This window comes from Burkholderia metallica, assembly GCF_902832845.1.
Taxonomy (GTDB): domain Bacteria; phylum Pseudomonadota; class Gammaproteobacteria; order Burkholderiales; family Burkholderiaceae; genus Burkholderia; species Burkholderia metallica.
In genome coordinates this window covers 226360-341702 of sequence record NZ_CADFDB010000004.1, presented here as the reverse complement: position 1 = coordinate 341702, position 115343 = coordinate 226360, and the positions used below count along the sequence as shown (strand labels likewise).

The following is a 115343-nucleotide window of genomic DNA, read 5'->3' as shown; positions in this document are numbered from 1 at the left end:
ACCAGTCGACGATCTTCGGCACGTCGGTGCGCCCGCGCGCGCCGCCGAACGCCGAGCCCTTCCACTCGCGGCCCGTCACCAGCTGGAACGGACGCGTGCTGATTTCCTCGCCCGCTGCCGCCACGCCGATGATGAACGACTGGCCCCAGCCCTTGTGCGTGCATTCGAGCGCCTGGCGCATCAGCTTCACGTTGCCGACGCATTCGAACGAGTAGTCGGCGCCGCCGTCGGTCAGCTGCACGATATGGTCGACGACGTTCTCGACTTCGTTCGGGTTGATGAAGTGCGTCATCCCGAACTTCTTCGCGAGCTCGACGCGCTTCGGGTTGATGTCGACGCCGATGATCTTGTCCGCGCCGACCATCTTCGCGCCCTGGATCACGTTCAGGCCGATCCCGCCGAGGCCGAACACGACCACGTTCGCACCGGCCTCGACCTTCGCCGAGTACACGACCGCGCCGACGCCCGTCGTCACGCCGCAGCCGATGTAGCAGATCTTGTCGAACGGCGCGTCCTCGCGCACCTTCGCGACCGCGATTTCCGGCACGACGATGTAGTTCGAGAACGTCGACGTGCCCATGTAGTGGAACAGCGGCTTGCCGTCGAGCGAGAAGCGCGAAGTCGCGTCCGGCATCAGGCCCTTGCCCTGCGTCGCGCGGATCTTCTGGCACAGGTTGGTCTTGCGCGACAGGCAGAACTTGCACTCGCGGCATTCGGGCGTGTAGAGCGGAATCACGTGGTCGCCCTTTCTCACGGTGCCGACGCCGGGGCCGACGTCGACCACCACGCCCGCGCCTTCATGGCCGAGGATCGCCGGGAAGATCCCTTCCGGATCGGCGCCCGACAGCGTGTAGTAGTCGGTGTGACAGATGCCCGTCGCCTTCACCTCGATCAGCACTTCGCCGGCGCGCGGCCCTTCCAGATCGACTTCCTCGATCGTCAGCGGCGCACCCGCCTTCCATGCAATCGCGGCTTTCGTCTTCATCGTGTGACTCCTGTCTGTGTGTGAGGTCGGCCCGGGTTGGCGCGTCAGCGCTCGTGTCGACCGGCGTGGGCGCGAGAACCGACGCCGGGCGCATGCTTCGCACCGGGTTCCATGCAAAGCTGTCGAAGCCGTGCCGCGCGGCGTCGCGCGCGGCACGGCGAAAGAATCGCGTGCTCGCCATGATCGCCGGTCCGGCCACGCATCGCGTGCGGGAAACGGTCGCCGGCTTGCCACGATGCGTCATCGCTGACGCAAAAGAACAAGTGCTCGAGTTTAAACGCCCGTCGTGAACCATGCATCCGTTCGCGCATACAGATCGACAAAGCGCGCACGGCGCGCGGCCAGCGCGCGATCGTCGCGCGGCTCGGCCACCGGCGACGCGGCCGGCGCCAGCGCGTGCAGCGCGTCCTCCCGCCAGTGCCCGATCGCGACGCCCGCGAGCAGCGCGGCACCGCGCGTCGCGGCGTTCGGGCAGTCGATCGCGTGGAGCGATGCGCCCAGCGCATCGGCCAGCAGCTGGCGCCAGCGCGGATCGACCGAGCCGCCGCCTGCGAGACGCAAGGTCGCGACCGGGTCGCGGCGATCGGCGTCGCGGATCGCATCGAGCCCGGCGCGCAACGCGAACGCGACGCCCTCGAACGCGGCGCGCATCATCGCGCCGCGCGTGTCGCCGAGCCCGAGACCGAGCCAGCCGCCGCGCGCATCGGGGTTCATCCACGGCGAACGCTCGCCCGTCAGGTACGGCAGGAAGCACAGGCGCTCCGACGCATCGTGGGCAAACGCATCGTCGTACGCATCGGTCCACTGCGCGTAGCCGAGCCAGCCGCGCACCGCTTCGAGCGCCAGCCCGACGTTCTGCATCGCGGCCATCGTGTAATAGCCGACGCCGGCCGCCGCGCGATAGCGATGCAGCCCGCGCCGCGCGGGCGGCAGCGTGTCGGCGAGCACGACGATCTGGCCGCCGCTGCCCGTCGTCAGCAGCGCATCGCCGGCGGCGGCGAGCCCGCTGCCGAGCGCCGCGCATGCGGTGTCGGCCGCGCCCGTCGCGAGCGGCACGCCGGCCGGCAGCCCGAGCGCGGCCGCCGCGTGCGCGCCGAGCGCGCCGCAGCGCGCGGTCGACGCGCGAACCGGCGCGAAGCGGTCGGCCGGCAGCCCGAGCGTGTCGATCAACGCGGTATCCCACCTGCCGTCGGGCGTCGCGAGCGCGGTCGCACAGGCGTCGCTCGGATCGGCCGCGACGTCGCCGCCCAGCGCGATGCGCAGCCAGTCCTTCGGCTGCACGGCCCAGCGCGCGGCGCGCAGCGCATCGGGTTCGTGCACGGCCAGCCAGCGCAGCAGCGGGCCGGCCATGCCGGGCGCGACGGGATTCGGCGCAACGGGCAGACCGGCGGCGTGCCACGCGGGCGCGTTCGCTTCGCGCACCGCGCGCGTGTCAGGCCACAGCAGCACGGGCCGTACCGGTTGCCCGGCCGCGTCGATCAGCACGACCCCGTGCATCTGCCCCGAGAAGCCGATCGCCGCGACCTGCGCGCGCTCGACGGCCGGCAACCGCGCGGCCGCGCGCACGAGCGCGTGCCACCAGGTATCGGGGGCGATCTCGGCCCAGCCCGGCCGCGGCGACGACAGCGCATAAGGTTCGCTCGCGACCGCGCGCTCGACGCCGCCGGCATCGAGCGTGACGAGTTTGACGGAGCCGGTGCCGAGGTCGATTCCGAGCAGGCGCATGACGTGTGGGCGAATTCGAATGAACGGATAGCCATGATAACGGGACCGCGATGCGCGCCCCGTTTTCTGTAGCTGTCGCGGCATGACGGAACGGCCGTCGCCTGCCGGGTGTCACCCGGCTGCACCTTGCGGGCAAAGACGGCCGTTCGCGGGTTAACCCGGCACGATTTTCAGCAGGCACTTTTTGCCACTATGCGGCCCACCCGATACACACCATAAGGCGACCTATATTTGGCATGGGGGCCGGCGCTATTTTGAAGGGCTATAAAACCGGGGAACCTCACTCCTGCGGCAGTTTCCCGATGATCGACACCCTGTTCCATGCCGAATTGGCATATCGAACCAGCAAAGAGCGGAATAGTACCCAGCGCTCTTGTTGCATGGATTCATTCCGAATAACTTCGTATCACCCCGAAAACAAGATCATGGAGTGAGACAGATGCAATCGAACACGGTCCATCCGTGCGATGAGGTGCTGCCGACCGGCAAGCTGGTAACGCTTGGCCTGCAGCACGTCCTCGTCATGTACGCCGGCGCTGTCGCCGTGCCGCTTATCGTCGGCGCCGCGCTCAAGCTGCCGAAAGACCAGATCGCGTTCCTGATCAGCGCCGATCTGTTTTCGTGCGGCATCGCCACGCTGATCCAGACGCTCGGCCTGTGGATCTTCGGGATCCGCCTGCCCGTCATCATGGGCTGCACGTTCGCGGCCGTCGGCCCGATGATCGCGATCGGCACGAATCCCGGCCTCGGCATCCTCGACATCTTCGGCTCGACCATCGCGGCCGGCATCATCGGCATCGTGCTGGCACCGATGATCGGCAAGCTGTTGCGGTTCTTCCCGCCGGTGGTGGTCGGCACCGTGATCGCGGTGATCGGGTTGTCGCTGATGGAAGTGGGCATCAACTGGGCGGCCGGCGGCGTCGGCAACCCCGAGTACGGCAGCCCCGTCTATCTCGGCCTGTCCCTGCTGGTGCTCACGCTGATCCTGCTGATCAACAAATTCGGCCGCGGCTTCATCGCGAACATCTCGGTGCTGCTCGGCATCGTCGCCGGCTTCGCGATCGCGTTCGCGATCGGCCGCGTGAATACCGACGGCGTCGCGCACGCACCGTGGGTCGGCTTCGTGATGCCGTTCCACTTCGGCCTGCCGCATTTCGACCCGCTGTCGATCGTGACGATGGTCACGGTGATGTTCGTCACGTTCATCGAATCGACCGGCATGTTCCTCGCGGTCGGCGACATGGTCGATCGCCCGGTCAACCAGGAGCGCCTCGTGCGCGGCCTGCGCGTCGACGGCCTCGGCACGCTGATCGGCGGCATCTTCAACTCGTTCCCGCATACGTCGTTCTCGCAGAACGTCGGGCTGATCGGCGTGACGGGCGTGAAGAGCCGCTTCGTGTGCGCGACGGGCGGCGTGATCCTCGTGCTGCTCGGGCTGTTCCCGAAGATGGCGCAGGTCGTCGCATCGGTGCCGCCGTTCGTGCTCGGCGGCGCGGGCATCGTGATGTTCGGGATGGTCGCGGCGAACGGCATCAAGGTGCTGTCGAAGGTCGACTTCGTGAACAACACGCACAATCTGTTCATCGTCGCCGTGAGCGTCGGCATGGGGCTCGTGCCGGTCGTGTCGCCGCACTTCTTCTCGAAGCTGCCGCCCGCGCTCGCGCCGATCCTGCACAGCGGCATCCTGCTGGCGTCCGCGTCGGCCGTGATCCTGAACATCGTGTTCAACGGCGTGAAAGGCGAAAAGGATGCGCGCTGCGACATCCGCCGCGCCGGACACGACTTCGACGGACGTCCCGTCGACGTGCATCACTGATCGCCACGCGCCGGGTGACGGCGCGAAGCGGTAACGAGAAACGCCACGGGGTGCCGTGGCGTTTTGTTTTTTGCGGGGATGGACAGTGAGGGATGCGCGGGTGAGCGTGCCGGGCGCGTGAAGGCTGGCCGCGGGTGCGTGGTGCGGGACGTCGATTGGTGGGGCGAATCAGTGTGGCTGGTGTGGTCGGCGTGGCTGGCGTGAGCGACTTCAGCGATGTCAGCGAACCGCGCGCATCGCTACGCCAACAATCTTCGCCCCGCATGATTCGGCAGCACAAAAGAAAACGCCACGGACTTTCATCCGTGGCGTTTTTCTCTTCCGCATACAGCCGGTTCGAAAAACAGGCGCAATAAACCGCGCCTGCCTTCCTAGCGCTTACCCGTTCGTCGCAGTTGCCGACGCAGGCGCCGGTGCGGCCGCCTTGTCGTAGTCGACCGGCGCATCCGGCGCGCGCGGCGCTTCGCCGGCCCGCTCGATCCACCCGCCGCCCAGTGCGCGGTACAGATCGACCAGGTTCGTCCAGCGTGCGAGACGCGCGCTGATCAGCGACTGCTGCGCCGAATACAGATCCGTCTGCGCGGTCAGCACCGACAGGTAACTGTCGACACCGTTCTTGTAACGCAGGTCCGACAGGTCGAAGCGCCTCTGTTGCGCGTGCTCGTTGCGCTCGAGCGCCGCGATCTGCTGGTCGTACGTCCCGCGTGCGGCCAGACCGTCCGACACTTCGCGGAATGCCGACTGGATCGCCTTCTCGTAGTTCGCGATCTCGATGCGCTTCTGCACGTGTGCAAGATCGAGGTTCGCGATGTTCGAGCCGCCCTCGAAGATCGGCAACGCGATGTTCGGCGCGAACGACCATGCCGCCGTACCGGCCTTGAACAGACCGCCGAGCGTCGGGCTCGCGGTGCCGAACGCAGCCGTCAGCGAAATCTTCGGGAAGAACGCCGCACGCGCTGCACCGATGTTCGCGTTCGCGGCCAGCAGCGTCTGCTCGGCCTGCATCACGTCCGGACGGCGCGTGAGCAGATCCGACGGAAGGCCGGCCGGCACGTCCGCCAGCAGGTTCTGCGCGTCGAGCGGCATGCCCGGCGGCAGATCGTCCGGCAGCGGTTCGCCGATCAGCAGCACCAGCGCGTTCAACGCCTGCGCGCGGGCTCGCGCCTGTGCCTGCTGGTTTGCAAGCGCCGTCTCGACGACCGTCTGCGCCTGACGCAGCTCGAGTTCAGAGCCCGTGCCATTGTCGAACTGCAGCTTCGTCAGGTTGTACGAGTCCTGCGCCGTCTTCAGCGTGTTCTCGGTGATCTTCAGCAGATCGTCGGTCGACAGCAGCGTCAGGTACTGGTCGGCCACCTGCGACACCAGCGAGATTTCCGACGCCTGCCGCGCATACGCGGTCGACAGGTACTGCGCGAGTGCCTGGTCCTTCAGGCTCTGCACGCGGCCGAACAGGTCGAGCTCCCACGACGCCGAAAGCCCGACGTTGTAGGTGCGCGAGATGGTTGCCTGCCTTGTCGGCGAAACACCCTGCGGATAGCGCTGAATCGTGCCCGTACCGGTGCCGTCGAGCGTCGGGAACAGCCCCGCGCGCGTGATCTGGTACTGCGCGCGCGCCGCCTCGATGTTCAGCACCGACACGCGCAGGTCGCGGTTGTTTTTCAGCGCGATCTCGATCAGCCGCTGCAGGCGCGGATCGACGAAGAACTCGCGCCAGCCGATGGCGGTCGCAGCTTGCCCGTTCGCGCTGCGCGCGCCGGCCGCACCCGGCTGCGTCGCGTAGACGCCGCCGGCCGGGTACGCCTGCGCGACGGGCGCGTCGGGCCGCTTGTAATGCGGCGCCATCGTGCAGCCCGTGGCAAAGAGCGCGACCGCGATTGCAGTCAAAGCGTGTTTTTGCATCATCACTGTCCCTTGTTGCCTTCGTCGCCGTTGCCCGGCTTCTCTTCGTGGTGCGAGTGCTCCTGAGCCAGGCGCAGCGCCTCGTCGACGTCTTCCTTCTCGCCGCTGAAGATCGCGCGGATCTTCACGAAGAACATCGGGATCATGAAGATCGCGAGGAACGTCGCCGTGATCATCCCGCCGATCACGCCCGTGCCGATTGCGTGCTGGCTGGCCGAACCCGCGCCGTTGCTGATCGCGAGCGGCATCACGCCGAGAATGAACGCGAGCGACGTCATCAGGATCGGACGCAGCCGCAGGCGCGCCGCTTCCAGCGCGGCCTCGATCGGCCCCATCTTCTCCGTCATCTGCAGTTCGCGCGCGAACTCCACGATCAGGATCGCGTTCTTCGCGGACAAGCCCACGGTCGTCAGCAGGCCGACCTGGAAGAACACGTCGTTCTCGAGGCCGCGCATCGTCGCCGCGAGCAGTGCGCCGATCACGCCGAGCGGCACCACCATGATCACCGAGAACGGGATCGACCAGCTTTCATACAGCGCCGCGAGACACAGGAACACGACGAGGATCGAGATCGCGTACAGGATCGGCGCCTGCGAGCCGGACTGGATTTCCTGGAACGACAGGCCGGTCCACGAGTAGCCGATACCGACCGGCAGCTTCTTCGCGAGCCCTTCCATCGCGGCCATCGCCTGACCGGTCGACTTGCCCGGTGCGGCCTGACCCTGGATTTCCATCGCCGACACACCGTTGTAGCGCTCGAGCTTCGGCGAACCGTACGTCCAGTGACCGGTCGCGAACGAGCTGAACGGCACCATCCCGCCCGACCCGTTGCGCACGTACCAGATGTTCATGTCTTCCGGCGTCATCCGGAACGGCGCATCCGACTGCACGTACACCTTCTTGATCCGGCCGTCGGTATCCAGGAAGTTGTTCACGTACTTCGACGCCCATGCGATCGAGAACGTCTGGTCGATCGCATCCGCGGTCACGCCGAGCGCGTTCGCCTTCTCGCGATCGATGTCGACCTTGTACTGCGGCGTGTCGTTCAGGCCGTTCGGGCGCACCCCTTGCAGCGTCGGATCCTTCGAGGCCATCCCGAGCAACTGGTTACGCGCGGCCATCAGCGCATCGTGGCCGAGACCGGCGTTGTCCGTCAGCTCGAAGTCGAAGCCGGCAGCCGTACCGAGTTCGGGAATCGACGGCGGGTTGAACGGGATCACGATCGCGTCCTTGTAACCCGCGTAGCGCCCGAACATCCGGCCGATCAGCGCCTGCACCTTCTGGTTCGCATGCTGACGCTGCGCGTAGTCCTTCAGGCGCACGAACACGAGACCGGAGTTCTGGCCGCGGCCCGCGAAGCTGAAGCCGTTGACCGTGAACGCCGATTCGACGATTTCCTTCTCGTCCTTCAGCAGATAGTCGGAAATGTTCGCGAGCGTCTTCGCGGTCGTTTCCTGCGTCGAACCCGACGGCGTCTGCACGATCACGAACATCAGGCCCTGGTCTTCATCGGGCAGGAACGACTTCGGCAGGCGCACGAACAGCAGCCCGACCGCGACGATCACGACCAGATAGATGATGAGCCAGCGACCCGAGCGCTTGATCACGTGGTGCACGCCGACGTGGTACTTGTCGCGGCTGTTGTTGAACGTGCGGTTGAACCAGCCGAAGAAGCCCTTCTTCTCTTCGTGATGCCCTTGCGGGATCGGCTTGAGGATCGTCGCGCACAGTGCCGGCGTCAGAATCAACGCGACGAGCACCGACAGCACCATCGCCGACACGATCGTCAGCGAGAACTGACGATAGATCGCACCGACCGAGCCGCCCGAGAACGCCACCGGCACGAACACCGCCGACAGCACGAGCGCCACGCCGACGAGTGCGCCGGTGATCTGGCCCATCGCCTTGCGGGTCGCCTCCTTCGGCGACAGCCCCTCTTCGGCCATCACGCGCTCGACGTTCTCCACCACCACGATCGCATCGTCGACCAGCAGGCCGATTGCGAGCACGAGGCCGAACATCGACAGCGTGTTGATCGAGAAGCCCACCATCGACATGATCGCGAACGTACCGAGCAGCACGACCGGCACCGCGATCGTCGGGATGATCGTCGCCCGCAGGTTCTGCAGGAACAGATACATCACGAGGAACACGAGCACGATCCCTTCAAGCAGCGTCTTGACCACTTCCTCGATCGACAGCTTCACGAACGGCGTCGTGTCGTACGGATACTTCACGACGAGGCCGTGCGGGAAGAACGGCGCCAGTTCGTCGATCTTCGCGCGCACGGCCTTCGCGGTGGCCAGCGCGTTCGCGTTGGTCGCGAGCTGGATACCGAGTGCCGCGGTCGGCTGACCGTTGTACTTCGTGTCGAAGTTGTAGTTTTCGCCGCCGAGTTCGATCTTCGCGACATCCTTCAGACGCACCTGCGAGCCGTCCTGGTTGACCTTCAGCAGGATGTTGCCGAACTGCGCGGGCGTCTGCAGCAGCGTCGATTCGGTGATCGTCGCCTGCAGCATCGTGCCCGGCTTCGCCGGCGTGCCGCCGATCTGGCCGCCCGCGATCTGCACGTTCTGCGCGCTGATCGCGGTGCTGACGTCGACCGGCGTGAGGCCGTAGTTCGTCAGGCGGTTCGGGTCGAGCCAGATCCGCATCGCGTACTGCGAGCCGAACAGCGTGACGGTACCGACGCCGTTCAACCGGCTGATCGGATCCTTCACGTGCGACGCCACGAAGTTCGCGAGGTCGTACTTGTTCATGCTGCCGTCTTCGGAGTTGAAGGCGAGCACCAGCAGGAAGCTGCTGCTCGACTTCGTCACCGACAGACCGAGCTGCTGCACGACCTGCGGCAGAACCGGCGTCGCGAGCGACAGCTTGTTCTGCACCTGGACCTGCGCGATGTCGGCGTTGGTGCCCGGCGCGAAGGTCAGCGTGATCGTCGCGTTGCCCGAGTCATCGCTGGTGGACGACATGTACAGGAAGTTGTCGAGACCGCTCATCTGCTGCTCGATCACCTGCGTTACCGTGTCTTCCACCGTCTTCGCGGAAGCGCCCGGGTAGTTCGCGGTGATCTGGATCGATGGCGGCGCGATCGTCGGATACTGCGAGATCGGCAGCGTGAAGATCGCCGCAACCCCGGCCAGCATCAGAATGATGGCGATCACCCACGCGAAGATCGGGCGATCGATAAAAAACTTTGCCATGAAACAGGCTCCCTGTTATTGCGCGCTCGAAGCAGCGGCAGCACTCGCCGGCGCGGCGCCCGATGCGGCAGCACCGGAAGCGGCAGCGGCGCCGGAACCGGCAGCAGCCGGCGCGGCGGTCGCAGCGGCACCCGATGCGGCGTCGGCCGCCGGTGCGAGCTGCGCGGGGACGGTCTTCACGGTCGCACCCGGGCGCACCTTTTCGCCGCCCTGCACGATCACGTGATCGCCCGCTTGCAGACCGCCTTCGACGACCCAGTTCTGGCCCTGCATGCCGGTCGTCTTCAGCGGACGCGGCTCGACCTTGTTGCTGGCGTTCACCACCATCGCGATCGCCTGGCCCTTCTGGTCATGCGTGACGCCGATCTGCGGCACCAGGAACGCGTTCTCGTTCACGCCTTCCTCGATCCGTGCACGCACGAACATCCCCGGCAGCAGCACGCGGCCCGGGTTCGGGAACACCGCGCGGATCGTCACCGAACCGGTGGTCTGGTCGACCGTCACGTCCGAGAACTGCAGCTTGCCCGGCTCCGAGTAGGTCTTGCCGTCTTCCAGGATCAGCGACACCTTCGCCGCGCCCGGGCCGCTCGTCTTCAGGCGCCCGCTCTGCACGTCCTGACGCAGCTTCAGCCCTTCGAGGCTCGACTGCGTGAGGTCGACGTACACCGGATCGAGCTGCTGCACGGTCGACATCAGCGTCGCCTGGCTCGCCTGCACGTATGCGCCCGGCGTCACCTGCGAAATGCCGACACGGCCGGAGATCGGCGACACGACATCCGTATAGCCGAGGTTGATCTGCGCGGTATCGACCGCTGCCTTGCCGGCCGCGACGTCCGCCGCGGCCTGGCCTTGCGTGGCCACCGCGTTGTCGTAGTCCTGCTTGCTGACCGCGTTCGCGGCCACCAGCACCTTGTAGCGCGCGACCAGTGCGTTCTGCGTGACGAGGTTCGCCTGCGCCTTCGCGAGCGTCGCCTTCGCGCTGTTCAGCGCGGCGATGTACGGCGCCGGATCGATCTTGTACAGGCGTTGACCGGCCTTGACGTCGGTGCCTTCGGTGAACTCACGACGCAGCACGATGCCATCGACCCGCGCGCGGACCTGCGCGACGAGGAAGGCGCTGGTGCGACCCGGCAGGTCGGTGTAGACCGGTACGGCCTGCGGCTGGACGGTGACGACGCCGACTTCCGGCGTTTGCGGCGGCGGTGCCGATTCTTTTTTCCCGCACGCGGCCAGGAAAACGGCGGCCGTCGCGACAGTGATTAAGCGGTATGGAACCCGTTCGACGCGCATGGAGCGACCTCTGTGTATAACCAATGGAATAAGTGCCGCACCCGACCGGAGCGAGCGCGACACGGATGCGCCTCACGGCGCAGATCGAACACCTGAATTACTGGACTGCTAGATACAGCAAGCGGCACGAAACCTCCGTGCCGACAGGTTGCCCCGCAACTGCGGACTTGGTACTTGGCGGGAATCAGCAGAGTGGGATATTAACTGATTGCCACTTGGGTCATTCGATCGTAGGGTGGTATTGTATATACATTCATGAATGTATGTAAAAAGCCCGTTTATGCCCCGCCGGCTGTCCATTCTTACAGATTGTTACCAGCCGCAAGCATAGCCAGTCTATATGACGGCGCCGAGGGTTGCAGACCCTATATTCACCTACGATCGATCCAATCAGGCCTGCACATGGTCAGACGTACCAAGGAGGAGGCGCTCGAGACGCGCAATCGCATTCTCGACGCCGCCGAGCACGTGTTCTTCGAGAAGGGCGTGTCGCACACATCGCTCGCGGACATCGCGCAGCACGCCGGCGTGACGCGCGGCGCGATCTACTGGCATTTCGCGAACAAGAGTGAACTGTTCGATGCGATGTTCGACCGCGTGTTTCTGCCGATCGACGAGCTGAAGCGCATGCCGCTCGACGCGCCGGGCGGCAATCCGCTCGACAAGATCCGCCAGATCCTGATCTGGTGCCTGCTCGGCGTGCAGCGCGACGCGCAGTTGCGCCGCGTGTTCAGCATCCTGTTCATGAAGTGCGAATACGTCGCGGACCTCGAGCCGCTGCTGCAGCGCAACCGCGCGGGGATGAGCGAGGCGTTGCACGCGATCGATGCGGATCTCGCGGTGGCGGTGCGGCTCAAGCTGCTGCCCGAGCGGCTCGATACGTGGCGCGCGACGCTGATGCTGCACACGCTCGTCAGCGGATTCGTGCGCGACATGCTGATGCTGCCCGACGAGATCGACGCCGAGCAGCATGCGGAAAAGCTCGTCGACGGCTGTTTCGACATGCTGCGCTACAGCCCGGCGATGCTGAAGGACGGCGACTGACCGCACGGCGAGCGTTCGCGCGCGGTGTTCGTTTCACCGGGCGGCGCGCCGGTTTCGTCCGCGCGCGGCCCGCCTCCTTGTCTTTCTGCCCGTTTCAGGCCGCCTTCGCGCGTTGCGCACGCGCCCGCCGGTTCGACGCGGCGACCGAATCGCGCTTTCGCATGGGTGCGCCGGCCAGTCCCGCGATCCACGCATCGGTCGACATCACGGCCGCGAAATTCGACTGGAACACCACCGTGTACGCACGGTGAATCTCCTCGGCGCTCGCCGCGCCGGCTTCGTTCTCGTACGGCAGCGCGCCCGTCGCGTCGTCCAGGTACTCGACGTTCAGCCCCGCATGCGCCGCGTGATAGACCGTCGACGCATTGCAGTTGTGCGTCATGTAGCCGGCCACCGCGAGCGTGTCGATCGCGTGCGCGTCGAGCCACGCGGCAAGGTCGGTCCCGGCAAACGCGCTGGCTTGCTTCTTCTCGATTCGATGCGCGAACGGCCGGTCGGCGACGACCGCGTGCAGCGCGACGCCATCGGTGCCCGGTGCGAAGATCGGCGCGCCGGCCGGCGCGACGTGCTGGACGACGATCACCGGCACGCCGGCCGCGTGCGCGGCATCGATCGCGCGGCCGATGTTCGCGAGCGATACGTCGAGCGGCGGGTATTCGATCGGCAGGTTGCCCGTCACGTATTCGTTCTGGACGTCGATCACGATCAGCGCGCGACGGGAAGCCGGATGAGCGGCGGAACGGGAAACGGAAGGCGGGACGGCATTCGACATGGCGGGCTCCTGGTCCGGGAGCGCGGCCCCGCCCCGGAACGGGACGGCCAGCGGCGCGATGCGATGCATTGTCGGTGCGCATCGCGCATGCCGACAGTGGCCCGATAGCCATTCTTCGATAAAATCGGGCCATCGCGATTTCCGAGCCCGCCATGACCGCCGCCTCGTCCGCCCGGCCCGCCCTACCGGTTCCGACCATAGTCGCCGTGATCGCGTACGACGGCATCAGCCCGTTCCACTTGTCGGTGCCGTCCGTCGTGTTCGGCAACGAGCGCGATGCGGCCACGTCGCCCGTATTCGAGTTCCGCGTCTGCTCGGCCGAGCGCGGCCCGCTGTCGACGACCGGCGGCTTCACGATCACCGCGCCATACGGACTCGACGGGCTAGACGACGCGGACATCGTCATCGTGCCGGCCTGGCGCGATCCGGACGAAGCACCGCCGGACGTGCTGCTCGACGCCGTCCGCGCGGTCGCCGCGCGCGGCGCGCAACTCGTCGGGCTGTGCCTCGGCGCGTACGTGCTCGCCGCGGCCGGCCTGCTCGACGGCCGCCCGGCCACCACGCACTGGGCATGGGCCGACGACTTCGCGCAACGCTTTCCGCGCGTGAAGCTCGATCCGGACGTGCTGTACGTGGACGACGGCAACCTGATGACGTCGGCCGGCACGGCCGCGGGGCTCGACTGCTGCCTGCACGTCGTGCGGCGGCGCTTCGGCTCGGACGCCGCGAACCGGATCGCGCGCCGCCTCGTAATCCCGCCGCATCGTCAGGGCGGGCAGGCGCAATACGTGGCGCAACCGGTCGCCGCGCACCCGCGCGATGCGCGACTCGCAGGCCTGCTCGACTGGGTGCGCGCACACCTCGACGTCGCGCACAGCGTCGATTCGCTCGCCGAACGCGTGCTGATGAGCCGGCGCACGTTCACGCGCCACTTCCGCCAGGCCACCGGCACGACCGTCACCGCATGGTTGCAGGCCGAGCGGCTGGCGCGCGCGCAGCATCTGCTGGAAACCACCGGGCAGTCGATCGATGCGATCGCGCAGGCGGCCGGCTACGGGTCGAGCGTGTCGCTGCGCCAGCATTTCGCGGGCGCGCTCGGCACGTCGCCGTCGGCGTATCGAAGGGAATTTCGCGGCGCGGGTGTAGTGACGGGCGCCGACGCGATGCGGTAACGCGCGCGGCGGGCGCACGTTGCCGGGAAACCGGCCGGCCGCTCAGCCGCCGTTGATCCAGCGCGCCGCGTAAAGCAACAGCGCGACGAAAACGATCATCGCGGCCCACGCCCAGACGGGCACCGTGCCGGAACCGCGATGCGGGAGCGCACTGGCGGCACGCCCGGTCAACGCGCCGCCGAGATGCGGCGGCAGCGAGCGCTTGGTCGCGGCCACCAGCGCCGCCGGCCGCAGAAACACGTGCTGGCGCCGCGGCGCGGCCGAGCGCGCGCGATTCGGCGCGAGCCCGTGCTTCGCCTGGACGACCGCGCAGAATTCGCGGAAGAAATCGTCGGTCCATTCGCGCAGCGCATTTTCGATCTGCCGCCCGGGCAGCTCGGTGAGCGGCCCGCTCGCCGTCGCCCAGACCACGTACTCGATGCACGTGGCGTTCGCGTCGTCGTCCGGCCTCAGCACGAGTTCGACCTGACCGCGCAGCGCGCCGAGCCCGTCGGCCCGCGCCTTGAAGTTGAGCACGCGGCGCGGTTGCCCTTCCGCGTCGCCCCGCTCGGCCGCCGCATGCGCACGCACGTCGTAGCGGGCGCGCAGCGGGCCGAGCGCGACCGTGATCGTCAGCGCGAACGCGCCGGGCGCCAGCTTCACGAAGGATTCGCAATGGTCGAAGCTCGCGCGCAGCAGCGCGAGATCCTCGAACGCCTCCCGCACGACCGGCGGCGCGAGCGGTACGCGTAATGTGTCGTTCAGTTCCATGACGCCTCCCCGACGAACGCGCGCCGCATCAGGACGTCTCGACGAGGCTGTCGATCCGTGCGGCATCGAAGGCGACGTAGCTCGCGAGCGCGGACGCCCCCTCCTTCGGTTCCTCGTAACTCCATGCGGCGTTCTCGACCATGCCGTCTTCCGTCTGCAAGTCGAAATGCACGGCCTTCCCCCTGACCGGGCAGGCCGACGTGACGGCCGATTTCACGAGCCGACGCATGTTGACGTCCTTGCGCGGCAGGTAGTGGATGTCCGGCAGGCCCGTTTCGCGCACGGTCAGCGCGCCCTGCGAATCGGCGTACGTGATGCCGCGATGGATCACGCGCACGCGATGACGGTTCGGCACGATTTCGAGTCGAGGGTCGGCTGGATCGGACATCGTTTCTCCTTCGGGCGGCCGGCGGGCCGGGGGCAGGAAACGAAAAAGCCACGGCACGCGGCCGTGGCTTTCATTATGGGCGAAACTTCGTCCGATTGCGCGGCCCGGGCCCGGGCCGCACGCGGCGCGTTACTGCGCGCTCCACTGGAACGCGGCTTTCGCGCCGCCCTTGGCACCGACCGTGACGGCACGGGACTCGTCGCTACCCTGGTAGGACGCATGCACCGTGTAGCGCCCCGGCGGCAGTTTCACGAGCATGTACGGCCCGCGCGCGTCGGCCTTCAGCACCTCGGCGCCCTTGCCGTCGACGATCCGCACATGAACATCGGCCAGGAACTCGCCGCCCTTGCCGGTGAAGCGCAGCGCCAGCGGCCACGCGGCTTCGTTGCGCTCGAACGCCGTCGACTGGTCTTTCCCGATACCGCCTGACACGAAGGACACGTCGCCCTGCTGGATCGCGTCGGGCAGACCGTCCGACTGCGCGTACGCGCCGGTCGCGCCGGCTGCGAGGCCGGCGGCCAGCGCCGCGGCGACGGCAAATCGGGACACGTTGCGTAGATATTGCATGGCTCTCTCCTTGGGGTCGGAACACATACAGCGCGCATCGTCGCGCATTCGAACGACGTCGGCGCCCGCCGCAGCCGGCCTGGCCGGCCGCGGCCGCGACCGGTCAGCTCAGGTCGACCGGCACGAAGATCTGTGCATTATCGCGCTGGATCAGCAGAGCAAGACTGTTGCCCGCTCCCTTGACCGCGTCGCGCAGCTGCTCGGGGCTCGTGACCGGGCGACCGTTGACCGCGAGGATCACGTCGCCGGGCTGGATGCCCGCGTTGGCGGCCGGCCCGCTGGCCTGCTGCACGATCAGCCCGTGCGACAGGCTGTCGGCACTGCGCTCCTGCGGCGACAGCGGACGCACCGCCACGCCCAGGCGCCCCTGCTCGACCGGGCCGCCGTCGTTCGACGCGAGCTTCGCGTCGGCCATTGCGCCGAGCGTCACGCTGATCGACTTCTTCGACTTGTCGCGCCAGATTTGCAGGTCGGCCGTCGAACCCGGCTTCAGGTTCGCGATCTGCGCGGGCAGCGACGTCGAATCGGCGACCGGCGAGCCGTTGACCGACAGGATCACGTCGCCCGGCTGCAGGCCGGCCTTCGCGGCCGGGCCGTTCGGATCGACCGAGCTGACGAGCGCGCCGTCGGGCTTCTGCAGTCCGAACGAGCTTGCGAGCGTCTGGTTCAGCCCCTGCACGGCGACGCCGAGGCGGCCGCGGCTCACGTGGCCCGTCTTCACGAGCTCGTCCTTCACCTTGATCGCCTCGTTGATCGGGATCGCGAACGACAGGCCCTGGAAGCCGCCCGTCTGCGAGTAGATCATCGAGTTGATGCCGATCACCTCGCCCTGCAGGTTGAACAGCGGGCCGCCCGAGTTGCCGGGGTTCACCGGCACGTCGGTCTGGATGAACGGCGTGTAGTTCTCGTCCGGCAGCGCACGCGACTTCGCGCTGATGATGCCCGACGTGACCGTGTTGTCGAAGCCGTACGGCGAACCGATCGCGACAACCCACTGGCCGACCTTGCTCTGCGCCGGATCGCCGATCTTCACGGTCGGCAGGCCGCTCGCGTCGATCTTCAGCACCGCGACGTCGGACTGCTTGTCGGAGCCGACGACCTTCGCCTTGTATTCGCGCTTGTCGGTCAGCTTCACCGTGACGACGTTCGCGCCGTCGATCACGTGCGCATTGGTGAGGATGTACCCGTCGGAGCTGATGACGAACCCGGAACCGAGGCTCGCGCTCGGCTGGTCGTCCGGCTGCGCGTCGCCGCCCATGCCCGGCACCTGGCCGTAGAAGTGCTTGAAGAACTGGTAGAACGGATCGCTCGGATCGATCGGCAGTTGCGGCTGCGGCACGCGCCGCGACACCTGCTTCACGACGTGCTTCGCGCTGATGTTCACGACCGCCGGACCATAGGTCTCGACGAGCCCGGAGAAATCGGGGATGCCGGTCTTCGCGGCTGCTTCGGCCGGCATCAGCGCAGCTGCCTGCGCGGGCGTGATGATCTGCGGATCGGCGCGGCGGGTGCCGGCCACATAGCCGGCGGACAGGGCGGCCGCCACGGCGACCGCGACGGCGCCGCGCGCAAGGAATCGGGTATTCATCGTAGGACCTCCTCTTTGTTAGGACGCAGCGTAACGACCCTGACTTAAAGGAGGCTTAATCCGCCTTAAGCGGGGCTTAAGCGACCGCCGGCGCGCGCGGCGCCGGCTTCAGGCCGATGCCGACGATTGCGGCGCCTCGGCCGGCATTTCGGCATCGCGGAACACGACGCTGACGAGCAGGCCGCCCGCGGCCGCGTCGCCGAGCGACACCGTCGCGCCCTGCTGCGCGGCCACGCGCTTGACGATCGCGAGCCCGAGCCCGCTGCCCGCCACGTCGGTGCGCGCCCGCGCCGAGCTGTCGCGGTAGAAGCGGTCGAACACGCGCTCGCGCTCGTCGGCCGGAATGCCCGGCCCGCTGTCGCCGATCTGCACGCATGCGCGGCCGGCCGCGTCGCGGGTCAGCGACACGTCGATGCGGCCGCCGTCCGGCGTGTACTTCACCGCGTTGTCGAGCAGGTTGCCGAACATCACGCGCAGCGCGCCGACGTCGGCGACGACGCTTGCCGCACGCGTTTCCTCGAAGCCGAGATCGATGCCGCGCCGCTGCGCGAGCGGGGCGAGCGCGGCCACGCATTCGGCGAGCAGCGACTGCAGGTCGACCGGCTCGCGCATCGTCGCGCCATCCGGTTCGGCGCGTGCGAGCGCAAGCAGTTGCTCGGTGAGACGCGTCGCGCGCGACACGCCGTCCTGTAGATCCGCCACCGCCTCGCGGCGCGACGCGTCGTCCTTCGCGCGGGCGACGAGCTGCGCCTGGATCTGCACGGCCGCGAGCGGCGTGCGCAGTTCGTGCGCGGCGTCGGCCACGAACGCCTTCTGCGTGTCGAGCGCGGCCGACAGCCGCGCGAGCAGCCCGTTCAGCGCGCGCACGAGCGGCTGCACTTCGAGCGGCAGGCGCGCATCGGGCAGCGGATCGAGCGCTTCCGGCCGGCGCGCCTCGACCGCGCGCGTCACGCGGCCGAGCGGCGCGAGCCCGCGCCCGACGATCACCCACACGGCCGCGCCGAGGAACGGCAGCAGCACGATCAGCGGCCACAGCGTGCGCAGCGCGACGTTCGCCGCCAGCCGGTTGCGCACCGACACCGGCTGCGCGAGCTGCACGACGTTGTCGCCAACGATCGCACCGTACACGCGCCATTCGCCGCGATCGGTGCGCTCGGTCGAGAAGCCGAGCTCCGCGCGCGGCGCGATCGGCGCACGCGGATGCGAGAAGTACATCAGCACGCCGTTGCGATTCCAGATCTGGATCACGATGCCTTCGTCGCCGTTGGTGCGCGAGCCGAACACCTGCGAGAACGGCTCCGACGGCAGCGCCGCGGCGATTTCCTGCAGCTGGTAGTCGAACAGTTCGTTCGCCTCCGCGAGCGCCTGCCGGTAGATGAGCCAGCCCGCGATGCCCACGCCCGCGACGACGATCGCGAGCAGCCAGATCAGCAATTGATGACGAATCGACCTCACGCGTCAGCTTTCCTTGACGACCATGTAGCCGAGCCCGCGCACGTTGCGAATCAGGTCCGAGCCGAGCTTCTTGCGCAGTGCGTGGATGTAGACCTCGACCGTGTTGCTGCCGATCTCCTCGCCCCAGCCGTACATCTTCTCCTCGAGCTGGCTCTTCGACAGCACCGCGCCCGGCCGCGCGAGCAGCGCCTCGAGCAGCGCGAACTCGCGCGCTGACAGCGCGACGGGCGCGCCGTCGAGCGTGACCTGGTGCGAAGCGGGATCGAGCGTCAGCGCGCCGTGCCGGATCAGCGATTCGCTGCGCCCGGCCTGGCGGCGGATCAGCGCGCGCATCCGCGCGCCCAGTTCATCGAGGTCGAACGGCTTGACGAGGTAATCGTCGGCGCCGGCGTCGAGCCCCTTCACGCGATCGGCCACCGCGTCGCGCGCGGTGACGATCAGCACCGGCAGCGCGAGGCCGCGTGCGCGCAGCGTGCGCAGCACGTCGATGCCGTCGCGCTTCGGCAGCCCGAGATCGAGCAGCAGCAGGTCGTACGTCTCGCCGCCGAGCGCCGTCAGTGCGGCGTCGCCGTCCTGCACCCAGTCGACTGCAAAGCCGTCCGAGCGCAGCGCCTTGCGCACGCCTTCGGCAATCATTCGATCATCTTCGACAAGCAGAATCCGCATCGGGACAGGCTTCCATCGGGCAGTCGGACACGCCGACCATTGTAGCGCCGCGAACCCCGCACGCGGCACCGTGCAATGCAACAGAAAGGCGGATTGCAAGGGAGCTGTCCGGACTTGTCTCTACAATGTGCGCTTTGGCGCCGCGCGCGCCCTGCCCGAACGCCGTGCTTCTCCCGTATTTGCCCATGCCGATTTCCGATCTGTCCAACCGGTTCGCCCCCCGCGCCCGCGTCTGCCTGCGGGCCGCCGCCATCGTCGCCACCTGCACGGCCCTCGCATTCGCGCCCGCCGCGCAGGCACGCAAGAAAACCCACAAGGAAGCGCACAAGACGGCCGTCGTGTCGCCGGCCGCGCGCGCGGCCGGCCTGCCGGCGTCCGTGCTCGTCGCGCTGCAGCGCGCGAAGGTGCCGGCGTCGGCGATGAGCGTCGTCGTCGAGCGCGTCGGCGATCCGGAGCCGCTGATCGCGTGGAACGCGAGCCGGCCGATGCTGCCCGCGTCGACGATGAAGCTCGTGACGACCTTCTCGGGCCTGTCGATCCTCGGCCCCGACTATCGCTGGCGCACGACCGCCTACACGGACGGCACGGTCGACCCCGACGGCACGCTGCAGGGCAACCTGTACATCAAGGGCACCGGCGATCCGAAGCTCGTGCCCGAAGAGCTGATCGACCTCGTCGACAAGCTGCGCAAGGCCGGCGTCAAGCGCGTGGCCGGCGGCCTCGTACTCGACAAGAGCTACTTCGCGGCGTCGACGCGCGATCTCCCTTCGTTCGACGACGACGCGAGCGCACCGTACAACGTCGGCCCCGATCCGCTGCTGTACGCATTCAAGGCCGTGTCGTTCACGGTCACCCCGGGCGACGACGGCAAGGTCGCCGTCGACGTGCTGCCGCCGCTCGCGAACCTGTCGATCGACAACCAGCTGGTCGAAGGCTCGGGCTCGTGCAGCGCGGCCGCCGCAGCCGCACGCCCGACGCTGACGGCCGGCGGCGGGATCATGACCGCCTCGTTCGCCGGCGACTACCCGCTGCGATGCGGCGCGCACACGACCAACCTCGCGATCCTCGATCACACGACGTTCTTCGCGCGCGGCTTCCTCGCACTGTGGCAGCAGGACGGCGGCACGATCGCGGGGCCGGTGAGCGAAGGCAAGGTGCCCGCCAACGCGCGGCCGCTCGCCGTGCATCACAGCCCGGTGCTCGGCAGCATCGTCTACGACATCAACAAGTTCAGCAACAACGTGATGGCGCGCAACCTGTTCCTGACGATCGGCGCGGTCGGCGGCAAGCCGCCCGCGACGCCCGAGCAGTCGAGCCGCGTGATCCAGGCGTTCCTGCAGAAGAACGGCATCGCGATGCCCGACCTCGTGCTCGAGAACGGCTCGGGCCTGTCGCGCGAAGAGCACGTGAGCGCGCTGTCGCTGGCCGCGCTGCTGCAGGCCGCGAACGCGAGCCCGGTCGCGCAGACCTTCGTCGATTCGCTGCCGATCGCCGGCATCGACGGCACGATGAAGAACCGCCTCACCAATGCCGGCGTGCTCGGCAACGCGCACATCAAGACCGGCACGCTGCGCGACGTGCGCGCGATCGCCGGCTACGTCGCCGGCGCCGACGGCCAGAGCTACATCGTCGTCAGCTTCATCAACAACGACCACGCGGAAGGCGCGCGCGCCGCGCACGACTCGCTGCTCGAATGGATCTACGCGGGCGCGCACTGACGTTTCCGGGCGACGCGACACGGCGGTGGTGCCGCGCCGTAGGTTCGCGTCGACTTTGCATCGGCCCCGGGCGGCCCGGCGCAGCGTGCCGCACCGGCGCTCGGTCGGGCGCGGCCTGGCGGCGCGTCCGCACACGGAATTCTGCCCTCCCGGTTTGAAACGCCCCCGGCCGCTGGCGCGCGACGCACCGCGCGCCAACCGTGCCCGTAAAACAGGGCCGCACCGCCCGGCCCCGCGCCGCGCGGCTTCCGTAGAAACCCTGTCCTCAGAGGGAACCCTCTACGCTGCCCCCTCGCCTAGCGCGTGGCGATTGCGTAGGCTGTTGGCCTGACTGATATCTACAACGGGCCATACGCCCGGCCTCACGGCTTGCAGGGGAAAGAAGGAGACACGCCCATGCGATTCGACGTCGAATTGCTTCTGCTCGCGCTGGCGCCCGTCTTCCTGCTGTGCATCGCGTGGGAGGCCTGGCACCTCGCCCGCACTCGTGCGCAGGACCACGTTTATGCGTGGCGCGACACGCTGTGCAACGCAGCGCTCGCGCTGATGCACCAGGGCGCCGACAAGATCGCGTGGCTATTCGTGATTCCCGTCTACGCATACTGCTACCGGCACTATCGGCTGTTCACGTGGCAAGACGGCTGGCTGTCGTTCGCAGTGCTGTTCGTCGCGCAGGATTTCCTCTACTACGTGTTCCATCGCGCGAGCCATCGCGTGCGCTGGCTGTGGGCCGCGCACGTCGTGCACCACTCGTCCGAGCGAATGAATTTCTCGACCGCGTTCCGCCAGAGCCTCATGTATCCGGTCGCGGGGATGTGGGTGTTCTGGCTGCCGCTCGCGTTCGCCGGCTTTCCGCCGCAACAGGTGGTCGGCATCGTGCTGATCAATCTCGCGTTCCAGTTCTTCGTGCACACGCAGGCGATCGGCAAGCTCGGCTGGCTCGAATACGTGCTGAACACGCCGTCGATCCATCGCGCGCACCACGCGCGCAACCCGCGCTACATCGACCGCAATTACGCAGGCGTCCTGGTGATCTGGGATCGCCTGTTCGGCAGCTATGTGGAGGAAACGCCCGACGATCCGCCGCAGTACGGGATCGTCGAGCGGCTCGGCTCGAACAACCCGCTCGTCGCGACGTTTCACGAGTGGGTATCGATGGCCGGCGACGCGTTGCGCGTCGACGGCTGGCGCAACAAGCTGCGCGCGATTTTCGGCCCGCCCGAGTGGGCGAGCGCTTATCATGCGCTGATTGCCGAGGCCGCGAACCCCGATCCGCGCACCGTGCCGCCTGCGGCTGCGCGACACCAATAAACCGTTTCAGCCAACGGCCGCCGCGCAGCCCGGAACCGAGCAGGCACGCGGCAGATGAGAAACACATCAGGCCATATCTACGAGGAGATCGAACGATGCAGACACAACAACACGCACCCGCCCGCACCCGTCGGCGCATGCTGCGCACCGCGCAGGTCGCGATCGCCGGCGCCGCGCTCGCACTGCTCGCCGCATGCGGCGGCGGCGACGACAACAACAGCAGCAACGCATCGAACACGCCGCCGTCGGGCGTGAAAATGCAGGTCGTGTCGTTCGGCGACTCGCTGTCCGACGCCGGCACCTACTCGCAGATCAAGCTCGGCTTCGGCGGCGGCCGCTTCACGACCAACCCGGGCCAGGTGTGGACGCAGAACGTCGCGCAGTATTACGGCGACACGCTGCAGCCCGCCAACCAGGGCGGTTTCGGCATTCCGCTGCAGGCCACCGGCGGTCTTGGCTACGCACAGGGCGGTTCGCGCGTGACGCAACAGCCGGGCATCGGCCATGCGGACGCGAGCGTGCCGAACGCCGACTACGCGCAGGCGACCACGACGCCGATCGCGAGCCAGCTCGCGCAGTACCTGCAGCAGCACGGCAGCTTCAACGCGAACCAGATCGTGCTGCTGAACGGCGGCGCGAACGACATCTTCTATCAGGTCGCGGCCCTGCAGGCAGGCGCCATCACGCCGACGCAACTGCAGCAGAACATCGGCGCCGCAGCGCAACAGCTCGCGGGTCTCGTCCAGCAGATCGTCGCCGCCGGCGCGACCCACGTGTTCGTCTCGAACGTGCCGGATATCGGCGGCACGCCGCTCGCGCTCCAGGGCGGCACGCAGACGACCCTCACGCAACTGTCGATGCTGTTCAACGGCACGCTCGCCGCGACGCTGCAGGCACTCAAGGTCGACACGACCAAATACGTGCTGCTCGACACGTTCACGTGGCAGGACGGCATCCTCGCGAACTATCAGGCGAACGGCTTCAGCGTGTCGAACACCGACACCGCGTGCAACCTGAAGGCGATGGTCCAGGCCGCGACGCAATACGGCGTCGCGAACGCGACCGCATTCGGCTCGTCGCTGTTCTGCTCGCCGCAGACGTACACGGTCGCGAACGCGGACCAGACCTACATGTTCGCCGACACGGTCCATCCGACGACGCGCCTGCATGCGCTGTTCGCGCAGTACGTCGAACAGCAGATCGCAAAGTCCGGCGTCGGCAAGTAAGCAGCCGGCCACGCGCTCAAACGAAAACGCCCGACCGGTTCGCCGGTCGGGCGTTTTTCATTCCGGAAGCAGTCGGCTTCGTCAGTCGCGCGCTTCGAACGCGGCAGCCGCGCGGCCGAGGCGATCGTTGACCGCGATCCATTCGACGGTCTCGGGCAGCTTCTCGACGAGAATCCGCGCAACCTGCGCGCGATCGAGCGCACGCAGCATCCCGTATAGATCGCGCGCATACGCCTGCGGATCTTCCGGCGCCGCGACGAAATGCACGCCGTCGGCCTGCGCCCAACGCCCCGCGCGCGATGCGCGTGCGACGAGCGCGACACGCTCGCCATCGGTTTGCGCAGCCACAAGCAGCGGCTCGAGCGCGTCGAACGGCAGCAGCGCGAGCGGCGTGCGCGGCGCATAGTGCGCCTTCAGCGTGCCCGACGCGCGCGGTGCGGTCGCGTCGCTGCCGTCCGGCAGCCGCGGCGCGCGGCCGAGCACGTCGGCGATCTGCTGCGGCGTCACGTGGCCCGGGCGCAGCAGCGCCGGGAACCCGCGCGACAGGTCGAGAATCGTCGATTCGATCCCGACTTCCGATGCGCCGCCGTCGAGCACGTGAACCGTATCGCCGAATTCGTCGCGCACGTGCTGGGCGGTGGTCGGGCTCACATGGCCGAAGCGGTTCGCCGACGGCGCGGCCACGCCGCCATGCCCGCCGCGCCGTGCGCTGAACGCGGCCAGCAGCGCCTGCGCGACCGGATGCGACGGACAGCGCAGCCCGACCGAATCCTGCCCGCCGCTCACGGCGTCCGGAATGCGCGCATGGCGCTTCAGGATCAGTGTGAGCGGGCCCGGCCAGAACGCATCGATCAATGCCTGCGCATCGGCCGGCAACTCGTGCACCCAGTAGCCGGGATCGCCGCCCGGCGGCAGGTGCACGATCACCGGGTGATTCGCGGGCCGCCCCTTCGCCGCGTAGATGCGCGCGACGGCCTCGGGATTCGCCGCATCGCCGCCGAGCCCGTAGACGGTCTCGGTCGGAAACGCGACGAGCTGGCCCGCGTCGAGCAGCGCGGCGGCCGCGTCGATCTGCGCGCGCGTCACGGTGGTCGGGAGATCGATGGACATCGGCCCGCGCCTCAGTCGAGCGGCACGCGCAGCAACTGCGCGCACGCGTTGGCCGCGGCAACGGCTTCGTCGCGCGTTTCGGCCGTGAAGTTCACATGGCCCATCTTGCGGCCGACACGCGCGTCTTCCTTGCCGTACAGGTGCAAGTGCGCGGCGGGCATCGCCGCAACCGTGTTCCACGGCGGCGTGACGGGATCCGCCCCCGCCCCGTTCGGGAACCACACGTCGCCGAGAATGTTCAGCATCGCGGCCGGCGAATGCTGGCGCGGATTGCCGAGCGGCATGCGCGTCATCGCGCGCACCTGCTGCTCGAACTGGCTCGTTGCGCACGCATCGACCGTGTAGTGGCCGGAGTTGTGCGGGCGCGGCGCCATCTCGTTCGCGACGAACGAACCGTCTTCCAGCACGAAGAATTCGACGCACAGCACGCCGACGTAGCCAAGCGTATCGGCAATCCGCACGGCCGCCTGCTGCGCCTCTTCGACACGCGCGGCATCGGCGGCCGGCGCCGGCACGACCGTCAGCGCGAGGATGCCGTTGTGATGCACGTTCTGCGCGAGCGGGAAGGCGGCCGAGCGGCCGTCCGCGCCGCGCGCGATCAGCGCCGACACTTCGTATTTCAGCGGCAGGCGCTTCTCGAGCACGCACGCTACGCCGCCGAGCGCCGCATGCGCGTCGCGCACGTCCCGGGCGGTGCTCACGCGCACCTGGCCCTTGCCGTCGTAACCGAGGCGCGCCGTTTTCAGGATGCCCGGCAGCACCGCGTCGAGTGCCGCGTCGTCGAGCGCGGCGAGCGCCGCCGACGATTCGATCACGACGTGCGGCGCGACGGGCACGCCCGACGCTTCGATGAAGCGCTTCTCCGCGATCCGGTCCTGCGCGATCGCGACGCAGCGGCCGGCCGGCGCGACGAATGTCGTGCGCGCGAGGAAATCGAGGCTCGCGGCCGGCACGTTCTCGAACTCCGTCGAAACGGCTTCGCACAGGGCGGCCAGTTCGGCGAGCGCGGCTTCGTCGTCGTAGGCCGCGCGCAGGTGGCGGTCGGCGACCGCGCCGGCGGGGCTCGCCGGATCGGGATCGAGCACGGCGACGCGATAGCCCATCGACTGGGCGGCAAAGCAGAACATGCGGCCGAGCTGGCCGCCGCCGACCATGCCCAGCCACGCGCCGGGCAGGATCGGGGAAACGGAATCAGGAGTTGCGGTCATGTCAGTGGTCGGTCGCGGCGGGCGCTGCCCGCCGCAGTGGGGTGGGTCAGGCAGCCGCGACACGCGGCCGCCGGTGCGCCGTCATTCCAGCGGCGGCAGCACCATCGCGTGCGCGGCTTCGTTCTGGCGCACGCGGAACGCGGCGAGCCGGTTCGCGTAGTCGACCGAGTGGCCGGACAGGATCGACACCGCGAACAGCGCGGCGTTCGCGGCGCCGGCCTCGCCGATCGCGAACGTCGCGACGGGCACGCCCTTCGGCATCTGCACGATCGAGTGCAGCGAATCGACACCCTTCAGGTACTTGCTCGCGACCGGCACGCCGAGCACCGGCACCGTGGTTTTCGCGGCCAGCATGCCGGGCAGGTGCGCGGCGCCGCCGGCGCCCGCGATGATCGCGCGCAGCCCGCGCTCGCGCGCCTTCTCCGCATAGTCGAACATCTCGTCGGGCATCCGGTGCGCGGACACGACCTTCGCTTCGTACGGTACGCCGAATTCCTGCAGGATGGCGACCGCGTGCTTCATCACGTCCCAGTCGGAACTCGAACCCATCAGCACGCCGACGAGCGGCGCGCTGTGCGTGTGGGCAGTCTGAACTTCGCTCATGTGTTCCGTTCCCCGATCAGGCCAGCGTCTGGCCCGTGATGCGCTCGAGCGCTTCCTGGTACTTCGCGGCCGTCTTCTCGACCACGTCGGCCGGCAGCGCCGGTGCCGGCGCCGTCTTGCCCCACGGCTGCGCTTCGAGCCAGTCGCGCACGAACTGCTTGTCGAACGACGGCGGGTTGGTGCCGACTTCGTACTGGTCGGCCGGCCAGAAGCGCGACGAATCGGCCGTCAGCACTTCATCCATCAGGTACAGCTGGCCGTGGTTGTCGAGGCCGAATTCGAACTTCGTGTCGGCGATGATGATGCCGCGCGTCGCCGCGTAGTCGGCCGCTTCCTTGTACAGCTTGATCGAGATGTCGCGGATCGTCGCGGCCAGCTCGGTGCCGATGCGGCGCTCCGTTTCCTCGAACGTGATGTTCTCGTCGTGCTCGCCCATCTCGGCCTTCGCGGCCGGCGTGAAGATCGGCTCGGGCAGCTTCTGCGCGTTCTGCAGGCCTTCCGGCAGCGGCACGCCGCACACGGCGCCCGACGCCTGGTATTCCTTCCAGCCGCTGCCGGCCAGGTAGCCGCGCACGACCGCTTCGATCATGATCGGCTCGAGGCGCTTGACGACCACGGCACGCCCCTTCACCTGCTCGACCTCGTCGGCCGCGACCACCGCTTCCGGCGCATCGCCCGTCAGGTGGTTCGGCACGATGTGCGAGAGCTTGCCGAACCAGAAGTTCGCCATCTGGTTCAGCACGCGGCCCTTGTTCGGAATCGGCTCGCCCATCACCACGTCGAAAGCCGACAGGCGATCGGTCGTGACGATCAGGAGCTTGTCGTTGCCGACCGCGTAGTTGTCGCGGACCTTGCCGCGACCGAGGAGCGGCAGCGAACGGAGCGTGGATTCGTAGAGGGTAGACATCGTCTTTTCGCAGATAAGGAGCCAAACCAAAAGGGAAACGCCGTTCCCCGCGGCAGGCGGGAACGGCGGTCTTGCAATACGTCGGCAACCGCCCGGGCGACGGCGCCCGGGCGGTTGCCGGCCGGCCCTCGTTCGGCCGGACGGAACGGTTGCGGGGCCGGATCAGATCCCGGCCGGGCAGCCGCGCGTTCGCCCGATGCCACCATCGGGCGCGGCAATCGTACTACAGTCTCAGCGCACGACCTGCGCGAGCGCGCCGGACTTGTACTGCTCGGCGATCTTGTCGAGCGCCACCGGCTTGATCTTGCCGGCCTGGCCTTCGCAGCCGAACGCGAGGTAACGGTCGACGCAGACCTGCTTCGCCGCTTCACGTGCCGGCTTCAGGTAGTCGCGCGGATCGAACTTGCCCGGGTTCTCGAACAGGTAGCGGCGGATCGCGCCGGTGATCGCGAGACGCAGGTCGGTATCGATGTTGATCTTGCGCACGCCGTGCTTGATGCCCTCCTGGATTTCCTCGACCGGCACGCCGTAGGTTTCCTTCATGTCGCCGCCGAATTCGCGAATCTCGGCCAGCAGCTCCTGCGGCACCGACGACGAACCGTGCATCACGAGGTGCGTGTTCGGGATGCGTGCGTGGATTTCCTTGATGCGCTGGATCGACAGGATGTCGCCCGTCGGCTTCTTCGAGAACTTGTACGCGCCGTGCGACGTGCCGATCGCGATCGCGAGCGCATCGCACTGCGTGAGCTTCACGAAGTCGGCGGCCTGCTCCGGATCGGTCAGCAGCTGCTCGCGGGTCATCGTGCCTTCCGCGCCGTGGCCGTCTTCCTTGTCGCCCTTCATCGTCTCGAGCGAGCCGAGCACGCCGAGTTCGGCTTCGACCGTCACGCCGATCGAGTGCGCCATCTCGACGACCTTGCGCGACACGTCGACGTTGTACTCGTACGACGCGACCGTCTTGCCGTCGGCCTCCAGCGAGCCGTCCATCATCACGCTGGTGAAGCCGCTGCGGATCGCGGCCATGCAGACGGCCGGCGACTGGCCGTGATCCTGGTGCATCACGACCGGGATGTGCGGATACGATTCGACCGCCGCTTCGATCAGGTGGCGCAGGAACGGCTCGCCCGCATACTTACGCGCGCCGGCCGATGCCTGCATGATCACGGGCGCGCCGACCTGGTCCGCCGCCGCCATGATCGCCTGGACCTGCTCCAGGTTGTTCACGTTGAAGGCCGGCAGGCCGTAACCGTGCTCTGCCGCGTGGTCCAGCAATTGACGCATTGATACGAGAGGCATTGTGGAACTCCTTGGAATGAAAACCGGTGCGCCCTGACGCCGGCGCGGCGCTCGCTCCCGGCGAGACCGGGATGGCGCGGCGCGGCTGAGCGTCGAATAGCGGCATTTTATCGCGAAGCGCCTCCGATTCCGACCGGCCGGTAGCGCCTGCTCGCAATTTGTTACGTTCGCACGGCACAATGCGGGCAAAAAAGAGAAAAAAAGCCGCGCGGGGCATGCGACCCCGCGCGGCTTTCGTCGAAAATCGGCGCCAGATCGTCTCGGGCGACCGTTTCGGGCCGGGCAACTGCCCGGCCGGTGCTCAATAGTGCTCGCCGACGCGCACGATCTTCAGCGTGTTGGTGCCACCCGCCTGCCCCATCGGCTCGCCGACGGTCAGCACGACCATGTCGCCGTGCTGCACATAGCCCTGCTTGACGACGATTTCGAGCGCGGCCTGCAGCGCCGAGTCGCGATCGCTGTTGAAGTCGACGTGCAGCGGCGTCACGTTGCGGTACAGCGCCATCGTGCGCTCGCTGCCGACGCGCGGCGTCAGCGCGAAGATCGGCACGTGCGTGTAGTGACGCGACATCCACAGCGCGGTCGCGCCCGATTCGGTCAGCGCGATGATCGCCTTCGCGCCGAGGTGATATGCGGTAAACAGCGCGCCCATCGCGATCGACTGGTCGATCCGCGTGAACGTGCGGTCGAGGAAATCCTTGTCCAGCTCGACTTCTTCGGACTTTTCCGCCTCGACGCACACGGCCGACATCGTCTCGATCGTGACGACCGGGTACTTGCCGGCGGCCGTCTCGGCCGACAGCATCACCGCGTCGGTGCCGTCGAGCACCGCGTTCGCGACGTCCGACACTTCCGCACGCGTGGGCACCGGTGCGTGGATCATCGATTCCATCATCTGCGTCGCGGTGATCACGAGCTTGTTCGACTCGCGCGCCATCCGGATCATCCGCTTCTGCAGCGCCGGCACGGCCGCGTTGCCCACTTCCACCGCGAGGTCGCCGCGCGCGACCATGATGCCGTCGGACGCGTCGAGAATGCTCTGCAGCGCCGGAATCGCTTCCGCACGCTCGATCTTCGCGATCATCTTCGGCTTGATGCCGTACGGCGCGCCCGCGATGTTCGCGAGCTGGCGCGCCATTTCCATGTCGGTTGCGTTCTTCGGGAACGACACCGCCACCAGGTCCGCGCCGAGCGACATCGCGGTGCGGATGTCTTCCATGTCCTTCGCGGTCAGCGCCGGCGCCGACAGGCCGCCGCCCTGGCGGTTGATGCCCTTGTTGTTCGACAACTCGCCGCCCACCTTGACGATCGTGTGGATCTCGTCGCCGAGCACGCGCTCGACGGTCAGCACGATCAGGCCGTCGTTCAGCAGCAGCAGGTCGCCCGTGCGCAGGTCGCGCGGCAGTTCCTTGTAGTCGAGGCCGACGCGCTCGTCGTTGCCAAGCTCGCAGCCCGCGTCGAGGATGAAGGCCTGGCCCGGCTCGAGCGTCGTCTTGCCGTTCTCGAACTTGCCGACGCGAATCTTCGGGCCCTGGAGGTCGGCCATGATCGCGATCTCGCGGCCGACCTTGCGGGCGGCCTCGCGCACCATCTCGGCGCGCTGGCGGTGATCGTCGGCGGTGCCGTGCGAAAAATTGAGCCGCACGACGTCGAGGCCCGCCTGCATCATCTGCAGCAGAATCTCCGGCGAACTGGAAGCCGGGCCGATCGTGGCGACTATCTTGGTGGCGCGCTGCATGAAACTCCTCATCTGGATCAAGGTGGATGCGCTGGGTGAAACGCTGCGAGAGCCGGAAGCGGCAGGCCCAGCGGCGGCCGTTCCGGGGGGCGTGCCGGTGCTTGCGCCCGGCATCGCTTTGTTCTGAATCTCGTGGTGTTGCTCGGCCGCGTCGCCGGCAGCCGCCGGTGCGCGCGGGGCGGTGTTCGCCCGCGCGGGCGCGCGTTTGCGCTTGCCCGCGCCGGCCGGCTGCTCCGCTTTCGCGGAGCGCGCGGCCTTCGTCACCCCTGCGCGCGCCGCCACGCTCAGGCCGCCCGCGTTTCGAGCACTTCCACCGCCGGCAGCTTCTTCCCTTCGAGGAACTCGAGGAAGGCTCCGCCGCCCGTCGAGATGTAGCTGACCTGGTCGTGGATGCCGTACTTCGCGATGGCCGCGAGCGTGTCGCCGCCGCCCGCGATCGAGAACGCGGACGATTTGGCGATCGCTTCCGCGAGCGTCTTGGTGCCGTTGCCGAACTGGTCGAACTCGAACACGCCGACCGGGCCGTTCCAGACAATCGTGCCGGCTTTCTCGAGCTGACTCGCGAGCGCCTTGGCCGTATCGGGGCCGATGTCGAGGATCATGTCGTCCGCTTCGATGTCGGCGACCTGCTTCACCGTGGCCGCGGCCGTCGGCGAGAATTCCTTCGCGGTGACGACGTCGGTCGGGATCGGCACCGACGCGCCGCGCTCGCGCGCTTCGTCGATGATCGCCTTCGCCTCGTTGACGAGGTCGGCTTCCGCGAGCGACTTGCCGATCGACAGGCCGGCCGCGAGCATGAACGTGTTCGCGATGCCGCCGCCGACGATCAGCTGGTCGACCTTGCCGGCCAGCGACTTCAGGATCGTGAGCTTGGTCGACACCTTCGAGCCGGCGACGATCGCCACCAGCGGGCGCGCCGGGTTGCCGAGCGCCTTGCCGAGCGCGTCGAGTTCGGCGGCCAGGAGCGGGCCCGCGCACGCGACCGGCGCGTACTTCGCGATCCCGTGCGTGGTCGCTTCCGCGCGGTGCGCGGTGCCGAATGCGTCGTTCACGTACACGTCGCAGAGCTTCGCCATCTTCTGGGCGAGCTCGTCCGAATTCTTCTTCTCGCCCTTGTTCACGCGGCAGTTCTCGAGCAGCACGACCTGGCCCGGCGCGACGTTCACGCCGTTCTCGACCCAGTTCGACACGAGCGGCACGTCACGGCCGAGCAGCTCGGCGAGGCGCTTCGCGACCGGCGCGAGCGAATCTTCCGGCTTGAATTCGCCTTCGGTCGGGCGGCCGAGGTGCGACGTGACCATCACGGCCGCGCCGGCGTCGAGCGCAGCCTGGATGGCCGGCACGGATGCGCGCACGCGGGTGTCCTCGGTGATGTTGCCCTGGTCGTCCTGCGGGACGTTCAGGTCGGCGCGGATGAATACCCGCTTGCCGGCGAGCTGGCCGGCGGCGATCAGGTCGGTAAGACGCTTGACTTGGCTCATGTTGAACAGATTGAAGTGGTGGATGGGGAAAGGGGGTTCACGCTGGACGTGCGCGGGCTGCCGCGAAAGGGCGCCGGATGCGGCCGTGGCTGGCGGTTCGCATGACGCGCACGGGTAAAAAATCCTGAACGGGCATTCTAGCCGATCCATCCGGCAGACTGACCCGCGGGCGGCGAATTCCGCCTATTTGGGATCGCGCGCGGCGACGAACACATTGCCGCAACGCAACAATGCGCCGGCGCGAACGGCCGGCGCCCGGCGCACCTGAACGGCGGCTCATCAGAACACCAGGCGCAGCACTGTGAACACGAGCATCCCGACGACGATCGTGCCGAGCATGCTGCGCCGCCACAGAAACCAGCCGAGGCCGGCGAGCGCCGCGTAGAACGGATGGTTGGACAACGCGAACGACAGCCCGGCCGGCGTTTCGAGCACGTCGGGCAGCACGACGGCGACGAGCGCGGCGGCCGGCGCGTAGCGCAGCGCGCGCTGCGCGCGTTCGGGCAGCACCGTGCGTTCGCCGCCGATCAGGAACAGCGCGCGCGTGACGGCCGTGACGATTGTCATCCCGATGATGACGATCCAGATTTCCGTCGCGCTCATTCGATCTCCTTCTCGTGCACGGTTTCGGTGCGGATGCGTCGCCAGTCGGCCCGCTCGACGAAGAAATCGGCCGTGCAGCCGGCCGCCAGCGCGGCGAGCACCGCGAGCGGCAACGCGAGCCGGTACGGCAGGTCGAACGCGACGAGCGACACGACGCCGGCGACCGCGACGGCCGCGAGCGTCGAGCGGTTCGCGACGGCCGACACCATGATCGGGATCAGCGCGAGCGTGCCGGCCAGCTCCAGCCCCCAGCTCGCGGGAAAGAAGCTCGCGAGCAGGATGCCGGCGAGCGACGACACCTGCCACGACAGCCAGCTCGCGAGCGCCATCCCCCAGAAATACGCTTCCTTGCCGGGCACGTGGCCGTAGGCGAAGCCCTGTTTCTGGAACAGCAGGTAGATCACGTCGCCGTTGAAATAGCCGATTGCGAGGCGCCGCCACAGCGGCAGGTAGGAAAAATGGGGCGCCAGCCCGGCGCTGAAGATCACGAAGCGCGTGTTGACCATCGCGGCCGTGAGCAGGATGGTCCAGATCGGCAGCTTCGCCGCGAGGAGCGGCAGCACCGCGAGCTGCGACGAGCCCGCGTAGACCAGCAGCGACATCGCGCTCGCCTGCCAGAGCGTCATCACCGATTTGCTCATCGCGATGCCGGTGACGAGCCCCCACGAGAAAATCGCCATCAGCGTCGGGGAATAGTCGCGCGCGCCCTGGATCAGCGCGAAGCGGTCGGTGGCGGATAGTCGAGCGAGCATGGGAAGCGGGCCGCAGCGGGCGGTTCGCGGGCCGCCGGCGCCTCCTGCCGGTACGACCCGTCGTTATTGGAATCGGTACCGGGCGATTATAGCGCCGGCCCCGCGCCGACCGACCGGATCGCCTCCAAATGACGCTAAAATAAGCGTCTTTCCGGCTCAACGCTGCATACAACCCGCAGCACCTCACCGCTTCCCAGGAGAAATCTATGTCAATGGCCGACCGCGACGGCAAGATCTGGATGGACGGCAAGCTGATCGACTGGCGCGACGCCAAGATCCACGTCCTGACCCACACGCTGCACTACGGCATGGGCGTCTTCGAGGGCGTGCGCGCGTACAAGTCGGCCGACGGCAGCACCGCGATCTTCCGCCTGCCCGAGCACACCAAACGTCTGCTGAATTCGGCGAAGATCTTCCAGATGGACGTGCCGTTCGACCGGGAAACGCTCGAAGCCGCGCAGCTCGAAGTCGTGCGCGAGAACAAGCTCGAGTCGTGCTACCTGCGCCCGATCATCTGGGTCGGCTCGGAAAAGCTCGGCGTGGCCGCGAAGGGCAACACGATCCACGTCGCGATCGCCGCATGGCCGTGGGGCGCGTATCTCGGCGAGGACGGTCTCGCGAAGGGCATCCGCGTGAAGACGTCGTCGTTCACGCGCCACCACGTGAACGTGTCGATGGTGCGCGCGAAGGCATCGGGCTGGTACGTGAACTCGATCCTCGCGAACCAGGAAGCCACCGCCGACGGCTACGACGAAGCGCTGCTGCTCGACGTCGACGGCTACGTGTCGGAAGGCTCCGGCGAGAACTTCTTCCTGGTGAACAACGGCAAGCTGTACACGCCCGACCTGTCGTCGTGCCTCGACGGCATCACGCGCGACACCGTCATCACGCTCGCGAAGGACGCCGGCATCGAAGTGATCGAGAAGCGCATCACGCGCGACGAGGTCTATACGGCCGACGAAGCGTTCTTCACCGGTACGGCCGCCGAAGTCACGCCGATCCGCGAGCTCGACAACCGCACGATCGGCAGCGGCGCGCGCGGCCCCGTCACGGAAAAGCTCCAGTCGGCGTTTTTCGATATCGTGTCGGGCAAGAACGCGAAGTACGCGCACTGGCTGACGAAGGTCTGAGTGCGCCGCGCCACCGACTGCCCCACAAAAGAGTGATAAGAGAAAGTCTCATGAGTGAAATCAAGGAAATGCCGCTGGTCGAACTGACGGCCAAGGATCTTCCCGCGTACTGCCCGAACCCGGCCATGGCGCGCTGGAGCGCCCACCCGCGCGTGTTCATCGACGTGTCGCACGGCGAGGCACGCTGCCCGTACTGCGGCACGCGCTACAAGCTGCGCGACGGCGAGGTCGTCAAGGGCCACTGAGCCCCGGCGGCCGGGCCCGCAGGTTCGCAGGCCCGCCCACCCGCAAGGCGGCGCCGCCGGATTGCCGGCGCGCCGCCCTTCTCCATTCTGGCAACCCGAACGCGGCGCCCGAGCGCCGTGCTTCATTACGACATCGGAAGTCGACCTGATGCGTCGAGCGCTGGTTATCGCACCGAACTGGATCGGTGACGCATTGATGGCGCAGCCGCTTTTTGCGCTGCTGAAGAAACTCCATCCCCGCATCGCGATCGATGCGGTCGCACCCTCGTGGGTCGCGCCCGTGCTCGAGCGGATGCCCGAGATCCACGATGTCTACGCGACCGATCTCGCGCACGGCAAGCTGCAGCTGCTGCGCCGCTGGCAGCTCGCGAGCGACCTGCGCGACGTCGGCTACGACGCGGCGTACGTGCTGCCGAATTCGCTGAAATCCGCGGTGATCCCGTGGCTCGCGAACATCCCGCTGCGGATCGGCTACACGGGCGAACACCGCTACGGGCTGCTGAACGTGCGGCACGCGAACCCGGACAAATCGGGCGAACGCCCGCCGATGACGACCCACTACGCGGCGCTCGCGTACGCGCCGGGCGCGAAGCTGCCCGAGTCGATGAAGACGCTGCCCGCGCCGCGCCTCGACGCCGACCTCAACGAGACCGCGCGCGTGTCCGCACGTTTCAATCTCGACACGCGCAAGCCGCTCGTGGTGTTCTGCCCCGGCGCCGAATACGGCCCGGCCAAGCGCTGGCCGCCCGAACACTTCGCGTCGCTCGCGACGATCGTCCACCAGTCGTTCCCGTACACGCAGATCGTCGCGCTCGGCTCGCAGAAGGATGCCGCGGCCGCGCAGGCGATCGCCGACCACGCGCCGAACGTGCGCAACCTGTGCGGGCAGACGTCGCTGTCGGAGGCGTGCGCGCTGATCGCGCGCGCGAACGCGGTCGTCACCAACGATTCGGGGCTGATGCACGTGGCGGCCGCGCTGCGCCGGCCGCTCGTCGCGCTGTACGGATCGACCGATCCGCGCCACACCCCTCCGCTGTCGGAGCTGGCGAAGGTACAATGGCTGCATCTCGAATGCAGTCCCTGCTTCCAACGCGAGTGCCCGCTCGGCCATCTGAACTGCCTGCGCGAACTCGGTCCCGAGCAGGTATTCGGCGATTTGCGCGGCATGCTCGTCGGGCAGCGCTGACCCTGGCCGGCAGCGTCGCACGGCGCGCCGGGCAATCCGATTCACCGGTGTACGGCGGCTCCATCCGGGCCGCCGTGCTGAATACGGCGCGCGACGCGCGCGAGAGATAACCCCGATGCCACGTTTTGCCCGCCTCTTCGAAGCCGCCGCCGATACGCTGAACGCCTACTACCAGGCCGTCGCCGATGCCAATCTCGACGCGCTGCTGGGATTGTGGATCGACGAGGATTTCGCCAGCTGCGTATGGGCGGACGGCGAGCATCTGCACGGCCTCGACCAGATCCGCAGCGGGCTCGCGAACCGGCTCGCCACGCGCCCGGTGACGATCGAGCCGCTCGACATCCGCGTGTACGACAGCCTCGGCACGGTCGTCTATACGATCGCCGAAGCGCATCAGCAGGCCGACCTGACGGCCGAACCCGACATGGTTTTCGCCACGTACGTGATGATTCACGAGCGCGGCGAGTGGCGCATCGCGCATATCCACGCGAGCCCGATTCCCGAACAGGCGGCCGGACAATTCGCCGCGAAGATCCGTCATGGGCAGGGTCCGCTGCACTGACGAAAAGACGAAGCAACGCATACGCGGGGCGATCATGAGTACGGCTTCTCCGCCCACCTCGCCGCTCACCGGGGCTCCGGCCCCCGACGACGACCTACTGCGCTATCGCGCACCACGCTGGCTGCCCAACAGCCACGCACAAACCATCGTGCCCGCGCTGTTCGCGCGGCGCCCCGTCGTCGCCTACCGGCGAGAGCGATGGGAAACGCCCGACCACGACTTCATCGATCTCGACTGGGTTGCGCATCTCGACAGCGCGGCGCCGGCGCCCGATGCGCCGCTGTTCGTGCTGTTCCATGGACTCGAAGGCAGCTCCGGCTCGCACTACGCGCTCGCGATGATGGCCGCGGCGCGCGCGAAGGGCTGGCACGCGGTCGTGCCGCACTTCCGCAGTTGCAGCGGCGAGATCAACCGCCAGCCGCGCTTCTACCATCTCGCCGACAGCGCCGAAGTCGACTGGATCCTGCAACGGCTCGCCGCTCAGCATCGCGGGCCGCTCGTCGCGGCCGGCGTGTCGCTCGGCGGCAACGTATTGCTGCGCTGGCTCGGCGAGCATCGCAGCGACACGTCGATCCTGCAGGCGGCCGCCGCGATCTCGACACCGATCGACGTGCATGCCGGCGGGCGCGCGCTGTCGCAAGGCTTTGCGATGGTCTATACGCGCAGCTTCCTGAAGACGCTCAAGCGCAAGGCGCTCGCGAAGCTCGACCAGTACCCGGGGCTGTTCGACCGCGAAGCGATGCTGCAGGCGGTGACGATGCGCGACTTCGACGAGGTCGTGACCGCGCCGCTGCACGGTTTCGCCAACGCGGACGACTACTGGACCCAGGCGACGACCCGGCCGCTGCTGCCCGCGATCGACGTGCCGACGCTGATCCTCAACGCCCGCAACGACCCGTTCCTGCCCGAATCGGCGCTGCCGGGCCCGGCCGACGTGTCGCCGGCCGTCGAGCTCGACCAGCCCGAGGCCGGCGGGCATGCGGGATTCATGACCGGGCCGTTCCCCGGCCGCCTCGACTGGCTGTCGGCGCGGGTGTTCGGCTATTGCTCGAAATTCGTCGACCATGGATGACATCGTCAGGCAGGCCCTCGCCAAATGGCCGAACGTGCCGCACTGTACCGGCTGGCTGCTGCTCGACCGGCGCGGCGAATGGCGGCTGCGCGATGACGCCGCGCAGGCGGCCGGCGAACTCGGCTCGCCGATCCGGCATGCGGCGCTGAACGCGTTCATCGGCCGCAACTACGACTGCGACGCGCACGGCCAGTGGTTCTTCCAGAACGGGCCGCAGCGCGTGTACGTCGAGCTGGCCTATACACCGTGGGTCGTCCGGCTCGCCGAGCGCGACGGGCAGCTCGCGCTCACCGACCAGACCGGCGCGCCGTTCGAACCGGATGAAGCATGGCTCGACGATGCCGGCGGCGTACTGTTTCACGCGGCCGGCACGCCGCCGCGCATCGCGGCGCTGCACGATCACGACCTCGGGCTGTTCGCCGATCACGCGGATTTCGATGCGGTGCCGCCCGTGCTGCGCTGGCGCGACGGCCGCGTGCTGCCGCTCGGCAGCATCGTCGGCGCGGACGTGCCCGCGCGGTTCGGCTACGTCGCGAGCCCCGCGCAGCGGGCCCGCAACACGGCCGACGGCGGCAACTGACCCGCAGCGGCCGCACCGGCGTGCGCCGTGCGCCGTGCGCCGGCCGCTACCCGCGGCCGTTCTTCTCGTCTTCGCGTTCTTCCTTGTAGCGCGCCTCGAATTCCAGCAGCCGCGCGCCGATCATCGACTGCTCGTAGAACGACACGTCCTTCGCGTCGCGCGCTTCCTTCAGCTGGCGAATCGCCGACGGCCACGCGCCGTCGAGCGCGAGCTTCTCGGCGAGCGCGCGGCGCCGCGCCAGCACGTCGCCCTTGCCGTCGCTCGCCTTCGCGAGATAGTCCCACCAGTCCGGCTGCCTGGGGTCGGCCTGCGTCTGCGCGCGTGCCTGCGCCTGCGCGTCGGCGAAACGGCGCGCCGCGAGCAGCGCCTGCAGATGCGCGACGATCGCGGCGTGCGACGCCGGCCAGCGCCGCTGCGCAAGCGCCGCGAGGCGCACCGCGTCGTCCGCACGCCCGGCGCGGCGCGCGATGTCGGCGGCCAGCACGTCGAGGCTCGGCGAACTCGTCACCGGATCGTCGTCGCGCCGCTCGCGCGCCTCGAACGCGGCGCGGGCCGACGCGAGTGCCTTGCTAGCCGCATCGTACTGGCCGAGCAGCGCGTTCGCGAGCGCGATGCCGTACCAGTTCGCCGCGACGTTCGGCGCCGTGCGATCGTCGATCTCGACCTGCATCCGGCGCGCCTCGGCCGCGATGTCGGTGGGCGCGCGGTTCTGCAGCACACGCAGCCGCGCGCGCACGAAGCCGTATTCGGGCGACTGACGCGGCTGCCGGTACGGCGCGCGGCGCGCGCGATCCTCCATGTCGGCGATCCGCTCGCCGGTCAACGGGTGCGTGCGCGCATAGGCCGGCACGCCCGCATCGCCCATCGACGCGCGGTCGAGCCGCTCGAAGAAGCCCGGCATCCCGTACGGGTCGTAGCCCGCGCCCGCGAGCAGCTGGAAGCCGACGCGATCGGCCTCGCGCTCGGCCGAACGCGAGAAGCGCAGCTGGTTGTCCACCGCATACGCCTGCCCGCCCACCGCGATCGCGCTGCCGAGGTCGCCGCTTCTCGCGAGGACGCCGGCCAGCACGCCGAGCAGCATCGTCGCGAGCGCCGTATAGCCGGTCTTCTCGTTCGCACCGATCATCCGCGCGATGTGCCGCTGCAGCACGTGCCCCATCTCGTGGCCGACCACCGACGCGAGTTCCGACTCGGTCTGCGTCGTGACGACGAGCCCGCTGTTGATCCCGATGAAACCGCCCGGCATCGAGAACGCGTTGATCTGCGGATCGCGCACCGGGAACAGGTCGAAGTCCGGCGTATAGCCGCCGATGAAGCGCGCGGCCGCCGCGGCTGCGAGCCGCGCCGCCATCGCGTTCAGGTAGTCGCGCACGAGCCAGTCGTCGAGATAGTCGGGATCGCGCCGCACCTCGCGCATCACGCGCTCGCCGAGCCGGCGCTCGGCCTGCGGCGTCAGCGCACCGCCGGACCCGTCGCCGAGGTCGGGCAGCTCGAACGCGCGAAGCGGCGCGCGCAGGCTCGCGGCCGGCGCCGACGCTCCGCCCGCTTCCGAGAAGCGGCTCTCCGCGCCGCCGTACGTGCCGAACACGCCGGTTGCGATACCGGACGGCACGGTGGAGATCGACCGGGCGCCGTCGGCTGCCGGTTCGAGCGGCGGCGCGGATGCGCGCTGCGCATGGCCGCTCGGCGGCAACGCGAGCGCCGCCGACAGCGACACGGCAAGCAACTGTTTGACACGCATGGCAGGATGAAAACGACGCCGTCCCGCGCGCCGGGGCGCGCATCGCGGCGTTTGGTCTGAATATTCGGGTCATTGTACCGGCGACATCGCGACTGTTCCGTGCGGGATGGGCGCCATCTGCGCGCCGGCGCCGTGAACGCCGCTGCTATGATAAGCGCCCGTTCAAGCGTGGCATCGGCGCGGGGAACCGGTAATTTCAGCACCCTGCCCGATCACCCTGCAGGATCGACGGACGTGCTCGCGCGAGCACGCCGTTCCACTGGAGCATCACATGTCAGGACTCACCCATTTCGACGCCGCCGGCCATGCGCACATGGTCGACGTCGGCGGCAAGCAGGAAACCCAGCGCATCGCGATTGCACGCGGCACGATCCGGATGCTGCCGGCCACGTTCGCGCTGATTCGCGACGGCAAGGCCAAGAAAGGCGACGTGCTCGGCGTCGCGCGCATCGCGGCAATCCAGGGCGCCAAGCGCACGGCCGACCTCATTCCGCTGTGCCACCCGCTCGCGCTGACGCGCGTGGCCGTCGACTTCGAACTCGACGATGCGCTGCCGGGCGTCCACTGCGTCGTGCAGGTCGAGACGTTCGGCCGGACCGGCGTCGAGATGGAAGCGCTGACCGCCGTGCAGGTCGGGCTGCTGACCGTCTACGACATGTGCAAGGCCGTCGATCGCGGGATGGTGATCACCGACGTGAGCGTGCGGGAGAAGCGCGGCGGGAAGTCGGGGGATTGGAAGGCGGAGGAGCCCGCGGGCTGAGCGGCCCTGCGGCGGTCGATCCGGGCAGAACCGCTAACGCCCTGCCATTGCCCTGCCGGATGACGTGCGCGCCTCGCTCGTCAGGCCGACGATCTGACCAAATTTGAAATGCCGTTGAAGGGCAAATTCGAGATATCAGTCGTTTATCTCATAAAATTGCAGAATTCCGCAAGAGAGAGCGTGCGACCCAGCACAAAAAAAGCGAGCACGGGTGATGAATTCGCAAGCATTGAGAAGCGCGCTGCTGACCGGTCCGATCCAGGACGAACGACTCGTCAAACTGGAAACGCCGCTCTGCCCAGACGTCCTCCTGCCCCATCGCGTCAAGGGGCGATCCCGGCTCGGCGGCATTTCGAGTTCACGGTCGACGCCGTGTCGGTGTCCGATGACATCGAACCCAAGAAGCTGATCGCGCAGCCGGTGACGTTGCGGATCCAGCAGGCCGGCAAGTCGTATGCGCCGCACCACGGGTACGTGCACGCTGCTCGCCGGCTCGGGGATGCTGACGCCGACGGGGTACAAGGATCGGCCGAAGGTGGCGATCAACATTTGCGACAAGCATGTAACGCCGGCGCCGAAATGGATCGTCGGCACCTGTCCGTTCTACTATCGACCGCTTCACGGCGCCTATCTGGAAACGGTTGAAAAGGTCAGCATGTCGAGCATTTGGTCGACCATCAAGGGCTTCGCCCTCTCATGGGATCCATGGACCGACTCCGATGTAGCGCACCGCCTCCTGCATCGGCGCGAGCAACTGATCGAGCCCGGCAGTTCGGATTCCGACTGGTCGGGGCATGGAAACTTCATGATGCGTCATATCGGATGCGGACATAAACCGCCCGATGAGGAATGGGATGTCGACGATCCGGTCGGCAAGGCGCTCGGAAGACTGCTGGTGAAGTGACATGCGAAATGGCAAACGATGGCTTTTGATCGCGGGATGCGTTCTTGTTCTGCCGATCGCTATTTACGGATATACGGAAATGACTTCAGGGTGGGAAACGGTATCGACCGAATTCATGCGCAACGATAAGCCATACGGCGCAGGCGCATTTCGCGTGCAACGCAACGAATTCATGTCGTTGAAGGTTGCGAGACCGGAACTCACGTTCAAGCCGGAAAGCGAGCAGAAGAACCCTGACGTCGCGGAGTTCGCCGAACCGTGGATGGACGACTCGAACGAGCGCCTGAACCGGTCCACCGTCAGTTTCCTGCGCGGCACCCTGGGCGGCAGCGTTGCACGTCACTTCCAACAACCGGGCCAGACTGCGTCATGGTGGTACTCGCCCGACTGGCGCGTCCTGTACGTCAGTACCGGCTGGATGGATTACAAGGCGCGTCGCCCCGACGACGGCGCGGTCCCTCAGACCACCAAGCTCTGGAAATCGAGCGATGGCGGCCAGCACTGGTCCCAGCTCCAGTGGCCGGCGGACCATAACATCAGCCGGTTGCTGTTCATCGATGCTCAACGTGGCTACGCGATCGGCTGGGGGCCACGCGTCTGGCGAACGGCAGACGGTGGCCAATCGTGGCAGGAAATCAACGAGCCTCCAGGCGCGATCGTCCAGGGGAAGCCGCGTAGCACTTTCGACGGTACCAACCTCGGCCCGGACGGCACATTGCGCGTCGCCTATCTGAGCACCGACGTCGAGCATCCGCAACCGGCCGGCATCGTCAGTCGGCTCGGCTGGGATCAGCAGGACTTCACGCAGGAAGCGGTGCTGCCCGGACAAGTCGTCGTCGGCCTCGAATCACCGCCGGCCCCCGCCCGAGATTACACCCTGTACGCACTGTCGCGCGCGAGTGGTGAATCCGGCGGCAGCCACGGTGCGGGTGTCATTTCAGCCTGGACCAGCGAGCACCCCGATCACATCCGGGAGTTGCACACATTCGAACGCCACTTGACGCTCAACGGGCTGAGCGCGGGGCGCAACGGCGTCGTGCTGGTCCACGCTACCGATCCCAACACCGCCAACGGCGGTGGTTCGCCCATCGACCTGACCATCAGCAGCACCGACGGCGGCAAAACGTGGCAGCAGACCACCGACAAGGCTTCGCAGGGCGGCTACTTTGACCCGGAATCGAATACGCTCTACTCGGTGTTTGCCTACACGCTGAGGAAGCGGCAATTCTGATTGCCGCCCGACGTGCCTGGCGCGGGCTGCGTCCGCAGAACTCGACGAAGCCCGCGACATGACCCAGCGCACGAGCAAACATAATGGCGCGGTTCGGTGATCAGGCAAAACCGTCGCGCGCGAGGCCAGTCAAACGCCAACCCGAATTCGTCCTTCGACTTCCGTCGGCCCCCATGCGAAATCGATCCAAATTGAAGCGACTGGCTGCCATCGCGCTCGGCAGCGCCGCGCTTGCCTTTTTGTACGAAAGCACGGGCCCTCGATGGGAAACCGTTTCGTCGGAAGTCACGTGGCCGGACCCGCCGGTGGGCGGTGGGGATTTCTATCTTGATGGCAGCACGATCATGTCGCTCACGGTCTCCGATCCCGTGATTACGCTGAAGCCTGCCAGCGAGTGGAAAAGACCGATGGTCGCCGAACCCGTCGAAGCGTGGATGAACAATGCGGGAGAAACGCTGAATCGACGAACCGCGAATTTCTTCCGCGGCACGATCGATCACGGGCTGCAGCGCTACTTTCAGGCGCCCGGCCAGAAAACCGCATGGTGGCATTCGCGCGATGGGAACATTCACTTGATCAGTGCCAGCTGGATGAGCTACACGTCTGCGCGCACTGCAGACGATCTCGTCCCGCATCAAACCCAAGTCTGGAAATCGCTCGACGGCGGCCGCCATTGGTCACGACTCGAATGGCACGAGCACGACGATATCGATCAATTCCTTTTCATCGATGCGCAGCACGGCTACGCGATCGGCTGGGGCCCTACCGTCCGACGCACATCCGACGGCGGCGAATCCTGGAAGCAGATCGCGCCACCGCCGGGTGCGGTGGTCCCCGGCGAAACCCGGCGCCAGTTCGAGGGAGTGAACCTGGGCCCGGACGGCGTACTGCGAGTGGCTTACCATGTCGATCGATCGGCAACGGCCCCTGCCCGCAGCGTCATATATCGGCTCGCCCCGGATCAGCAGGCGTTCGTTCCGGATGCCGTCCTGCCGGACCAGACAGTCGTCCGGCTCGAATCGGCACCTGCCACGGCGGAGAGCTACGCGCTTTACGTGCTGTCCCGCCTCGACAATGAGAGCCGCATCGACGCTACACGGGATCGCGGACACCGGACCGGCGTACTTTCCACATGGACGAACGCGCAACCCGAGCATGTCCGGCAAGTGGCGACGTTCGACAAGAAGCTCATTCTGGGTGGCCTCGACGTAGGCCACGACGGCCTGCTGCTCGTGTACGCGATCGATCCCAAGCAGGCGATCGATGATCCACCGGTCGCCCGGATGTTCAGTAGCACTGATGCCGGCAAGACCTGGAAACAGACTGACGACGAGACGATCTATCACAGCAAGTACTTCGATCCGGATACGAACACGCTCTATTCACTGCTCGGTGCGAGACTGAAGAAGCTGTCGTTCCCGATGCGAAATACCCCCGCTTCAGAAGACTGAATCCCCTCGCTACAACCTGAGAAACCATTCGATGATGAAAACGCTGCATTACGCCGCGCTCTCGCTGTGGATTGCCGCCGCACCGGTCGCCGCCTTCGCCGCCGGCACCTGCCCCGCCGCCGACACCGCGGCGCACGCGGCCATCGACGCGCAGCATCACGTCCAGCAGGTCCGCAATCCTCAAGGCGACGGCGGCGGCAACGTCGACGTTTCGCCGCCGCTACGCGACGCGCTTCGTGCGTACAAGCAGGCGCTCGTCGGCGCAATCGACGCGCGGCTCGCGTGCAGCGGCGAACAGGTCGATCCGGCCGCACTGAAACGCACGCTCGCGACCGCGCTCGGCGTGCCGGCCCACCCTGCCCAGCCGAAAAACGGCGAATCGGCGTTCGGCCGCAATCCGGACGTCGACGTCGAACGCGGCGGCACGTCGCGCCCGTTGCTCTTCGTGCGCGCCGGTTTCGACATCGCGTGCGGCGACGACAACGTGCTGACCGCTTACGCATGGGAAAACGGCGGCTGGCGACGCGTGCTGCGCTGGCAGGCCGACGATTACAAGGACATCGGCGGCGCCTACGGCGGTGGCTTCTGGTTCTCGGCGCTGCCCGGCGGGCAGGTCGCGGTCGTCCACGGCACGCCGTGGTGCTCGTCGCGCTGGAGCCGGTTCGGCGCGGACGTTCTTGCACCGGCAAACGGCTCGACCGCGCAACGCACGCTGTTTCATACCGAACACGGCTACGTGCTCGACGACGACGCGATCCGGTTCAAGGTACGCTCCGACGGCTTCGAGATACGCACGACGGTCGGCTCGAAAGACAGCGAAGTGATGACGCGGCCGGGCATCTTCCGCTACCGCGTCGACGGCGCCACCGTGCAGCGTGTGCAGCCTGTTGCGCTCAACGGCCGCGATTTCGTCGACGAATGGCTGAAGGTGGACGATGCGCTGGCGCGCGAATGGAGCGAGCCCGCCGCCGCCGCGGCCGCGCTCAAAGGCCGGCAGGCGTTCGACAAGGCCAGCAAGGCGACCGATATCGGGTTTGAGTACGGCCCGGTGCGGAGCTGCTCGGACAGCAAGGACCGCTTTCAGGTCGAACTCGACCTGACGGGCAACACCGGGGAAACGGTCGCGCGGCACTACGCGCTGATTCGTCAGGAACGCAACGGGTTCACGCTGCTCGGGCTGAGCGCGACGGCCGAGCCGGCCTGCCGCGGCGCGAACCTGATGCCGCGGCGCTGAACGCCGGGCGCGTGCGCTCCGACGGCCGCGCGCATCGACTGTGGCGGACGATGTACGACGAAGCGGCCGGCAGCAAACGAAGCCCGCACGGGCGGGCCGCGCGCAGGCCGCGCTGCTCGCGCATCACTGGCCGCGCTGCGGCTCGAACACGAACGGTTGCGTCAGCAGGAACGGGTTCGCGGTCGCGCCCGTCTGCGCGCAGGTCGCGTGCGTCATCGCGTCGACGGCCGCGCGGTCGGCCGCCGCATTGCGGCTGCTCGTCGTCACGGTGACGTTCTGCGCTTCGCCGGACGTCGTCATCAGCGCACGCACGAGCACGGTCGCCTGGCGCGTGAGCGGTTTCGCGGTATCCGGATAGACGGCGCGCGGAATGTGGCAGGTCAGCTTGCTTTCCTGCGACGACGACAGCATCGCGCAGCCGGAAAACAGCATCGCGACAGCGGGCAGGATCAGGTAGGTCGAGCGAATGGCCATGGTCGAATATCGTTCTTCAGCACTGTTTCCGACGCACGCGCCGCGCACCGGGCAACGTCGCCCGGCCGCATCGCATGCATCACGCCGCGCCGCGGCCATCGGACCGGCGCCCCGTTACGGCCGCACGGCCGATCGATGTTCGGCCGCGATCCTGCGTGGCGGACCTCCCGGATGAACGGGGTGCCGCCCGTGTTTGCGTCTGCCCGGTCGCCATGCGGGCCGGCAGGCAGGCGCTTTCGCGCATTGTGCACGCACGACCCGCCCGGCGGCGGCAATTTGACAATGGTTGACGCGAATTGCCGCGTCTTGGGGCGGAATGCGTGTAATCCGCGGGGTAATCGACAGGTCGCCGGGTTCGCGGGATTCACCGGAGTCGCGCGGCGCGCTTGCGCCCCGCTCGCGCCGCTGCTTCCCCACGTCGCGGCACCTGCCGGAATTCCCCGTTCCGGCAAGCGCTGCGCGCATCAATCCGAATCGTCGTCGTCCTCGTCGTCGGCTGCATCGGCCGGCACTTCGCCGTATTTCGCGACGACCGCCGCCTTGAACGTCTTCAACGCCGGCTGCTGGTCGCACAGCTTGTACAGCGCCGCCAGTTGTTGCGGCCAGTCCTTCAACTCCTTTGCAAACACGTGCAGGCGCGCGACGGTGTCGAACGCATCGGCTTCACGTCCGGCCAGCGCCTGCAGCACCGCATAGCGGCGCAGCACCGTCTCGCCCGGCAGCAGCGCGATCGCGCGCTCGTGCGCGGCGAGCTTGACCGGCAGGTCGTCCGGCGAAATCGCGAGCAGCGTGGCCGCGCCGTAATCGCCCCACGCGCCGAACAGCAGCGACGGCGCATCGCGGTACTGCGCGGCCGGATCGCTGCCGTAATACAGCACTTCCGCGCGCTGGTAGTCGCGCAGCACGGGCACCGCCGCCAGCACGCCGCCGACCGACAGTACCGCGAACAGCCCGAAGGCGGCCCGCCCCGGCAGGATGCGCAGCGGCTTCACTTCGAGCAGCCCGATCACGAACATCGCCGGCAACAGGAAGAACATGTACTGCTGCGGATACTCGACCAGCGCATGCATCAGCAGGATGCCGATCAGCGCGAAACCGAACACGCGCATGCTCGACTGCGGCGCGCGCACCGCACGCACGAACCAGGTCACGAGCGCGACGACGAGCACGCCCAGGCCGACGAGGCCGGACTTCGCGAGCAGGTCGATGAAGATGTCGTGCGAGTTGTTCGCGATCTCGACACCGCCGAGCGTGCGCACGAGCGCGAACTGGTGCGACGGGAACTCGCCCCAGCCGACGCCGAGCAGCGGATGCTCGCGGAACATCGCGAGCCCGTACTTCCACAGCGCGAGGCGCGGTGCGATCTGCCCCGCGTCGCGCATCCGGTCGGCCGCGGATTCCGCGAGATTCAGGTGGTAGTGCACATTGGCCCAGCGCACCGCGACGTTCACCGCGACGAACGCCACCGCCAGCACGACCGGAATCAGCCACGCACGCTTATTGCCCGGCGCGCGGCGCGACTCGAGCCACGCCATCCAGAAGCCCGCGACGACCATCACCGCGACCTGCAGCCACGGGCCGCGCGACACCGTCAGCGCGAGACCGACCGACAGCACGATCGACAGCGCGAACCACGCCCATACCGCGAGCCGGCGCGTCTGCACGAGATACAGCGCACCCGCGAGCGCGAACGCGATGTAGCTGGCCAGATGGTTCGCCTGCGCCATGTTGCCGTACGGGCGGCGATCGACCGCGACGTTGTAGATCACGACGAACGGCGACAGCGCCGACTCGAGGTGGAACAACTGCACGATCTGGGTGCCGACCGCGAACACGCCGCCGACGAGCAGCGCGCCGGCCATCATCCGCGACACGGCCTCGGTCAGCCCGTCGCGCGCGAGCGCATAGCCGGCCTGCATCGCGACCAGTGCGGCGGCAAGATAGCCGACCGCCAGCCAGTTCATCGACGGCACTTTCAGCGGGATCAGCGCGACCTGCGCGATGAGCACCGCCGCGAACCCGAGCGGCGCGACGAACGCGGCCGGCGCGGCGAACGGCTCGGTCGGGCGACCCGTGCGCGCGAGCAGCACGACGGACACCCCCACCAGCAGATACAGCACCAGCGCGGAAAACTCGGAATAGAAGGTCGGAATCGGATACGTGTGATTCGTGATCGCATACGGCACAATCAGGGCGACAGCCAGCGCAATGAGCGGCAACGAACGGGAAAAAGTAGAAGGCATGAGCGAACCGGATGTCAGCAACCGGCGCACTATACAAAACTTTCCTCGCTCTGTGCGGGGCCGTCGCGCCGCGACCCGACGCGGCACAGCCGCCCCGGCCGGCTGAAGCGGCAGGCGGGCTGCCCGCACCGCACGGCTGCGCCACCGTTCCGATCCCGCACATTACGCACGGCACTCGGCCGGCGCGTACTTCGCAGGCAGCGTCGCGGCGTCAGCCGGCAGCGGCCCGGCGCCCGGCGCCGGCAGCGACGACGCCTCCTTGCCGGCGGCGAAGCACTCCCACGCGATCGCACCGGCCTGCATCGCGCCCTTTTTGAGCGCCACGCGCGCAGTGGGCGCGTCGGCCTTGTCGGGCGCGGACGGCACGAGCACCAGCGTATTGGCGTTGGCCGCAGTAACGCGCGCGGTGAAGGTGACCGTGATCTGGCCGGTCTCACCGTCGATCGCGACGGATTGGACGTTGCGGGTCGCGGCCGGCGGGCTGTAGCCGCCGTCGAGGCTCGCGCCGCTCGCGGCGTTGTCGGCGACGGCAAGCCGCGCGGACGACGCGAGCGCGAGCCCCTCGCCGACCCGCGAGCGCGCGAGGTAATCCTGATACGCGGGAATGGCATAGGCCGCGATCACGCCGACGATCGCCAGCACGATCATCAGTTCGATCAGCGTGAAGCCGGCCGGCCGCCAGCGCGGCGACGGCCGGTTCGCGCGCCGCAGATCGGCGGCAACGCGACGGAACAGGGAAACGGAAAAGGCTTCGAACATGGCAGGCTCCGGAAACGAAAAACGCCTGCCGGTAGAGGCAGGCGTCTCGATCGTAGCCAGCGGGGTCCGAATCCGGCAGTCGGCCGGATGGCCAGTGTCAGTGAGCGCGCGGGGTGCCGCTGCGGCGCCTGAGCGCGTAGCCGATCGCCACGACGAACAGCGCGCCCGCAATGCTCGCGCCGTAGAGCACCGGCTGCGTATCGAGCACCGCCCAGCGATCGCCGACCGGATCGTTCACGATCAGCCCGCCCGCGATCCAGCCGAGCAGCCCGGCGCCGAGCGCCACGACGATCGGGAATCGGTCGAGCAGCTTCAGCACCAGCGTGCTGCCCCACACGATGATCGGCACGCTGACGACGAGCCCGAAGATCACGAGCGGGATCCGGTGCGACGGATCGGCCTGTTCGGCCGCGCCGGCGATCGCGATCACGTTGTCTAGGCTCATCACCGCGTCGGCGATCACGATCGTCTTCACGGCGTCCCACAGCCGGCTGGCCGGCTTGATGTCGTCGTGCGCGTCGTCGGCCGGCGCCATCAGCTTGATGCCGATCCACAGCAGCAGCAGCCCGCCGCCCAACTTCAGGAACGGCACGTCGAGCAGCGCGACCGCGAACGTGATCAGCGCGACACGCAGCAGGATCGCCCCCGCGGTGCCCCAGACGACACCGCGCAGCCGCTGGTTCGGCGGCAGGTTGCGGCATGCGAGCGCGATCACGACCGCGTTGTCGCCGCCGAGCAGGATATCGATGATGACGATCTGGAATACGGCGCCCCAATGCAGCGACGTCAGGAATTCGAGCATGGCCGTGAGGACAGGACAGCGGCCGCTCGCAGGCGGCCCGGTTCATCGCCGGCACATGCGCGACGCATGCCCGGTGCTTACGAATTCATTGCGCGAGCATAACAAAAAACGCCGGCAATGCCGGCGTTTTCTGCAGGACGAACCCGGGGGAAATATTACAGCGCCTTCTTCAGCAGACGGCCCATTTCCGACGGGTTGCGCGTGACGGTGATGCCGCACGCTTCCATGATTTCCAGCTTCGCTTCGGCCGTATCCGCACCGCCCGAGATCAGCGCGCCGGCGTGGCCCATGCGCTTGCCCGGAGGCGCCGTGACACCAGCGATGAAGCCGACGACCGGCTTCTTCATGTTGTCCTTGATCCACTCGGCGGCGTTCGCTTCGTCCGGACCGCCGATTTCGCCGATCATCACGACCGCATCCGTATCCGGATCGTCGTTGAACATCTTCATCACGTCGATGTGCTTCAGACCGTTGATCGGGTCGCCGCCGATGCCGACTGCCGACGACTGGCCGAGGCCGAGTGCCGTCAGCTGCGCAACCGCTTCATACGTCAGCGTGCCCGAACGCGACACGACGCCGATGCGGCCCTTGCGGTGGATGTGACCCGGCATGATGCCGATCTTCAGCTCGTCCGGCGTGATCGTGCCCGGGCAGTTCGGCCCGAGCAGCAGCGTCTTGCGGCCTTCGCGGCGCATGCGGTCCTTCACTTCGATCATGTCGCGCACGGGGATGCCTTCCGTGATGCAGATCGCGAGATCCAGATCGGCTTCGACCGCTTCCCAGATCGCAGCCGCTGCGCCTGCCGGCGGAACGTAGATGACCGACACGGTCGCGCCGGTTTCGGCCTTCGCTTCCTTGACGCTCGCGTAGATCGGAATGCCTTCGAAATCTTCGCCGGCCTTCTTCGGGTTCACGCCCGCGACGAATGCTTCGCGGCCGTTTGCGTATTCACGGCAGGCGCGCGTATGGAATTGACCGGTTTTGCCGGTAATGCCCTGCGTGATGACCTTCGTGTCCTTGTTGATCAGAATCGACATGTATTTTGACCTCTGTTCGATTGGCGTCGCGTGCCAGCCGCGCCGCCATGCGTATTCGATAGCGTTACTTGCCTGCGGCAGCCGCGACGACCTTCTGCGCAGCCTCTTCCATGCTGTCCGCCGAGATGATCGGCAGGCCCGAATCGGCCAGCATCTTCTTGCCGAGGTCTTCGTTCGTGCCCTTCATGCGCACGACGAGCGGCACGTTCAGGTTCACGGCCTTCGAACCGGCGATCACGCCTTCCGCGATCACGTCGCAGCGCATGATGCCGCCGAAGATGTTCACGAGGATCGCCTTCAGATCCGGGTTCTTCAGCATCAGCTTGAACGCTTCCGTAACCTTCTCGGTCGTGGCGCCACCGCCGACGTCCAGGAAGTTCGCCGGCTCGCCGCCGAACAGCTTGATGGTGTCCATCGTCGCCATCGCGAGGCCCGCGCCGTTCACGAGACAGCCGATGTTGCCGTCGAGCGAGATGTACGCGAGGTCGAACTTCGACGCTTCGATTTCAGCCGGATCTTCTTCGTCCAGATCGCGGTACGCGACGATTTCCGGGTGGCGGAACAGCGCGTTCGAGTCGAAGTTGAACTTCGCGTCGAGTGCGATGACCTTGCCGTCGCCGGAGACGTTCAGCGGGTTGATTTCGGCCAGCGATGCGTCGGTTTCCCAGAATGCCTTGTACAGACCTTGCAGGATCGCGCGCGCTTGCGGAATCGAAGCGGCCGGCACGCCGATCTTCGCGGCGAGGTCGTCGGCTTGTGCGTCGAGCAGGCCCGTCGACGGCTCCACGATGACCTTGTGGATCAGTTCCGGGTGCTTTTCGGCGACTTCTTCGATGTCCATGCCGCCTTCGCTCGAACCCATCAGAACGATCTTTTGCGAGATGCGATCGACGACGAGGCTGACATACAGTTCCTGCTTGATGTCGGCGCCTTCTTCGATCATCAGGCGGTTGACCTTCTGGCCTTCCGGACCGGTCTGGTGCGTGACGAGCTGCATGCCGAGGATCTGGCTCGCGTATTCGCGGACCTGCTCGATCGACTTCGCCACCTTCACGCCGCCGCCTTTACCGCGGCCGCCTGCGTGAATCTGAGCCTTCACGACCCAGACCGGGCCGCCGAGCTCTTCTGCCACCTTGACAGCGTCCTCCACCGAGAACGCCGGCTTGCCGCGCGGTACCGCGACTCCGAATTTCCGCAGGATTTCCTTACCCTGGTACTCGTGAATCTTCATGCGTGATTCCCTTCAGTCTGAGAGTTGGATGAAAAGTCGCTTAAGACGCTTCTTCGAATGATTTCCGTTCATTCCTTCGTGCTGCCATCACCGGGCACGTCCGGCCGGCTCGCGCCATACCAGCGCGGGTAATACTGCCGCACGACCTCGCCGTCGAACCGCAACGCCCGGCAGCGGCCGAGCTGGAAAGGTGCGTCGTCGTGCGCGCCGTCGTGATCCGGCCCTTCGCCGCCTTCTTCACGCACGTTCCACACCTCCCCGGCGAACGCCTGGATCGCTGCCGTCGGCAGCACCGCGCACAGTTCGGTGAGATGGGAGCAGCCTGCGACGCCGGCGAGCAGCCGGTTCGCATTGCGGCGGAAGTTGCGGAAGAGATTGAGCCCGATAAGGGCCCGATAGGCGGGAGAGGCGGATTGACAGTGACCGGGATAGGGAACCCATTCCGAAGACGCTTCGGCGTCGACGACATTGAGGTCACGATCGATAGTCACGCGCAGCCAGAGTTCGTGGATCGGCAGGCCCTGGGGCCGGATGCCCGACGCAAGCGCGACATCGCGCGGCTTGTGGTCGGTCAGGCAGGCTTCGATATCCCACAAGCCGTCGCCGCGCTCGTAAGCTTCCGCTCGGATTGCGCGTCGATGTCGCAACTGACGGGGCACGGGCTCGGGTAGCGGCATGCTGGAGGTTGAGGCCGAAGAGGAAAACCCACGGATTTTAGCATATTGGGTATTTGAGACAGTTGGACGCGACGGCGGGTATTCCCGCCTGTCCGGAAGGGGTTGCGTTGCAGCAAAATCGCGCGCCACGCGCGCGATCGGCATGCTCAGTCGTCGATCGGGAAATCGTCGCCGACCTTCAGCAACTTCACGATGGTCGCGCTCGAGAAGCCGCGCGCGGCAAGAAAGCGCGCCTGCTTCGCACGCTCGGCCGGCGTTTGCGGCAGTGCACCGAATTTCTTGCGCCAGACGGCCTGCGCGCGCGCCCATTCGGTCTCGCGCAGCTGCGCATTCACCTCCTCGACGAGCGTGTCGCCCACCGCATGCCGCTTCAGCTCGCTGACGATGCGTGCGACACCGACACGCGACGCGCGACGATGCACGAGACTCTCGGCAAAGCGTGCATCGGACAGCCACCCTTCCTGCTCCAGCGCATCGAGCACGGGCTCGACGGATTCGTCTTCGCCGACGTAGGGCGCCAGCTTGCGCGCGAGTTCGGTGCGGCTGTATTCGCGCCTGGACAGATAGCCGAGTGCGCGCCCCTTCAACGACCGCTGCGGCTTCGATGATTTGCGCTCGCCGGCGCCGGCGGCTTCACCGGAAGCACTGCCGGCGGCAGCGCCCGATGCTCGACGCGTGCGGCGTGGATGCTGGCTGCTGCGTGTATAGACGTCTTCCCTGGCCGGCGCCGACGCATCGGGTGCGCGATCGCCCGGGAAGCTGACACCGGAAACACGACGGCGGGGGCGGTCGTGCGCGTCGAACGATTCATCGTCGTCGAACGGATCGGCCGGTGCGGCAATCTCAAACGAAACGAGGGCATCGTCGGATGCCCTCGTCGCGGTGCGGTTCGCGGCATCGCTGCCCACGCCCCGCCGATCGGCGCCCGAGGATCCGGCTCGCCGGCTGGAGCGGCCTGCCGTTTCGGGCACGTCGCTCTCCTCCGGCTCGCCAGCCTGACCTCGGCGCCCGATCATCACTCTTCTTCGTCCATCGCCTCGGCTTCGTCCTCGACCACACCATCGGGCATGGTGACCACGCCAAGCGATTCGCGAATGCGGTTCTCGATCTCGCGTGCGATTTCCGGATTTTCGCGCAGGAATTCACGCGCGTTGTCCTTGCCCTGGCCGATCTTCTCGCCGTTGTAGCTGTACCAGGCGCCCGCCTTGTCGACGATTTTCGCCTGCACGCCGAGATCGATGATCTCGCCCTGACGCGAAATGCCTTCGCCATACAGGATGTCGAAGATCGCTTCGCGGAACGGCGGCGACACCTTGTTCTTGACGACCTTCACGCGGGTTTCGTTGCCGATCACCTCGTCGTTCTTCTTGATCGAGCCGATCCGGCGGATGTCGAGACGCACCGACGAATAGAACTTGAGCGCGTTGCCGCCCGTCGTGGTTTCCGGGTTGCCGAACATCACGCCGATCTTCATCCGGATCTGGTTGATGAAGATCACCAGGCAGTTCGTGCGCTTGATCGTGCCGGTCAGCTTGCGCAGCGCCTGCGACATCAGGCGGGCCTGCAGACCCGGCAGCGAATCGCCCATCTCGCCTTCGATTTCAGCCTTCGGCACGAGCGCCGCGACCGAGTCGATGACGATCATGTCGATCGAGCCCGAGCGCACCAGCGCGTCGGTGATTTCCAGCGCCTGCTCGCCGGTGTCCGGCTGCGAGATCAGCAGCTCCGGCACGTTCACGCCGAGCTTCGCTGCATATTGAACGTCGAGCGCGTGCTCGGCGTCGATGAACGCGGCCGTGCCGCCCAGCTTCTGCAGTTCGGCAATGACCTGCAGCGTGAGCGTGGTTTTACCGGACGATTCCGGACCGTAGATCTCGACCACCCGGCCGCGCGGCAGGCCGCCGACGCCAAGCGCGATATCGAGACCGAGCGAGCCCGTGGACACGACCTGGATGTTCTCGGCCGCCTCGGCGTCGCCCATGCGCATGATCGAGCCCTTGCCGAACTGCTTTTCGATCTGGGCAAGCGCGGCGGCCAGCGCCTTGCTCTTCTCGGCGGTCATCCCGGAGCCCTTCTTGCTATCTTCCATGAATCGTCCTTTGCTATGATGAGCAGCGTCTGTAAGAGGCGCGCCCGCTATCAAGCGCTGCCCATGAATGCAGACACTGTATAAAAAAACAGTGTTTTGTGCAAGCCCGCAATGCAGGCTGCGTTGTATACGAATAACTTCGGAGACAGCCGGCCGGCGCGAACGCCCTGCCGGCCATCGGTCAGCACCATGCGAATTCTCATCGCGGAAGACGACAGCATACTCGCGGACGGCCTCACCCGGTCACTCCGCCAATCGGGCTATGCGGTCGACCACGTGAAGACCGGCGTCGACGCCGATACCGCGCTGTCGATGCAGACCTTCGACCTGCTGATCCTCGATCTCGGGCTCCCGAAAATGTCCGGGCTCGACGTGCTCAAGCGCCTGCGCGCCCGCAATTCCAACCTTCCCGTGCTGATCCTGACGGCCGCCGACAGCGTCGACGAGCGCGTGAAGGGGCTCGACCTCGGCGCCGACGACTACATGGCCAAGCCGTTCGCACTCAACGAGCTCGAGGCGCGCGTGCGCGCGCTGACCCGGCGCGGCGCGGGCGGCGGCCCGACCGTCGTGCGCCACGGCTCGCTCGCGTTCGACCAGGTCGGCCGGATCGCGTATGCGAACGATCGCGTGCTCGATCTTTCCGCGCGCGAACTCGGCCTGCTCGAAGTGCTGCTGCAGCGGATCGGCCGGCTCGTGTCGAAGGAGCAGCTCGTCGACCATCTGTGCGAATGGGGCGAGGAAGTGAGCAACAACGCGATCGAAGTCTACGTGCACCGGCTGCGCAAGAAGATCGAACCCAGCGGCGTACGGATCTCGACCGTGCGCGGCCTCGGCTATTGCCTCGAGAAAGTCGCGCCCGCCGCGCCGACCGACACGGCCGCGCCCCAGCCCGCGGTGGCCGGCACGCCGCTGCGCTGAACCCGGGCGTCGCCGCGATGGCCACGCCGGCCCATCCCCGCCAACCGACCGGCGCGCCGTCGTCGGCCGCCGACGAGGCGCGCGACGCGCGCTACGAAAACCCGTTCGCCCCGCCCGACGAAACCGATGCGCCCGAGGCGCCACGCCCGCGCTCGCTGTTCGGCGAGATCCTCGACTGGATGCTCGCGCCGCTGCTGCTGCTGTGGCCGATGAGCATCGCCGTCACCTATCTGGTCGCGAAAACGATCGCGAACGGCCCGTTCGATCGCGCGCTCGAGACCAACGCGTACGTGCTCGCGCGGCAGATCCATCCGGTCAACGGCGTCGCCGAGCTGACGCTGCCGGAGCAGACGCGCGACTTCCTGCGCGCGGACAACGTCGACAGCGTCTACTTCCAGGTGCTCGGCACGCGCGGCGAGCTGGTCGCGGGCGAAGCCGACATGCCGCTGCCGCGCGACGAGGACCGGCCGCCGCCCGGCGTCGTCATGTTTCGCGACGACCTGCTGCGCGGCAACGACGTGCGCGTCGCCTATACGACGGTCGCGCTGCCGCGATCCGACGCCACGCAGCCCGTGCTCGTGCAGGTCGGCGAAACGCTCGACAAGCGCAACGCACTCGCGAACGACATCATCAAGGGCGTGATCCTGCCGCAGTTCGTGATCCTGCCGCTCGCGATCCTGTTGGTGTGGTTCGGGCTGTCGCGCGGGCTCGCGCCGCTCAACGCGCTGCAGGCGCACATCCGCGCGCGGCGGCCCGACGACCTGTCGCCCGTCGAGGCGCAGCGCGCGCCGCCCGAGATCGAGCCGCTCGTCACGTCGTTCAACGACCTGCTCGCCCGCCTCGAACAGAACATGGCGCTGCAAAAGCGCTTCATCGCCGACGCCGCCCATCAGATGAAGACGCCGCTTGCGGGCCTGCGCACGCAGGCCGAGTTCGCGCTGCGCCATCCGGTCCCGCCCGACGTGCAGCGCTCGCTCGAACAGATCGCGACCAGCTCCGAGCAGGCCGCGCGGCTCGTCACGCAGTTGCTCGCGCTCGCGCGCGCCGAGAACCGTGCGAGCGGGCTGACGTTCGAGCCGGTCGAGATCGCGTCGCTCGCGCGGCGCGCGGTGCGCGACTGGGTGCAGGCCGCGCTCGCGAAACGGATGGATCTCGGCTACGAAGGCCCGCCGGACGACACGCCGCTCGACGTCGACGGCCATCCGGTGATGCTGCGCGAGATGCTCGGCAACCTGATCGACAACGCGATCCGCTACACGCCGGACGGCGGCCGCATCACGGTGCGTGTGCGCGCCGAGCCCGCGACGCGGGTCGTGCATCTCGAAGTCGAAGATACCGGCCCCGGCATCCCGGCCGCCGAACGCGAGCGCGTCGTCGAGCGCTTCTACCGGATTCTCGGCCGCGAAGGCGACGGCAGCGGCCTCGGCCTTGCGATCGTGCGCGAGATCGCCACGCAGCACGGCGGCACGCTGACGCTCGACGATCACGTGTACCAGCACGCGCCGCGCCTCGCCGGCACGCTCGTACGCGTCAGCCTGCCGCTGACCGATACGCCCCCGGATTAACCCTGACGCGCACCGCCGCAGCACGCCGCAACAACGTCGAAACCGGCTACTTGCCGGACGTTGAAGGCACGATGGCTATACGAAGCAGACGATTCGGCGCGGGTTAACGTGCAGCCGTTTTGCCGGCGCGCGTCAGTCCGCCGTAAGTTTCCGTACCAATAATCCTCGACAGGCCCGCTTACCCGAGGCGGCCGCACATCTAAATCAAGGGACTTGGAGACGACTCATGGCAACCCTAGGCGGGCAAATTTCGCACTCGCCGATGACGGGCGAAGAGAAGAAGGTGATCTTCGCGTCGTCGCTCGGCACCGTGTTCGAGTGGTACGACTTTTACCTGGCCGGCTCGCTCGCGGCCTACATCAGCAAGAGCTTCTTCTCCGGCGTCAACCCGACCGCCGCCTTCATCTTCACGCTGCTCGGCTTCGCCGCCGGCTTCGCGGTGCGGCCGTTCGGCGCGATCGTGTTCGGCCGCCTCGGCGATCTCGTCGGCCGCAAGCACACGTTCCTCGTGACGATCGTGATCATGGGCGTCTCGACGTTCGTGGTCGGCTTCCTGCCCGGCTACGCGTCGATCGGCATCGCCGCGCCCGTGATCTTCATCGCGATGCGGCTGTTGCAGGGCCTCGCGCTCGGCGGCGAGTACGGCGGCGCGGCGACCTATGTCGCCGAGCATGCGCCGGCCAACCGTCGCGGCTTCTACACCGCGTGGATCCAGACGACCGCCACGCTCGGCCTGTTCCTGTCGCTGCTCGTGATCCTCGGCGTGCGCACGCTCATCGGAGAGGAGGCGTTCGGCAGCTGGGGCTGGCGCGTGCCGTTCGTCGCGTCGATCCTGCTGCTCGCGGTGTCGGTGTGGATCCGGATGCAGCTGAACGAATCGCCGGTATTCCTGCGCATCAAGGCCGAAGGCAAGACGTCGAAGGCGCCGCTGACCGAAGCGTTCGGCCAGTGGAAGAACCTGAAGATCGTGATCCTCGCGCTCGTCGGCCTGACCGCCGGCCAGGCCGTCGTGTGGTACACGGGCCAGTTCTACGCGCTGTTCTTCCTCACGCAGACGCTGAAGGTCGACGGTGCGAGCGCGAACATCCTGATCGCGATCGCACTCTTGATCGGCACGCCGTTCTTCCTGTTCTTCGGTTCGCTGTCGGACAAGATCGGCCGCAAGCCGATCATCCTCGCGGGCTGCCTGATCGCGGCGCTGACCTACTTCCCGCTGTTCAAGGCACTCACGCACTACGCGAACCCGCAGCTCGAACTCGCGACGCAGAAGGCGCCGATCTCGGTCGTCGCCGATCCGGCCACCTGTTCGTTCCAGTTCAACCCGGTGGGGACGTCGAAGTTCACGAGCTCGTGCGACATCGTGAAAAGTGCGCTCGCGAAAGCCGGCCTGAACTACGAGAACGTCGCGGCACCGGCCGGCACGCTGGCCGAAATCAAGGTGGGCGACACGGTGATCCCGGCGTATGACGGCAAGGCGGCCGACGCGAAAGCTCAGGGGGCGGCGTTCGACAAGACGCTCGCGTCGACGCTGAAGGCGGCCGGCTACCCGCCGAAGGCGGACCCGGCACAGCTCAACTGGCCGATGACGATCGTGATCCTAACGATCCTCGTGATCTACGTGACGATGGTGTACGGCCCGATCGCCGCGATGCTGGTCGAGATGTTCCCGACGCGGATCCGCTACACGTCGATGTCGCTGCCCTATCACATCGGCAACGGCTGGTTCGGCGGCTTCCTGCCGGCGACCGCGTTCGCGATCGTCGCGGCGAAGGGCGACATCTATTCGGGCCTCTGGTATCCGATCGTGATCGCGCTGGCCACCTTCGTGATCGGTCTGTTGTTCGTCAAGGAGACGAAGGACTCGAACATCTACGCGCAGGATTGACGCGGATGGCGGGCGGTTGCCGGTCCGAGGCAACGCGCCCGCAACGAGGCTGGAACGGGCCGCCGGCAACTTTTTTCACGGAAGACGGGAAAAGGTGTTGACAGCCCGGCGGGCGATCTGCATAATTCAAGTCTTCGGCGAATTAGCTCAGTCGGTTAGAGCGACGGAATCATAATCCGCAGGTCCGGGGTTCGAATCCCTGATTCGCCACCAAATGCAGAAAGGGCTCAGCGCAAGCTGGGCCCTTTTTCTTTGCTCCTCAAAGCCCTCATCGCTCCGCAAACTCAGTTCGAACCCGCTCTTGCGAGCAGCGATACAACCCCAAATAGCAAGTTACCCGATGCGCTCCACCTGCTTCGCGCAGGGCCCCTTCTGGCCAGCGCTCAAGACGAACTTTACTTTCGCCCCCTCAAAAACGTCGGACTCATCCTTCACATCGCGAAAGTAGAAGAACACATCCTTCCCCTTCTCTCTCGTGATGAAGCCAAAACCCTTAAACGGGTAATAGGCCTTCACCGTGCCGAAGCACACTTCATCAGATAGGTTCGTCATATAACGTCGCACTAGACGGTTTCGTGGGCTTACAGACCAGCAGCTTGCGCCTCAAACTGTGGGCCAACGCAGCGTCACTCCGCGCCACGATGTTCAGCCGCTGCATAGTTTTGAAATAACTCAGGCTAAACGAATATTTTCCTCGGTCAGCAACAGACGCGCGACTGAGCATCTCGACGATCTTCCGCGTCTTAGTCATTTCGCTCACATCGTATAGCGGCAGAATGTCCGCCAAAGTCTTCCGCAGCCGGCCGGCCTCGGCGTGCATCAAATAATTGAGCATTGCCACCTTACCCGACGCGCTAGCGTGCTTCTTGTGATAGTCCAGACTCGTTCTGCTTGTCGCTGCAGCCTGCTTGCACTGATACACCTCGACCCGAATCGCTCGGCGCGTCGCCGAATTCACCCGCGGAGCGCCACGATTAAGCCACAGCCCCGTCACCTCCATTAGGCTTTCCGGATTCGACTTTGATGAAACGCGCGTCTTCGGCTTCTTTAGACGTAAACCCTTGCCCTTCAACATCTTCGAAATCATTTCTATGATCTTCGACACTCTTTGTACGGGCAATGGCTTAGGAGACGAAACAGTAATGTCGTCCAACAATCGCGTATACGTTAGACCAGCATTCTCGCAATACTGGACCACATGGTACTCAACATCATGCAAGACCAAATTCGCCAAATGCGAACTCGTACAAGCCCCTTGAGGAACTCTCTTGTTGAATGTCGTAAGCTTAGCGAGCAACTCCGCTACCTCGGGGCTAAATTTCAAAAAATGCTGATAAATCCCGAGAACGCGTTCAAACGTAATAGACGGATAAAAATCCTTTACGTCTAGCGCAATGATAGTATGCCTATCCTTGTGAGCCCCCGCATTTCGAACATAGTCCTTCCCATCGATCCCGCCGTACAAATAATGCGGATATTCGATATGAGAAAAAATCTCACGATTAATGCGCTTCTGAATTGTCTTTAGATGCAAACTTGGAATAACAATCGCACGCTGCTTGCCGTCGCCTTTCGGTATCAGGTATGGCGTGTAATGCCGATCCAAGTTATTCGCGGCGTGCCTCAGAACAGGTTCCGCCACGCGCAAGGCCGATGCCAAGGCGGCTGTGGTACCGATCGGTTTTTTCGTGTAATACGGCCGCATAACAGAAAAAAAGGTAGACACCTACTTTACCTAATGAGATGGTGAATCTTATCCCACGGCAAAGATTCCAGCAGCAGCCAACACCTGGAAACCAGGGCGGCGATGCCGAGCCAACGGTTAGCGCCATCTACAATATTGGTCCACTCTCGCTTTCCAACATTCGCCTTCTTGGCAACGCGAGCGCTGCCGATCGTCGTCTTTGGTTTACGCTTTCGCATAAAACATCCTCCATTCGGGTTATGTCGGGCTCAGAGTCCCGACAGCCCACCACCGAACAGAGGAACGGAAACAACAACTCACCGTGGCTCAGGTGCCTACGCATTTTGCTCATCAACCGTAGCTAGACGCAGCCACCAATCCTAGCCGCAGCAGACAGCGCTACGAGCCCGATCAGCGGACCGGCATCCCGGTCATGTCCTGACTTGAAAAAACCAAGCAGAACGTCTCATGCGAGACCCAGATTTTCCGTTCAACGACCAACGACTTACAGAAGACAGACAGCCTAGGCGATACGCCTAGTTCGCACGAATCTACCCCAAGAATTCGGAAAAAACAACTCACCGAAAACCATACTAGCAATATTTTCCGCCTTCACCACATCCCTACCCAGCTGCACCGGACACCGTCATTTCAACATCTTGGCATCGCGTACGTATGCGATCATTAGTCGCAAAAACTCGTCAAAATCAATTTCACCGACAACCAGCCGCTCCTTCAACTCCGCTTCGAACTCACTCGGCTCGTAGCCCTCCAATCGTGATATTGCGTCCGCCCGGCGAAATAGCTCTCGCAGCTCGCCCTGCCGCCCCGCGTCATTAAGTCTTTCCACCATCTCGCCCTCACTTGGTCGGGTCAACCTTATCGCCTTTACGCTCACGCACGTAGTGCTCGGTCATCGCAAGCGACTTATGCCCCAACTGACGCTGTGCTGCCCTAATATCGCCTGCCGACTCAGTCTTGTCAGTCCCCGCCTTTGCCCGGAGATCTCGAAACTGAAAGGCGTCCTTCGGCACGCCAGCAAGCTCGCGCGCGCGATCGAACCGAAACCGTAGCGCGTCAGCCATCAACCGCTCGCCGGCCTCATTCACCACCAGCGCGGTACTGACCACCTTATACCCCTTCTTCCGGTCACGAATACGCTCCAACACACCCGCCAGCTGCCCCGTAACGGAAAGCTGCCGGCCCGCGTGCCCCGAGTGATATCCTTGGCAGGAAGAACCCGACTGTCATTTTTTTGCCGAACGACTATGAAAGAAGAAGATGCGCAGGTGATTAGAGACCAAATCTGTCCGCTTATAGAGAAGGGAGAAATAGCTCTTCTGCTTGGTGCCGGATTTAGCTATCGCAACGAGTCGATCAACGGTGAGATACCGACCGGGGACGGTCTGAAGGAGGCATTGCTTGCCAAATGCGGTGTCGAGCCGGGTCCCAAAACGACACTAAAGGATGCATACACATACGCATCAAGAAGGATTCAAGACTTCAGCAATTACCTGCGCGACTTTTTTATTGTTGATAAAGCCGAACCGTGGCAAGAGAAAATTTTCCAGTACGTTTGGAATCGTATATATACGACCAACATCGATAACGTTTTAAATGTTGCCCATCAAACGTGCAAAGCGCGCGGGCTGACGTCTGCCGAATTTGAATTTTTCAATTATTGCGATCAAGCTTCGGCCTCAAACGTCATAGGCAGCACCCCAGTTGTAGCGATTCATGGAACGATTGAGCAGCTAGAAAAAGGATTTATTTTCTCCAATCTTGAATATGCGATCGCCGCAAACAAACTCTTTGACTGGCACAACGAACTTGCGGCGCGAATGCTGCTTGGCGGCTTGGTAGTTATTGGAAACCAGCTGGATGAGTCAGACATTGACACATACCTTTCGCGACGCAGCGAAACTTACGGCACTTCAGATAAATCCGCCAGCAACTGGATTGTTATGCCAGCCCCCGATGCCATAAAAAAAGAAAATTATGTCGAGGCGGGATATTGCGTAATCGACGCGACGGCCGAAGAATTTTTCAGTGTCATATACAGGCACCTACGCCCGAAAAAGATTGCTGACTTGGTACTTGAATCCATTCCTGCTGTGAAAGCCAAATTCGCATCGGTCGGGGCAATGACTTGGTTCAAAGAGGCCTTCAGTCCGATCCTACAATCGATAGAAAAGTCGCACAACGAATCCGGAATTTTGCGGCACTTCGTAACTGGCGCCCATCCGGAGTGGTTTTACATCACCAACGACGCACACGCAAAAACCCCTCGCATCGAAAAGCTTACGCAATTTATTTCGACCACACTTTCAAATGCGAGCGAAGGGATCGGCCTAATGCACATAATTGGCCCCAGCGGATCAGGGAAAACCACCGGCATTCGGTCAGCCCTTCTTAGCATCGCAGATAAATACCCATACATTTACGAGTACGGCTCGTCAAATGGTATCGATATCAACAAGTTCATATCAATAATTTCCGGATTTTCAGACAAATCAAAGGCCGTCTTTGTATTTTATAGCGCCGCCGAGTTCTATTACGCAATCAACTCCGTCGCGCGCGATCTCCAGGAGAAAATCAGGTCGTACTGTCTATTTATCCTTGAGGATAGAATTTACGACTTCAAAGTTAATTCTCGCCACCTGCCCGACGTTCAAGCCGATCCAGCAATTTTTGAATTTGGGTCATTGACATACGAAGATGCAAAGTCAATTTGCACCAGAATTAGCAACCACGCCATCAAATTGGGAGACTTTTCAGAATTATCACTTGAAAAGCAGGCCGGCACCTTGATGAACCGGGAGCGCGGATTCAATGGAGATCTGCTTTCCGCCCTATACTCCCTTACAACTCACGAGAATTTCGAGACAAAGATCTTCAACGAGTATCATGCCGTTAAAGACAAAAATGCGAAATCCATACTCAGCGTCGTCGCAATCCTTAATCACCTCGGATTCTCCGTCCCCGTCAACTATGTGGCGGGAATAACGAACATCACCGTCCCGGATATCGAGCACCAAATTGCCACAAATCTTTCCGGAATAGTTGTCGACTTTGCGTCGCGCGGAGTACTTACCTGCCGGCATCGCGTGATCGCGGATTGCTATTTTGAAAACTGTATCGCGCAAAATGGCACGCAAGAGCAGATTCTCGACATTCTTGAATATTTATCCAACAAATTCACTGTCGAGGACATCAAATATCATCCACTTCCTTATCAATTTTACAAAAGCATAATTTCTTTCGATTTCCTCTACGAACAATATTTTCCATACCAAACGAGAAAGAATGATGCCGAACGAGTATACCACCATGCACAGAAATTGTATGGTCAGGACGGAGTGTTCTGGCTGCAATTCGGACGTTTCTATCGAAAAATTGGTCGTTTCGACGATGCAATTGATTGCTTCAGAACCGGCTTGGATTTCTACGATTCCTTCCAGACGAGGCATTCACTTGGGGTAGCCTTGGTCGCAAAGTATATACACGAAAAGTTCAACGATCGCGAACTGCTCGTGGAGGGTTTAGAATACCTTGAATATGAGCGCCTTAGAAGAGGAATCTCCGATCCCTATCCGACTGCAACTATCTGCGGATATCTCATTAGAATTTGCCAGGCGAAACCGAAAGATACCGAAACAGCAGAGAAACTCAAAGAATGCATAAATTTCGGAATTAAGCACTTCAAAGAAGATGAATATTTTGCGCGGCAGTTGAAGTTGTACTTAAAAATGACGACAAAATGATGGTGGACTCCGAAGGAAGAATTGTGTGATGTTTTCCCGCAGTGTTGCACGGACTGAAGGTGCAGCACTGCAACCACCACAAGGCGTAGAGACAGAACGGTGGTAGCCATGCAGCAACGGCCGATCGAGATACCGTCGCAAGTGACAGCTTTAGCCGGTTGCCCGCTGGGCGACGCCGCTGTAAGCCAGTCGTCGATGCAGAGCGAACAAATGGTTTCGACAGCGGCTTACGGTGAGGGCAGTGAACGCCTACTGTCTTCCAAATTGGACATTTGACCCATTACTTGCGGTCGGTCGGCGAAGATTCAGGCGCGCCTCGTGTAGCTTGCACGCGTTGTTGCCCCTGTTTTGCGGTGCAGCGGGAGTACGGCGCTCTGTTTCTCCGCACTGCCCGGGATTACGCTAAACCACTGACGCTAAACAACTTTCCATTTCGGCTGTTTCCGGGCAGATGGCCTTAATTTTCAACAACTTACCGCGTTACGCGCCGAATCATAATCCGCAGGTCCGGGGTTCGAATCCCTGATTCGCCACCAAATTCGAGAGCCGCTGTTTCGAAAGGAACAGCGGCTTTTTCATTTGCTCCACCCGGAAAACACATATCGTCACATCGCATTGACCGTGTGGACCTCCCTGGTCGAATGCGACGACCAATCGGCCATCGTCAATCGCACACTTCCGGTTGAAATCGATCCGCGACTTGAGTTCGCCAACGCGAGCGGTCGCGTTGAATGGCCGCGGTTCCTTCTTTCGGGCTCGTCACGCGTCCCGACACCAGTGTCTGCACATGACCGGCGCCAGCAAGAACGGTTGAACACAGCAGCCATCCGTGACACGCGCTTTCAGTTCAGCACTAAAGTACCGGCCCACGCTCTCGTGGCAACAATGATCGAGCCATTGATTTCGAGATCCGAGGGGATACGCAACCGATGCCGGCATCCCTCCGTAAAAAGTCGCTCCACTCGCCGATGCCTGTATGCAGTGATACCGAACGGCGCAAAAGTTGATACCCCTTGCAACGACGCCCGGCACACAGCAGCATGAGCGCCACGCCGCGCTTAGAATCGGTACGTCCAAATTTCCGCTGCATCCGGGCATAACGTCGATGAAAAAACGCCTCGCATGCTTCCTGCTGTGTCTGACCGGCCTGGCACTCCCGCTCACGAGCCAGGCCGACCCTCTGCCCGACACCACTGTCGACGGCCTGCATTGGAGATTCGAGCAGTTGCACGATACCGGGCACGACGACGATTACGAAGTCGCCGCCCGCCGAGGCGAACAGGTCCTGATCTGGGACAACGGCAAGAACCGGCAAGCTTATGCGGAAGCCGTGTTCCTGCTGGTCTCCTCCTCCTACGATCAGGTGCAGCCGCTGGTGCAGCGCGTGCTGCAACGGACGAGCCCGGTACAAGCCAGTGCCAATAGCTGGCAGTTGCAGAATTTGCCGGACCCCTGGAGCCATGTGCTGTTGTCGCGCCGGCCGGACCTGCGCGCGGCCATCGCCGACCACTCTACGCTGCCAAAACTGCAGCAAGCGCTGCAACAAGGCGCGATCACCCGACAGGAACTGGACTGGCGCATGGATCAGGCACGGGCACGCGTCGACCGGCTGTTCCTAGGTTCCGACCTGCCAGCGTTGCAGACCACCTATGCCTTCTGGGAGGCCCGCCAGGACCACCGCGATGGCATCACCGGTCAGTACCGGAGTGCGCTGTTCCTCAGGGTGCAGGACGCCAGCGCCATATTCGGGCATCCGGCCACGGTCGTTCAGTTCGGTCGCATCGACTCCCGGCCCAACCCCGACTACAGCCTGTGGAAAGCACTGACACTTCAGGACCTGGACGTGTTCAGCGGCAACCGGACTCAATCCAGCAGGACCGGCATCTCCGTCGTCCCGGGCGACGTGTTCACGGCATTGACCGACGCGTTGTCCGCACTGCCGGCCAAGCTGGAAATCGCCACGTCGCCTGCTGCATGGCAGTTACCGTCGACACCGTCGATGCCGCCGCCCGCGATCAAGCTGGTTGTGCCGGACCAGAGCGCCCCCGCAATCAAGCCCTCAATCATCCGCTGGGACAAGTTCGTGACCGATCCGTCCCAACGCACGTTGCCGTACCCGCACGACATCCTCGGCCTGCCGGATGGCAGCCTGCTGTTTAGCGCCCAGGTCGCCGACAACCGCGGCTGGAACGAGTATGTGTGGCGGCTGCACGCGGTCAACGGCGCGTTGCAGGCGGACGAAGTCTGGCACGGCCAGGATGGCCCCCGACGGATGATGATCAACGGCGACGGCAGCGCCGTCTGGTTCGACGGCCAGCCGGACACCAAGAGCAAGCCGTGCCTGTACCGATATGACATCGCGAGCCGCAAGGTCGATCGTCATGAAGTCGTCTGGCCGAGCGACACCGATTGGCGAGCTCATCAGATGAGCGATATGTACTGGATTCTCGACGACGATCTGCCGGCCAATTTCTGGCATGACCTCCGGGATAGCAAGAAGGACGCGAATCCGGTCGGCTCCCAGTTTCTGACCGTACAGCGCCCGGCGTCAGCGCCGCCGGGCACCGACAATCCATGGCCGTTCGTCACCACGCTGTCGTCGGTACGCCAGTCGCTGATGGACGAGATCAGCAACGGCAGCAATGCGCTGATCTGGCCCGTACGCTGGCGGCCTTCCGGAAGCTACTGGACGGAGGACTCGCAAGGGCTCGCCGAACTGGACGCCCGCACCGGCCGAGCGCTGCGTACGATTGCCTTACCCCAGCGCTTCGGCACGCCGGATTCCGTGAGCGCCGCCGGCATCGCGCAATGGGTGCCCAAGCCGCTCGGCTCACCGCAGGGTCAATGGATCGCGACAGGCTTTGTGCTGCTGCTCGACGACGACGGCAGCATGCCTCCTGCCATGAAGTACACCGGCACGAAACGGGCGCGCTTCGTCGGCATGCACGTGGTGGATCTCAAGAGCGGGCACGTGCTGTCGGCCCTGCTGGGCACTGCCAACGACCTCAAGGCTGCCGCCCGTTCTGCGAACGGACGCTTCCTTGCGATGGGCACGACCTACCGCACAGGCGGCTGGAAGCATCGCGTGACACTCTGGGACGTCGCACAGGGCCGCACGCCCGTGCAGCTAGACGCATCGTCGCTACCCAAAGACAGCGAGATCAAGGCGCTGGCCTTTTCGTGGGACGGTTCGGCGCTGTGGGCAATCGGCACGCGTGAACTGATGCTGTGGAAATTGCCCGCCGCGCTGCGCGATCGTGCGACGCGAGGCGCTGCTCCGGATCAATCCCACAATTGAAGCCGCGGCATCGACGCTGCACTTCTCCTGGACGCCAAAACTGCGGGGCCGGCGACACAGAGCCCCCGGCCGCGCCCCGGCACTTCACGCCGCCACCGCCCCTCTCTGCAGCTTCGCCGCCTGCGCCTCCACCCGCCCCCGCCAGTTCTCCCCACCCTCCAGCGACGGCGTCGACTCGAACACCTCCGCGATCCAGTCGGCGAACACACGAACCTTCTGCGACAGATGCCGGTTGTGCGGATAAACGATCGAGATCGGCTTCGGCTTCGGATTGCAGTCCGGCAGCACCTCGACCAGCGAGCCGTCGAGCAGGTTCGGCAGCACCATGAACAACGTCGGCTGGATCATCCCGAACCCTTCGAGCCCGCACGTCACGTAGGCATCCGAATCGTTGACCGTGACGCTCCCGTTCATTCGCACCTCGAACGGCTTGCCGTCGATCATGAACACCCACGGAATCGGCCGCGCGCCGTGGCTCGAACGAAAGTTCACCGCATGATGTTCGGCGAGATCGGCAATCTCGTGCGGCTCGCCGTGACGCGCGAGATAATCGGGCGACGCGCAGGTCACGCGCTTGAGCATCCCGATCCGCCGCGCGACCATCGACGAATCCTCGAGCGGCCCGACCCGGATCATGCAATCGATGCCCTCCTCGACCGGGTCCACGTAGCGATCGGAAAGCCCCAGTTCGAGCGTGATGTCCGGGTAGCGCTGCCGGAAAATCGACAACGACGGCAGCACGATGCGCCGCCCGAGCGAACTCGGCATGTGGACGCGCAGCACGCCGCTCGGCTTGCGGTTGCCGGTCTGGAAACTCGCGTCGGCCTCCGCGATCTCCGAGATGATCTTCATGCAATGCTCGTAGTACGCAGCACCTTCCGGCGTCAGCGACAGCCGGCGCGTCGTCCGGTGCATCAGGCGCACGCCGAGCAGCGCCTCGAGATTCTGGATGATGGTCGTCACCGACGCGCGCGGCATCGCGAGCGTGTCGGCCGCACGCGTGAAGCTGTTCGCGTCGACCACACGAGTAAAAACTTCCATTGCCTGGATTCGGTCCATGCTGCCCCCCTTCGAATCGCCAACGGAACAGAATAGAGCGCGCGACGGTCGCGGCACAAGCCCCCATCCATTGTTCTCAGATCCTGAATAGTTTCGGCATTTCGGACTGGAAAGCGTCCGGTTTACGTTCAGTCCCGTGCGACGCGCGTTCCGGCCCCGAGCACCGCCGCACGCGGCGCGTCACCGCACGAAGCGCTCGCGGTATCCCTGCGGCGACACGCCCAGCACGCGCACAAAGCAGCGTCGCAGCGTTTCCTCCGAGCCGAAGCCGCAACGCGCGGCGATCCGCTTGACGGGCCAGGCCGTTTCGCCGAGCAGGCGCTGCGCGGCCTCGACGCGAATCTGCTCGACCGCGCGCGCGGGCGTGCGGCCGGTTGCCGCGCGATAGTGGCGCACGAAGCTGCGCTCGCTCATGCGCACGCGCTCGGCCAGCGCGGGCACCGACAGGTCGGCCGTCAGGTGCTCGGCCATCCACGCATGCAGGTCGCCGAAGCGGTCGTCGGTGCGCTGCATCGACAGCATCGCGCTGAACTGCGCCTGTCCGCCCGGACGCTTCAGGAACACGACGAGTTCGCGCGCGACGTCGAGTGCGGTCGCGCGCCCGAGATCCTCCTCGACGAGCGCGAGCGCGAGGTCGATGCCGGCCGTCACGCCGGCCGAGGTCCATAGCGCACCTTCGCGGATGAAGATCGGATCGGATTCGACGCGCACGTTCGGATAGCGCGCCGCGAATTCGTCGCAGCGCGCCCAGTGCGTGACCGCGCGCCGCCCGTCGAGCAGGCCGGCCTCGGCGAGCAGGAATGCGCCGGTGCAGACCGACGCCACGCGCCGCGTGCGCGCCGCCTGCCGGCGCACCCAGCGCACCAGCCGCGCATCCTTCGATGCCGCGTGCACGCCCTTGCCGCCGGCGACGATCAGCGTATCGGGATGGCGCGCGGCCGCGCGCAGCGATTCCGCCATCACGACGAGGCCCGACGACGTTTCGACGGGCCCCGCATCGGCGGCGATGACACGCGGCGCATACGGCGCCGGCTGGCCGCGCTCCAGCGCGAGCTCGTTGACGGACGCAAACACCTGCAACGGCCCCGACACGTCGAGCAGCTGTGCACGGGGAAACGCGAGGACCAGGATCGAACGCGGAGCGGCTGGCATGACGATTGGCTGAAAACGTGGGTGATATGGCAATTTCGCCAAACACTACGCGCCTAGAATCGATCTGTCCATCCCGTGCCGGCAACGGTTCGCCCTCTTCCACCCGGAGTCTTCGCATGACCCTGCATATCGGTTTTCTCGTGTTTCCCGGCGTCCAGCAGCTCGATCTCACCGGCCCGCACGACGTGCTCGCGTCGCTGCCCGACGCAGCCGTCCATCTGGTCTGGAAGTCGCGCGATACCGTCGCGTCGAGCAGCGGGCTCGCGCTCGCGCCGACCTGCACGTTCGACGACTGCCCGCCGCTCGACGTGATCTGCATTCCGGGCGGGGTCGGCATCAACGCGCTGCTGCTCGACGCCGAGACGATCGCGTTCGTGCAGCAGCGCGCGGCGGCCGCGCGCTACGTGACGTCGGTCTGCACGGGCGCGCTGCTGCTCGGCGTAGCCGGCCTGCTGCGCGGGCGACGCGCGACGACGCACTGGGCGTTCCACTCGCTGCTCGAACCGCTCGGCGCGGTGCCGGTGCACGAGCGCGTGGTGCGCGACGGCAACCTGATCACGGGCGGCGGCGTCACGGCCGGCATCGACTTCGCGTTGACGATCGCCGCGGAACTGGCCGGCGACGAAGAGGCGCAGGCGATCCAGCTGCAGCTCGAATACGCGCCCGCGCCGCCGTTCGACGCCGGTTCGCCCGACACGGCGCCGGCAGCGGTCGTGAAGCGCGTCACCGAACGCTCGGCGGCCGGCTTCGCGAAGCGCAAGGAGACGATCGAACAGGCACTGCGTGCGATGTCGCGCTGAATGCGAATGTCGGAAAAATCACTGGGAAGCGACGTGCATACGCGCCGAAGAACACCTCGATGAACATCATCCGGAGCGCCGCATTCACGGCGGATCGCGCGTGGGGCGCGCTCGACATCGCGAACCTGAACGGCATCACGGTCCGGCTGCACTGGACCGACCAGCCGTATCGCTGGCACGTGAACGATGGCGAGGAAGTGTTCGCGGTGCTCAATGGCCGCGTCGAGATGCGCTATCGCGTGGTGGGTGTCGAGCACGCGACGGTGCTCGAAACGGGCGACGTCTTCCACGCGACGGTCGGCACCGAGCACGTCGCGCATCCGCTCGGCGCAGCACGCATCCTCGTGATCGAGACCGAAGGCAGCGACTGACGGCGGGCGGCTGGGTGTCGATGCCGCGCGGATGACGAGCGCCCGCGTGCGGCAAGCATTAACCCGAGATCGTGCCGGTGGCCTGCGACGCGATCAGCTTCGGCTGCGGCGTGCACAGACACTGGCACAGGTCGTGCTCGAGCGCGACGACCTTGCCCATCACGGTCATCGTCCGCTCGCCGCCATCCGACACGATCACGCCCGGCGACTTGCACGCCGCGCAGAACACGGCTGCGCCGAGATACGCGAGTTCGCGTCCGTCGAACGACGAATTGGCGATCCCTTCGAGCACCACGCCGCCGTGGTCGGTGGTGTCGCCCTTCAGAATGAATTTGCGGCTCATGTTGTCGGTTCTTCCCTCGGAAACGCCGCGCCGCGCGGCAGCGAGCCGCGCGCGGGCAGTCGGAATCCACCCGTCGGTCGCGGGCGTCCCGCGAGCATATCACCGCTCGCCGCGACCCCACCCGTCAGAACTTGTGCCGTATGCCGATGCGCGCCTCGAACTGGCGGTCGTTCGCGGACGCGCCGGGGCCGTTGATCGCGGCCACCGCCGGCCGCCCCGTCGAGTCGGTGCCCGATGCGCGCTGATAGACGGCAGTCAGATAGACATCGGTGCGCTTCGACAGGAAGTAGTCGAGCCCCGCCGCGACCTGGTGATACTTCGCGCCGTCGCGGCCGTTCACGCCGCCGCCGCGCGTGTAGTCGTACGCGACGCCGCCGAACAGAAAGGGGGTGAACTGATAGCGCACGCTCGCCTCGACATTGTTGAACACCGCGTTGCCGGACACGCCACCGGGGTTCGGGCCGGACGACGGGTCGCCGAGCTGGCGGAACGACGTATTCGTATACATCGCGCCGAGCGTTACCGCGCCGATCGCGTAGGTGCCGCCGGCCGCCGCGACCTGCAGCGTGCGCGCCGACGCATAGCCTGAATACACCGGCGACAGCATGTTGTTGCCGGGCACGCCGCCCACGGTCGGGGCCGGGCTGCCGGTCGTGCCGAAGAACGACACGTTCGGGTTGCGTGCATTCAGGTAGCCGGCCGCGACCACGAGCGGCCCGCGCGTGTAGCCTGCCGTCATCGACCACACCTGGTTGCGGGTCGCCGCGCCCGCGATGCCGCCGACCCCGTACATCGCCGCGAAGCGGAACCCGCCGTAATCGTTGCTCGTGAACTTGATCGCGTTGTTGGTCGAGTTCGCGTTGTTCACGTTGTCGAGATCGCCGGGGTGCGCAACCATGTAGCCGCCGAACAGCGCGGCGGCCTCGAGCGGCCCGAGGAAGTCGACGTTGGTGTCGTACTGCCGCCCGAGCGTGACGGTGCCGAACGGCCCCGCCAGCCCGACGAACGCCTTCTTGCCGAAGATCAGCCCCCCCTGCCCGAGCTTGCCGGTGCTCGGATCGAAGCCGTTCTCGAGCGTGAAGATCGCCGTCAGCCCGCCGCCGAGATCCTCGACGCCGCGCAGCCCCCAGCGGCTCGCCTGCTGCACGCCGCCCAGCATCCGCAGCGCGGGCTTGCCGCTCACCGTACCGTTCGGGCCGGCCACCGCGAGGTTGCTCGTGTAGGTCAGCCCTTCGTCGATAATGCCGTACAGCGTCACGCTGCTCTGTGCGTGCGCCGCACCCGCGATCAGCGCGACACCCGCGCCAGCCAACAGCCGTCTATTCATCGAAAGGTCTCCATTGCGCGGGTCGAATGGCAAAACGCAGGCGTGCGCGTCCCCCGCAGGCGCGCGGCCTGCTCCGGTGCGAACCGGAACGGTCAGCCGTGAATCGGGAAAGAAGGTCAGCGCATCGCGTCGGCAACGACCGGCGGCGGTGCCCAGCTGCGGCCGGTTGCAACTTCGTACGCGTGGCCGAACTGCAGCACGCCCCAGTCGTCACGGTATCGGCCGACGATCTGCATGCCGATCGGCAGACCGGCCGCGCCGAAGCCGCACGGCACCGACAGGATCGGCGCCTCGGTCGACGACAGGTACCAGCACACGCGCATCCAGTCGATGTACGACCCGCTTGCGGCGCTCATCCCATGCACGGGCGAGCGCAGGTCGACGTCGAACGGCATCACCTGCGTCGTCGGCAGCACGTAGAACGCGTAGCGCTGCATGAACGCGCGCATCCGCTCGAACAGCTGCGTCTTGCGCACGAACATGCGGCCGAGATCGACAGCCGTGAGCGAGCGGTGCTGCCGGTATTCATCGTGAATCTCAGGCTTCAGCACCGCGCGCTGCGCGTCGTCGAGCCCGTCGACCAGCGTACCGATCATCCACGCGCGCTCGATACGGAACACGTCCTCGGCGTCCGACAGATCGGGATCGTCGAATTCGACTTCGCAACCGAGCGCCGCGAACACGCGCGCCTGCGCGTCGACCACACGCCCGATCTCCGGATCGACCGGCACGCCGGGCAGGCCGCGCGACATCGCGATGCGCGTGCCGCGGAAGTCGCGTTCAAGCGGCAGCGCGAAGCGCGCACCCGGTTCCGTGAGTTCGGTCGCGGTCTCGCCGCTCGGCCCGGCGATCGCGGAGAGCAACAACGCGGTATCGGCCACATCGCGCGCCATCGGCCCGTCGACGCCGAGCGTCGTCCAGCCGTTCAGGTCCGGCGCGCGCGGCACGCGGCCCGGCGACGGCCGCAAGCCGACGACGTTGTTCCATGCGGCCGGATTGCGCAGCGAACCGCCCATGTCGCTGCCGCAGGCAAGCGGGTTCATCCCGCATGCGAGCGCGGCGGCCGCACCGCCGCTGCTGCCGCCCGCGGAGCGCGTCAGGTCCCACGGGTTGCGCGTCGCGCCGAACACTTCGTTGAACGTATGCGACCCGGCGCCGAATTCGGGCGTGTTCGACTTGCCGATCATCAGCGCGCCGGCGCTCGCGCAGCGGCGCACGACGAGCGCGTCATGCCGCGGCACGTGATCGGCGAACAAGCGCGAGCCGTACGTCGTGCGCACGCCGCGCGTCGCGGTGAGATCCTTCTGCGACACCGGCAGCCCGTGCAGCGGCCCCTGCCATTCGCCGCGCATCCAGCGGGCGTCGATGTCGCGCGCACGGGCGCGCAGCGTATCGGGATCGGCGACGGTCACGAGCGCGTTCACGCGCGGGTTGACCGCCGCGATCCGCGCGAGATGCGCGTCGAGCAGGTCGCACGCGCCGATCTGCCGCGTCTTCAGCAGGTCGAGCATCGTGCGCGCGGGCAGGTCGCACAGGTCGCCGGCCGCGACGCCGGCAGGCGGGGACGAGAACGAAACGGTGGCGTTCATACGATTCGGGGCGAAGGGGGAAGAAGGAAGCGGCAGCAGCGAGCGCAGTCGGTCACGCATCGCGATCGCTGCGATCCGACGCGAACGCGAGCGCGACGAGCGACAGCAGGCCACAGACGATCACGTACCATGCAGGCGCGGCCGGGTTGCCGGTCGCGCCGATCAGCCACGTGACGATGAACTGCGCGAAGCCGCCGAAGATCGATACGCCGCCCGCATACGCGATCGACAGCGCGGTCGCACGCGTGCTCTTCGGGAACAGCTCGGCGAGGATCACGCCGTTCGCGCCCGCATTGATCGAGTGCAGCGCGGCGAGCAGCATCACGACCACATACAGCGTCGCGATCGACGGCACCGCGCGGATCAGCCAGAAGCCCGGCAGGATCAGCACGGTCAGCGCGATGCGCGACCACAGCGCGACGCGCCTGCTGCCGGTTGCGTCCGACAGCCGCCCGCCGATCGGCGCGGCAACGAACATCACGGCGCCGGACAGGATCCCGCACCACAGCGCGGTATCCATCGGCAGGTGCAGCACCTTGATCGCGTACGTCGACATGTAATACAGCACGATGAAATGCGCGGCCGTGCCGCCGACCACGAGGCCGAGCGCGGTCAGCACGGCGCCGCCGTCACGCCGCAGCACGGTGCGGAGCAGCGTCGACGAACGCCGCGCGGCCGCGGCCGGCGCGTGCTGCTCGAACGCATTGAAGCGCGCGCGCAGGTAGAGGCCGACCGGCGCGATCAGCACGCCCGCGACGAACGGCACGCGCCAGCCCCACGATTCGAGCGACGCCGTGTCGAGGAAATGCGACAGCAGGAAGCCGACGAGCGAGCCGGCCAGCGCCGCGGCGCCCTGGCTCGCGAACTGCCAGCTCGTGTAGTAGCCACGCTCGCCCGCCGGCGCGCGCTCCGCGAGCAACGACGTCGATACGCCGACTTCACCGCCGGCCGAAAAGCCCTGCAGCAGCCGCGCGAGCACGACCAGCACGGGCGCCGCGACGCCGATCTGCGCGTAGGTCGGCAGCACGCCGATCATCCCGATGCCGACCGCCATCGTGACGAGCGTGAGGTTCATCGCGGGCAAGCGGCCGAAGCGGTCGGCGACGAGCCCGATCACGACGCCGCCGATCGGCCGCGCGATGAAGCCGACGCCGAACGTCGCGACCGACATCAGCAATTGCTGCTGCGCGGACACCGCCGGAAAGAACAGTTTGCCGAGCAGCACCGCGAAGAAGCTGAACACGGTGAGATCGAAGAATTCGAGGCCGTTGCCGATCGTGACGGCAACGATCAACTGGCGATTGGACGGGGATGCGGCAGCGTCGCCGACATGCCCGCCGACCATGCTGTCCGCTTGAGGCGCCTTCATGAAGGTGTGTCTCCGTACTGGTTGTGCGTGTCGTGTGCGCGGCCCGTTCGACGGCCTGCGCATGCAGTCTAGGCATCCAAAATACGCAGCCCGGAGCGACATTTTTCGATCGTGATAACGCACGGTTATCACGTGCTTTCAATGCGGCGGCGAGGTGTAGGATACGAGCGTCCCCACTGCCGCCGCGCCCCCGCCACGCCGTGAAACACCACCAGCTCCGGGCGCTTGCCGCCATCGCCGAACACGGCAGCCTGCGCGCGGCCGCGCGCGCGATCCACCTGTCGCAACCCGCGTTGACGAAGGCGATCCGCGAACTCGAACTCGATCTCGGCGTGCCGCTCGTCACACGCAATGCGCGCGGCGCGCAGCTCACACGCTTCGGGCAGGCTATCTATGCGCGCGCGCGGCTGATCCTCGCGGAAATGCAGCACGCGCGCGACGACGTGATCCAGTTGTCGGGCGGCAAGGAAGGCGCGCTCGCGTGCGCGCTGACGCCGCTGATGTCGCTCGGCTTCCTGCCCGCCGCACTCGACGCGTTCCGCCAGCGGATGCCGACGATCCGCCTCGACGTGCGCGAAGGTTTTCTCGACACGGCGCTGCCGCGCCTGCGCGACGGCTCGCTCGACTTCGTGATCGCGATCATCGACGCGACACGGCTGTCGCCCGAATTCACGTTCCGGCCGCTGCTCGAATCGGAACTGATCCTGATGACACGCGCGAGCAATCCGCTACGCCACTGCACGTCGCTCGCGCAGCTGCAGGATGCGCAATGGATCCTCAACACGTCGCCGGAAAGCATCGGCCGGTTGCTGCAGGACGTGTTCGTCGCGCACGGCTATCCGGCGCCGCAGCCGATCGTCGAATGCACGTCGTTCAGCGCGGCGTTTTCGCTGTCGGTGCACACCGACACCGTGTCGTGCGTGCCGAAGGGCTTCATGGAGATCGACTGGATTCGCGAGCGGATGGTCGCGATCGACGTGGAGGAAACGATTCCGGCCGTGTCGGTCGGCGTGCTCACGCGCCGCGATGCGCTGAATACGATCGCGTGCGACTACCTGATTCACTGCTTCGTCGAGGCCGTGCGCCGGCTCGATCGCGCGAAGCTGCTGTGGCGATAGCGGCGCGGCGCGCGAGACGTCGCCACGTACGGTCGTTCAGACAAACAACGCGATACACAGCGCTGCACCGCACAGATACGTGCCGAGCGCGCCGACGAAACGCACCGGATTCGGATCGGCCATCGTCGGCCACGCGAGCAATCCGACCACGAGCAGGCAACGGCATGCGGTCGCCGCGACGATCAGCGCGAGAACCGTGCGCGACGAATCGTGCGCACCGAAATAAAGAAACAGCACCGCGAGAAACGGCGCGTATTCGGCCGTGTTGCCGTGTGCGCGCACGATCTTGTGCAACCCGTTCGTCGGGTCGGCCGCGCACCCGGAACCGGTGGTGCACCGGAAACGCGTGACGGAGACGACGAGCCCTAGCCCGAACAGCAGCAGCCCGAGCACGGCCGTGCAGACGAGCGCGACAGGATGGATCGGCATGGGACTCCCGGCGAAAGCGGAAATGCGCCGCACATCCGGCGATCGTACCCGTGGCCGACACGCGCGGCTATCACGGAAACCCGCAGCAGCATCGCGCGCCGGACACAATTTTACGGTCGGGTTCCGATCCCAATTGTCGCTGCGTCGCCCCGCACGAAACCGGTGCATTGCCCGCCTGCCCGACCGTTCGGGCCTGCCCGCCGACACACCTGCCATACGGGTGCCCCGGCACGACACGCGCAAACGTTACGCTGCGACGGTATGCACCACCGCAACGCCGAGCGGGTTACAGCACGCCGCGGGCACACCCGTTGCATCGGCGCATCTCGGTAGTCGACCGCCCTTGGCAGCCGGCTGCGGAGGACTACACTAATCCTTAATGGGGTGCGGCCGGAGCCCGCGCCTTCAGGGAGACGCCGCCATGAATCGGCCGCTGAATCGTATCCTGCCGCGCGTGACCGGGCTCGCATCGGTCTGGACGTGGGTCAAGTGGTCTTTGCTTGCCGCGCTGCTGATCGCGGTGGCGATCGTCGCGCGGCTCGTGCAGACCGAGATCGAAACATCCCGGCTGCAGGCGCACTACCTGTCCGAGCTCACCCGCGACGTCGGCTACACGGTCGAGACGGGCCCGAGCGATCACATCCGCTTCCCCGCGAACGGCCCGTACGACGAGCGCCTCGGCTACGCGATGATGCCGGCGTTCCAGGAGCGGCTGCTCGCGCGCGGCTTCGTCGTCGGCAAGCAGGCGCGCGATTCGCAGCGGATGCTGTCGCTCGGCGATCGCGGCCTGTTCCTGCCATACGACGAGAAGGACCAGGCGGGGCTGAGGCTGTTCGACTCGACCGGCGCGCCGCTCTTCTCGACGGTATTCCCGCAGCGCGTCTACGCGGACTTCGACCGGGTGCCGCGCGTGATCGTCGATTCGCTGCTGTTCATCGAGGATCGCTACCTGCTCGACGCGAACGAGCCGAACCGCAACCCGGCGATCGACTGGGGGCGCTTCAGCCGCGCGGTCGCCGACCAGGCGCTGCACGTCGTCAACCGCCATCAGGCGCGCCCGGGCGGCAGCACGCTCGCCACGCAAATCGAGAAATTCCGCCATTCGCCCGAGGGCCGCACCGCGACGCCGCCCGAGAAGCTGCGGCAGATCGCGTCCGCGTCGGTGCGCGCGTACCTGAACGGCCCGCAGACGATGCCCGCGCGCCGCACCATCGTCATGCACTACCTGAACTCGGTGCCGCTCGCCGCGCGGCCGCACGTGGGTGAAATCACCGGCATCGGCGACGGCCTCGCCGCGTGGTACGGCCGCGACTTCGACGACGTGAACCGGATCCTGTCCGCGCCGACGACCGGCGACAACGTCGACGAACAGGGCAAGACGTTCCGCGAGGTGCTGTCGCTGATCATTGCGCAGCGCGCGCCGTCGTACTTCCTCAACCGCGGCTATCCGGCGCTGCAGAAGCTGACCGACAGCTATCTGCGGTTGCTGTCCAACGGCGGCGTGATCTCGCCCGCGCTGCGCGACGCCGCGCTCGCCGCGCAGATCGAACGCAGCGCGCCGCCGGCCGCCGCGCACGTGCAGTCGTTCGTGTCGCGCAAGGCCGTGACGTCCGCGCGCGCGTCGCTGCTGTCGGCGCTCGGGATCAGCGACCTGTATCAGCTCGACCAGCTGGACCTGCAGGCGACCAGCACGCTCGACAACGGCGTGCAGCAGGCGGTCGCCGAACGGCTCGCGCGGGCGTCGACGCGCGACGGCGCGCAGGCAGCCGGCCTGTACGGATTCGAAATGCTCGCACCGAAGGACGATCCGTCGCACCTCACGTACAGCTTCACGCTGTACGAACGCCTCAACGGCGCGAACCTGCTGCGCGTGCAGACCGACAGCGTGAACCAGCCGTTCGACGTGAATCGCGGCGGCCGCATCAACCTCGGCTCGACCGCGAAACTGCGCACGCTGATCACCTACCTGCAGATCGTGTCCGACCTGCATGCGCGCTATGCAAACCTGTCGAACGCGGAGCTGGCCCGTGTGAAGCCCGACCCGATCGACGGGCTGTCGCGCTGGGCGCTCGACTACCTCGTGCACACGCGCGACCGCTCGCTGCAGGCGATGCTCGACGCGGCCGTCGAACGCAAGTATTCGGCGAGCCCCGACGTGTTCTACACGGGCGGCGGCGCGCAGGTGTTCTCGAATTTCGAGAAGTCGGACAACGGCCGCATCATGACGCTGCATACGGCGTTCGAGCATTCGGTCAACCTCGTGTTCGTGCGGCTGATGCGCGACATCGTCCACTACGAGACGCTGCAGGCGGCCGGCCCGTCGTCGTCGTGGCTCGGCGATCCCGCGCAGCGCCAGCATTACCTGCAGCAGTTCGTCGACGGCGAAAGCCAGGTCTACGTGAAGCGCTACTACACGCGCTATGCGGGCAAGGCGCCCGACGACGCGCTCGCGCTGATGCTGAAGGACGTGCGCAAGTCGCCGCCGAAGATCGCGACCGTGCTGCGCAGCGTCGCGCCGAACGAATCGCTCGCGTGGTTCGACGCGCAGATGCGCGCGCAGCTGAAGGGCACGCCGGCCGCGACGCTGTCCGACGACGATCTCGCGAAGCTCTACGCGAAGTACGCGATCGATCGCTTCAACCTCAACGACCGTGGCTATATCGCGAGCGTGCATCCACTCGCGCTGTGGACGCTCAACTACCTGCGCGCGCACCCGGCGGCATCGCTCGCGGACGTCCAGCGCGACAGCCGCGATGCGCGTTTCTACACGTACTCGTGGCTGTACAAGACGCGCTACCACGCGACCCAGGACCGCCGCATCCGCCGCATGGTCGAGCTGCGCGCGTACGCGGAAATCACGAAATCGTGGCGCGCGCTCGGCTACCCGTTCGCGGAAGTCACACCGTCGTACGCGGCCGCGATCGGCGCATCGGGCGACCAGCCCGACGCGCTCGCGAAACTGATCGGCCTGATCGCGAACGGCGGCCGGAAAGCGCCGACCGAGACGATCACGCGGCTCGACTTCGCGACGGGCACGCCGTACGAGACGCACTTCGTGCGCGCGGCCGCGCAGCCGCAGCCGATGCTGCCGCCCGAAATCGTCAACGTCGCGCACACGCTGCTGCGCGACGTCGTGCTCAACGGCACCGCGCGCCGCCTCGCGGGCGGCTTCACGCTGCCCGACGGCAAGACGCTCGACGTGTACGGCAAGACGGGGACGGGCGACCAGCGCTTCAACGTCTATGCGCGCGGCGCGCGGCTGATCGAGTCGCGCAAGGTGAACCGCAGCGGCACGTTCGTGTTCGTGCTCGGCGACCGGTTCTTCGGGGTCCTGACGGCCACTGCGCACGAGCCGTACGCGGCGCGCTACGACTTCACGAGCGCGATGGCCGTGCAGTTGCTGAAATCGATGGCGCCGGCGCTCGCGCCGCTGGTCGAACGCCCGGCCGGCGCGCGCACCGCGGGCCCCGCCCCGCAGGCGGAAATGCCCGCGACGGGTGCCGCTGCCGCGCAACCGTCCTGACGGCCGCGCGAGCGGTCATGCGCGAACGCGCCGCTCAGTGCGAGCGACCGTCGTAGTGCGTGACCGGCAGCGCGTCGAGATCGACACCTTCCAGGCAGCGCACATTGATCGCGGCCATCGCGTTGCCGTGCTGATCGACGCCTTCGCCGAACGCATGAATCCCGCAGCGCTTGCAGAAGCGGTGCTTGATCACGTGCTTGTTGAACATGTAGGTGGCGAGATTGTCGTCGGGCGTGAGGAGCGTCATGTGGTCGCGCGGCACGAACCACATCAGCGCGCCCTTGCGCTGGCAGATCGAGCAGTTGCACGCCATCACGCGCTGCAGGTCGCCTTCCGCCTCGAACTTCACGTCGCCGCAATGGCAGCTTCCGCGATAAAGCATGGTCGTCTCCCGTGCGGCCCGTGCGCGTCGACGGCACCCCGGCGGGATACCGTTGGCCGGGCCGATCCATGCGGGTACAGTAGCGCGCACGTGCACCGCACGCAATGTCCGGCGCCGCGCCGCCCACCCACACGCGCCGGCGCGCGTCAGGACATCTCGATCCGCGCGCGCGTCACCGCGAGCAGCGCCGCCATCGCGCGGCGCGCACCGTCCTCGTCACGCATGCGGATCGCATCGCTGACGGCCGTGTGCTCGGCGAGCGATGCGTTGTACACGTCCGCGCGGCGCGCGTTCAAGTGCAGTTGCGCCTCGAGCGTGCGATCGATCAGCGCGCCGAGCGGCACCAGCAGCTCGTTGCCGCCGGCCTCGAGCACGCTCAGGTGAAAACGCAGGTCGGCGCGCACCCATTCGTCGACGTTGCGTGCGGCGGCCATCGCGCGCGCCGCGCCTTCGATCGCGTCGAACATTTCCGGCGTATGCATGCGCGCGGCCAGCGCGGCCGCATACGGCTCGACCATCTCGCGCATCTCCTGCAGCTTCAGCGCGAACGCGAGCGGCGGCGCGACGCGCGCGTACCAGTCGAGCAGGTCGGCGTCGAGCAGGTTCCACACGCCGCGCGGCCGCACGCGCGTGCCGATCTTCGGCCGCGATTCGACGAGCCCCTTCGACGTGAGCGTACGCAGCGCCTCGCGCATCACCGTGCGGCTCACGCCGTACATCTCCATCAGGTCGGGCTCCCTCGGCAGCAGCGACTCGGGCGGGTAGTCGCCGCGCAGGATCGCCGTGGCGAGCCGGAAGGCCGTCTGTCCATGCAGGTCGCGTCGAATGATCGTTCTCCGTTATGCCGGTGCCCGGGCGGGCCGGCTGCCCACTATCTGCACAATAATGCTATTAATACTATTTTTCTTCGGGCTGCGCTAGGATAACCGTGAAAGCACGCGACCGCGCGGCGCGCCCGATTGCCCGCGCCGGTCAACCCTGGAGACCCGCATCGTGAAAATCACCCGCCTCGAAACCTTCGTCGTCCCGCCGCGCTGGCTGTTCCTCAAGATCGAAACCGACGAAGGCATCGTCGGCTGGGGCGAGCCGGTCGTCGAAGGCCGCGCGCACACGGTCGAGGCCGCCGTGCAGGAGCTGGCCGACTACCTCGTCGGCCGCGATCCGCTGCTGATCGAGGATCACTGGCAGGTCATGTACCGCGCGGGCTTCTACCGCGGCGGCCCGATCATGATGAGCGCGATCGCGGGCGTCGACCAGGCGCTGTGGGACATCAAGGGCAAGCATCACGGCGTGCCCGTGCACGCGCTGCTCGGCGGCCAGGTGCGCGATCGCATCAAGGTGTATTCGTGGATCGGCGGCGACCGGCCGAGCGACGTCGCGAACAACGCGCGCGCGGTGGTCGAGCGCGGCTTCAAGGCCGTGAAGATGAACGGCTCCGAGGAGCTGCAGATCGTCGACACCTACGACAAGGTCGAGCAGGTGATCGCGAACGTCGCGGCCGTGCGCGACGCGGTCGGCCCGCACGTCGGGATCGGCGTCGACTTCCACGGCCGCGTGCACAAGCCGATGGCGAAGGTGCTCGCGAAAGAGCTCGACCCGTACAAGCTGATGTTCATCGAGGAGCCGGTGCTGTCGGAGAACGCCGAAGCGCTGCGCGACATCGTCAACCAGACGAACACGCCGATCGCCCTCGGCGAGCGGCTGTACTCGCGCTGGGACTTCAAGCACATCCTCGCGGGCGGCTACGTCGACATCATCCAGCCCGATGCGTCGCACGCGGGCGGCATCACCGAATGCCGCAAGATCGCGACGCTCGCGGAAAGCTACGACGTCGCGCTCGCGCTGCACTGCCCGCTAGGGCCGATCGCGCTCGCCGCGTGCCTGCAGCTCGATGCGGTCAGCTACAACGCGTTCATCCAGGAGCAGAGCCTCGGCATCCACTACAACCAGGGCAACGACCTGCTCGACTACCTGCGCAACCCCGAGGTGTTCCGCTACGAGGACGGCTTCGTCGCGATCCCGCAGGGCCCGGGGCTCGGCATCGACGTGAACGAGGAGAAGGTGCGCGAGATGGCGAAGACGGGGCACCGCTGGCGCAACCCGGTATGGCGCCACGCGGACGGCAGCGTCGCCGAGTGGTGAGCGCGACGCGCGTCGCGCCAGGAATCGAATCGACCACGGCTGCCCGACGGGCAGCCGTTTTTGCATGCGCTGCGGTACCCGGCCCACGCCGGGCGCGCGACGTGATGCGACGCGGCGCAACGCCGACGTCGCGGCGCGACCGGCCGTCAGCCGAGGGCCGCGAACCCCGGCACGCTGAACGACAGCACGGCCGCCGCGACGAACACGCCGATCATCGTCAGCGCTTCGAGATGCAGGATGTTGCGGAACGTATACGCATCCTCGGTCGACGCGGTGCGGCGCAGGCGCGGCAGCGCCGCGAAGCGGTTCAGGCCGCCGAGCACGAGCGCGAGCGCGACGAGCAGCAGCTTCAGCAGCAACACGCGCCCCCACGTGCTGCCGTCGAGCGGCGCGAGCGACCCGCCGAGCCCGCGGATCGCATTGAGCGCGCCGGTGCCGAGCATGAAGACGACCGCGACGATCGACGTGCGCGACAGTTGCTGGCCGAGGCGGATCAGCGCGCCGCGCGCGACCGACGATCCGAGCGCCGGCAGCACCGCGAGCCCGCCCGCGAGCACGAGGCCGCCCCACACTGCGGTGGCGAGCAGGTGCAGCGTCTGCACGCCGACCGCCGCGGACAGCGCGCCGGTGTCGGCCGCATGGCCGAGCGACGCCTTGCCGGCGGCGACCACGATCACCGCGAGCCACAGCACCGCGTGTGCCACCGGACCCTCCGGCTTCGCGAGCGCGACGATCGCGAGCACCACGGCGCCGGCGAACGCGACGCTCCATGCGAAGCCCGCATGCGTCTGCGTCAGCATGACGGGAATCGCGGCGAACGCGCCGCCGAGCCCTGCCCCGCTCATCGTCGCGGCCTCGTAGACGAGCCAGCCGAGATCCGCGAGCACCAGCGCCAGCGCCGCCGCGACCAGCGAATGTTGCGCGCGCAGCCATGCGGGGTGCGACGGCGCGACGACCGGCCGCGCGCCGTCCTTGCCGAGCCACGCCTTGAGCAGCACCGAGCCGACCGCCATCGCGAACGCGGCGTCCATCAGCGCCGCGAGCGCGACCTGACCGATCCACAAGCTGTCGAACTTCATCGCGCGCATCCTCCCGCAAGCGGCAGGCCGGCAGTGCGGCGGCAACGGGACGGACGGCATGAGTCAGGCAACGGCACGGTAGAAAACGTCATCGATGAATCCGGAAACGGGAGAAATGACTGGATCTGCGGCGGAGGCGGCGCCGCGCGACCCGCGAGTGTAGGTCTTCGATGGTGTAAACGCACGCCGGTTCACACGGGGCCGTCGCAATGCGCGTCAAATTGTCGCAAGTCGCAAACAGACAGGAACCGGTGACCTTTCGTCAAATAGCCGTCATTACCCATCGATGATAGAATGCCGCGTCGCAGCAGCCCGGCTGTCCTGCCGTCCATGCGCCGAGCCGATCGTAGCCCGGACAAGGTCCCCGACGAATAAACATGGAGTCTCGTGTGTCTTCAAGACGCCTCTTCCGTCCGCTGCTCGCCGTTCTGATGATCGGCGGCGCGGGCCTTATGAGCGCTGCCCAAGCGCAGACCAAGCCCACGGAGCAAGCGCACGCCCAGCAGGCGCCGCTCAAGGCACCCGATACCATGGCCGAGCGCGTGCGCGGCTGTACCGCATGCCACGGCGTCCACGGCCAGGGCACGGACAACGACTACTTCCCGCGTCTGGCCGGCAAGCCGGCCGAGTACCTGTACAACCAGCTCGTCAACTTCCGTGACGGCCGGCGCAAGTACCCGCCGATGAACTACCTGCTGACGTACCTGAACGACGACTACCTGCGCGAAATCGCCGAGCACTTCTCGGCCGAACGTCCGCCGTACCCGACGCCGGCGAAGCCGTCGCTGCCGGCCGCGACGCTCGCACGCGGCAAGCAGCTCGTCACGCAGGGCGACCCGTCCCGCAAGCTGCCGGCCTGCGTGGCCTGCCACGGCGCAGGGCTGACCGGCATGCAGCCGGCGATCCCGGGCCTCGTCGGCCTGCACGCCGATTACCTGAGCGCGCAGCTCGGCGCGTGGCGCTCGGGCAACCGCCATGCGAAGGCACCCGATTGCATGCACGACATCGCGTCGAAGCTGTCCGACGAAGACGTGACGGCCGTGACCGCATGGCTCGCCGCGCAACCGGCGCCCGCCAACCCCGTGCCGGCTCCGGCGCGTTCGATGAAGACTCCGCTCGCCTGCGGCAGCGAACCGCAATAAGGCAAGGGAGACAGACACAATGAAACGCAAGTCCCTGTTTGCACTCTCGGCCGTCGCGATCGTCGCGGCAGCCGCCCTCGTGCCGGTCCTGTGGCCGGGCAACGACACGCTGCACGGCGCTTCCGCCGTCGCGGCCACGCCGGCCGACCAGGCCGCGCTGATCAAGAAGGGCGAATACCTCGCGCGCGTCGGCGACTGTATCGCGTGCCACACCGTGCGCGGCGGCAAGTCGTTCGCGGGCGGCCTGCCGATGGCGACGCCGTTCGGCACGATGTACACGCCGAACATCACGCCGGACGACAAGGACGGCATCGGCAAGTGGACGTCGGACGACTTCTACCGCGCGATGCACACCGGCCGTTCGAAGGACGGCAGCCTGCTGTACCCGGGCTTCCCGTTCGCGAGCTACACGAAGGTCACGCGCGCGGATTCGGACGCGATCTACGCGTACCTGCGCTCGGTCGCGCCGGTGTCGGTGCCGAGCCGTCCGCACGAACTGAAGTTCCCGTTCAACAACCGCAACCTGCTGATCGGCTGGCGTACGCTGTTCTTCAAGGAAGGCGAATACAAGCCGGATCCGACCAAGTCGGTCGAATGGAACCGCGGCGCGTACCTCGTCGAAGGTCTCGGCCACTGCTCGATGTGCCACACGTCGATCAACATGATGGGCGGCCCGGTGAGCTCGGCGGCCTTCGCGGGCGGCCTGATCCCGCTGCAGAACTGGTATGCGCCGTCGCTGACGAACGACAAGGAACTCGGCCTCGGCGACTGGCACGTGCAGGAGCTGTCCGACCTGCTGCAAGCCGGCGTGTCGAACAAGGGCGCGGTGTTCGGCCCGATGGCGGACGTCGTGCACAACAGCCTGCAGTACATGACCGACGAAGATACGCGCGCGATGTCGACGTACCTGAAGTCGATCCCGCAGAAGGCTGAAGCGCCGAAGAACATGCAGTACGAGCCGTCGAAGCAGTTCGGCAACGCGCTGTTCGACCAGGGCAAGAAGATCTACGCGGACAACTGCGCGACCTGCCACGCCGAAACCGGCGCAGGCAAGCCGCCGGCCTATCCGCCGCTCGCGGGCAACCATTCGATCCTGATGGAATCGGCAGTCAACCCGATCCGCATGGTGCTGAACGGTGGCTATCCGCCGAGCACGTTCAAGAATCCGCGTCCGTACGGGATGCCGCCGTTCGCACAGTCGTTGTCGAACCAGGAGGTTGCGGCGGTCGTCACGTATATCCGTATGTCGTGGGGCAACAACGGTACGCCGATCTCGCCGCAACAGGTGAGCGACCTGCGTTCCGCGCCGCTCGACTAAGAAGCGGCTCACACAAACGGGGCGCGGCTGCGGGAAACCGCGGCCGCGCCCTTTTGCTTTTTGGCTGTTTTGCGATGTCGCATCCCGCGCGGGCCGCGCGAGACGTCGCCGATCATAAAACTCAAGAGTGGTATCTATGTCTTTCGAATCTCTCGGCCTGGCCGAACCGCTGGTCAAGGCGGTCAACGAGCTCGGCTACACGTCGCCGACTCCGATCCAGCAGCAGGCGATCCCGGCCGTCCTCGGCGGCGGCGACCTGCTCGCCGGCGCGCAAACCGGCACCGGCAAGACCGCCGGCTTCACGCTGCCGATCCTGCAGCGCCTGCACACGTTCTACGCCGAGCATCGCGGCGCGAAGCGCGCGGTGCGTGCACTGATCCTCACGCCGACGCGCGAGCTCGCCGCGCAGGTCGAGGAAAGCGTGCGTGCGTACAGCAAGTACCTGAAGCTGCGCTCGACCGTGATGTTCGGCGGCGTCAGCATCAATCCGCAGATCGATGCGCTCAAGCGCGGCGTCGACATCGTCGTCGCGACGCCGGGCCGCCTGCTCGACCATATGCAGCAGAAGACCATCGACCTGTCGGATCTCGACATCCTCGTGCTCGACGAAGCCGACCGGATGCTCGACATGGGCTTCATTCACGACATCAAGCGCGTGCTCGCGAAGCTGCCGCCGCAGCGCCAGAACCTGCTGTTCTCGGCCACGTTCTCCGACGAGATCAAGGCGCTCGCCGACAGTCTGCTCGACTCGCCCGCGCTGATCGAAGTCGCACGCCGCAACACGACCGCCGAAAGCGTCGCGCAGAAGATCCACCCGGTCGATCGCGACCGCAAGCGCGAACTGCTCACGCACCTGATCCGCGAGCACAACTGGTTCCAGGTGCTCGTGTTCACGCGCACCAAGCACGGCGCGAACCGGCTTGCCGAACAGCTGACGAAGGACGGCATCAGCGCGATGGCGATCCACGGCAACAAGAGCCAGTCGGCCCGCACGCGCGCGCTGGCGGAATTCAAGAACAGCACGCTGCAGGTGCTCGTCGCAACCGACATCGCCGCACGCGGGATCGACATCGACCAGTTGCCGCACGTCGTCAACTTCGACCTGCCGAACGTGCCGGAAGACTACGTGCACCGGATCGGCCGCACGGGCCGCGCGGGCGCGACCGGCGAAGCCGTGTCGCTCGTGTGCGTCGACGAGAAGCAGCTGCTGCGCGACATCGAGCGGCTGATCAAGCGCGAAATTCCGCAGGAAGTGATCGCGGGCTTCGAACCCGATCCGAACGCGAAGCCGGAGCCGATCCAGCAGCGCCGCGGGCAGCAGCCGCGCGGTGGCAATGGTGGCGGCGGTGGCGGCGGCAACCGCCAGCCGCGTGCCGGCGGCTCAGGCCAGCCGGCCGCGAAGCGCGACGGCAACGCACAACCGAAGGCGTCGCAGAAGGCCGCGAAGCCGCGCACGCAAGGTAACGCCGGCGGCGGCGGTGCACGCCCGGCCGGCAGCGGCAACGGCGCGCGCCCGGCGAGCGGCAATGCCGCGCACCCGAACCGCAACCGTTCGTCGCGCAGCGGCCAGCGCGGTCACTGAAGCCGCGCGGCCGCGCGCCGCAGGTGCTCGACCTGGCGTTGCCAGCGCGCGAGCACCGCGGCGCGCTCCCCTTCCAGCGTGAACGTGACACCCGTCGCGAGACGCGCATAGCCGACCCGCTGCGCATCGCCGTGCGCGATCGTCGCAGCGAATCCGGCCAAACCGCCGAAGTCGCCTTCGAGCGGCGTCATCTTCAATTGCGCCTGAAAGAACGCCCCGTCGGCGACGAACGTCAACGCGGCCGTGCGGCGCTGCGCGATTGCGCGCGCCGCGCGCGACTGCGGCCAGAGCGCCAGCAGCAGCGTATGCGCATCGTGTGCGTAGATCTCGCCGACGCCGAGCAGCGTGGTGCGCAACTGGCCGTCGTCGGTCGCGACGATCAGCGACGCGGCGATATCGGCATGGCGCTCGAGTGCGGTGCCGTCGAACAGCGCGACGACGGCAGGGGGCCACGCGTCGAACGTCCATTGTTCGAGCGCGTGGCGATGGGTATCGGTCATGATGGCGTGGCCCCGATGAAAAGCGGACGAAGATGCCGCAGCATACGCGCGACGGGCCGCGCCGCGGCGCTCAGCGCAGGAACACGTGCCGCGTGATCTTCGTGAGCGGATAGTGGACGCCCGGCTGGATCTTCGCGGGCAGATCGAGCGGCTTGAGCAGCATCTTCACGCACATGTCGGCCGACAGGTTGCGCCGCACGAGCTTGCTGATGCGCGCGGCGCGCTCGCGGTTGTACTGGCTGTCGCCGATACGGTCCGGATAGCGAATCGCGAACACGTGGCGCAGCGCGATCTCGGAATCCTCGTTCTTGATTTCCATCACGCGGCGTGCGAGCGCGCCGAGCACCGCGAGCCGGCCGTTGCCTTCGAGCTGGTTGTACTTCTTGAAGAACTTGAAGAAGTGCTTGTAGTGACGCACTTCGTCCGTGCGGATGTTGTCGGTGATTTCCTTCAGCACGGGCTCGTCCGAGCATTCGTTGATCGCGCGATAGAGCGTGGCCGTGCCCGTCTCGACGACGCAGCGCGCGACCATCTCGAGCGCACGGGTCTTCTCGAACGCCTCGACCTTGCAGGTCTGCGAATATTCGGCGAAGAAATTCGCGAAGGCCGTATCCCAGTCGAACTCCGGCCACACGTGCGCGATGTACGCCTTCAGCGCGCGCCCGTGCTGCAATTCTTCGTGCTCCCATGCATTGTTCAGCCATGCGGAGACTTCCGGATCGTCGTTGAAGAACTGGCTCAGATTGCTCGTGTAGAGATCCGAGCCGCTTTCGATGAACGACGATGCGCACAGCAGCAACAACAGATCCTCGTTCGCGGCGGCACGCTGACGATCGATCCGGTTCAGGTCGATGTCCTCGATTCGCCACGGCATCACATGCGTCGTATTCGTGTCCATGGTGGTGCGCTCCCAGTCGTCGCGCGGGGGCCGGCCCATGCCTTCGGCACAGGCGCCGACCGACCCGCTGGCGGCGTTTTACTTGCGTTTATAGTGGATTGGTCCGGCCGAACCATGCTGGCATCTTAGCCGGACTTTGCCGTTCGTGCTCCCAAGCACTGACCATACCCGACAGGCGCAGTTCCGCGACGTCCGTTGCCGCTCGTTAGACGAGTCCTTCAAACCGCTTGCGCCCGTACGACGACGCGGCCCGCGGCAAACGAAACGGGCGGCCGTTCGGCCGCCCGCGAAGCGTGCAATGCAGGCCGGCGAAAGCCGGCGGCAACCGATCGAAAACCGGTCGGAAACCCGTCAGAAACCGGCCGCCAGACCGTCGCGCCGACTGTCGCTCGCGGCCACGTAGCCGCGCTCGGGATCGTCGTGGTCGAGCCGCCAGACGAACTGCCCCGAGCCGAAATCCATGTAAGAATCGTCAACCGACTTGATCGTATGGCCGCGCGCGGCCAGCGCGTCGACCGTCGCACGATTCATCGTCGCCTCGACGTCGAGCGTGAAATCGCGATTCACCTTCCAGCGCGGCGCGCAGCAGGCGGCCTGCGGCTGCTGGCCATAGCCGAGCATCCGCACGATGGTCTGCAGATGGCCCTGCGGCTGCATGTCGCCGCCCATCACGCCGAAGCTCATCACGGCCTCGGTGCGCCCGTTCACCTGTTCGGTGACGAACGACGGGATGATCGTGTGGAACGGCCGCTTGCCGCCCGCGACGACGTTCGGCGAAGCCGGGTCCATCGAGAAGCCGTACCCGCGATTCTGCAGCGCAATGCCCGTGCCGGGCACGACGAGCCCCGAACCGAAACCCATGTAGTTCGACTGGATGAAGCTCACCATCATCCCGCGTTCGTCGGCGGCCGACAGATAGATCGTGCCGCCCGCAGGCGGCCGGCCGGCCGCGAAGTGCGTCGCGCGCGCGGGATCGATCAGCTTCGCGCGTTCGGCGAGATACGCATCGTCGAGCATCTGTCCGGGCGTCACTTCCATCGCGCGCGGATCGGCGACGTAGCGATAGACGTCCGCGAACGCGAGCTTCATCGCCTCGATCTGCAGATGCTGCGAGTCGACCGAATCGACGGGCCAGTCGGTCACGCCCGCGTGCTCGGCGATCCCGAGCGCGATCAGTGCGGCGATGCCCTGCCCGTTCGGCGGAATCTCGTGAATCGTATGGCGGCCGAAGCGCCTGCCGATCGGCTCGACCCATTCCGGCCGGTACGCGCGCAGGTCGGCTTCGGTCAGCGCGCCGCCGCCTTCGCGCGCGAATGCCGCGATCTGCGCGGCGAGCGCGCCTTCGTAAAACGCGCGCGCGCCCTCCTTCGCGAGCGTGCGCAGCGTCTGCGCATGGCCCGGCAGGCACATGCGCTCGCCGACCTGCGGCGCGCGCCCGCGCGGCATGAAGGTGTCGGCGAAGCCGGGCAGCCCCTGCAGTTCGGGCACCGCCGCCGCCCACTTGTGCGCGACGATCGGCGACACCGCATAGCCGCGTTCCGCGATCTCGATCGCCGGCTCGAGCAGGTCCGCGAACGGCAGCGAACCGAACTTCGCATGCAGCGCCTCCCAGCCCGCGATCACGCCCGGCACGGTGACGGTATCCCAGCCGCGCGTCGGCTTGTTCGCGATGCCGTTGCCCGCGTCGCCGTGGCGCTTGCGGAAGTAGTCGACGTTCCATGCGGCCGGCGCCACGCCCGACGCGTTCAGCCCCGACAGCCGCTCGCCGTCCCACACGAGCGCGAAGGCGTCGCCGCCGAGCCCGCACGACACGGGCTCGACGACCGTGATCGCGGCCGCGGCGGCCAGCGCCGCGTCGACCGCGTTGCCGCCCTTCCACAGCATCCGCAGCCCGGCCTGCGCGGCAAGCGGGTGCGACGTCGACACGACGTTGCGCGCGAATACCGGAATGCGGGTCGTCGGATACGGGTTGTGCCAGTTGAAGCCAGTCATCGGTTCCACCTCGTCGAAAGCTGAATGAACGTGCCGGGCGCGCACCGCGTGCGCGGGCAATCCGCCATTGCAGCGCGATCGGAGAGATCGTACAAGTTCATTTGTTACATGAATCCATGCGAATTCCGCATGAATGGCGCGCGAGGCTGCCGGTCAGGCCGGCCGAACGCGGTTTGCGCCCTTACAATACCCGCTCCGTCTCACGACACGACCACCGAGCCATGACCCGAGATCCCCGCCTCACCCTCAACGCGCGCCAGCAGGAACTGCTCGAATGGGTGCAGCGCGACGGCTTCGTGACCGTCGACGATCTCGCCGCGCACTTCGCGGTGACGCCGCAGACGATCCGCCGCGACGTGAACTGGCTCGCCGACCTGAACCTGCTGCGCCGCTACCATGGCGGCGCGAGCCTGCCGACCAGCTCGGAGAACGTGTCGTACACCGCGCGCCAGCGGATGTTCCACGACGAGAAGCGGCGCATCGCGGCGCTCGCGGCGTCGCACATCCCGGATCAGGCGTCGCTGTTCATCAACCTCGGCACGACCACCGAGGAAGTCGCGCGCGCGCTGAACCGCCATCACGGGCTGCACGTGATCACGAACAACCTGAACGTCGCGTCGATGATGAGCGGCTACCCCGACTGCGAAGTGCTGATCACGGGCGGCATCGTGCGGCCGTGGGACAAGGGGATCGTCGGCGAACTCGCGATCGACTTCATCCGCCAGTTCAAGGTCGACTACGCGATCATCGGCACGTCGGCGATCGAGGCCGACGGCACGCTGCGCGACTTCGACACGCGCGAGGTGCGCGTGGCCGAGGCCATCATGCAGCATGCGCGCACGGTCTATCTCGTAGCCGACCACTCGAAGGTCGGCCGCCCCGCGCTGGTACGCCAGGGTCATCTGAGCCAGGTGCACGCGCTCTTCACCGACAAGCCGCTGCCGCCCGAGATGGCCGATACCGTGGCGGCCGCCGGCACTCAGGTGTACGTTGCGGAATGACGGTTGCGATGCTGCATCGCAACCCGAACTTCAAGTGAAATCAAGAAGTTGGCGGCGCGAGCAAACCGCTTGCGCGCGGCCCGGCTGTCAAACGGAAAATTAACGGGGCACGATTTGTCGTTGCCCGCGCGCTCGACTAGACTCCAGTTCCCCGGCCCGTTCGCCTGATCCGCCTGTGCCAGGGCGGAGCGAACCGCAGGCCGGCGAATACAGCTTTTCCCCCCAAGCCATACCCCGTGGGGTATCGCGCGTCGGCGGTTGCGCCGGCCGCGCGGGCAGCCCGATTGCCATGGAGAGAACGATGCTGAGTCCGCATGAATTCGCCACGCTATTGCTTGTGAAGGACGCGCCTGATCAGCGCGATATGGACAGGGATGAACTGGACACCCTGCTCGAACAGCAGCTCGTACGCCTGGAAGGGCTCGGCTCCGGGCGCAAATACTGTGTGACCGAGACCGGCGACGCCGCGCTGCGATCCATCAAATACCGCTATTCGTGAAATTCCGCTGTTCCTGACCTGACCGCGCGGCCGCTTCCGGCCGCGCGGTCGTTTCCGCTTTCCCGCCCGTTCACCACGGCCGGCGTCAACCGCCGCGCAGCGTCGGATCGACCGCCGCCCGCCAGCTGATGGCCTGCGCCCGCGCGCCGTTGAAATACTGGATCCAGCCCGCCCGCGTCGCCGCGTCGGGTGCCGCGTAGTGCGTCGAAAGTTCGTTTACGAACGCACAATAGTTCGCTTCGGTCAGCCCGCGATACCGTTTCGCCACGTACGCGTCGTACAGCGCCGAATAGACCGGCTGCGCGTCCGCGCCCCAGTCGCGCGCGGTGCCGCCGCACGACGTCTGCAGGTCGACGAACGACGGCGCCCGCCAGTTTCCGGCCAGCGGCGGCATGCCCGCGCTGCACCCCGCCAGAAGGACGGCGCACACGCCGGCCCACATCCCAATACGCATGATTCACCTCGCGAAACGGTCGATTCCGTCAGTATCGTCCGGGATCGTGCGACGCGCTACTGGCCCCGCTTTTTCGAACTTTACTTTTTCGATTTCGTTCGTTAAATTTCGAATTCGAACATTTTCTGTTCGCCCATTTCCACCAGACGATAAGGACAGCAGGTGACCCAACCGAATCGCTACGATCTGCTCGTCGTCGGCGGCGGCATCAACGGCGCGGGCATCGCGCGCGATGCGGCCGGCCGCGGCCTGTCGGTCATGCTCTGCGAGCAGGACGATCTCGCGTCGCATACGTCGTCGTCCAGCACGAAGCTGATTCACGGCGGGCTGCGCTACCTCGAGTACAACGAGTTCGGGCTCGTGCGCAAGGCGCTGCAGGAGCGCGAGACGCTGCTGCGCGCGGCGCCGCACATCATGTGGCCGCTGCGCTTCGTGATGCCGCACATGCCGAACCTGCGTCCGGCCTGGCTGATCCGCATCGGCCTGTTCCTCTACGATCACCTCGCGAAACGCGAGCTGCTGCCCGGCTCGCGCGGCATCGACATGCGCCGCCATGCGGCCGGCGCGCCGCTGATCGATTCGATCAAGCGCGGCTTCGTGTACTCCGACGGCTGGGTCGACGATGCGCGCCTCGTCGTGCTGAACGCGATGGATGCGAAGGAGCGCGGCGCCGAGATCCTGACGCGCACGAAGCTCGTCAGTGCCGAACGCCGCGGCGACGAATGGGAAGCGCGACTGCAGCACGCCGACGGTTCGATCCGCGTCGTGCATGCACGCGCGATCGCGAACGCGGCCGGCCCGTGGGTCGGCGAAGTGCTGCACGGCGCGCTCGGGCGCGGCGCGCAGCACAGCGTGCGGCTCGTGAAGGGCAGCCACATCATCACGCGCCGCCTGTTCGATCACGATCACGCGTACATCTTCCAGAACCCGGACAAGCGGATCATCTTCGCGATTCCGTACGAACACGATTTCACGCTGATCGGCACGACCGACGTCGAATACACGAACGATCCCGCGAAGGTCGCGATCGATCGCGACGAGACGCAGTATCTGTGCGATTCGATCAACCGCTACTTCAAGCGCAAGATCTCGCCGGCCGACGTGCACTGGACCTACTCGGGCGTGCGCCCGCTGCTGGAAGACGAGAACGCCGCGAATGCGTCGGCCGTCACGCGCGACTACCGCCTCGAGCTGGACGACGGCGCGGGCGCGCCGCTGCTGTCGGTGTTCGGCGGCAAGATCACGACCTTCCGCAAGCTCGCGGAAGAAGCCGGCGACATGCTGTGCCGCGCGCTCGGCCACGACGCGAAGACCTGGACGGCCGGCGTCGCGCTGCCGGGCGGCGACATCGCGAACGCAAAGTTCGACGCGTTCGCCGATACGTTCGCGAAGCGTTATCCGTGGCTGCCCGCCGCGCTCGCCCGCCGCTATGCACGTGCGTACGGCACGCGCGTGGAGCGCGTGATCGACGGCGCGACGTCGCTCGCCGACCTCGGCGCCGAAGTCGCGCCGGGCATCCACGACGCCGAACTGCGCTACCTGCGCGACGCCGAATGGGCGACCTGCGCACAGGACGTGCTGTGGCGCCGCTCGAAGCTCGGCCTGCACGTCGCGCCGGGCACGCTCGACGCCGTGACGGCCGCGGTCGACGCGTGGTTCGCCGCCGCGCACGCGCCGCACGCCTGAACCGAATGCAGTTGAAGTTGCTTGACCGACGTTGATTCACCGACGCGCCGCCCACATGCGGCGCGCATCACAACTAAGCCAGATCCACGGATGGAGATGAGAGACATGCAGGACCAGTACATCCTCGCGCTTGACCAGGGCACCACGAGTTCCCGCGCGATGCTGTTCGATCGCCAGGGCAATATCGTATCGATCGCCCAGAAGGAATTCGAACAGATCTACCCGCAACCCGGCTGGGTCGAGCACGACCCGCAGGAAATCTGGTCGACGCAAGCCGGCGTCGCCGCCGAGGCCGTCACGCGCACGGGCCTGAACGGCACGTCGATCGCCGCGATCGGCATCACCAACCAGCGTGAAACCACGATCGTGTGGGATCGCGAGACGGGCCAGCCCGTCTACAACGCGATCGTCTGGCAGGATCGCCGCACGGCCGACTTCTGCGATTCGCTGAAAGCGCAGGGCTTCGAGGCGAAGGTGCGCGCGAAGACCGGCCTGCCGATCGATTCGTACTTCTCGGGAACCAAGATCCGCTGGATTCTCGACAACGTGCCGGGCGCCCGCGAGAAGGCCAAACAAGGCAAGCTCGCGTTCGGCACCGTCGACAGCTGGCTCGTATGGAATTTCACGAAGCACGAACTGCACGTGACCGACGTGACGAACGCATCGCGCACGATGCTGTTCAACATCCACACGCGCGAGTGGGACAGCGAGCTGCTCGAGATGCTCGACATTCCGCGCAGCATGCTGCCGGAAGTAAAGGCGTCGTCGGAGATCTACGGCCACACGAAGACCACCGTGTTCGCGTCGAAGATCCCGCTCGCGGGCATCGCCGGCGACCAGCAGGCGGCGCTGTTCGGCCAGATGTGCACGCAGTCCGGCATGGTGAAGAACACCTACGGCACCGGCTGCTTCCTGATGATGAACACCGGCGACAAGCCGATCGAATCGAAGAACAACCTCGTCACGACGATCGCGTGGCAGATCGGCGACAACGTGCAGTACGCGCTGGAAGGCAGCATCTTCATCGCGGGCGCGGTCGTGCAGTGGCTGCGCGACGGCGTCGGCATCATCAAGTCGGCCGCCGAAATCGAAGCGCTCGCCGCGAGCGTGCCGCACACCGACGGCGTCTATCTCGTCCCGGCCTTCGCCGGCCTCGGCGCACCGCACTGGAACGCGCGGGCGCGCGGCTCGGTGTTCGGCGTCACCCGCGGCACGACCTCCGCGCACCTCGCGCGCGCGGCGCTCGATTCGATCGCATACCAGTCGCTCGACGTGCTGGCCGCGATGGAAGCCGATTCGGGCATCAGCATCGGCGAGCTGCGGGTGGACGGCGGCGCGAGCGCGAACGACCTGCTGATGCAGTTCCAGGCGGACCTGCTCGGCGTCGACGCGGTGCGTCCGCAGATCACCGAGACGACCGCGCTCGGCGCGGCCTACCTCGCGGGCCTCGCGATCGGCTACTGGAAGAACCTCGACGAAGTGCGCAGCCAGTGGCAGCTCGATCGCCGCTTCGCGCCGTCGATGGCGAAGGAACAGGTCGAGCGCTGCATGTCGGGCTGGCAGCGTGCGGTACGCGCGGCGAAGGCATGGGCCGACGACGCCCAGTAATCCCAAGCAATCCATACGAAATACAACAACACCGGCGGACCGCGCAACGCGCGAGTCCGCGATGACATACGAGAGACAACCATGTCACCTTATATTGCAGAGTTCATCGGCACCGCGATCCTCGTGCTGCTCGGCAACGGCGCGGTCGCAAACGTGCTGCTTGCAAAGACCAAGGGCAAAGGCGCGGACCTGATCGTGATCGTGATGGGCTGGGCGATGGCCGTCTTCGTCGCCGTCTACGTGACCGCGTCGTTCAGCGGCGCGCACCTGAACCCGATCGTCACCATCAGTCTCGCGCTCGCGGGCAAGTTCGCGTGGTCGAAAGTCGGCGGCTACGTCCTCGCGCAAATGCTCGGCGGGATGGCGGGCGCACTGCTCGTGTGGCTCGCGTATCGCCAGCACTTCGCGAAGGAAGCCGACGCGGACCTGAAGCTCGCGGTGTTCTGCACCGCGCCCGCGATCCGCAGCGTCACGCACAACGTGCTGACCGAAGCGATCTGCACGTTCGTGCTGATCCTCGGCGTGCTGTACCTCGCGTCGCCGCAAGTCGGCCTCGGCGCGCTCGACGCACTGCCCGTCGGCCTGCTCGTGCTCGGCATCGGCATCTCGCTCGGCGGCCCGACCGGCTATGCGATGAGCCCCGCGCGCGACCTGTCGCCGCGCATCATGCACGCGCTGCTGCCGATCCCGGGCAAGCGCGACAGCGACTGGCGCTATGCATGGGTGCCCGTCGTCGGCCCGCTGCTCGGCGGCGCCGCGGCAGCCGGCCTGTACCTGCACCTGCACGCGACGATCTGATCGCGGCCTGACCGAAACGCGCGGCACGCATCGCCGCGCGTTTCGCTTTCCTTCCTTCGCTCCCCCGCCGCTTCGTTTTCGCTACCGGTCGCTCGCGGCCGAGACCAGCGACTTCAGCTTCACGTCCGTATCCGCCACGGCCGCCGGGTCCACGTCGATCCCGCGCTCGACCAGCATTCTCGCCACGCGCATGTCCTTGACGAACGCCGACGTGCGGCCGAAGCCGCTCGCGGCGACGAGCCGCGCACCGGCGTCGAAATGGAAATGGATTTCCGCATCGTCGCCGAACACGCGCGCGACCGACCGCTCGCCGAGCGCCGGCTCTCCGGCCACCTGCAACTGCGCGTCGTATTGATCCGACCAGAACCACGGCATCTCGCAATACAGCTCGTCGGCGCCGAGCATGTTGCGCGCGGCGACGCGCGCCTGGGTCTCGGCGCCGTGCCACGTCTCCTGCCGCACCGGTCGCCCCGACAACGCGCTCGGGAACACCGCGACGTCGCCGGCCGCATAGATGCCGCGCGCCGACGTCTCGAGCCGCGCATTCACGACGATGCCGCGCCCGACCGCGAGGCCGGCCTCGCGCGCCAGTTCGTCGGCCGGGTCGATGCCGATGCCGGCCACGACCGTGTCGGCGATCAGCGTGTCGCCGTCGTCGAGCACGACGGCCAGCGCGCCGCCCGCCGTGCGCTCGATCGCCACCGGCTTGCGGTTCACGCGAACGGCCACGCCCCGCCGTTCGTGCAGCGCGTGCACGCGCGCCGCGATCGCTTCCGGCACCGCGCGCCCGAGCAGGCGCGGGGCCGCGTCGAGCACCGTCACGCGGCAGCCGCGTTGGCGCGCCGATGCGGCGACTTCGAGACCGATGAAGCCGCCGCCGATCAGCACGACCCGCGTATCGGGCACGAGCCGCGTGCCGAGCACCGCCGCATCGTCGAGCGTGCGCAACGCAAAGACGCCGTCGAGCGTCGCGCCCGGAATCGCGAGGCGACGCGCGCGGCCACCGGTGGCGAGCAGCAGCGCGTCGTAGCCGAACACGCGCCCACCCGACACGCGCACTTCGCGTGCGAACGGATCGATACACTCGACCGTCGCGACGACCGGCTCGATGCGATCGGCCGTCCACGCGTGCGGCTCGCGCAACCGGCACTGCGCGGCGCTGCGTTCGCCGGTCAGCACTCCTTTCGACAACGGCGGCCGCTCGTACGGCAGGTGGGCCTCCGCGCCGATCAGCACGATCCGCCCGCCCCAGCCGGATTCGCGCAGCACCTGCGCCGCGCGGCCGCCCGCATGGCCCGCGCCGACGATCGCCATCACCCGGTCGTTCGTCATCGCGTCACACCTCGATCAGAATGCGGCCGCCCTCGATCTTCGCGCGGTACGTGCGCAGCTTCTCGCAGGCGGGCGCGGACAGCGGCCGGCCGTCGCGCACGTCGAAGCGCCCGTTGTGCTTCGGACATTCGATCACGTGGTCGATCACGAGCCCGTCCGCGAGATGCACGTGCTCGTGCGTGCACAGGCCGTCGCTCGCGAAGACTTCGCCGTCGATGCGGTAGATCGCGTACGTGCGGCCGGCATGGTCGAAGCGCGCGACGTCTTCGTCGTCGATGTCGTCGAGCGCGCCGGTGTCGATCCATTGCGTCATGTTGGGTGTCTCCTGGGTGGGAAGGTTCGGTGTCGGTCAGGCGCGCACGGCATCCGGCACGGGCCGCACGACGTAGTCGGACGGGTCGCGCGTCTGCCGGATCAGCGCCGGCACGATCTCCGCATACGCGGCCAGCGTGCTGCGGTACGGCGGCGGCATGTCGGCCTTCACGGCCTCGTGCAGCTTCGGCAGCGCGTGGAACGGCACCATCGGGAACATGTGGTGCTCGACGTGGTAGTTCATGTTCCAGTACAGGAAGCGGAACACGGGATTCATCATCACGGTCCGGCAGTTGCGCCGGTGGTCGAGCACGTTCTCGGGCATGCCCGCATGCTGGGTCAGGCCGAAATACAGGTACAGCCACGCGCCGTAGAGGCTCGGCAGCCCGATGTAGAGCAGTGGCAGGATCGTGCGCCAGTAGAGCGACGCACCGGCCACGACCGCATACACCGCGAGATGGATGCGCGCTTCGCGCACGACCTTCGGCCGTTCCGATTCGGGCACGTAGGTACGCTCCTCGTCGTCGAGCCGGCCGGTGAACGCGATCGCAAGCATCTTGCGCAGCTCGCCGGCCACATGCTTCAGCGCGACGACGTTCAGCGCGAGCGAGAGCCAGTCGGTCGGCTTCGGCGCGGCAATTTCAGGATCGCGCCCGACGACCAGCGTATCGGTGTGATGGCGCGCATGGCTCCAGCGCCATGCGGTCGCGCGGCGGAACACCTGAAACGACGCGACCTGATACAGCACGTCGTTCATCCAGCGCGTGCGGAACGCGGTGCCGTGCCCGCATTCGTGCCAGCGCGAATCGGCCGGGCTGCAGTAGAGGGTGCCGTACACGAAGAACGCGGGAATCGCCCACGCCGAATGCGCATGCCACGCCAGCCATGCGAGCACACCGCTCGCCGCGATCGCCGCGTACCAGATCAGCGTGTCGCGGATCGCGCGCGCATCGCCGCGCTGCATCAACTGCTTCATCAGCGGCCGCGGCACCGCGCACCGGTACCACGCGGCGTTGACGAGCCCGGCCGCGTGCGCACGCTCGCCGGCGCCGCCGATCATCCGGTATTCGTGACGGCGCGCCGCCGTGCGGTCGTGCGCCTGGTCGTCGGTAAAGGCCACTCGTGTCTCCCTGGTTCTGGCTGCGTGAGAAGCGCGGCACGCGCTCCGGCATGGACTCGAAATTAGGCCCGCGGCCTCCCCCGCTCAATCGAAACGTTGACGAAATTTCGCCATCGCTTTAGCGTTCGTCGCATCGCCCCGTGCAGAGGGCGACATCCTCCAGGAGACGACCATGGCAGGCGAATCCGGGCCGCGCTGGCGCAAGCGCACCGCGCGCTTCGACGAGATCGCGGCGCTCGCCGGGGTCAGCACGACCACCGTCGACCGCGTGCTGAACGAGCGCGGCAGCGTATCGGCGCAGGCCCGCGAGCGCGTGGTCGCGGCCGCGCGGCAGCTCGGCGTGCCGCGCCAGTTGCCCGACACGCGGCACGGGCTGATCCACGTCGACGTGCTGCTGCCGGACACCGACGCACCGTTCTTCCGGCGGCTGCAGCAGGCGCTGCAGCGCTCGCTGCAGATGCTCGACCGGCGCGTGGTCGTGCATCGGACGATCCTGCCCGCCGCGGACGACGAGCGGGCCGCCGCGCTGATCGAACGGCCCGCGTACCGGCGCGCGGCGCTGATCGTCACCGCGCGCGACACGGCCCGCGTGCGCGACGCGCTGGCCGGCGCGATCGCGCGCGGCGAGACCGTCGTCACGATGGTCACCGACATCGGCGGCATCGACCGCGCGCACTTCGCGGGCATCGACAACTATCGCGCCGGCCGCACGGCCGGCTACTACATCGGCCGCCTCGCGGCACGCCCGGGGCGCGTGCTGCTGCTCGGCGGACGCATGGGCTACCGTGCGCACGCGGACCGGATGGCCGGCTGCCGCGACCAGCTCGCCGACGCGTTCGCCGCCGTCCGCTGCGACGACGCGCCGGTCGAGACGCTCGACCAGGACGACCGCTGCTACCGCGCGGTGACGAAGGCGCTGCAGGCGCACGACGACGTGGTCGCGATCTACAACAGCGGCGCCGGCTCGGCCGGCATCGAAGCAGCGCTGCGCAAGGCCGGCGCGACCGGCCGCGTCGTGTGGATCGGCCACGAGATGCTCGACGAGCACCGCGCGTTCATCGAAGCCGGCGCGATGGATCTCGCGATCGACCAGGACCCGGACGGCCAGGCAATTTCCGCGCTGCAGCACGTGCTGCATGCGTGCGGGATCGTGGAGCAGCCGCCGCCGGCCGACCCGGTCGAATTCCGCGTGTTCTGTCCGGCCAACGTGAGGACGAGCGCCTACCTGCCGGCCTGAGTCCCGCCGCCCGGCGCGCCATCCGGAGCACCGTCCGCCGCGCCGCATGCGCATCGCGAAAAAATCGATCGCCGCATTGGCGATTTTTCGTCAACGTTTGTCATGCGGCGCGCGCCGCGCATCCGTACATTGGGCAGCCATTCCCATGACAACGGCGGACAGGAGACGATGGCTGAACCGATCCTCATCGGCGTGAACCTCGACGGCGTGCTCGAACACGACGGCCTGCCGTTGCCCGCGCCTGCCGAACGCTTCCGCATGGTCGCCGGCGCCGGCGTGTTCGACTACGTCGAAAAGAACCCGGTGCGCGGCGAGGACCTGTCGCCGTATTTCGCGCTGGTCGAGCGCCATGCGCTGCCGATTCGCGTAATCGGCGGCATCTGGCGCGCGGGCCGCGACGAAGCGCACGTCGCCGAGATCGTCGCCGCGGGCGCGCGCTTCGGCAGCACGGTGCTCAACTGCCAGCTCGACGCGCATCATGCCGACGGCCATCCGCTGTCCGACCGCGAGGTCGCCGATTTCTACCTGCGTGCCTACGAGCGCGGCGAGCCGGCCGGCTGCCTGCCGAGCCTGGAAGTGCACGTCGACATGTGGAGCGAGGATTTCGCGCGCGTCGCATGCGTCGCGCGGCATGTCGAACAGGCCGGCGTGCCGTTCCGGATCACGCTCGATCATTCGCATCTGCTGTTCAAGCTCGGCAATCGCGCCGAACTCGCCGCATCGGGCCTGCACGACGCGACCGACGGCGGCCGCCGGATGCTCGACCCGGCGTCTCCCGACGCCGTCTACGCCGACTGGATCGCGCGCGGCTGGGTCGCGCATGCGCATGCGCGCAGCGTGACGCCGAACAATCCGGCCAACCCGTGGATGCGACGCGCCGACGGCCGGCCCGGGCGCGGCATCCAGTATCCGTTCGTCGCCCCCGCGCCGGGCACCTATCACCGCGCATGGGATGCGGCGGAACTCGACACGTGGAAAGCCGCGCTGCACCGGTTGCTGCAATCGCAGGTCCATACCCGGCCCGCACGGCTCGAACAGATCAGTTGCGAGTTCATTCCGTTTCCCGACTACGGCGGCGGCGCACGCTATTCGATCTTCGACAACAACGTCGCGTGCGCCCGCTGGCTGCGCGACACGTGGCACGCGCTCGCCACGGCGCCGGCGAACGGGCCGGCGGCGGACGTCGCGCACACCGGCACCTGATTCGCCCCCCGCCCCACTCGAAACCCGAGGACAGAACGATGACGCAGGCCTTTCATTTTTCGCTGAACCGGATGAGCGCACCGCGCTTGCCGCTCGACCGTTACGTCGCGCTGTGCCGGCGCCTCGGTGTCGACACGATCGAGATCCGCAACGATCTCGACGGCGTCGAGATCACCGACGGCACGCCGGCCGCCGCCGTGCGCGCGACGGCCGAAGCCGGCGGCGTGACGATCCTGACGATCAACGCGCTGCAGCGCTTCGAGCAATGGAGTGCCGAGCGCGCGGACGAGGCAACCGCGCTGGCCGACTACGCGGCGCAATGCGGCGCACGTGCGCTCGTGCTGTGCCCGACCAACAGCCGCGGCGACACGCGCAGCGCCGACGCCCGTCATGCCGATCTCGTACGCGCATTGAAGGCGCTGAAGCCGATCCTCGAAGCACGCAACCTGCTCGGCTTCATCGAGCCGCTCGGCTTCGAGGAATGCGCGCTGCGCCGCAAGTCCGATGCGGTGAAGGGCATCTACGACGCCGCGGGCGAACAGGTGTTCCGGCTCGTGCACGACACGTTCCACCATCACCTGTCGGGCGAGGACATCTTCTTCCCGAACCTGACGGGCCTCGTGCACATCTCGGGCGTCGAAGAAGGCGACCTGCCGGTCGACCGGATGCGCGACGGCCATCGCGTGCTGGTCGGCGGCGCCGACCGGCTCGGCAATATCCGGCAACTGCGCGAACTGCTCGCGCGCGGCTACCGGGGCGCGCTCTCGTTCGAGCCGTTCGCGAACGAAATCGCCGAAGCCGACGACATCGAAGACCGGCTGCGCGCGAGCATCGACTACGTACGCGACGAACTGGCAGATCGATGATCGCCGCCACAGTGCGCGGCCACCCGCGCCGCGTGCCGGCGCAACATCACACAATCAACAGGAGAACGGAATGATCGAATTCGCGTTGTTCGGCGCGGGCCGGATCGGCAAGATCCACGCGGCGAATCTCGCGCGCCATCCGGGCGCGAAGCTGAAGTATGTGGTCGACCGGCATGCGCCGTCGGCCGACGCGCTGGCGCACGCGCACGGCGCGCAGGTGGCCGATGTCGAGCGCGCGCTCGGCGACCCGTCGGTGCAGGCTGTGGTGATCGCCTCGAGCACCGACACGCATGCGGACCTGATCGTCGCGGCGGCGAATGCGGGCAAGGCCGTGTTCTGCGAGAAGCCCGTCGACCTGAGCGTCGAGCGCGCGCGTGCGTGCGCGGAGGTCGTCCGGCGCAGCGGCGTGACGTGCATGATCGGCTTCCAGCGCCGCTTCGACCCGACGTTCGCGGCGCTGAAGGCGCGTGTCGAGCGCGGCGAGATCGGCGCGCCGGAAATGCTGGTCGTCACGAGCCGCGACCCGGGCGCGCCGCCCGTCGACTACCTCCGCAGCTCGGGCGGCATCTTCAAGGACATGCTGATCCACGACTTCGACGTGTTCCGCTGGATCCTCGGCGACGAAGCGCAGACGCTGCACGCGACCGGCAGCTGCCTGACCGATCCGGCCGTGCTGGCCGCGGGCGACATCGACTCGACCGCAGTGACCATCCGCACGCGGCGCGGCTTGCTGTGCCAGATCAACACGTCGCGACGCGCCGCCTACGGCTACGACCAGCGCTTCGAGCTGCTCGGCAGCAACGGCATGCTGCAGGCCGGCAACGTGCGGCCGACCGAGGTGAGCGCATGGCTCGCGGGCGGCATCGCGACGGACGTGCCGGAGCCGTTCTTCCTCGAGCGCTACCGGCATGCGTATGCGGCCGAGATCGCGCACTTCGTCGACGCGCTGCGCGACGGCACGCGAGTGCGCACGACGATCGACGACGGGCTCGCCGCGCTCGAACTGGCCGAGGCCGCGACGACGTCGTGGCAAACGGGGCGCGTGATCGAGCTGTAGCGGGAGCGGCGGCAAGCGGCGGCGAACCCCGCAAGCGGGCCGCCGCCGGCCGATCGGCGGCACGCCCGGGCGACACGCAGCAAGCACGCCGCCGCATCGGGAAAATTTGCCGAAGCGTCGCACGGCATCCACGTGAAAGCACGTATGATGGCGAATTGATCTGCATCGCCGACATTCCGCTTTTTCACCACCATGCTCGATCACCTCATCTGCGACTGCGACGGCGTGCTCGTCGACAGCGAAGTCATCGCCGACCGCGTGCTGCTCGACACGCTGTCCGCCACGTTCCCGAATCTCGATTTCGAAGCCGCCGCGAAGTCGGCGTTCGGCCAGCAGACGTCGCGCTTCCTGGCGGGCATCGAGTCCCGCTTCGGGATCGAGATGCCGGCCAACTTCATCGAGACCATCGAGCACAACATCGAGAGCGCGCTCGCGCAATCGCTCGCGCCGATCACCGGCGTGCGCGACGCACTGCTGAAGGTCACGCTGCCGGCGGCCGTCGTGTCGAACAGCCGGCTCGCGCGCGTGCGCAGTTCGCTGAAGCGCGCGTCGCTCACCGAAATCTTCGGCGATCGCGTGTTCAGCTCCGAGCAGGTGGCGCGGCCGAAGCCCTACCCCGACGTCTACCTGCATGCGGCGCGCACGCTCGGCGTCGCGCCGGAGCGCTGCATCGTCGTCGAGGACAGCGTGTCCGGCCTGAATGCGGCGCGCGCGGCGGGCATGAAGACGATCGCGTTCGTCGGTGCGAGCCACATCCCCGACAACTACGCGGACGCGCTGCGCGCGATGGGCATCACGCGGATCATGCGCGGGATGGACGAACTGCCGGCACTCGTCGAAGCCGGCATGCGCGGCGAGTTCGGCGACGTACAGTCCTGACGGGCACGCCGGCCCGGTCAGGCCGATCGGGCCGATCCGGCGTGCGCCGGTTCACGCACGCCGCGCCACGGGCGCGCGAACGCGCCCGCCTTGCGCGGGCCCGCGTTCCGGCCCGCCCTCCGTTTTCTCAGGCCGGTTCGCAGCAGCGCTCGCGCGCGGCGGCCAGCGCCTCGCGAAACTCGACGAGTTCCGCGATCGTCAGCATCGGCAGCCCGTGTCGCTGCGCAAAACGCTCGACATCGTCGCCGCGCGTCATCGTCCCGTCCGGATTCATCAGTTCGCACAGCACGCCGGCCGGCTTCAGGCCCGCGAGGATCGACAGGTCGACCGTGCCTTCGGTATGACCGCGGCGCGCCAGCACGCCGCCCGGTTGCGCGCGCAGCGGAAAGACGTGGCCGGGGCGCACGATGTCGTGCGGCTTCGCGCCGTCGGCGATCGCCGCGCGGATCGTCGTCACGCGATCGGCCGCCGACACGCCGGTATGCACGCCTTCGCGCGCCTCGATCGACACGGTGAACGCGGTGCCGTTGCGGCTCTCGTTGGTCTGCACCATCGGCGGCAGCTCGAGCGCGCGCACGGTATCGTCGGTCAGGCACAGGCACACGATGCCGCTGCATTCGCGGATCAGCAGCGCCATCGTCTCGGGCGTGATGCGCTCGGCGGCCACGATCAGGTCGGCTTCGTTCTCGCGGTCGTGGTCGTCCTGCAGCACGACCGCGCGGCCTGCGCGCATCGCGTCGAGCGCGGCGGCGATGCGCGGCGGCACCGGTTCGGAATCCAGCAACGGGAGATCGGCAAAGGCGTCGGCGGGCGCCGACGAAACGGACATCAAGGACATGTGAAACGCTCCTCGCAAATACGATTTGGGCGAAAAACGTTTCAGGGCATTGCAAACAGACAGAACGACAACCCGCTTCGCACGCATCGCGAAGCGGCCCTGGCGGACATGACTATCTGCACATCTTCTCTCATCCGGACTGTGACCGTCGGCTCTGGCATTCGACCAGATCTGCTGACCCCGCGCGGATGCGCGGGCGCTCGCGGGCTCGCCGGCTCAACGCCAGCCTACCGCCGGTGGGGAATTTCGCCCCGCCCTGAAGACGCACTGATTGCCGGACGGGACACCCCCGTCAGCGGCGGGCCAAGCATACAACAGCTGCGCGCGCGGCGCAGCGAACATCCTCTAAAACCTTACTGACGACCCTGTCTAACGGCATCGTCCGAACGGCCGACGCACGCCGCGCGATCCCGTCCGGACGGCGGGTGCGCGAAGCGCGTACGTGCGGCCTGCGCGCTCAGCCGGCCGCGTGTGCCGCATGAGCCGCGTGCGCGGCATCGGGCACGAGCCAGCGCGGCGGCACCTCGGGGCTCACCGTCACGCGGAACGCGCGCGCCTCGCTGTCGCCCGGGTTGCGCAGGCTGTACGGCTGGTCGGCATCGAACACGATCGCGTCGCCGGTCGCGAGCAACTGGCGGCGGTCGTGCACGCTGACTTCCAGCGTGCCCTCGCTCACCACGAGATTGACCGTCGTGCCGGGCGCGCGGCGTACGCCGGGCTCGGTATGCAGCGGCGCGATCCGCAGTTCGTGGAACTCGGCCGCGGCCGGCTCGCCTTCCGGGTACAGCGCGCGTGCCGAGAAGCGGCCGTTCGAGCTGACGACGCGCGACGCGCGCTCGGCCGCCAGGTGCTCGAAGCCGTTCACCGCATGGCGGCGCAGGAACGCCGCGACCGACACCTTCAGTGCCGCCGCGATCTTGCAGAGCACCTTGATCGACGGCACGCTGCGCGCCGACTCGATCTGCGCGAGCATCGCGCGCGACACGCCGGACAGCCGCGCGAGCGCATCGAGCGACAGTTGCCGCTCGGCGCGCAAGCGCGCGAGGTTCACGCCGACGACCTGCTCGAGAACGTCGAGCGACGCGGACGCCCGCGCATCGGCGGCGTCGCCGGACTCGAAGGAAGACACGTCGCGCACGAGCGCCAGGGATGAAGACATAGCATTGCCTCCGGGCCGCTGCGCAGCCCTGCATATGGGGTAAGCCGGGATCGGAATCGGGTTGCGCCAGCCACGGCGCGTATCGAGACGCTATCACCCGGCATTGCGCGGGCAAACGAAGTTATCTTCACACCGTTATCAGCATCGCGGAGGAATGCGTTCCTCGCGAACGCTTTCCTGCCGCTATCGCGTCGTGCGGGCGTCGCTTGCTTCGCTCTTTGTTTCGCTGCCGGTTTCGCTGACTGCGTCGCCGCTCATTGCGCCGCCGGCGCTGCCCCGCGGGCCGGCCCGCGCGCGTCGAGCCGCATCGCGAACCCCGTGACGACGAGCGCCGCGAACGTGACCGCGACGGCCACCCACGGCAGCGCATCGAGCGCGAGGCCGTGTTCCAGCGCGAGCCCGCCGAGCCACGCGCCGCCCGCGTTGCCGACGTTGAACGCGCCGATGTTCAGCGTCGACGCGAGATGCGGCGCGCTCTCGGCCTTCTCGACCACGCGCGCCTGCAGCGGCGGCACCGTCGCGAACGCGGCGATGCCCCATACGAACACGGTGACGGCCGCCGCGACCGGCAGGTGGCTCGTCTTCGCGAACACGGCCATCACGGCCATCAGCGCGACGAGGATCGCGATCAGCGACGGCATCAGCGCGCGGTCGGCGAACTTGCCGCCGAGCGTGTTGCCGATCGTGAGGCCCGCGCCGAACAGCACGAGGATCAGCGCGACCGAACGCGGCGAGAAGCCCGACACCGTCTCGAGAATCGGCGCGATGTACGTGAACACGACGAACACGCCGCCGAAGCCGAGCACGGTCATCAGCAGCGCGAGCCACACCTGCGGCTCCTTCAGCACGCGCACTTCGTGGCCAAGGCCCACCGGCCCGCTGTCGTGGCGGTTCGGCACCAGCGCGGCGACGCCGCCGAGCGCCAGCGCGCCGAGCGCGGCGACGATCCAGAACGACGCGCGCCAGCCGAGCATCTGCCCGACGAACGTGCCGAACGGCACGCCGAGCACGTTCGACAGCGTGAGCCCCGTGAACATCAGCGCGATCGCGCTGGCGCGCTTGTCGGCCGGCACGAGCGACGCGGCGACCACCGCGCCGATCCCGAAGAACGACCCGTGCGCGAACGACGTGACGACACGCGCGACCATCAGCATCGTGTAGCCGGACGCACTCGCGCACAGCACGTTGCCGACGATGAAGATCGCCATCAGCAACAGCAGCGCGGCCTTGCGCGGCATGCGGCTCGTCAGCACCGCGAGCAGCGGCGCGCCGACCGCGACGCCGAGCGCGTAGCCGGTGACAAGGAGACCTGCCGACGGCAGCGACACGGCGAGATCGTGCGCGACTTCGGGCAACAGGCCCATGATGATGAATTCGGTGGTGCCGATGGCGAAGGCGCTGATCGCGAGCGCCAGTAACGGAAGGGGCATGACGTTCTCCGGAAGGCGGCGGACGCGGCGCCCGGTCGGTGCCGCACCGCACAAGAAAGCGGGATGTGCGCGCATTGTCCCGAAGACGCCTATATTTGATAATTGGCGTGGCATTTGAACCATTTTCAAATAATTCTGGAAAATCGCATGGATCGACTGGGCGACATCCGGCTGTTCGTCGAGGCGGCGGAACTGGGCAGCCTGTCCGCCGCCGGGCGCAAGCTGAACCTCACGCCGGCCGCCGCGAGCGCGCGCCTCGCGAAGCTCGAGGCGGCGGTCGCCACGCGGCTGTTCGACCGGTCGACCCGGCAGTTGCGGCTCACCGACGAGGGCCGCCTGTACCTGAACGGCTGTCGGCAGGCGTTGCAGGCGCTCGACGACGCAAACGCGCTGCTGCAGGCCGGACGCAACGTCGTCGGCGGCCGCGTGCGGCTGTCGGCGACGTCCGATTTCGGCCGCCGCCGGCTGCTCGACTGGCTCGACGAATTCACCGCGCGCTACCCGGACGTGACGTTCTCGCTGACGGCGTCCGATTCGACGGTCAACCTGTGGCAAGACGAGATCGACCTCGCGATCCGCTTCGCCGCCCCGCCCGACGGCGCGCTGATCGCCCGCCGGCTCGCCGCGGACCGGCGCGTGCCGTGCGCGTCGCCGTCGTTTGTCGAACGCCACGGCCTGCCGCGCGATCCGCACGATCTGGCCCGCTTTCCGTGCAACGTGATCACGGTGGCATCCGGGCCGATGAACACGTGGCGCTTTACGCGCGGCGACGACACGCAGACGTTCACGGTGCCGCTCGCCACCGCGTTCGAGACCAACGACGGCGGGCTCGCCCGCGAATGGGCGCTGCGCGGGCGCGGCATCGTGCTGAATTCGATCTGGGACGTCGCCGACGACATTCGCACCGGGCGGCTCCAGGTCCTGCTGCCCGACTGGCGGCACCAGGGTCCGGCGCTGCACGCGATCTATCCCGGCAAGCGCTACATGGCGCCGCGCGTGCGCGTGCTGCTCGACTTCCTCGTCGAGCGCTTCGCGCGCGAGGAAGCCGCCCACGACGACCTGCTCAACGCATGCCGCTGACGGCCGACGCGCCGGCATTCGGGGGTCCGAACCTCACAGCCGACGTCGCGCGGCCGCAACCCGCCGGCCGCCCGGTGCAGCGCGAAAAGCTATAATGGAAGGCTTTCCCGACGGCTTTTCATGCTTCGCGCGCGCAACTTGCGCGCCGCGCACGGCCGTCCCGATTCACTCTTGACGAGACGCCCCCAGGTCAACCACTGCGAACGGCGAACCCCCATGACCAAGAAAGTTTACGTAAAGACCTTCGGCTGCCAGATGAACGAGTACGACTCGGACAAGATGGTGGACGTGCTGAATGCGGCCGAAGGCCTCGAAAAGACCGACACGCCGGAAGACGCGGACATCATCCTGTTCAACACGTGTTCGGTGCGTGAAAAGGCGCAGGAGAAGGTGTTCTCCGATCTCGGCCGCGTGCGCGAGCTGAAGGAAGCGAAGCCCGGCCTGCTGATCGGCGTCGGCGGCTGCGTCGCGAGCCAGGAAGGCGCATCGATCGTGTCGCGCGCGCCGTACGTCGACCTCGTGTTCGGCCCGCAGACCCTGCACCGCCTGCCGCAGATGATCGACGCGCGCCGCGCGAGCGGCCGCGCGCAGGTCGACATCACGTTCCCCGAAATCGAGAAGTTCGACCACCTGCCGCCCGCGCGCGTCGAGGGGCCGAGCGCGTTCGTGTCGATCATGGAAGGCTGCTCGAAGTACTGCAGCTACTGCGTGGTGCCGTACACGCGCGGCGATGAAGTGTCGCGCCCGCTCGACGACGTGCTGACCGAAGTGGCCGGCCTCGCCGACCAGGGCGTGCGCGAAGTGACGCTGCTCGGCCAGAACGTGAACGCGTACCGCGGCGCGCTGACGGCCGGCTCGCCGGACATCGCCGATTTCGCGACGCTGATCGAATACGTGGCCGACATCCCCGGCATCGAGCGGATCCGCTACACGACGTCGCATCCGAAGGAATTCACGCAGCGCCTGATCGACACCTACGCGAAGGTGCCGAAGCTCGTGAGCCACCTGCACCTGCCGGTCCAGCACGGCTCCGACCGCATCCTGATGGCGATGAAGCGCGGCTACACGGTACTCGAATACAAATCGGTGATCCGCAAGCTGCGCGCGATCCGCCCGGACCTGTCGCTGTCGACCGACATGATCGTCGGCTTCCCCGGCGAGACCGAGGACGACTTCGACAAGATGATGGCACTGGTGCACGAGATGGGCTACGACACGAGCTTCTCGTTCATCTACAGCCCGCGTCCCGGCACGCCGGCCGCGAACCTGCACGACGACACGCCGCGCGAGGTGAAGCTCAAACGCCTGCAACATCTGCAGGCGACCATCGAGGAAAACGTCGCACGCATCAGCCAGTCGATGGTCGGCAAGGTCGAGCGGATTCTCGTCGAAGGCCCGTCGCGCAAGGACCCGAACGAACTCGCCGGCCGCACCGAGAACAACCGGGTCGTGAATTTCCCGGCGCCGCTCGCATCGCACCCGCGCCTGATCGGCCAGATGATCGACGTGAAGATCAACCATGCGTACCCGCATTCGCTGCGCGGCGAGCTCGTGCTCGTGAGCGACGACGCGAGCGCGGCCACCCACTGACCGATGCTCAACAGGAGCCCGACGCCACTTTGAAGCCGACCCAAGCACTGGAATTCGTCGCGCCGCGCGACGACAACGCGCGCCTCGCCAACCTCTGCGGCCCGCTCGACGAGAACCTGCGGCAGATCGAACAGGCGCTCGACGTCACGCTGTCGCGCCGCGGCCACCGGATCGCGATCCGCGGGCGCGGCGCCAAGCTCGCGCTCGCCGCGCTCGAGAACTTCTACAACCGCGCGCGCGATGCGCTGTCGGTCGACGACATCCAGCTCGCGCTGGTCGAAGTGCGCCACACGTCCGGCAACGGCCGCCAGGACACGCTCGACGTGCGCTTTCGCGGCGATCCCGACCACCCGTTCGACGAGCCCGTAGTGCAGCTCGACGCCGGCGAGCCGGACGAGGAGCCCGCGCCGAAGCTGTACACGCGGCGCGCCGACCTGCGCGGCCGCACGCCCGCGCAGCGCGAATACCTGAAGCAGATCCTGTCGCACGACGTGACGTTCGGCATCGGGCCGGCCGGCACCGGCAAGACCTACCTCGCAGTCGCGTGCGCGGTCGACGCGCTCGAGCGCGACCAGGTCAAGCGGATCGTGCTGACGCGCCCGGCCGTCGAGGCCGGCGAGCGGCTCGGCTTCCTGCCGGGCGATCTCGCGCAGAAGGTCGACCCGTACCTGCGTCCGCTGTACGACGCGCTGTACGACCTGCTCGGCTTCGACAAGACGGCGAAGATGTTCGAGCGACAGATGATCGAGATCGCGCCGCTCGCGTACATGCGCGGCCGCACGCTGAACCACGCGTTCATCATCCTCGACGAAGCGCAGAACACGACGCCCGAGCAGATGAAGATGTTCCTCACGCGGATCGGCTTCGGCTCGAAGGCGGTCGTGACCGGCGACACGAGCCAGGTCGACCTGCCGCGCGGCCACAAGAGCGGCCTCGTCGAAGCGCAGCAGGTGCTCGGCGGCGTGCGCGGCATCGCGCTCACGCGCTTCACGAGCGCGGACGTCGTGCGCCATCCGCTCGTCGCGCGCATCGTCGAGGCGTACGACGAATTCCACGCGCAGCACCAGGACGGCTGACCGGCAGGCGGCCGCACGCCGCCCCGGCCAGACAGCCCGGCCCGGCCCGCCAGACGGCGCGCCGGGCTTTTTTTCGCCCGTGTGAATTCGGGTGCGATCGGCCGTTTGGTGTATCCTCAACGCGTTCCAATCGCCGCACGCGTCATGAAATCCTCCCGTTCTCGCAAGTCCGGGCGCGCCCAGTCCGCCGCGCCCGCCTCCCCCCGCCTGTCGCTGTTCGATGCGAAGGGCAAGGCCCGGACCGTCGACGCGCAAGGGCTGCGAATCGACTTCCCGGACGGCCGCAGCCTGATGTTCGACCTGTCGGGCAGTTCGGGGGAAGCCGCCGTTGCGATCGTCGCGCAGCACAACGATCCGGCGATGCGCGCGAAGCTCGCGCTGCAGCCCGAGCACTACGACAGCGTGACGCTGCACGTGGGCGCCGAGCCGGCCCCGCGCGAGGACGAGGACGACACCGAAGACGCGCGGCGCGAACCGGTGCTCGACCTGTCCGTGCAGTACGGCGACGAAATCACGAGCGACGTGCGCAAGACGCTGCCCAAGCGCAAGCTGATCGCCGAATGGATCGAGCCGGCGCTGTTCGCGAGCGCGCAGCTCACCGTGCGTTTCGTCGGCGAGGACGAAGGCCGCGCGCTGAACGGCGGCTACCGCCACAAGGACTACCCGACCAACGTGCTGACCTTCGCGTACGACGCGGCGCCCGACGGCACCGTGATCGGCGACCTCGTGCTGTGCTGCCCGGTCGTCGAGAAGGAAGCGCACGACCAGGGCAAGCCGCTCGCGGCCCACTACGCGCACCTGCTGGTGCACGGCGTGCTGCACGCGCAGGGCTACGACCACGAGACGAGCGACGAGGACGCGGCCGAAATGGAAGCGCTCGAAGTCGACATCCTCGCGAAGCTGGGCTTCCCGAACCCGTACCAGTAAGCCGTCCGCACGATGCGCAACGCCGCGACGCTCCCGCCCGCCTACCCGCCGTCGATCGGCGCCGGGCGCCTGCTGACCGAAGACGAGCTCGCGGCGTCGCTCGCGCACACGATGCGCGACTGGGACGGCCGGCAGGATCTCTGGCTGTTCGGCTATGGCTCGCTGATCTGGAACCCGGGGTTGCCGACCGTCGCCGCCGTGCGCGGCAAGGTGCACGGCTATCATCGCGGGCTCTACCTGTGGTCGCGCGTGAACCGCGGCACGCCCGAACAGCCGGGCCTCGTGCTCGCGCTCGATCGCGGCGGCTCGTGCTCGGGCATCGCGTTCCGGCTAGCCGGCCCGACCGCGCAGCCGCACCTCGAAACGTTGTGGAAACGCGAGATGCCGATGGGTTCGTACCGGCCCGCGTGGCTGCCGTGCTCGCTGGAAAACGGCGAGCGGGTGAACGCGCTCGCGTTCGTGATGCGCCGCGACGCGCCGACCTATACGGGCAAGCTGTCCGATGCTGTCGTGAAGGCCGTGTTCGACTGCGCGGCCGGCCGCTACGGGACGACGCTCGACTACGTGAGCCGCACGGTCGACGCGCTGCGTGCGAGCGGCATCCCCGATCGCGCACTCGAAGGGCTGCTCGCGCGATGCCGGTGACGCGTCACGGCGCCCGGCTTGCCGCCATGCACTGTCGCGCCATGCGCGCATTCGAACGAGGAGCATCGCCGATGAAACCGTCACGCTGGTCGCGTTGCAGGGTTGCCGCGCTGCTCGTCGCCGCGAGCGTCGCACTGTCCGGCTGCGGGATCCTCGGCTGCGGCGGCGCCGCGACCAACGGCGCGGCCGCCGGCGGCTGCTCGGCCGGCATGCGGTTCTGAACGCGGCCTGGCTGCGCAACCCGCGTGCGGCAGAATGCCGCCGCCGCCCGCGTCGGCCGGGCGTTTTCCCGCGTCACCCCTTCCCGCCCCTCGCGCGCCCGTTTTTTTCCGCCGCTGCCCCGCCGACCCTTTCTGGGATAGGATGGGCACGAGGACGACGTCGTGCCCGGCGCGGCCGTCCGCGAGCAGGCCCGCGCGAGCTGCTCACCCTGGCCGAGCGGCCGGCGTGACACGGTCGCGTCGTGCCCTTGGTGTATCCTTGCCTACTCCGTGACCGCGCGCCCCGGCATGACCCGGGCGCACCACCATGAACGATTCGTATCCCAGTCGTAAGCCAACCGACAAACCGCAAGAAAAGCGCTCGCTGCTCGAGCGCCTGACCGACTTCATCTCGCCCGAGCCCGAATCCCGCGGC

The 115343-nt window shown here is 67.0% G+C and carries 104 protein-coding genes, 1 tRNA gene, 1 pseudogene and 1 riboswitch (2 of these 107 only partly in view); of the genes and pseudogenes, 50 read left to right on the top strand and 56 right to left on the bottom strand.

Translation table 11 applies throughout. From position 1 onward, the window contains the following. Together HWX08_RS14375 and HWX08_RS14370 are read right to left on the bottom strand one after the other, a co-directional pair. Positions 1 to 985, bottom strand: the 5' portion of a protein-coding gene (locus HWX08_RS14375) for an S-(hydroxymethyl)glutathione dehydrogenase/class III alcohol dehydrogenase (protein ID WP_006483756.1). Its footprint begins 122 nt before the window's first position; the window shows 985 of its 1107 coding nt (coding positions 1-985); the start codon lies at positions 983 to 985; its stop codon lies off the left edge, out of view. A 273-nt stretch (positions 986 to 1258) separates the two neighbouring features. Continuing rightward, positions 1259 to 2710, bottom strand: coding sequence for a xylulokinase (locus tag HWX08_RS14370; protein WP_175807070.1), 1452 nt, complete (start codon positions 2708 to 2710; stop codon positions 1259 to 1261). Between the two features lie 439 nt (positions 2711 to 3149). Here HWX08_RS14370 and HWX08_RS14365 point away from each other — a divergent pair, with 439 nt between their 5' ends. Further along, the gene (locus tag HWX08_RS14365; RefSeq protein WP_069257461.1) at positions 3150 to 4526 is read left to right on the top strand and encodes a nucleobase:cation symporter-2 family protein; all 1377 of its coding nucleotides are present in this window, start codon (positions 3150 to 3152) and stop codon (positions 4524 to 4526) included. 378 nt (positions 4527 to 4904) lie between these two features. Here HWX08_RS14365 and HWX08_RS14360 read toward each other — a convergent pair whose 3' ends face one another. The 3 genes from HWX08_RS14360 to HWX08_RS14350 are packed head-to-tail and all read right to left on the bottom strand — an operon-like array spanning position 4905 to position 10918. Then, entirely contained in the window at positions 4905 to 6428 is a 1524-nt protein-coding gene (locus tag HWX08_RS14360) for an efflux transporter outer membrane subunit (protein ID WP_174921087.1), read from the bottom strand. Next, positions 6428 to 9628, bottom strand: coding sequence for an efflux RND transporter permease BpeB (gene bpeB, locus HWX08_RS14355; protein ID WP_069257463.1), 3201 nt, complete (start codon positions 9626 to 9628; stop codon positions 6428 to 6430). Before bpeB ends, HWX08_RS14360 begins: the two co-directional genes overlap by 1 nt. Positions 9629 to 9643: 15 nt before the next feature. After that, complete coding sequence (locus HWX08_RS14350) at positions 9644 to 10918, bottom strand: efflux RND transporter periplasmic adaptor subunit (protein ID WP_069257464.1); 1275 nt, start codon at positions 10916 to 10918, stop codon at positions 9644 to 9646. Between the two features lie 402 nt (positions 10919 to 11320). Between HWX08_RS14350 and HWX08_RS14345 the strand changes: the two genes are divergently transcribed. Further along, entirely contained in the window at positions 11321 to 11962 is a 642-nt protein-coding gene (locus HWX08_RS14345; RefSeq protein ID WP_069257465.1) for a TetR family transcriptional regulator, read from the top strand. 94 nt (positions 11963 to 12056) lie between these two features. Here the strand turns inward: HWX08_RS14345 and HWX08_RS14340 are convergent, their stop codons facing one another. After that, positions 12057 to 12734 (bottom strand): cysteine hydrolase family protein, encoded by a 678-nt coding sequence (locus HWX08_RS14340; protein ID WP_174921086.1) that lies wholly within the window; start codon positions 12732 to 12734, stop codon positions 12057 to 12059. A 152-nt stretch (positions 12735 to 12886) separates the two neighbouring features. On the opposite strand from HWX08_RS14340, the gene HWX08_RS14335 reads away from it, so the two are divergent. Then, positions 12887 to 13906, top strand: coding sequence for a helix-turn-helix domain-containing protein (locus tag HWX08_RS14335; RefSeq protein WP_174921085.1), 1020 nt, complete (start codon positions 12887 to 12889; stop codon positions 13904 to 13906). Between the two features lie 42 nt (positions 13907 to 13948). Here HWX08_RS14335 and HWX08_RS14330 read toward each other — a convergent pair whose 3' ends face one another. The 6 genes from HWX08_RS14330 to HWX08_RS14305 form a co-directional block, all read right to left on the bottom strand. Continuing rightward, a complete protein-coding gene (locus tag HWX08_RS14330) occupies positions 13949 to 14656 on the bottom strand; it encodes an SRPBCC family protein (RefSeq protein WP_174921084.1) in 708 nt (235 codons plus the stop codon). A 28-nt stretch (positions 14657 to 14684) separates the two neighbouring features. Continuing rightward, positions 14685 to 15044 carry a DUF427 domain-containing protein gene (locus HWX08_RS14325; RefSeq protein WP_107309935.1) on the bottom strand — a complete coding sequence of 120 codons (360 nt, stop codon included), beginning with the start codon at positions 15042 to 15044 and terminating at the stop codon, positions 14685 to 14687. A 129-nt stretch (positions 15045 to 15173) separates the two neighbouring features. After that, positions 15174 to 15611: a carboxypeptidase-like regulatory domain-containing protein gene (locus HWX08_RS14320; RefSeq protein ID WP_069257469.1), complete on the bottom strand. Its 438-nt coding sequence runs from the start codon at positions 15609 to 15611 to the stop codon at positions 15174 to 15176. Positions 15612 to 15714: 103 nt separating this feature from the next. Continuing rightward, the gene (locus HWX08_RS14315) at positions 15715 to 17199 is read right to left on the bottom strand and encodes a DegQ family serine endoprotease (RefSeq protein WP_069257470.1); all 1485 of its coding nucleotides are present in this window, start codon (positions 17197 to 17199) and stop codon (positions 15715 to 15717) included. 108 nt (positions 17200 to 17307) lie between these two features. Then, the gene (locus HWX08_RS14310; RefSeq protein WP_107309936.1) at positions 17308 to 18654 is read right to left on the bottom strand and encodes an ATP-binding protein; all 1347 of its coding nucleotides are present in this window, start codon (positions 18652 to 18654) and stop codon (positions 17308 to 17310) included. A 3-nt stretch (positions 18655 to 18657) separates the two neighbouring features. Further along, on the bottom strand, positions 18658 to 19320 hold the full coding sequence (locus HWX08_RS14305) for a response regulator (RefSeq protein ID WP_021164091.1): 663 nt from the start codon (positions 19318 to 19320) through the stop codon (positions 18658 to 18660). A gap of 185 nt (positions 19321 to 19505) precedes the next feature. On the opposite strand from HWX08_RS14305, the gene dacB reads away from it, so the two are divergent. From dacB to HWX08_RS14290, 3 genes are all read left to right on the top strand, one after another. After that, on the top strand, positions 19506 to 21038 hold the full coding sequence (gene dacB, locus HWX08_RS14300; RefSeq protein WP_174921083.1) for a D-alanyl-D-alanine carboxypeptidase/D-alanyl-D-alanine endopeptidase: 1533 nt from the start codon (positions 19506 to 19508) through the stop codon (positions 21036 to 21038). 396 nt (positions 21039 to 21434) lie between these two features. After that, on the top strand, positions 21435 to 22349 hold the full coding sequence (locus HWX08_RS14295) for a sterol desaturase family protein (protein ID WP_069257473.1): 915 nt from the start codon (positions 21435 to 21437) through the stop codon (positions 22347 to 22349). Between the two features lie 95 nt (positions 22350 to 22444). Further along, a complete protein-coding gene (locus HWX08_RS14290; protein WP_069257474.1) occupies positions 22445 to 23575 on the top strand; it encodes an SGNH/GDSL hydrolase family protein in 1131 nt (376 codons plus the stop codon). An 81-nt stretch (positions 23576 to 23656) separates the two neighbouring features. Here the strand turns inward: HWX08_RS14290 and HWX08_RS14285 are convergent, their stop codons facing one another. The 6 genes from HWX08_RS14285 to pyk all read right to left on the bottom strand — a co-directional run bounded on the left by HWX08_RS14285 (position 23657) and on the right by pyk (position 30437). Beyond that, positions 23657 to 24685 (bottom strand): L-threonylcarbamoyladenylate synthase, encoded by a 1029-nt coding sequence (locus HWX08_RS14285; RefSeq protein WP_174921082.1) that lies wholly within the window; start codon positions 24683 to 24685, stop codon positions 23657 to 23659. Between the two features lie 11 nt (positions 24686 to 24696). Further along, positions 24697 to 25893 (bottom strand): 5-(carboxyamino)imidazole ribonucleotide synthase, encoded by a 1197-nt coding sequence (locus HWX08_RS14280; RefSeq protein ID WP_174921081.1) that lies wholly within the window; start codon positions 25891 to 25893, stop codon positions 24697 to 24699. An 81-nt stretch (positions 25894 to 25974) separates the two neighbouring features. Next, entirely contained in the window at positions 25975 to 26496 is a 522-nt protein-coding gene (purE, locus tag HWX08_RS14275) for a 5-(carboxyamino)imidazole ribonucleotide mutase (protein ID WP_069257477.1), read from the bottom strand. Between the two features lie 16 nt (positions 26497 to 26512). Next, the gene (locus HWX08_RS14270; protein WP_069257478.1) at positions 26513 to 27403 is read right to left on the bottom strand and encodes a phosphoribosylaminoimidazolesuccinocarboxamide synthase; all 891 of its coding nucleotides are present in this window, start codon (positions 27401 to 27403) and stop codon (positions 26513 to 26515) included. A gap of 231 nt (positions 27404 to 27634) precedes the next feature. Beyond that, positions 27635 to 28699, bottom strand: a complete 1065-nt coding sequence (fba, locus tag HWX08_RS14265) for a class II fructose-bisphosphate aldolase (RefSeq protein WP_034189083.1) — start codon at positions 28697 to 28699, stop codon at positions 27635 to 27637. Positions 28700 to 29000: 301 nt separating this feature from the next. Beyond that, positions 29001 to 30437, bottom strand: a complete 1437-nt coding sequence (pyk, locus tag HWX08_RS14260; protein ID WP_069257479.1) for a pyruvate kinase — start codon at positions 30435 to 30437, stop codon at positions 29001 to 29003. Here pyk and HWX08_RS34605 point away from each other — a divergent pair. Continuing rightward, entirely contained in the window at positions 30436 to 30564 is a 129-nt protein-coding gene (locus tag HWX08_RS34605; protein ID WP_021164118.1) for a hypothetical protein, read from the top strand. The two genes, pyk and HWX08_RS34605, sit on opposite strands and share 2 nt — an antisense overlap. Before the next feature lie 157 nt (positions 30565 to 30721). Here HWX08_RS34605 and HWX08_RS14255 read toward each other — a convergent pair whose 3' ends face one another. The 3 genes from HWX08_RS14255 to HWX08_RS14245 form a co-directional block, all read right to left on the bottom strand. Beyond that, positions 30722 to 31918 (bottom strand): phosphoglycerate kinase, encoded by a 1197-nt coding sequence (locus HWX08_RS14255; RefSeq protein WP_069257480.1) that lies wholly within the window; start codon positions 31916 to 31918, stop codon positions 30722 to 30724. A 279-nt stretch (positions 31919 to 32197) separates the two neighbouring features. Next, the gene (locus HWX08_RS14250) at positions 32198 to 32521 is read right to left on the bottom strand and encodes an AzlD domain-containing protein (RefSeq protein WP_069257481.1); all 324 of its coding nucleotides are present in this window, start codon (positions 32519 to 32521) and stop codon (positions 32198 to 32200) included. After that, positions 32518 to 33273 (bottom strand): AzlC family ABC transporter permease, encoded by a 756-nt coding sequence (locus HWX08_RS14245; RefSeq protein WP_174921080.1) that lies wholly within the window; start codon positions 33271 to 33273, stop codon positions 32518 to 32520. The genes HWX08_RS14250 and HWX08_RS14245 overlap by 4 nt, the downstream gene beginning before the upstream one ends. A 206-nt stretch (positions 33274 to 33479) precedes the next feature. Between HWX08_RS14245 and HWX08_RS14240 the strand changes: the two genes are divergently transcribed. From HWX08_RS14240 to HWX08_RS14215, 6 genes are all read left to right on the top strand, one after another. Continuing rightward, positions 33480 to 34403, top strand: coding sequence for a branched-chain amino acid transaminase (locus HWX08_RS14240; protein WP_069257483.1), 924 nt, complete (start codon positions 33480 to 33482; stop codon positions 34401 to 34403). 50 nt (positions 34404 to 34453) lie between these two features. Further along, complete coding sequence (locus HWX08_RS14235) at positions 34454 to 34648, top strand: zinc-finger domain-containing protein (protein ID WP_006749970.1); 195 nt, start codon at positions 34454 to 34456, stop codon at positions 34646 to 34648. A 148-nt stretch (positions 34649 to 34796) separates the two neighbouring features. Continuing rightward, on the top strand, positions 34797 to 35834 hold the full coding sequence (gene waaF / locus HWX08_RS14230; protein WP_069257484.1) for a lipopolysaccharide heptosyltransferase II: 1038 nt from the start codon (positions 34797 to 34799) through the stop codon (positions 35832 to 35834). A 115-nt stretch (positions 35835 to 35949) separates the two neighbouring features. Then, entirely contained in the window at positions 35950 to 36396 is a 447-nt protein-coding gene (locus tag HWX08_RS14225) for a nuclear transport factor 2 family protein (RefSeq protein WP_006749968.1), read from the top strand. Positions 36397 to 36430: 34 nt separating this feature from the next. Continuing rightward, the gene (locus HWX08_RS14220) at positions 36431 to 37468 is read left to right on the top strand and encodes a hydrolase (RefSeq protein ID WP_069258061.1); all 1038 of its coding nucleotides are present in this window, start codon (positions 36431 to 36433) and stop codon (positions 37466 to 37468) included. Further along, on the top strand, positions 37461 to 38048 hold the full coding sequence (locus tag HWX08_RS14215; RefSeq protein WP_174921079.1) for a DUF2946 family protein: 588 nt from the start codon (positions 37461 to 37463) through the stop codon (positions 38046 to 38048). The genes HWX08_RS14220 and HWX08_RS14215 overlap by 8 nt, the downstream gene beginning before the upstream one ends. A gap of 46 nt (positions 38049 to 38094) precedes the next feature. On the opposite strand, the gene HWX08_RS14210 is transcribed toward HWX08_RS14215, so the two are convergent. Continuing rightward, entirely contained in the window at positions 38095 to 39789 is a 1695-nt protein-coding gene (locus tag HWX08_RS14210; RefSeq protein ID WP_174921078.1) for a M48 family metalloprotease, read from the bottom strand. A gap of 271 nt (positions 39790 to 40060) precedes the next feature. On the opposite strand from HWX08_RS14210, the gene moaC reads away from it, so the two are divergent. From moaC to HWX08_RS14180, 6 genes and pseudogenes are all read left to right on the top strand, one after another. Further along, a complete protein-coding gene (moaC, locus tag HWX08_RS14205; RefSeq protein WP_174921077.1) occupies positions 40061 to 40549 on the top strand; it encodes a cyclic pyranopterin monophosphate synthase MoaC in 489 nt (162 codons plus the stop codon). A 214-nt stretch (positions 40550 to 40763) separates the two neighbouring features. Next, positions 40764 to 41047: pseudogene (locus HWX08_RS14200) on the top strand (type VI secretion system tip protein VgrG); the annotation flags it as partial. Beyond that, complete coding sequence (locus HWX08_RS14195) at positions 41004 to 41453, top strand: hypothetical protein (protein ID WP_244122754.1); 450 nt, start codon at positions 41004 to 41006, stop codon at positions 41451 to 41453. The pseudogene HWX08_RS14200 and the gene HWX08_RS14195, both read left to right, overlap by 44 nt. Positions 41454 to 41532: 79 nt before the next feature. Beyond that, positions 41533 to 42684, top strand: coding sequence for a WD40/YVTN/BNR-like repeat-containing protein (locus HWX08_RS14190; RefSeq protein WP_174921089.1), 1152 nt, complete (start codon positions 41533 to 41535; stop codon positions 42682 to 42684). A 191-nt stretch (positions 42685 to 42875) separates the two neighbouring features. Beyond that, on the top strand, positions 42876 to 44135 hold the full coding sequence (locus HWX08_RS14185) for a WD40/YVTN/BNR-like repeat-containing protein (RefSeq protein ID WP_244122750.1): 1260 nt from the start codon (positions 42876 to 42878) through the stop codon (positions 44133 to 44135). 31 nt (positions 44136 to 44166) lie between these two features. Continuing rightward, positions 44167 to 45369, top strand: a complete 1203-nt coding sequence (locus tag HWX08_RS14180; RefSeq protein ID WP_174921075.1) for a hypothetical protein — start codon at positions 44167 to 44169, stop codon at positions 45367 to 45369. Between the two features lie 123 nt (positions 45370 to 45492). On the opposite strand, the gene HWX08_RS14175 is transcribed toward HWX08_RS14180, so the two are convergent. From HWX08_RS14175 to HWX08_RS14130, 10 genes are all read right to left on the bottom strand, one after another. Next, entirely contained in the window at positions 45493 to 45843 is a 351-nt protein-coding gene (locus HWX08_RS14175) for a TonB family protein (protein WP_069257493.1), read from the bottom strand. Between the two features lie 464 nt (positions 45844 to 46307). Then, positions 46308 to 48086, bottom strand: coding sequence for a PglL family O-oligosaccharyltransferase (locus HWX08_RS14170; protein ID WP_174921074.1), 1779 nt, complete (start codon positions 48084 to 48086; stop codon positions 46308 to 46310). A 162-nt stretch (positions 48087 to 48248) separates the two neighbouring features. Beyond that, on the bottom strand, positions 48249 to 48845 hold the full coding sequence (locus tag HWX08_RS14165) for a pilin (RefSeq protein WP_174921073.1): 597 nt from the start codon (positions 48843 to 48845) through the stop codon (positions 48249 to 48251). A gap of 97 nt (positions 48846 to 48942) precedes the next feature. After that, complete coding sequence (locus HWX08_RS14160; protein ID WP_174921072.1) at positions 48943 to 49647, bottom strand: TerC family protein; 705 nt, start codon at positions 49645 to 49647, stop codon at positions 48943 to 48945. Positions 49648 to 49802: 155 nt separating this feature from the next. Further along, the gene (gene sucD / locus HWX08_RS14155) at positions 49803 to 50684 is read right to left on the bottom strand and encodes a succinate--CoA ligase subunit alpha (RefSeq protein WP_006477916.1); all 882 of its coding nucleotides are present in this window, start codon (positions 50682 to 50684) and stop codon (positions 49803 to 49805) included. 64 nt (positions 50685 to 50748) lie between these two features. Then, positions 50749 to 51915, bottom strand: a complete 1167-nt coding sequence (gene sucC / locus HWX08_RS14150) for an ADP-forming succinate--CoA ligase subunit beta (RefSeq protein WP_069257497.1) — start codon at positions 51913 to 51915, stop codon at positions 50749 to 50751. Between the two features lie 68 nt (positions 51916 to 51983). Then, entirely contained in the window at positions 51984 to 52592 is a 609-nt protein-coding gene (locus tag HWX08_RS14145; protein ID WP_069257498.1) for a DUF2889 domain-containing protein, read from the bottom strand. A 146-nt stretch (positions 52593 to 52738) separates the two neighbouring features. Further along, positions 52739 to 53608 carry a recombination regulator RecX gene (gene recX, locus HWX08_RS14140; protein ID WP_174921071.1) on the bottom strand — a complete coding sequence of 290 codons (870 nt, stop codon included), beginning with the start codon at positions 53606 to 53608 and terminating at the stop codon, positions 52739 to 52741. After that, positions 53608 to 54681, bottom strand: a complete 1074-nt coding sequence (recA, locus tag HWX08_RS14135; protein ID WP_069257500.1) for a recombinase RecA — start codon at positions 54679 to 54681, stop codon at positions 53608 to 53610. Before recA ends, recX begins: the two co-directional genes overlap by 1 nt. 50 nt (positions 54682 to 54731) lie before the next feature. Next, on the bottom strand, positions 54732 to 54872 hold the full coding sequence (locus tag HWX08_RS14130) for a hypothetical protein (protein WP_175807068.1): 141 nt from the start codon (positions 54870 to 54872) through the stop codon (positions 54732 to 54734). Between HWX08_RS14130 and HWX08_RS14125 the strand changes: the two genes are divergently transcribed. From HWX08_RS14125 to HWX08_RS14110, 4 genes are all read left to right on the top strand, one after another. Continuing rightward, entirely contained in the window at positions 54871 to 55599 is a 729-nt protein-coding gene (locus HWX08_RS14125) for a response regulator transcription factor (RefSeq protein ID WP_069257501.1), read from the top strand. The genes HWX08_RS14130 and HWX08_RS14125 overlap by 2 nt on opposite strands. Before the next feature lie 17 nt (positions 55600 to 55616). Continuing rightward, positions 55617 to 57164: a sensor histidine kinase gene (locus tag HWX08_RS14120; protein ID WP_174921070.1), complete on the top strand. Its 1548-nt coding sequence runs from the start codon at positions 55617 to 55619 to the stop codon at positions 57162 to 57164. A 226-nt stretch (positions 57165 to 57390) separates the two neighbouring features. Beyond that, positions 57391 to 59049 (top strand): MFS transporter, encoded by a 1659-nt coding sequence (locus HWX08_RS14115; protein ID WP_069257503.1) that lies wholly within the window; start codon positions 57391 to 57393, stop codon positions 59047 to 59049. 136 nt (positions 59050 to 59185) lie between these two features. After that, positions 59186 to 59262: transfer RNA gene (locus tag HWX08_RS14110), tRNA-Met, on the top strand. 120 nt (positions 59263 to 59382) lie between these two features. On the opposite strand, the gene HWX08_RS14105 is transcribed toward HWX08_RS14110, so the two are convergent. The 4 genes from HWX08_RS14105 to HWX08_RS14090 form a co-directional block, all read right to left on the bottom strand. Further along, positions 59383 to 59601 carry a retron Se72 family effector protein gene (locus HWX08_RS14105; protein WP_059603387.1) on the bottom strand — a complete coding sequence of 73 codons (219 nt, stop codon included), beginning with the start codon at positions 59599 to 59601 and terminating at the stop codon, positions 59383 to 59385. Next, complete coding sequence (locus HWX08_RS14100) at positions 59585 to 60775, bottom strand: reverse transcriptase family protein (RefSeq protein ID WP_174921069.1); 1191 nt, start codon at positions 60773 to 60775, stop codon at positions 59585 to 59587. The genes HWX08_RS14105 and HWX08_RS14100 overlap by 17 nt, the downstream gene beginning before the upstream one ends. A gap of 604 nt (positions 60776 to 61379) precedes the next feature. Then, entirely contained in the window at positions 61380 to 61586 is a 207-nt protein-coding gene (locus HWX08_RS14095; protein WP_059703965.1) for an antitoxin VbhA family protein, read from the bottom strand. A 7-nt stretch (positions 61587 to 61593) separates the two neighbouring features. Beyond that, entirely contained in the window at positions 61594 to 61911 is a 318-nt protein-coding gene (locus tag HWX08_RS14090) for a tyrosine-type recombinase/integrase (RefSeq protein WP_174921088.1), read from the bottom strand. Between the two features lie 90 nt (positions 61912 to 62001). Between HWX08_RS14090 and HWX08_RS14085 the strand changes: the two genes are divergently transcribed. Together HWX08_RS14085 and HWX08_RS14080 are read left to right on the top strand one after the other, a co-directional pair. Further along, entirely contained in the window at positions 62002 to 64497 is a 2496-nt protein-coding gene (locus tag HWX08_RS14085; RefSeq protein WP_174921068.1) for a tetratricopeptide repeat protein, read from the top strand. A gap of 1105 nt (positions 64498 to 65602) precedes the next feature. After that, entirely contained in the window at positions 65603 to 67795 is a 2193-nt protein-coding gene (locus HWX08_RS14080; RefSeq protein WP_069257504.1) for a WD40 repeat domain-containing protein, read from the top strand. A gap of 84 nt (positions 67796 to 67879) precedes the next feature. Here the strand turns inward: HWX08_RS14080 and HWX08_RS14075 are convergent, their stop codons facing one another. Next, entirely contained in the window at positions 67880 to 68854 is a 975-nt protein-coding gene (locus HWX08_RS14075) for a LysR family transcriptional regulator (protein WP_069257505.1), read from the bottom strand. Positions 68855 to 69034: 180 nt separating this feature from the next. Then, positions 69035 to 70006, bottom strand: a complete 972-nt coding sequence (locus tag HWX08_RS14070; protein WP_174921067.1) for a GlxA family transcriptional regulator — start codon at positions 70004 to 70006, stop codon at positions 69035 to 69037. A gap of 116 nt (positions 70007 to 70122) precedes the next feature. Here HWX08_RS14070 and HWX08_RS14065 point away from each other — a divergent pair, with 116 nt between their 5' ends. Then, entirely contained in the window at positions 70123 to 70806 is a 684-nt protein-coding gene (locus HWX08_RS14065) for a DJ-1/PfpI family protein (protein ID WP_174921066.1), read from the top strand. A gap of 59 nt (positions 70807 to 70865) precedes the next feature. Then, positions 70866 to 71177 carry a cupin gene (locus HWX08_RS14060; RefSeq protein ID WP_174921065.1) on the top strand — a complete coding sequence of 104 codons (312 nt, stop codon included), beginning with the start codon at positions 70866 to 70868 and terminating at the stop codon, positions 71175 to 71177. A 58-nt stretch (positions 71178 to 71235) separates the two neighbouring features. On the opposite strand, the gene HWX08_RS14055 is transcribed toward HWX08_RS14060, so the two are convergent. From HWX08_RS14055 to HWX08_RS14040, 4 genes are all read right to left on the bottom strand, one after another. Continuing rightward, positions 71236 to 71520: a PAAR domain-containing protein gene (locus HWX08_RS14055; protein ID WP_069257509.1), complete on the bottom strand. Its 285-nt coding sequence runs from the start codon at positions 71518 to 71520 to the stop codon at positions 71236 to 71238. A gap of 124 nt (positions 71521 to 71644) precedes the next feature. Beyond that, entirely contained in the window at positions 71645 to 72847 is a 1203-nt protein-coding gene (locus HWX08_RS14050; RefSeq protein ID WP_174921064.1) for a porin, read from the bottom strand. 116 nt (positions 72848 to 72963) lie between these two features. After that, positions 72964 to 74436: an amidase gene (locus tag HWX08_RS14045; protein WP_174921063.1), complete on the bottom strand. Its 1473-nt coding sequence runs from the start codon at positions 74434 to 74436 to the stop codon at positions 72964 to 72966. Between the two features lie 52 nt (positions 74437 to 74488). Beyond that, a complete protein-coding gene (locus HWX08_RS14040) occupies positions 74489 to 75805 on the bottom strand; it encodes an MFS transporter (protein WP_174921062.1) in 1317 nt (438 codons plus the stop codon). A 200-nt stretch (positions 75806 to 76005) separates the two neighbouring features. Here HWX08_RS14040 and HWX08_RS14035 point away from each other — a divergent pair, with 200 nt between their 5' ends. Then, positions 76006 to 76923 carry a LysR substrate-binding domain-containing protein gene (locus HWX08_RS14035; RefSeq protein WP_107309959.1) on the top strand — a complete coding sequence of 306 codons (918 nt, stop codon included), beginning with the start codon at positions 76006 to 76008 and terminating at the stop codon, positions 76921 to 76923. 36 nt (positions 76924 to 76959) lie between these two features. Here HWX08_RS14035 and HWX08_RS14030 read toward each other — a convergent pair whose 3' ends face one another. Further along, the gene (locus tag HWX08_RS14030; protein ID WP_174921061.1) at positions 76960 to 77352 is read right to left on the bottom strand and encodes an MAPEG family protein; all 393 of its coding nucleotides are present in this window, start codon (positions 77350 to 77352) and stop codon (positions 76960 to 76962) included. A gap of 421 nt (positions 77353 to 77773) precedes the next feature. Here HWX08_RS14030 and HWX08_RS14025 point away from each other — a divergent pair, with 421 nt between their 5' ends. Then, the gene (locus HWX08_RS14025; protein ID WP_174921060.1) at positions 77774 to 80875 is read left to right on the top strand and encodes a transglycosylase domain-containing protein; all 3102 of its coding nucleotides are present in this window, start codon (positions 77774 to 77776) and stop codon (positions 80873 to 80875) included. A 34-nt stretch (positions 80876 to 80909) separates the two neighbouring features. Here HWX08_RS14025 and HWX08_RS14020 read toward each other — a convergent pair whose 3' ends face one another. Both HWX08_RS14020 and HWX08_RS14015 read right to left on the bottom strand, forming a co-directional pair. Beyond that, complete coding sequence (locus HWX08_RS14020) at positions 80910 to 81257, bottom strand: GFA family protein (protein ID WP_107309962.1); 348 nt, start codon at positions 81255 to 81257, stop codon at positions 80910 to 80912. A 146-nt stretch (positions 81258 to 81403) separates the two neighbouring features. Beyond that, a complete protein-coding gene (locus tag HWX08_RS14015; protein WP_076605922.1) occupies positions 81404 to 82087 on the bottom strand; it encodes a FadR/GntR family transcriptional regulator in 684 nt (227 codons plus the stop codon). Between the two features lie 163 nt (positions 82088 to 82250). On the opposite strand from HWX08_RS14015, the gene dgoD reads away from it, so the two are divergent. Continuing rightward, entirely contained in the window at positions 82251 to 83399 is a 1149-nt protein-coding gene (gene dgoD / locus HWX08_RS14010; protein ID WP_021160175.1) for a galactonate dehydratase, read from the top strand. Positions 83400 to 83545: 146 nt separating this feature from the next. Here the strand turns inward: dgoD and HWX08_RS14005 are convergent, their stop codons facing one another. Next, a complete protein-coding gene (locus HWX08_RS14005) occupies positions 83546 to 84478 on the bottom strand; it encodes a CopD family protein (protein WP_107309967.1) in 933 nt (310 codons plus the stop codon). Between the two features lie 377 nt (positions 84479 to 84855). Here HWX08_RS14005 and HWX08_RS14000 point away from each other — a divergent pair, with 377 nt between their 5' ends. The 3 genes from HWX08_RS14000 (at position 84856) to HWX08_RS13990 (ending at position 88520) form a co-directional block, all read left to right on the top strand. Beyond that, complete coding sequence (locus tag HWX08_RS14000; protein ID WP_069257517.1) at positions 84856 to 85620, top strand: c-type cytochrome; 765 nt, start codon at positions 84856 to 84858, stop codon at positions 85618 to 85620. A gap of 19 nt (positions 85621 to 85639) precedes the next feature. Beyond that, a complete protein-coding gene (locus HWX08_RS13995; RefSeq protein ID WP_069257518.1) occupies positions 85640 to 86938 on the top strand; it encodes a c-type cytochrome in 1299 nt (432 codons plus the stop codon). 136 nt (positions 86939 to 87074) lie between these two features. Further along, on the top strand, positions 87075 to 88520 hold the full coding sequence (locus tag HWX08_RS13990; RefSeq protein ID WP_174921059.1) for a DEAD/DEAH box helicase: 1446 nt from the start codon (positions 87075 to 87077) through the stop codon (positions 88518 to 88520). Here HWX08_RS13990 and HWX08_RS13985 read toward each other — a convergent pair. From HWX08_RS13985 to HWX08_RS13975, 3 genes are all read right to left on the bottom strand, one after another. Next, positions 88514 to 89020, bottom strand: coding sequence for a hypothetical protein (locus tag HWX08_RS13985; protein WP_174921058.1), 507 nt, complete (start codon positions 89018 to 89020; stop codon positions 88514 to 88516). The two genes, HWX08_RS13990 and HWX08_RS13985, sit on opposite strands and share 7 nt — an antisense overlap. Before the next feature lie 70 nt (positions 89021 to 89090). After that, a complete protein-coding gene (locus HWX08_RS13980) occupies positions 89091 to 89918 on the bottom strand; it encodes a ferritin-like domain-containing protein (protein ID WP_069258064.1) in 828 nt (275 codons plus the stop codon). A 351-nt stretch (positions 89919 to 90269) separates the two neighbouring features. Next, positions 90270 to 91910 (bottom strand): gamma-glutamyltransferase family protein, encoded by a 1641-nt coding sequence (locus HWX08_RS13975; protein WP_069257521.1) that lies wholly within the window; start codon positions 91908 to 91910, stop codon positions 90270 to 90272. Positions 91911 to 92131: 221 nt separating this feature from the next. Here HWX08_RS13975 and HWX08_RS13970 point away from each other — a divergent pair, with 221 nt between their 5' ends. Together HWX08_RS13970 and HWX08_RS13965 are read left to right on the top strand one after the other, a co-directional pair. Then, positions 92132 to 92911, top strand: coding sequence for a DeoR/GlpR family DNA-binding transcription regulator (locus tag HWX08_RS13970; protein WP_040141834.1), 780 nt, complete (start codon positions 92132 to 92134; stop codon positions 92909 to 92911). 301 nt (positions 92912 to 93212) lie between these two features. Continuing rightward, on the top strand, positions 93213 to 93410 hold the full coding sequence (locus HWX08_RS13965) for a hypothetical protein (protein WP_034179421.1): 198 nt from the start codon (positions 93213 to 93215) through the stop codon (positions 93408 to 93410). Between the two features lie 85 nt (positions 93411 to 93495). On the opposite strand, the gene HWX08_RS13960 is transcribed toward HWX08_RS13965, so the two are convergent. Next, positions 93496 to 93864, bottom strand: coding sequence for a hypothetical protein (locus HWX08_RS13960; protein ID WP_069257522.1), 369 nt, complete (start codon positions 93862 to 93864; stop codon positions 93496 to 93498). 162 nt (positions 93865 to 94026) lie between these two features. Between HWX08_RS13960 and glpD the strand changes: the two genes are divergently transcribed. The 3 genes from glpD (at position 94027) to HWX08_RS13945 (ending at position 97956) form a co-directional block, all read left to right on the top strand. Then, a complete protein-coding gene (glpD, locus tag HWX08_RS13955) occupies positions 94027 to 95550 on the top strand; it encodes a glycerol-3-phosphate dehydrogenase (RefSeq protein ID WP_174921057.1) in 1524 nt (507 codons plus the stop codon). Between the two features lie 105 nt (positions 95551 to 95655). After that, positions 95656 to 97158: a glycerol kinase GlpK gene (glpK, locus tag HWX08_RS13950; protein WP_069257524.1), complete on the top strand. Its 1503-nt coding sequence runs from the start codon at positions 95656 to 95658 to the stop codon at positions 97156 to 97158. Between the two features lie 81 nt (positions 97159 to 97239). Next, positions 97240 to 97956, top strand: coding sequence for an MIP/aquaporin family protein (locus tag HWX08_RS13945; RefSeq protein WP_027785355.1), 717 nt, complete (start codon positions 97240 to 97242; stop codon positions 97954 to 97956). An 81-nt stretch (positions 97957 to 98037) separates the two neighbouring features. Here HWX08_RS13945 and HWX08_RS13940 read toward each other — a convergent pair whose 3' ends face one another. Genes HWX08_RS13940 through HWX08_RS13930 form a run of 3 tightly spaced genes read right to left on the bottom strand, consistent with a single transcriptional unit; the run spans position 98038 to position 100720 of the window. Further along, on the bottom strand, positions 98038 to 99288 hold the full coding sequence (locus HWX08_RS13940; RefSeq protein WP_174921056.1) for an NAD(P)/FAD-dependent oxidoreductase: 1251 nt from the start codon (positions 99286 to 99288) through the stop codon (positions 98038 to 98040). A 4-nt stretch (positions 99289 to 99292) separates the two neighbouring features. Further along, positions 99293 to 99601, bottom strand: a complete 309-nt coding sequence (locus tag HWX08_RS13935; protein ID WP_069257526.1) for a non-heme iron oxygenase ferredoxin subunit — start codon at positions 99599 to 99601, stop codon at positions 99293 to 99295. Between the two features lie 36 nt (positions 99602 to 99637). Beyond that, on the bottom strand, positions 99638 to 100720 hold the full coding sequence (locus HWX08_RS13930) for a fatty acid desaturase family protein (RefSeq protein WP_069257527.1): 1083 nt from the start codon (positions 100718 to 100720) through the stop codon (positions 99638 to 99640). A 172-nt stretch (positions 100721 to 100892) separates the two neighbouring features. On the opposite strand from HWX08_RS13930, the gene HWX08_RS13925 reads away from it, so the two are divergent. From HWX08_RS13925 to HWX08_RS13905, 5 genes are all read left to right on the top strand, one after another. Next, the gene (locus tag HWX08_RS13925; RefSeq protein WP_069257528.1) at positions 100893 to 101957 is read left to right on the top strand and encodes a LacI family DNA-binding transcriptional regulator; all 1065 of its coding nucleotides are present in this window, start codon (positions 100893 to 100895) and stop codon (positions 101955 to 101957) included. Positions 101958 to 102125: 168 nt separating this feature from the next. Then, positions 102126 to 103160 (top strand): xylose isomerase, encoded by a 1035-nt coding sequence (locus HWX08_RS13920; protein ID WP_174921055.1) that lies wholly within the window; start codon positions 102126 to 102128, stop codon positions 103158 to 103160. Between the two features lie 38 nt (positions 103161 to 103198). After that, on the top strand, positions 103199 to 104026 hold the full coding sequence (locus HWX08_RS13915; protein ID WP_174921054.1) for a TIM barrel protein: 828 nt from the start codon (positions 103199 to 103201) through the stop codon (positions 104024 to 104026). A gap of 70 nt (positions 104027 to 104096) precedes the next feature. Beyond that, positions 104097 to 105083, top strand: coding sequence for an inositol 2-dehydrogenase (gene iolG / locus HWX08_RS13910; protein ID WP_069257531.1), 987 nt, complete (start codon positions 104097 to 104099; stop codon positions 105081 to 105083). A 192-nt stretch (positions 105084 to 105275) separates the two neighbouring features. Continuing rightward, on the top strand, positions 105276 to 105962 hold the full coding sequence (locus HWX08_RS13905; RefSeq protein ID WP_069257532.1) for an HAD family hydrolase: 687 nt from the start codon (positions 105276 to 105278) through the stop codon (positions 105960 to 105962). A 127-nt stretch (positions 105963 to 106089) separates the two neighbouring features. Here HWX08_RS13905 and ribB read toward each other — a convergent pair whose 3' ends face one another. From ribB to HWX08_RS13890, 3 genes are all read right to left on the bottom strand, one after another. Continuing rightward, a complete protein-coding gene (gene ribB / locus HWX08_RS13900; protein ID WP_006489272.1) occupies positions 106090 to 106800 on the bottom strand; it encodes a 3,4-dihydroxy-2-butanone-4-phosphate synthase in 711 nt (236 codons plus the stop codon). A gap of 118 nt (positions 106801 to 106918) precedes the next feature. Continuing rightward, positions 106919 to 107068: riboswitch (FMN riboswitch) on the bottom strand. 189 nt (positions 107069 to 107257) lie between these two features. Continuing rightward, positions 107258 to 107959 carry a helix-turn-helix domain-containing protein gene (locus HWX08_RS13895; protein WP_069257533.1) on the bottom strand — a complete coding sequence of 234 codons (702 nt, stop codon included), beginning with the start codon at positions 107957 to 107959 and terminating at the stop codon, positions 107258 to 107260. 254 nt (positions 107960 to 108213) lie between these two features. Further along, positions 108214 to 109389: an MFS transporter gene (locus tag HWX08_RS13890; protein ID WP_174921053.1), complete on the bottom strand. Its 1176-nt coding sequence runs from the start codon at positions 109387 to 109389 to the stop codon at positions 108214 to 108216. Between the two features lie 147 nt (positions 109390 to 109536). Here HWX08_RS13890 and HWX08_RS13885 point away from each other — a divergent pair, with 147 nt between their 5' ends. The 7 genes from HWX08_RS13885 to HWX08_RS13855 form a co-directional block, all read left to right on the top strand. Beyond that, positions 109537 to 110469 (top strand): LysR family transcriptional regulator, encoded by a 933-nt coding sequence (locus tag HWX08_RS13885; RefSeq protein WP_069257534.1) that lies wholly within the window; start codon positions 109537 to 109539, stop codon positions 110467 to 110469. Positions 110470 to 110685: 216 nt separating this feature from the next. After that, positions 110686 to 112059, top strand: coding sequence for a tRNA (N6-isopentenyl adenosine(37)-C2)-methylthiotransferase MiaB (miaB, locus tag HWX08_RS13880; protein WP_069257535.1), 1374 nt, complete (start codon positions 110686 to 110688; stop codon positions 112057 to 112059). A gap of 29 nt (positions 112060 to 112088) precedes the next feature. Beyond that, complete coding sequence (locus tag HWX08_RS13875; RefSeq protein WP_069257536.1) at positions 112089 to 113135, top strand: PhoH family protein; 1047 nt, start codon at positions 112089 to 112091, stop codon at positions 113133 to 113135. Between the two features lie 144 nt (positions 113136 to 113279). Beyond that, complete coding sequence (gene ybeY, locus HWX08_RS13870) at positions 113280 to 114062, top strand: rRNA maturation RNase YbeY (RefSeq protein ID WP_069257537.1); 783 nt, start codon at positions 113280 to 113282, stop codon at positions 114060 to 114062. 12 nt (positions 114063 to 114074) lie between these two features. Then, on the top strand, positions 114075 to 114707 hold the full coding sequence (locus HWX08_RS13865; RefSeq protein ID WP_069257538.1) for a gamma-glutamylcyclotransferase: 633 nt from the start codon (positions 114075 to 114077) through the stop codon (positions 114705 to 114707). Positions 114708 to 114778: 71 nt separating this feature from the next. Continuing rightward, positions 114779 to 114928 carry a hypothetical protein gene (locus HWX08_RS13860; protein WP_167375372.1) on the top strand — a complete coding sequence of 50 codons (150 nt, stop codon included), beginning with the start codon at positions 114779 to 114781 and terminating at the stop codon, positions 114926 to 114928. Between the two features lie 307 nt (positions 114929 to 115235). Beyond that, positions 115236 to 115343: the beginning of an HlyC/CorC family transporter gene (locus tag HWX08_RS13855; RefSeq protein ID WP_069257539.1), read on the top strand. Its footprint extends 780 nt past the window's final position; only the first 108 of its 888 coding nucleotides appear in the window; the start codon lies at positions 115236 to 115238; its stop codon lies beyond the right edge, outside the window.

Coding starts and splice junctions, on each gene's coding strand:
- HWX08_RS14130 (WP_175807068.1), bottom strand. CDS start 54,872: ATGGTGCTGACCGATGGCCGGCAGGGCGTTCGCGCCGGCCGGCTGTCT.
- HWX08_RS14145 (WP_069257498.1), bottom strand. CDS start 52,592: ATGCCGCTACCCGAGCCCGTGCCCCGTCAGTTGCGACATCGACGCGCA.
- pyk (WP_069257479.1), bottom strand. CDS start 30,437: ATGCAGCGCGCCACCAAGATAGTCGCCACGATCGGCCCGGCTTCCAGT.
- HWX08_RS14180 (WP_174921075.1), top strand. CDS start 44,167: ATGATGAAAACGCTGCATTACGCCGCGCTCTCGCTGTGGATTGCCGCC.
- HWX08_RS14240 (WP_069257483.1), top strand. CDS start 33,480: ATGTCAATGGCCGACCGCGACGGCAAGATCTGGATGGACGGCAAGCTG.
- HWX08_RS13980 (WP_069258064.1), bottom strand. CDS start 89,918: ATGGACACGAATACGACGCATGTGATGCCGTGGCGAATCGAGGACATC.
- HWX08_RS13995 (WP_069257518.1), top strand. CDS start 85,640: ATGAAACGCAAGTCCCTGTTTGCACTCTCGGCCGTCGCGATCGTCGCG.
- sucD (WP_006477916.1), bottom strand. CDS start 50,684: ATGTCGATTCTGATCAACAAGGACACGAAGGTCATCACGCAGGGCATT.
- HWX08_RS13935 (WP_069257526.1), bottom strand. CDS start 99,601: ATGACGCAATGGATCGACACCGGCGCGCTCGACGACATCGACGACGAA.
- recX (WP_174921071.1), bottom strand. CDS start 53,608: ATGATCGGGCGCCGAGGTCAGGCTGGCGAGCCGGAGGAGAGCGACGTG.
- HWX08_RS14220 (WP_069258061.1), top strand. CDS start 36,431: ATGAGTACGGCTTCTCCGCCCACCTCGCCGCTCACCGGGGCTCCGGCC.
- HWX08_RS14340 (WP_174921086.1), bottom strand. CDS start 12,734: ATGTCGAATGCCGTCCCGCCTTCCGTTTCCCGTTCCGCCGCTCATCCG.
- HWX08_RS14280 (WP_174921081.1), bottom strand. CDS start 25,893: ATGACCGCAACTCCTGATTCCGTTTCCCCGATCCTGCCCGGCGCGTGG.
- HWX08_RS14115 (WP_069257503.1), top strand. CDS start 57,391: ATGGCAACCCTAGGCGGGCAAATTTCGCACTCGCCGATGACGGGCGAA.
- HWX08_RS14030 (WP_174921061.1), bottom strand. CDS start 77,352: ATGCCGATCCATCCTGTCGCGCTCGTCTGCACGGCCGTGCTCGGGCTG.
- HWX08_RS14080 (WP_069257504.1), top strand. CDS start 65,603: ATGAAAAAACGCCTCGCATGCTTCCTGCTGTGTCTGACCGGCCTGGCA.
- HWX08_RS14290 (WP_069257474.1), top strand. CDS start 22,445: ATGCAGACACAACAACACGCACCCGCCCGCACCCGTCGGCGCATGCTG.
- HWX08_RS13925 (WP_069257528.1), top strand. CDS start 100,893: ATGGCAGGCGAATCCGGGCCGCGCTGGCGCAAGCGCACCGCGCGCTTC.
- HWX08_RS13915 (WP_174921054.1), top strand. CDS start 103,199: ATGACGCAGGCCTTTCATTTTTCGCTGAACCGGATGAGCGCACCGCGC.
- HWX08_RS13975 (WP_069257521.1), bottom strand. CDS start 91,910: ATGACTGGCTTCAACTGGCACAACCCGTATCCGACGACCCGCATTCCG.
- HWX08_RS13960 (WP_069257522.1), bottom strand. CDS start 93,864: ATGCGTATTGGGATGTGGGCCGGCGTGTGCGCCGTCCTTCTGGCGGGG.
- fba (WP_034189083.1), bottom strand. CDS start 28,699: ATGCCTCTCGTATCAATGCGTCAATTGCTGGACCACGCGGCAGAGCAC.
- HWX08_RS13940 (WP_174921056.1), bottom strand. CDS start 99,288: ATGACGAACGACCGGGTGATGGCGATCGTCGGCGCGGGCCATGCGGGC.
- HWX08_RS14050 (WP_174921064.1), bottom strand. CDS start 72,847: ATGAATAGACGGCTGTTGGCTGGCGCGGGTGTCGCGCTGATCGCGGGT.
- dacB (WP_174921083.1), top strand. CDS start 19,506: ATGCCGATTTCCGATCTGTCCAACCGGTTCGCCCCCCGCGCCCGCGTC.
- HWX08_RS14215 (WP_174921079.1), top strand. CDS start 37,461: ATGGATGACATCGTCAGGCAGGCCCTCGCCAAATGGCCGAACGTGCCG.
- HWX08_RS14075 (WP_069257505.1), bottom strand. CDS start 68,854: ATGGACCGAATCCAGGCAATGGAAGTTTTTACTCGTGTGGTCGACGCG.
- HWX08_RS14120 (WP_174921070.1), top strand. CDS start 55,617: ATGGCCACGCCGGCCCATCCCCGCCAACCGACCGGCGCGCCGTCGTCG.
- HWX08_RS14305 (WP_021164091.1), bottom strand. CDS start 19,320: ATGCGGATTCTGCTTGTCGAAGATGATCGAATGATTGCCGAAGGCGTG.
- HWX08_RS14005 (WP_107309967.1), bottom strand. CDS start 84,478: ATGAAGTTCGACAGCTTGTGGATCGGTCAGGTCGCGCTCGCGGCGCTG.
- miaB (WP_069257535.1), top strand. CDS start 110,686: ATGACCAAGAAAGTTTACGTAAAGACCTTCGGCTGCCAGATGAACGAG.
- HWX08_RS13970 (WP_040141834.1), top strand. CDS start 92,132: ATGACCCGAGATCCCCGCCTCACCCTCAACGCGCGCCAGCAGGAACTG.
- HWX08_RS13965 (WP_034179421.1), top strand. CDS start 93,213: ATGCTGAGTCCGCATGAATTCGCCACGCTATTGCTTGTGAAGGACGCG.
- HWX08_RS14245 (WP_174921080.1), bottom strand. CDS start 33,273: ATGCTCGCTCGACTATCCGCCACCGACCGCTTCGCGCTGATCCAGGGC.
- HWX08_RS13865 (WP_069257538.1), top strand. CDS start 114,075: ATGCGCAACGCCGCGACGCTCCCGCCCGCCTACCCGCCGTCGATCGGC.
- HWX08_RS14170 (WP_174921074.1), bottom strand. CDS start 48,086: ATGCCTTCTACTTTTTCCCGTTCGTTGCCGCTCATTGCGCTGGCTGTC.
- HWX08_RS13890 (WP_174921053.1), bottom strand. CDS start 109,389: ATGCCCCTTCCGTTACTGGCGCTCGCGATCAGCGCCTTCGCCATCGGC.
- HWX08_RS14235 (WP_006749970.1), top strand. CDS start 34,454: ATGAGTGAAATCAAGGAAATGCCGCTGGTCGAACTGACGGCCAAGGAT.
- HWX08_RS14060 (WP_174921065.1), top strand. CDS start 70,866: ATGAACATCATCCGGAGCGCCGCATTCACGGCGGATCGCGCGTGGGGC.
- HWX08_RS14345 (WP_069257465.1), top strand. CDS start 11,321: ATGGTCAGACGTACCAAGGAGGAGGCGCTCGAGACGCGCAATCGCATT.
- purE (WP_069257477.1), bottom strand. CDS start 26,496: ATGAGCGAAGTTCAGACTGCCCACACGCACAGCGCGCCGCTCGTCGGC.
- iolG (WP_069257531.1), top strand. CDS start 104,097: ATGATCGAATTCGCGTTGTTCGGCGCGGGCCGGATCGGCAAGATCCAC.
- waaF (WP_069257484.1), top strand. CDS start 34,797: ATGCGTCGAGCGCTGGTTATCGCACCGAACTGGATCGGTGACGCATTG.
- HWX08_RS14190 (WP_174921089.1), top strand. CDS start 41,533: ATGACTTCAGGGTGGGAAACGGTATCGACCGAATTCATGCGCAACGAT.
- HWX08_RS14330 (WP_174921084.1), bottom strand. CDS start 14,656: ATGGAACTGAACGACACATTACGCGTACCGCTCGCGCCGCCGGTCGTG.
- HWX08_RS13920 (WP_174921055.1), top strand. CDS start 102,126: ATGGCTGAACCGATCCTCATCGGCGTGAACCTCGACGGCGTGCTCGAA.
- sucC (WP_069257497.1), bottom strand. CDS start 51,915: ATGAAGATTCACGAGTACCAGGGTAAGGAAATCCTGCGGAAATTCGGA.
- HWX08_RS14105 (WP_059603387.1), bottom strand. CDS start 59,601: ATGACGAACCTATCTGATGAAGTGTGCTTCGGCACGGTGAAGGCCTAT.
- HWX08_RS14370 (WP_175807070.1), bottom strand. CDS start 2,710: ATGCGCCTGCTCGGAATCGACCTCGGCACCGGCTCCGTCAAACTCGTC.
- bpeB (WP_069257463.1), bottom strand. CDS start 9,628: ATGGCAAAGTTTTTTATCGATCGCCCGATCTTCGCGTGGGTGATCGCC.
- HWX08_RS14160 (WP_174921072.1), bottom strand. CDS start 49,647: ATGCTCGAATTCCTGACGTCGCTGCATTGGGGCGCCGTATTCCAGATC.
- HWX08_RS14250 (WP_069257481.1), bottom strand. CDS start 32,521: ATGAGCGCGACGGAAATCTGGATCGTCATCATCGGGATGACAATCGTC.
- HWX08_RS14040 (WP_174921062.1), bottom strand. CDS start 75,805: ATGAAGGCGCCTCAAGCGGACAGCATGGTCGGCGGGCATGTCGGCGAC.
- HWX08_RS14055 (WP_069257509.1), bottom strand. CDS start 71,520: ATGAGCCGCAAATTCATTCTGAAGGGCGACACCACCGACCACGGCGGC.
- HWX08_RS14065 (WP_174921066.1), top strand. CDS start 70,123: ATGACCCTGCATATCGGTTTTCTCGTGTTTCCCGGCGTCCAGCAGCTC.
- HWX08_RS14195 (WP_244122754.1), top strand. CDS start 41,004: ATGCGCCGCACCACGGGTACGTGCACGCTGCTCGCCGGCTCGGGGATG.
- HWX08_RS13985 (WP_174921058.1), bottom strand. CDS start 89,020: ATGACCGATACCCATCGCCACGCGCTCGAACAATGGACGTTCGACGCG.
- HWX08_RS14125 (WP_069257501.1), top strand. CDS start 54,871: ATGCGAATTCTCATCGCGGAAGACGACAGCATACTCGCGGACGGCCTC.
- HWX08_RS14210 (WP_174921078.1), bottom strand. CDS start 39,789: ATGCGTGTCAAACAGTTGCTTGCCGTGTCGCTGTCGGCGGCGCTCGCG.
- HWX08_RS14165 (WP_174921073.1), bottom strand. CDS start 48,845: ATGTTCGAAGCCTTTTCCGTTTCCCTGTTCCGTCGCGTTGCCGCCGAT.
- HWX08_RS14365 (WP_069257461.1), top strand. CDS start 3,150: ATGCAATCGAACACGGTCCATCCGTGCGATGAGGTGCTGCCGACCGGC.
- HWX08_RS14320 (WP_069257469.1), bottom strand. CDS start 15,611: ATGCAATATCTACGCAACGTGTCCCGATTTGCCGTCGCCGCGGCGCTG.
- HWX08_RS14025 (WP_174921060.1), top strand. CDS start 77,774: ATGAATCGGCCGCTGAATCGTATCCTGCCGCGCGTGACCGGGCTCGCA.
- HWX08_RS13990 (WP_174921059.1), top strand. CDS start 87,075: ATGTCTTTCGAATCTCTCGGCCTGGCCGAACCGCTGGTCAAGGCGGTC.
- recA (WP_069257500.1), bottom strand. CDS start 54,681: ATGGAAGATAGCAAGAAGGGCTCCGGGATGACCGCCGAGAAGAGCAAG.
- HWX08_RS14225 (WP_006749968.1), top strand. CDS start 35,950: ATGCCACGTTTTGCCCGCCTCTTCGAAGCCGCCGCCGATACGCTGAAC.
- HWX08_RS13885 (WP_069257534.1), top strand. CDS start 109,537: ATGGATCGACTGGGCGACATCCGGCTGTTCGTCGAGGCGGCGGAACTG.
- HWX08_RS34605 (WP_021164118.1), top strand. CDS start 30,436: ATGAAACTCCTCATCTGGATCAAGGTGGATGCGCTGGGTGAAACGCTG.
- HWX08_RS14295 (WP_069257473.1), top strand. CDS start 21,435: ATGCGATTCGACGTCGAATTGCTTCTGCTCGCGCTGGCGCCCGTCTTC.
- HWX08_RS14255 (WP_069257480.1), bottom strand. CDS start 31,918: ATGAGCCAAGTCAAGCGTCTTACCGACCTGATCGCCGCCGGCCAGCTC.
- HWX08_RS13945 (WP_027785355.1), top strand. CDS start 97,240: ATGTCACCTTATATTGCAGAGTTCATCGGCACCGCGATCCTCGTGCTG.
- HWX08_RS14360 (WP_174921087.1), bottom strand. CDS start 6,428: ATGATGCAAAAACACGCTTTGACTGCAATCGCGGTCGCGCTCTTTGCC.
- HWX08_RS14335 (WP_174921085.1), top strand. CDS start 12,887: ATGACCGCCGCCTCGTCCGCCCGGCCCGCCCTACCGGTTCCGACCATA.
- moaC (WP_174921077.1), top strand. CDS start 40,061: ATGTCAGGACTCACCCATTTCGACGCCGCCGGCCATGCGCACATGGTC.
- HWX08_RS14085 (WP_174921068.1), top strand. CDS start 62,002: ATGAAAGAAGAAGATGCGCAGGTGATTAGAGACCAAATCTGTCCGCTT.
- HWX08_RS14095 (WP_059703965.1), bottom strand. CDS start 61,586: ATGGTGGAAAGACTTAATGACGCGGGGCGGCAGGGCGAGCTGCGAGAG.
- HWX08_RS14175 (WP_069257493.1), bottom strand. CDS start 45,843: ATGGCCATTCGCTCGACCTACCTGATCCTGCCCGCTGTCGCGATGCTG.
- HWX08_RS14000 (WP_069257517.1), top strand. CDS start 84,856: ATGGAGTCTCGTGTGTCTTCAAGACGCCTCTTCCGTCCGCTGCTCGCC.
- HWX08_RS14270 (WP_069257478.1), bottom strand. CDS start 27,403: ATGTCTACCCTCTACGAATCCACGCTCCGTTCGCTGCCGCTCCTCGGT.
- HWX08_RS14285 (WP_174921082.1), bottom strand. CDS start 24,685: ATGTCCATCGATCTCCCGACCACCGTGACGCGCGCGCAGATCGACGCG.
- ribB (WP_006489272.1), bottom strand. CDS start 106,800: ATGTCCTTGATGTCCGTTTCGTCGGCGCCCGCCGACGCCTTTGCCGAT.
- glpK (WP_069257524.1), top strand. CDS start 95,656: ATGCAGGACCAGTACATCCTCGCGCTTGACCAGGGCACCACGAGTTCC.
- HWX08_RS14045 (WP_174921063.1), bottom strand. CDS start 74,436: ATGAACGCCACCGTTTCGTTCTCGTCCCCGCCTGCCGGCGTCGCGGCC.
- HWX08_RS13860 (WP_167375372.1), top strand. CDS start 114,779: ATGAAACCGTCACGCTGGTCGCGTTGCAGGGTTGCCGCGCTGCTCGTC.
- HWX08_RS13905 (WP_069257532.1), top strand. CDS start 105,276: ATGCTCGATCACCTCATCTGCGACTGCGACGGCGTGCTCGTCGACAGC.
- HWX08_RS14070 (WP_174921067.1), bottom strand. CDS start 70,006: ATGCCAGCCGCTCCGCGTTCGATCCTGGTCCTCGCGTTTCCCCGTGCA.
- HWX08_RS14315 (WP_069257470.1), bottom strand. CDS start 17,199: ATGAATACCCGATTCCTTGCGCGCGGCGCCGTCGCGGTCGCCGTGGCG.
- HWX08_RS14350 (WP_069257464.1), bottom strand. CDS start 10,918: ATGCGCGTCGAACGGGTTCCATACCGCTTAATCACTGTCGCGACGGCC.
- HWX08_RS13895 (WP_069257533.1), bottom strand. CDS start 107,959: ATGTCTTCATCCCTGGCGCTCGTGCGCGACGTGTCTTCCTTCGAGTCC.
- HWX08_RS14325 (WP_107309935.1), bottom strand. CDS start 15,044: ATGTCCGATCCAGCCGACCCTCGACTCGAAATCGTGCCGAACCGTCAT.
- ybeY (WP_069257537.1), top strand. CDS start 113,280: ATGAAATCCTCCCGTTCTCGCAAGTCCGGGCGCGCCCAGTCCGCCGCG.
- HWX08_RS14020 (WP_107309962.1), bottom strand. CDS start 81,257: ATGCTTTATCGCGGAAGCTGCCATTGCGGCGACGTGAAGTTCGAGGCG.